We start from the raw sequence: 115,343 nt of genomic DNA on the forward strand, positions 1-115,343 counted from the left end.
GTAATAATGAGAATTAATTAATTATATAAAAAATCCGTCAGGCCGCTATATCGTTTAAATTAGCAGGCTTAGAGATAATATTATGGTACTTACGTGCGTTTTATCTGCGAGGGTGACGTCCTGAGGTCAAAATCATCTTTGTCTGCTTGCTGTGGTTTTTGTTAGGCTGAGCCTGCAAGACCCGTTTTGAGTGTGGGATGATCACGCCGCTTTGTGTAGGAAGTAGGCACTGCTTCCGCATTAAGATAAACTGATGGATAAACAGGTGCGCACAAAAAATGAGAGCGTGCGGAGTGTTACAGTAAGCGTAGCGGATGCCGATAACTGGATGAAATCAGGAGTCTTCATTGAAGTTCCTGAAGGGAATATTGAGCTGGTGATTCCCTCGCGCGCGTAAATAAGGTACAAGGCTGCATGAAAATCCCAAATAGAATCCAACCTCTGGTGGATGACGGCCTGATAGACGATGTGGTCCGTCGACTAAAAAGCGGCAAAGAGGCCGACGTTTACACCGTGTTATGCGGTGGAGAGATCCGTTGCGCCAAGGTTTACAAAGAAGCCACCCAGCGCAGTTTCAAGCAGGCGGTGCAGTATCAGGAAGGGCGTAAGGTCCGCAACACGCGCAGCGCGCGTGCTATGCAGAAGGGCTCGAAGTTCGGTAAGAAGCAGCAGGAAGAGACCTGGCAGACCGCTGAAGTGGATGCACTCTTTCGCCTGGCCAATGCCGGTGTGCGCGTTCCACAGCCTTATATTTGCCTTGATGGCGTGTTGCTGATGGAATTGATCACCGATGCCGAGGGGCTGGTCGCGCCGCGCCTGAGCGATGTCATGCTGACGCAGGAAGAGGCGACAGCTGACCATGACACCATGATCCGCAATATTGTGCGCATGTTGTGTGCCGGTATCGTGCATGGCGATTTATCAGAATTTAACGTGCTGATGGACGCCAATGGGCCGGTGATCATCGACTTACCGCAAGCGGTAGATGCTTCTGCTAATAACCATGCGGAGTCGATGTTTGAACGTGACGTGAACAATATGCGTAGTTACTACGGTCAGTTCGCGCCAGATCTGTTGGAAACGCGTTTTGCCAAAGAGATCTGGGCGCTTTACGAAGACGGCAAACTGACGCCGGAAAGCGTACTGACCGGCGAGTTTGCTGAAGACACTTCGAAAGCAGACGTGGGTTCACTGCTGGATGAGATCATCGCCGCAGAAGATGAATATTACGACCGTCAGCGTGCGCTAAAGGAACGTGACTTCAACGACTGATTTGACTATAAACGCCGGTTGTGGTCTGCATCGGGCTAGTCGCGCATGACTGAATCGCGGCCACAAAAACCGGCGTTCTGCAAAACAGGCTGGCCTGTTTCTGAAAGAATAAACGCCGCCAGCGTTTCGGCTTTATCCGTGCAGGTTGCCAGCGCATAGTTGGCACGCACATTATAATCAGCCGGGATGTTGAACACTTCCAGCGCATCATTTTCCCGCAGCAGAGTAGCGTAGCTGGTATAGCCAATAAACACGTCGGCTTGTCCGGTGCAAATCAGCCATTCTGCTGCCAGTTTCCCCTCCGGCACTTTCGCCGACGTTTTACCGCCCACCAGACGCAACGCCTTATTACGTAATATTGCCCCGGCATCGGGATGACGTCGCTCAATCAGTTCGAACATCTGCCAAGTGTAATCACCGGAAGGATCGCTTAGCGGCGTTGACGTCGCGAGCCGAAATCGCGGGTCGAGCAGAACGTTCAACCAGTTCAGCTTTTCCAGTTCCGGCCCTTTACGCGCTGTCACACACAAGCTGTTGCCGCAAAATGTCTCTACGTGCAGAGCTTTGCCGTGCTGTTGTAGTGCCAGCGGATGCGCGGTATTGGCCGAAGCAAACAGATCGACTTTTTCACCCTGCTCGATACGTTCACGCAACAACCCGGCGGGACCGAACTCGGTTAAAACTTTGCAACCCGTTTCTTTCTGGAAAGCCTCGCACAGAGGTGCCCACGCCAGGCGTAGACTTCCAGCAGCCAGCACTTTTATCGAATTAGCCATGAATCTCTCCTCATCGTAATGTCGCCTCAACCTTAGTAGCGTCAGGGTTGAGGCAAGCACCCTGTACGCTTTATCTCTTATTGACCAACATAATGAGTACGATAGAAACGCTGATAGTAATCATCGGCCTGTTTTTGCATATTGATGTCGGTAAACTTTTGCGGATAAAGCTTTTTCGCCATCCACAATTCGCCGATGGCCAGCGCTTCCGGCATCGGGTAACCCCATGCTTTGGCGTATTCTGGCATCAGATAAACTCGGTGATGCTTTACGGCATCGATCGCTTGCCACTTCGGATCCTGATTAATTTGATCCACCACTTCCGGGTAACGATCTTGTACGAAGATCACCTGTGGATCCCAGGCGATCACCTGCTCCATCGCTACCTGTTTAAAGCCTTTTACGGTTGCAGCCGCCACGTTCATCGCGCCTGCGTGTGCCATCATCAGCCCGGTGTACTTACCTGAACCATAAGTCGTCAGTTCAGGATTGGCCATGTACGTGCGGATATGCTGGTCAGCCGGAATGTTTTTCAACCGCTGACTGACCCGTTGGCGCTGAGCAAAAGTATAGTTGATCAATGCCTGTGCTTGCTTTTGCCGGTTTACCACTTCGCCAATCAACCTGATGCCATTTTTCAGCCCGTCGTCGTAGGCTTTATCTTCATTAGCCAGTATAGGGTTGAGTTTTCCAGCTTGCTCTTTGGCATCTTCGCGCAGGGAGATGGCGATGACCGCAATACCGGTCTGGCTAATCCGATCAATCATCTCCTGCGGTGCATAGTTGGTAACGAACACCACCTGCGGATGCAGCGCGACCAGACTTTCCAGATTGACGCTGGTCAGGTCACCGACTTGCGCTTTATTTTCCAGCGAAGGCGCCAGACGGGCATAACTATCGCCTAGCTGTTTTTTCCAGTTGTTCAGCACGCCGACGATGTCGTCCGTAGCGTCGAGCTGCACCAGCAGATTGAGGGTTTGATGTTGCAGTACCACCACACGGTCAACGCGATCGGGGATGGTGACCTGGCGTCCAAGCTGGTCGGTGACCTGACGGGAAGCCCATGAAGTAAGGGGAGCAAAACTCAGCGCAATGCTGAGCAGAAAAACGGAAGGTAAAATGCGCACGGTAGAAATCCTTTGATTCGTTGTGCAAAGGATTATATAGCGATACGCTTCATCATCACATGACTAAAATACAAGCGTTTTCAGAAATAGCAGATTACTTGCGTGCTTCAACCAGTATCCGCACCGCTAAACCGCTGAGTACCGTAGCCATCAGCCAGCGTTGAACCAGCATCCACAGCGGACGGCCCGCCAGAAAAACGGCGATATATCCGGCGGAAAGGGCGATCAGCGCGTTAAAGCTCATACTGATCAGGATCTGAGTACTGCCCAAAACCAGCGACTGCATCAGGATATGTCCCTGTTCCGGGACGATGAATTGTGGCAACAGCGACAGATAAAGAACGGCGGTTTTCGGGTTCAGCAGATTAGTCAGCAGACCCATGGTGAACAACTTTTTCGGGCTATCGTGCGCTAAGGTTTTAATCTGAAAAGGCGAGCGACCACCCGGTTTAACGGCCTGCCAAGCCATATACAACAGGTACATTGCGCCGCATAACCGCAGGGCATCATAGGCAAAAGGCACAGCCATTAATAATGCCGTGATACCGAGCGCCGCAAATACCATATAAAACACAAAGCCTATTATCACACCGCCCAGGGAAATCATCCCGGCTTTAGGCCCCTGGCATAACGAGCGCGAGATCAGATAAATCATATTCGGACCAGGCGTTAGCACCAATCCCAGGGCAATCAGCATAAAAGGTAACAGGTGGGCGGCATCAGGCATGGCATTCTCCGGCGTTGAAAGTCAGGCGTTTAATCAATAACCCTCCAACAGATATAGAGCTTTTTGGGCTGTTTTGGCAAGCTTTCAGAAATCAATGAGGAGAACATCATGTTAATTATAGCGCCCCTGGATCCTTTCACGACGAGTTTTGACTCATTGCTGGAGGAGAGCAAGCTGGAGGGGCAACGAATGTTGGTGCGCTTGCTTGATAACTGGCATTCGGGGATGAATCGCTTCGCTTTGCCTGGAGAGATGCTTAACGGCGTGTTTTCTCTGGATAGCGATCATCAACGGCGTCTGGTCGCTATCGGCGGGCGTAATATTGATCCCTACATTAATCAGTTGCGTGCCGGTCGTATCCGTCATCTGTATGTTACCCATGCTTTGCGTCGGCAAGGTGTCGGGCAGTTATTGATGACCCACCTGATTGATGGTGCATCCCTTTATTTCGATTACCTGAATACCCATGCGCCGCAATCTGCCTATGCCTTCTACCAAAACCTTGGTTTTGAGCCGGTAAACGGCGATGAGAATGTCACCCACCGTTTAATATTTTGAATGTTGCCTTGTCATTTCAATAACATCATTGCGTGGCAGACTGCTTTAACGTTTTTTAAAACAGGGAAAATTGATGATCAATAACGATATGTCCTGGCGTTTGGCGAAGGCCAGCCAGATTGCTGCACAGGCAGCCGAACTTGCATTGGGTTATTTTAATCGCCGTGATGATATTCAGGTCAGCAGTAAAAAGGTGCAGGACTTTGTTTCGCAGGCCGATGTGGCCGTTGAGCAGTTTATCCGCGCCCAGTTGGCGGAACATTTCCCACATGACGCCATCATTGGCGAAGAGCTGGGTGGCATGTTAACCGATGCGGCATGCTGGGTTATCGATCCCATCGACGGCACATCTAATTTCCTGCGAGGCTCTCCGTTGTGGGGCGTTTCCCTCGGACTGGTGGAGCATAAACAGCCGATGATCGGCGTGGTCGCTCTGCCGGTTCTCAACGAACAGTTTGCTGCCGAAAGTGGCAAAGGGATTTTCCGCAACGGGCAGCTTTTCGTGCGCGATGGTCGCTTTGGTGACGTGCAGATTGTTTCGCTGGGTGACAGTTCGGATGACAAGCTTGATGAAGCTGCACAATTTTATCAGGGACTGCGGGCTGCGGATTGGTCAGTACAATGTTACCGCTGTACCACGGTCGGCATGGTGTTCGCCGCAAAAGGTATTACTGACGGCCACCTGCAACGGCGTACGACACTGTGGGATATCGCCGGTGGTGCGGTGCTTTGTCAGGAAGCGGGGCTGGAAACCGTGGTCAGTTTTGGTTCGGAAAATATTCGGGATTTATCGGTGGCAGCGGGCACGCCAGGCTTAATGGCAACCGTCAGACCGCTTTGGGATTTGCAGCCAAGGTAAATTGGCTGGGTATTGACAAGATTCGAGCGTTAATAGATATTGAATTTAAATTCAAATAATTAACATTTTTATTCACTTGAGAGGTGCTAATGCCCAATCCATTGCTTCCCGTTGAACAGCAGTTTTATGCTTATAATGAGCACGACCTTGAGAAGTTTGTGGCCTGCTTTAGCGACACCTTCAAAGGTTACCGGATGCCCGCGACTGAACCTTCTACCGTCGGTAAAGCACAACTGCGTGATTTTTACGCCAGCCATCGCTTCAATAATCCAGCACTGCGCGCCGAACTGATTTCCCGCTCGGTGCTGGGTAATAAAGTCTTTGACCACGAGCGTATTCATGGTCTGAACGATCAGCCGCTCGAAAGCGTGGCTATCTTTGAGATACAGAACGGATTAATTGAAACAGCATGGTTTTACTTTGCATAAATCCGCCAAGACGTTGAAGTAAATTTAAAGCGAGGAGTGAGTTGCCACTTACCCTATTTATGATAGCGCTGGTTCAGCCGTTATGGCCGTATTTAAGGTCTCGTTAAACTTCCGCAACTCTCCAGACCATGCCTTCTGCGATTTGCGGGCTCAAAGACAAAAAGTGATAAGTGGCGATTACCTTATACTTTCATTCAATTAAATAACATCCTGAATTTGTCCGGCAACCCTCTGATTACATGATGAAGATCAGCGTTTAACAAAATGAAATATTATTTCATTTTGCTATAAAGTTCCCCTGATTCCTGCCGTTATCTCTGTTTCCTGTCACTCACCCTGTAGTGTCCTGATGAAAAAAATAACCAATCTCTCCGTTCTTGCCCGTCTGTTGGGTGCATTTGCACTCGTTCTTACCCTGATGCTGGTTCTGGCAACGACGTCGGCCTGGCAGTTGAAGAATACTAATCAGCAGATTGAAGACTACCGGGCGTACCGTCTGCCGGGCGTTCAGTATCCGCTGGTGATGCGTGGCACACTGTCTGAGCTGCGTCTGCAACAGGTGCAATACATCGCCTCACCGCAGGGCACGTCCCGTGACGGTCACCGGGTTGAAATCATGCAGGCCGTCGCTAACTTTAAGGCGGCGGAAAACGCCTACGAAAATCTGAACAGCGCTGGCAGTCAGTCGGCCTTGTTTAAACAAATCATCCATAACTTTGAGCAGTTCTCGCTGGCGAATGATCAGGTCATTGCCGCGATGGAACGCGATGATATTACGCAGGCTACCCAAATCAGCGGCGACAACTCCCGGAAATATCGCACGCAGTTAATGGCCGATCTCTCCATGTTGGTAAACAATGAAATCAGCAACAGCGAGCAGGCGGCTGCGCATGCGCGCAGTGATTACCATATCGCCAGCTTGCTATTCCTGGTGCTGGTGGTTTTTGCTCTGGTGCTGTCTGTGGCCATGGCGTTGTTACTTGCACGTAATCTGAACCGCCAACTGGGCGGTGAACCGGCTTATGCCGCGTCGATCATGCAGGAAATTGCGGCGGGCAATTTGGCGGCGGAAATCATCCTGAGGCCCGGCGATAACAGCAGCTTACTGGCATCACTGAATAGCATGAATCAGCAGTTGAATCGGACTATTCATCAGATAATGAGCGGCAGCGAGTCGATCAATCATGCGGCAAGCGAAATTGCACAAGGTAACATTGATTTATCGCAGCGTACCGAGGAGCAGGCGGCGTCGCTGGTGCAAACCAGCGCCAATATGCAGAACCTAACCGCCACCGTCAGCCAGAATGCGGAGAATGCGCGTGAAGCCAGCCAGTTGGCGCATGCGACGTCTCAGACGGCATTGCAGGGAGGCTCGATTGTCAGCGGTATGCAGGAGCACATGCGCGATGTTTCCGGCAGCTCGAAGGAGATCATCAATATCATCAGCGTGATTGAGGGGATTGCATTCCAGACCAACCTTTTGGCACTGAATGCGGCGGTGGAAGCTGCGCGGGCAGGTACTCAAGGCAAAGGATTTGCGGTGGTAGCCAGCGAGGTTCGCGTATTGGCGCAAAAAAGCGGGCAGGCAGCGAAAGAGATTAAAAATCTGATCCACGGCACCGTCAACAAAATAAACGAAGGTTCGCAGCAGGCCGATCGCGCCAGTCATGCGATGAACGAGATTGTCAGCTCGGTGAACAAAGTCGCGGGGATCGTCAGTGAAATTTCCACGGCCAGCACTGAGCAGCATACCGGAATTCATGAAGTCGGGATTGCAGTGGAGCAGATGGATCAGGTGACGCAGCAAAACGCCGCCCTGGTGGAGCAGGCCGCTGCCGCGGCGCAATCACTGACCGAGCAAAGCCTGGAGTTGCGCAATGCCGTACAGTTTTTCCGCACAGCGGCAGAGTGAGAGCGCGCGCTGCTCAGCGTTGCTGCATGTTTGGGGGTTGAGGTTCCCAGGCTGAATCAGGATGCAGGGCAATCTGCTGCGGCGTCATCGGGCGACCCAGCAGGTAACCCTGCAACGTATCGCAACCCATTGCGGTGAGGAATTCTTGCTGCTGGGTCGTTTCCACGCCTTCGGCTACCACTTTCAGGTTCAGGGTCTGGCCCAGCGCGATGATTGCCTGCACAATGCTGGCATCTTCGCTGCCGGCAACCAAGTCATTGATGAATGCGCCGTCAATTTTTAGCTCGCTGGCGGGCAGCCGCTTCAGGTACAACAGGCTGGAGTAGCCGGTGCCGAAGTCATCAATAGAGGCCCTAACCCCGTATTCAGTCAACTGCTCGAGGATTGCCACGCTGGTATCTGGATCACGCATCGCAGTAGTTTCGGTCACTTCGAGCGTCAACATTTGCGGCGGAATATGATGCCGCTCGATGGTTGCGATCACCATCGCTACCAAATTGACCTGTTCAAACTGTAAAGCCGACAGATTCACCGCCACTGTCCAACTGCTGTGGCCGGATAGATGCCAGATGCGCAGTTGGCGGCACGCTTCGTTAATCACCCATTCGCCAATGGAAATAATCAGACCCGTTTTCTCGGCCGTCGGCAGGAAAACATCTGGGCTGAGCATGACCCCGTGGCGCTCCCAGCGTAACAGTGCTTCGAACCCAGTCACCGGGCCGTGCGGGGCGACAAATTTGGGCTGATAGTGCAGACGTAATTCGTCACGTTCGACCGCCATGCGTAAATCGTTCAATAACTGCAACTGGTCTTGCGCATTGGCATTCATCGATGGCTGGAAGAAGCTGTAGCCGTTGCGTCCCGAATTCTTGGTGTGATACATCGCGGCATCGGCATTGAGCATCAGTTCGCGCTCATCTTTACCATCCCCCGGATAGACGGCAATCCCGATGCTGACTGAAACCAGCAACTCATAACGCGAGATCTGAAAAGGTTTGGCAATCAGATGCACCAATTTATCAGCCAGCGTAGCGGCGTCATCGGGTTCTGCTATTTCTAACAACAGTACAAACTCATCACCCCCCAGGCGTGCCAATGTATCTTCCGGACGCACCTCTTCACGCACTCTCTCAGCAACAGCGAGTAATAACTGGTCACCCACGTGGTGGCCAAAAGCATCGTTTACTGCCTTGAAACCGTCGAGGTCGAGAAACAGCAGGGCAAATAGAGAATCACCGCGCCCAGCTTTCTGAAAAGCCTGACTCAGGCGGTCTTCCAGCAACAGACGGTTAGGCAGTTTAGTCAGATTGTCGTGCAGCGCCAGTTGCGTTAGTTCACGGTTAGCTTGTGCAAGCGAAGAGGCCAACACCGAGGTACGCGCCTGCAACCGACCGTCGAGCACAGAAATGATCAGCGTGATGGCCAAAACGGCCAGCGTTACCACAATCACCAGCAGCGCCAGCCATTGATTACTTACGCCGGAATTTGCAGCCATGCTGTGGCTACCTTTGAGGAAATTAGCTGCGGCCATGCCGATGTAATGCATACCGACAATTGCTGTGCCCATAACGACCGCAGCACCCGCGCGCAGCATTTTGATGTTAGGTGACTGCTGGCGCAGGTGAAACGCCATCCAGAGCGCTGTGCCGGAAGCGGCTATCGCTACTACCACCGACAGTGCAACCCAGCCGATGCTGTAACTGATGCCGGGCATCATGCGCATAGCAGCCATGCCGGTGTAATGCATGGCCGCAATACCGCCGCCCATTAACAATGCGCCGAACAGCAGACTTTGGGTGGGCAGACGCTCATGACAAACCAGCCATAGGGCAAAGGCAGAAGAGACGATGGCGATCACCATAGAAAACAGGGTGATCAGTGGGTCGTAACCCATTGAAACCGGAATGCTGAAGGCCAGCATTCCGATAAAGTGCATCGACCAGATGCCGATACCCATGGAAAGGGCGCCGCCCGCCAGCCAGAATCTGGAAGCCTTTCCTTGTGTGGTTGCCACTCGTCCAGCCATATCGAGTGCGGTATAAGAAGCCAGCATGGCAACGATGAAAGAAAATAAAATAAGCACAGCATTGTAATCACTGGAAAGCATGCAAGACTCCACATATTAAAGTGCTTATATAAATGGTTAATTTTAGTGCGGTGATGATGGCATTAACTAATAATAAAGGCTAATGAATTAGTGGAAATTCATTAAATTTACTTAAGTTTAAGGGGGGCAGGATTTACAGGGAATTGAACCACCATACATTATTAAGACCTAATAAAAATAGGTTTTTTTTAATATAAAATACAGCCCTGAGGGTATCGACTATAGTTAATTATAAATCAACCTTATCAGTTAGGAGCAGAATGCATGATCACGGTTCATCATTTAAATAATTCGCGCTCACAGAGAATTCTGTGGATGCTGGAAGAGTTGGAAATTCCGTACCAAATACAACGATATCAACGTGATGAAAAAACCATGCTGGCGCCGGATTCTTTGAAGAAAGTGCACCCTTTGGGGAAATCACCCATTCTGGTGGATAACGATCTGACACTGGCTGAGTCAGGTGCCATCATCGAATATCTGCAAGAGGCTTATGACGCACAAGGCAACCTTAAGCCAACTGACCATTTTGCACGGCAGGCATACCGTTATTGGTTACACTATGCCGAAGGTTCGCTGATGCCAATTTTGGTGATGAAGTTAATCTTCGGACGTCTCGGTAAACCGCCAATGCCTTGGCTTATTCGTCCGATTGCCGGAGCGATTGGTAAAGGTGTACAGCAAAATTATTTGGATAAACAACTCGCCACCCATGGCGCCTATCTCGAAAAACATCTTGCCGACAGTACCTGGTTTGCGGGCAGTGATTTTAGCGCGGCGGATATTCAGATGAGTTTCCCGATTGAGGCTATGGTATCCCGTGGCGGGCTGGATAAATATCCGCATGTCAGCCGCTGGCTGTCGACTATTCAGGCGCGCCCCGCCTATCAGAAAGCGCTGGAGCAGGGCGGCCCCTACCATATTGGGAGTTAGCGGATAGACCCTCCATCCTTCAAGTTGAAGATGTGTTGGCTGCGTTGACTCACCCGAATAAGATCTTTTGACACTATATATTATGTTTTACCGGCGTTTTTATTACCCTGTAAGTTGTTCCGGTGAAACATCAGTGAAACCTATTATCTCTTCAGTACTGTTTCTCTATTATTGGATTTGCGTTGGAGATAACCCGCCGTGTTTATTGGACATGGCGCTTAACTTGTACAATATCGCTTAACCCTGCCTGAACGCCGTCTTTTTCGCCTGCCCGTATTGCCTAAATATCAGACAAAATAAATTTGTGCACAACCCACTTTTCTGGCAAAAAACTAAAAATACCGGGTTTGCACAAATTTCCGGGCGATATGCTTTTTTAATGAACAAATAAGACCAATTTGTCGTGAACAGGAGTTGAAAAGAGAGGGTTAATGGCTGGATAATCGTTTGCTTTGCAGTTCCCGTGGTTTTTATTTCCGCCTTACGCGATGAGAGTTAAACGTTTGCCTTGGTTTTGTGGCCTGTTTGTCAGCAGCATTTCACCGGGTAGGGAAGCGAACGTGACGAAACGGTTTCGTAATGACCACGCAGGCTTTTCAGCAAGACACTTCAGAGGGTTTCACATGTCTAGTCAACACAGCCAAACGGGCGGCACCGCTGCGCGAACGGGTTCGCTTGATGCTTTTTTTAAAATCTCTGCCCGCGGCAGTAATGTTCGTCAGGAGATCATTGCAGGTCTGACGACGTTTCTGGCTATGGTTTATTCCGTTATTGTTGTCCCGGCCATGTTGGGTAAAGCTGGTTTTTCACCCAGCGCGGTCTTTGTCTCGACCTGTTTAGTGGCAGGTTTAGGTTCTTTATTAATGGGGCTGTGGGCTAACCTGCCGCTGGCAATTGGCTGTGCTATCTCGCTGACGGCATTTACCGCCTTTAGTCTGGTACTGGGCCAGCACATCAGTGTACCCGTTGCATTGGGTGCGGTCTTCCTGATGGGGGTACTGTTTACCATCATCTCAGTAACCGGTATCCGCTCATGGATATTACGTAATTTACCGATGGGCGTTGCGCACGGTACCGGCATTGGTATCGGCCTGTTCCTGCTGCTGATTGCTGCCAACGGTGTCGGTCTGGTGATCAAAAACCCTCTCGATGGCCTGCCAGTGACGCTTGGCGCATTCACCTCTTTCCCGGTAATTATGACGCTGCTCGGTCTGTCAGTTATCTTCGGTCTGGAAAAACTGCGTGTTCCCGGCGGTATTCTGCTGGTGATCATCGCCATTTCCATCATTGGCCTGATTTTTGATCCAACGGTGAAGTATCAGGGCCTGTTCGCCATGCCGTCGCTGTCTGACGCCAATGGCCATTCTGTCCTGTTTAATCTCGACATTATGGGCGCGCTGAAGATGGCCGTGCTGCCAAGCGTACTGGCGCTGGTCATGACGGCCGTGTTTGACGCCACTGGCACGATTCGCGCCGTTGCCGGTCAGGCTAACTTGCTCGACAAAGAGGGTCAGATCATCAGCGGTGGTAAAGCGCTGACGTCTGACTCCCTCAGCAGCATACTGGCCGGCTTGGTCGGTGCTGCACCGGCGGCGGTGTATATTGAATCTGCTGCGGGTACGGCGGCAGGGGGCAAGACAGGCCTGACGGCAACCGTGGTGGGTGTATTGTTCCTGTTGATGCTTTTCTTGTCACCACTCTCTTATCTGGTCCCGGCTTACGCTACGGCACCGGCGCTGATGTATGTCGGACTGCTGATGCTGAGCAACGTCACCAAACTGGATTTCGATGACTTTGTTGATGCGATGTCTGGCCTGCTGTGTGCCGTATTTATTGTGCTGACCTGCAATATTGTGACCGGTATTATGCTGGGCTTTAGTGCGCTGGTTATCGGCCGCATCTTCTCCGGCGAATGGCGTAAGCTGAACGTTGGCACCGTGATCATCGCGGTGGCATTAGTGGCGTTCTACGCAGGTGGATGGGCTATTTAAGATTTTTTTGGCGAAAAAATGTAACGCTTTTTAGAATCAAAACCTTGGGTTGCCACCCAAATTGGCCTTAAGTTCAAAGCCAAAACCTTGGGTTGCCACCCAAACTGGCCTTAGGGGCGGCCAATCGCCGCCGCCCCTAAGAACCCCGGGCTCTTTTAAAAACAGCAGCTGCGCTGGTCACAATGGCCGTGTTTCAGGCGCAGCTGTTATAGCCGCAAACTCCGCCGCTGCGCGGTCCTCTCCGTTCGGGCTTCAACCCGCGCAAACCCCCGCGCGGTTTTGCGCCTCTCCCTCGACGTCGTTTTGAACGCGGCCGAGGCTTTGTTAAATTCAAAACCGGGGCTATTTTTATCTTTTAAAAAGTACGGGGCGCATTCAAAAATGCCGCTGAATGAGAGGTGAGAAACGGCGAGCGGGTTTATTGCGAGCTGGTCCGAACCCGAAATGAAGGTACCGCAACGCGGCGGTATTTTGCGGCTATAACAGCAGCAGCTGAAACACGACCATCCCGATTCAGCGATAGCGCGCAGTTAAAAAACGCAGGAGTTCCAAGAGGAGGCACGTTTATGCCTCCTTTTGGGCCAGTTTGGGCGGCAGCCCAAGGTCTTGACGTTAAAAGCCAGTTTGGTCGGTGTGGGCCGACGCCCACGGTTTTGAATTTAAAAAGCAAGTTCGGAGCGCAATCCGAAACCCGCCGATTTGGGCGGCAGCCCAAGGTCTCGACGTTGAATTTGAAAGTGTCCCTGTGGCCCCGAACAGCACGCTCTGATTTAAAAATTCCCCTTTTTTGATCTACTATTCCCCAAGTCTGTGTCAGACCCCGTCTGATTGAAATCATAAAAATAAGAGTCTAAGGAAAGCATGGAAATCTTCTTTACTATTCTGATTCTGATTCTGGTGGTGTCGCTCTCCGGTATCGTGAGCAGAATGTTGCCATTTCAAATTCCACTCCCTCTCATGCAAATCATCGTCGGGGCTTTGTTGGCCTGGCCGAATTTTGGCTTGCACGTGGATTTCGACCCTGAGCTGTTTTTAGTTCTTTTCATTCCGCCGCTGCTGTTTGCCGATGGCTGGAAAACCCCGACCCGCGAATTTTTACGGCACGGGCGCGAAATAATCGGGCTGGCGCTGGTACTGGTGCTGCTCACCGTTGTCGGTATCGGTTATCTGATTTATATGATGGTGCCCAATATCCCATTGGTCGCTGCTTTTGCGCTGGCGGCGGTGCTCTCTCCTACCGATGCCGTGGCGCTCGGCGGAATTGTCGGCAAAGGACGTATTCCTAAGTCGATCATGGGCGTGCTGGAAGGTGAGGCGCTAATGAATGACGCGTCTGGTCTGGTGTCGCTGAAATTTGCTATCGCCGTGGCGATGGGCACCATGATTTTCACCGTCGGCGGTGCTTCGGTCGAGTTTCTTAAAGTGGCTATTGGCGGCCTGATGGCCGGTGTGGCAGTGACCTGGTTGTACAGTAAATCGTTGCGCATTATGAGCCGCTGGAGCGGGGATGATCCGGCGACGCAAATCGTCTTTCTGTTGCTACTGCCATTTGCCTCATATTTGATTGCCGAACATATTGGTGTGTCCGGCATTCTGGCGGCCGTAGCTGCCGGTATGACCATCAGCCAGTCCGGCATTATCCGTAATGCCCCCTTGGCGATGCGCCTGCGTGCTAACAGCGTATGGGCGATGCTGGAGTTTGTATTCAACGGGATGGTGTTTATCCTGCTTGGCTTGCAATTGCCGGGCATTCTTGAGAACTCGCTTGCTCAGGCTACCCATGATCCGTCGATTGTCACCTGGCACCTATTTGCTGATGTCGGCATTATTTACTTTGCGTTGCTGCTGCTGCGTTTTACCTGGCTATGGGTGATGAAAAATTTCAGCAACCGTTTCATGAAAAAGAAACCGTTGCTGTTTGGCAGCTACAGTACTCGTGAACTGTGGGTAGCTTCGTTCGCTGGGGTGCGCGGAGCGATAACCCTGGCGGGTGTGCTCTCTATTCCCTTGTTTCTGACCGATGGCACCGCTTTCCCGTCGCGTTATCAACTGGTGTTCCTGGCGACCGGCGTGATCTTGTTCTCGCTGATTGCCGGCGTGATTGCGCTGCCGTTCCTGCTCAAAGGTGTAGTGATCGCCGACGGTTCGGCATCCCGAGAAGAGGAGCGGATGGCGAAGTCGATTGCCGCCGAAGTGGCGATTGAAAGTCTGCATAAAATGGAGGAACGACTCGCGGCGGATGCCGAAGAGAATATCGATGAGCAGGCGCTAAAAGAGATCAGTTCGCGGGTGATAGGCACATTGCGACGGCGAACGGCCAATAAGGATGATATAGAAACTGCGCTTAAGCTGGAAAACCTCGAACGTCGCTTCCGCCTGACTGCCCTGCGTGCAGAGCGTGGCGAGCTTTATCACCTGCGCGCCACCCAGAAAATCAGTAATGAAACGCTGCAAAAGCTGCTGCATGACCTCGATTTACTCGAAGCGCTATTAGCAGAAAAGGAAGTGTGATCGTCTTTCATTAATGCTTCGGGCACCGCGGGTGATGGGCGGCTTTTGGAAAAGCTTTTAAAACTGTTTATTCAATTTCAATTTCAAGTTCAAGTTCAAGTTCAAGGTCGTGGGCTCCGGCCCACGCCGGGTTAAGGGGATTGAAACGAATCCCCTTAACAATCCCGCGTTTTTTTATGAGACTTCCGCAGCTACGCTGGTCACAATGGCTGTGTTTCAGTCACCGCTGTTATAGCCGCAAAAGGCCGCCGCTTGCGCGGTGCCCTCACTTCAGGTTCGGACCCGCTCGAAAAAAACTCTCGCCGTTTCTCACCATTTGTTCGGCGTCATTTTTGAATGCGGCCTGGACATTTTAAAAATTAACACCGTTCTGCTTTTGAACTTGAATGCGAACCATACTTTTTTTAAAAAAATACATAGATCTGGTTTTGAATTTAGCAAAGCCTCGGCGATAGGCGCCTCTTGAGGCCAGTTTGGGAGGCTAGTCCAAGGTATTGAATTTGAAAGGCAGTTAAAAGCATTAGTGGGCCGCCGCCCACACCATTAGCGCGTTAATGGATCACCTGTGACAGAAATTCTCTGGTCCTCGCAGATTTAGGATTTGCAAAGAACTCCACCGGTGGCGCTTCTTCCACGATCTCCCCGCGGTCCATAAAGATCACCCGGTCGGCGACAGTACGGGCAAAGCCCATCTCGTGCGTTACGCACAGCATGGTCATGCCTTCATCTGCCAGTCCAATCATGGTATCCAGTACTTCTTTCACCATTTCCGGATCCAGCGCAGAAGTCGGTTCGTCGAACAGCATGATTTTCGGTTTCATGCATAACGAACGGGCGATGGCCACGCGTTGCTGCTGACCACCGGAAAGCTGGCCAGGAAACTTGTGTGCGTGCTCGGCGATACGTACGCGTTTCAGGTAATGCATCGCCAGTTCTTCGGCCTCCTTCTTCGGCATTTTACGCACCCAGCATGGCGCCAACGTGCAATTTTGCAGTACGGTCAGGTGCGGGAATAAGTTGAAATGTTGAAACACCATACCGACTTCAGTACGTACGCGTTCGATGTTGCGCAGGTCGTCATTCAGCTCAGTACCGTCTACCACGATCAACCCTTGCTGATGCTCTTCCAGATGGTTGATACAGCGGATGGTAGTCGACTTGCCTGAACCTGAAGGGCCGCAAAGTACAATGCGTTCACCCGATTTCACGTTCAGATTGATGTTTTTCAACACGTGGAACTGTCCGTACCACTTGTTCACGTCTTGCAGCGTGATCATCATTTTTTTAGGTTCAGTAACTTGATGTTCGCTCATGGTTTACCTCAGTGTGCGGAACGTCCGGTGTGAAAGCGTCTTTCCAAATGTTGGCTATAACGCGACATGCTGAAACAGAAAATCCAGTAAACGGCAGCGGCGAAGACGTAGCCTTCGGTCGACATGCCGAGCCACGCCGGATCGACGGTGGCTTGTTGTACGCTGCTAAACAGGTCAAATAGACCGATGATTATCACCAGACTGGTGTCCTTAAACAGCGCGATGATGGTGTTAACCAGACCCGGTATCACCATCTTTAATGCCTGCGGCAGAATCACCAGACCCTGCGTTCGCCAGTAGCCCAGCGCCAGCGATTCGGCAGCTTCAGTCTGTCCTCTCGGCAACGCCTGTAGGCCGCCGCGCACCACTTCCGCCACATAAGCCGACTGGAACAGGATCACCCCAACCAGCGCACGCACCAATTTGTCAATGTTGGTGCCTTCTTGCATAAACAGCGGCAGCATGACGGAGGACATAAACAGTACGGTGATCAGCGGCACACCGCGCCAGAACTCGATGAAAATCACCGACAGCACCCGCACGATGGGCAACCGTGAACGACGTGCCAGCGCCAGTAAAATCCCCAGCGGCAGCGCACCGGCAATCCCGACGGCGGCGATGATAAGCGTCAGCGTCAATCCACCCCACTGGCGGGTTTCAATCACTTTCAGGCCAAAGAAACCGCCGTACAGCATGAACCAGGTAAAAATGGGGAACAGAATGATCCAGGCGGTGATGTATCGCCCACGTCGTGGCATAGCACTCACAAACATGGGGATCAGCGTCAGCAGCCCGACGATAAGGGTCAGGTTGATGCGCCAGCGCTCTTCAAACGGATATAAACCATACATAAACTGGCCGAAACGGGCATGAACAAAGACCCAGCATGCGCCCTGTTTGGTACAGTCAGCGCGGGTGGTGCCAATCCAGTTCGCCTGAAAAACGACCCAGTTGAGCAGGGGAGGGATCACTACCCACAGCAGCCACAGGCAGAAGAGAGTCAGCAGGCTGTTAAACCAGCTGGAGAAGAGGTTTTTACGCGCCCATAACACGGCGGTACCGACCGGCGTGCCGGGTTTTGCAACCCTCAGGGAATGGGGAACTGTGCTCATCGTCATTCGTTTCCCTTAACGTTCGACCAGCGCGATACGCCGGTTATAAATGTTCATTAAGAACGAAATCGCCAGACTGATGATCAGGTAGACCGACATGGTGATCGCAATGGTTTCAATCGCCTGCCCGGTCTGATTCAGCACCGTACCGGCAAATAATGACACCATATCCGGGTAACCGATGGCAGCCGCCAGCGAGGAGTTTTTAACGATGTTGAGGTACTGGCTGGTAAGCGGTGGAATGATCACCCGCATCGCCTGCGGCAAAATAACCTGACGTAAAGTCACCGGGTTTGGCAGGCCCAGAGAGAGGGCGGCCTCATGCTGCCCGTGGGAAACCGACTGAATACCTGAACGGATCACTTCGGCGATAAAGGTTGAGGTGTAGACCGACAGCGCCAATGTCAGCGAGGCAAGCTCAGGGATCAGCACCATGCCGCCACGGAAGTTGAAGCCGCTTAGCGCAGGAATGTTCCAGTGCAGCGCCGGGCCGAAGAACAGATGAGCCAGCGCTGGAAAGATAAGCAGCATCAGAATGGCCCACGGCCAGATTCGCCAAATCCGCCCCGTGTGGATTTGGCGAAAGTGGTTGTAGCGTTTAAGTACCAAAATACCTAACACCGCTAACAGTAGTGCAATGGCAGTAGCCAGGCTGCCCGGCGCCAGTTCAGGCGAAGGTAAATACAGACCGCGATTACTGACAAAGGCGACCCCAAACGCTTCCATACTTTGGCGCGGCCCCGGGAGATTACGCAGCACGGCAAAATACCAGAAGAAGATTTGCAGCAGCGGTGGAATATTACGGAAGATTTCTATGTAGATGGTGGAGACTTTACGGATCAGCCAGTTATCGGAAAGTCGGCCAAGGCCGATGATAAAACCGAGAATGGAGGCAAACACGATACAGAGTGCTGAAACGAGTAGGGTATTGAGCAGGCCAATAACAAAAACGCGGGCGTAGGTGTCACCTTCCTGATAGTCGATAAGATGCTGAATGATGCCGAAACCGGCCCCTCTGTTAAGGAAGTCAAAACCTGAGGTAATGCCTCTTGTGGTCAGATTAGTAATGGTGTTGTGCAGGAGGTAGCCCAGACAGGCAACCAGCAACACCACCGCGAATATTTGATAGAGCCAGGCACGGACCGCTGGATTGGTTAGCGAGAACGACCTTTTTTCGGTTGGGCGTTGCGACATAGGGAATGGCCTTTAGCGATCTTTGACATGGAAGTGATGCACCGGGAAAGACCGGTGCATCGGCATCCTTAAAAGCTTTTAAAACGAGAATATCCAAAGTAATTGGCGTTGCAGCAAGGGAGGAAATCCCGATGAGCTCACTCAGATCAGTGATTCGGGTGACCGAGCGCCTCTAACGCCACTGCAACTTCAAGAACGAAGGATATTTAGCGGACCGGTGGTGCGTATTGAATACCACCCTGATTCCACAGTGCATTCTGTCCACGTTTGATTTTCAGTGCGCTGCCGGCACCGACATTGCGGTCAAAGCTCTCGCCGTAGTTACCGACCTGCTTAACGATTTTCACGACCCAGTCGTTTGGCAGTTTAAGATCCTGGCCATATTTACCGGTTTTACCCAGCAGATTGCTCATGTCAGGCGTGGTCGGATTCACGGCCAACTGCTCAACGTTTTTAGAGGTTACACCCATCTCTTCAGCATTCAGCATGGCGAACAGTGACCAGCGCACGACTTCCAGCCAGTCTTCATCACCACGGCGAACGACCGGGCCGAGAGGTTCTTTGGAGATAACTTCCGGCAGTACAATGAAGTCATCAGGTTTACCGAGTTTAATGCGCAGTGCGTAAAGCTGAGATTGGTCAGAGGCTAGGGTGTCGCAACGGCCGGAGTCCAGCGCTTTGGCGCTTTCATCGGAGCGATCGAAGGTGACGGGGGTATAGGTCATTTTATTAGCTTTGAAGTAGTCGGCGACGTTCAGTTCGGTGTCAGTGCCGGCTTGAATACAAACGGTTGCGCCGTCGAGCTCTTTGGCGCTCTTCAGGCCGGCTTTCTTATGTGTCAGAAAACCAATGCCGTCGTAGTAGTTCACGCCAGCGAAGATCATACCCATGCCAGCGTCGCGCGAGGAAGTCCAGGTGGTGTTACGTGACAGGATGTCTACTTCGCCGGACTGTAGAGCAGTGAAGCGCTCTTTCGCGGTCAGCGGAGTGTATTTTACTTTTTCTGCATCACCAAAAACGGCTGCGGCAATAGCGCGGCAAACATCAACGTCGATGCCGGTAAACTTACCTTTTGAGTCAGCATAAGAGAAACCAGGCAAACCGTCGCTGATCCCACATTGGACAAATCCTTTCTTCTTCACAGCATCCAGCGTTGTGCCTGCATGTGCCTGACCAGCTAAAGTGGCAAAGCTTGCTGCGGCAATCAGTGTTGAGAGCAGTATTTTTTTCATAAATCGTCCTGTGAGACAAAACCGAAAATTATTATTGTATGAGTGCGCGGAGCACCCTGTCTTTTTTTTTGGGGCATAGCCCTCTGCACGAATTCATTGCAAGAGGAGTGCCAACATGAGAAATGCCCATCAAACAAGTATCGGAGGGGTATCGCACAGTAACATTGATTGGCGCTATTGAATTTATTGCCCCAATCCGGTGCGCGGTCAATATGGCTGCAATAAAACGGTGCAGCTTATTTCACTATTTGGAACTGGATCTCACCGTGAAGGATGTAAATAGAATGCTATTGCATGGTTAAGTGATGGTTAATTGTGGGCAGATCTAAAAACTCCCAGACCGGGCGGCCTGAGAGTGACTGTTGTTAATCTATGGTTGCGCTGCAGCCTGAATCAAGGCAGCCACCAGTGGGGGAAGCTGGTCTTTAAGCGCTGCGCGTTCAGGTTGGAACAAGGTAGCGACAAAAAACGGGTGACCGGGCAGCTCCACCACTCGGATCTCGCCGGCCTGATCGTGGCCAACCATCCGTAACGGTTGTGCTTCCAGTGCGGCCTGAAACTCAGGGTTGATGCCATAGCGGCAGTGATAACCTTCTTCAACATCCAGAGTGCCATACGCGCGGGCTGGAATGCTGTCTGCAATCAGACGGATCCCAGCCTTTTTCTCCACCATTTCACAGGCCAGTGGCGCAATGACTAAACGCCCTTCGGTGTCCGTTTCACCATGTCCCGCATCCTGCCACTTCATCACATTGCGGGCATATTCGATGATAGCGTGCTGGAATCCGCCGCAGGTGCCGAGGAAAGGTTTATGGTTTTCGCGGGCAAAGCGGATAGCCCGCAATGCGCCTTCTGTCGAGACATAAGGGCTGCCAGGCACACACCAGAAGGCATCGAAATCGTTTAATGGCCGATCGTCATTAAGGGTTTCGGTTGCGAGCCATAGGGGGTAGATATCAAGGCCAAACTTTTGTGCAGCAAGGTTTATTGCGAGGGGAATAGCCTGGTGAGCAACAATGGCGGGATTGTGATCCCCCACTAACGCCAGACGAATTTGCTTTCTCATCACTTCTCTCCTGGGCAAGTAAAAGGAGATGCTATAGAAAAGTGAATCTGGTGTCATGAGAATAATTTTTATCGAACCAGGGAGGATTTCGATGCTGTAAAGAGGTTAAATCAGAGGCGTAAAAAAGCCCGACAGGGTAGTCAGGCTTCATTGGATAGGTCTATACCCGTCATGCTTCAAGCTGCAGCTTTGTTGGCTGCCTTTATTCACCCAGGTCACATGGTTGCCCATGCTCCCGGGGATTCATGCAGTTGCCGCCGCGCTGCAACTCGAATTATTTAGGGTATATATCGCTTAAAGATAGAGCGAAGGGGCACCCTTCGGGCGAGTCTTGAAGCGGCGATGCAGCCACAGATATTGGTCAGGCGCGCGCATGATCTCTTTTTCCACAACGCGGTTCATGTATGCCGCAGCGGCCATCTCATCGTCGATTGGGTAATCTTTAAGTGCCGGCTGAATAACCAGTTCATAGCCTTTGCCCTTGTCTTTACGGATCAGCACGACAGTGACCAGTGCAGGTTTTGCCAGCCGAGCCAACATGTAAGTTCCGCTGGTGGTTGCCGCCTGATCAACAGCAAACAGCGGGGCAAACACGCTGCCGCGTGGGCCGTAGTCCTGATCCGGTGCAAACCATACCGCTTCGCCTTTCTTCAGTGCGTGCACCATACCGCGTAAGTCTTTGCGATCCAGCATGGCTTTATTGGAGCGCATACGCCCCCAGGTTTGCACGAACTCCATGGCTTTATTGTTATGTGGGCGATACATCGCCATCATCGGCTGACAGAGGCCCATAGCGCGGCCGCCCAGCTCCAGTGACATAAAGTGTACGCCGATAACCAGCACACCCTTGTTGTCCTGCTGCGCTCTTTTTAAGTGTTCTAATCCGCTGACATCAAACCAGCGTTTTACCCGCGCATCTGGCCAGAACCAGGCCATGCCTGTTTCCATCAAACCCATGCCCAGGGACTCAAAATTGCTGACGATCAGGCGTTCAATTTCGGCTTGTTTGAAATCAGGGAAGCACAATTCCAGGTTGCGGCGGGTGACGGACACGCGGCGTTTCAGGAAGCGCATTGACGTACGGCCAAGCCAGTTTCCCAAACGATAAAGGACGGAATAAGGGAGCTGGACCAAAAAAAACAGGATGCCCAGACCGAACCAGGTCAGCCAGTAGCGTGGATGTAAAAATGAAGCGCGAAATTGGGATGGAGATGTCATATAAGCTCAATCATCGGTATTAAATAATCTGAAGTACCGCGCATAGAGAAAGCTCAACAGCGATACGTATTGTGTAGCAAAGGTTGGGACAACGTAAGCGGATGAATGTTTTAAACTGCACCTGGCTTGACGAAATCTTTACTTTTAAAAGGCGAAATCGCGTTGCTAATGGGTTTTTCGTAGGCGATGAGTGGGGGCGAAAACGACTCTTGGCGTGCAGTATATCATGCTCATCTGACAATCCAGAGTGGGGGATAATCCGATAACTATGCGATTTGACGTTGTACGCCGTACACAAAGAGAGACCAAAAAATGCGCCCCCTGTGAAGGCGCATGTTCTCGATATTCACAACGTTAGCGGTACAGCGGGTTTTTCATCACCGAGTAACGCCCGCAACCCAGCAGCGCGATAATCACTGCGACCATGAAGTAATAGACGATATCTTCAATGGCCCAGGCACCGGTCTGTGAAAGTTCGAAGGTATGCGAGATACCCACCAACAGCCAGGCAACCAGCATAGTCACTGCCGCCACCAGTGCGGCCGGGCGGGTAAAGATGCCAAGAATGATCATGATCGGGGCGATGAATTCACCCACCAGTACCCCATAACCCACAAAGCCCGGAATGCCGTGGGCTTCGAGCATAGACTGAATGCCGCCAATGCCCCCGTAAAGTTTATGCCAGCCATGGAATATCAGCAGGCCGAAAGTCAGTCTTAACAGTAGGTTAGCCAGGTCGGGTTTACTTAACGACGCGTTAAAGCGGGTGATGATTTTCTGCAACATGGTCGTGTCCTCTGCGGTGTGTTTTTGTTCTCTTAAATTACGACGTATTCAGTGGATCAATGATGGAATTATTCTCATTCAAATTGATCTGGGTTATGTTTTGTGCAGTTTCCTCGCTCATCCTCTTTAATACGAACTTTTAACGACAAGAAGTAATTACAAAGAATGCCTCTTTCGAAAAAATTGTGTTTTATCAAGAAAAATACTATCAGTTCATGCTACAGGCTAAAAATTATCGCTATTATTTTTGTATGTTTTAAATGATGCATTTTCATTCGGTTGATTATAAAATTAAATCATTGTATGTTGATTTTTTTATTTAATTGTCTCTCGATCCTTAATTTTGGAGGGGGATGGCATGGTAAGTAATATGTTTTGACTTGTGTATGAAGTGACGCTTTGTTAATAATATTCTTATCTAAAAGTAATTAAAAAGGCTTGGTTGATATTTTCGCTTTATATTTTTGCTTGCAAAGCAGTCATGTGCGCTAAATGTCGCAAGAGAAACAATTCGATTTGGAATAATCGATAGGTGTTATCTTTCTCACCCATGTTGTTAAGTGAATTAAATAAAATTATAAGGAATTATTAAAATGAAGGATTATGTTCCGAACCATCTCCGACGCTTGCTGATAAAGGCTCCACTGCTTGTTCCTTTACTGACGACATTGTCGGCAGATGCAAAAGAAAACGTACTGTCATCTTTAGCAGGTAATAGTGGGCAGTCTCCTCTTCCGGCATCAGGGCAGACTCTATTGCTGAAAAATGCCGATGTCATTGTCACCATGGATGAAAAACGTCGTGAAATAAAGCAAGGTTGCATCTATATCAGAGGTAATACCATTATTGCTGTAGGTGTTGAAGCTGATGTACCCAAGACGGCAGATCGGGTTATAGATCTAAAAGGGCACATTGTTATTCCGGGGCTTATCAATACTCACCACCATATGTATCAAAGTCTAACCAGGGTGGTGCCTGATGCGCAGGATGGTGAACTCTTTAAGTGGCTAACCACTTTGTACCCTTTATGGGAACGCCTCACACCGGAAATGATGAAAGTCGCGACCAAAACCTCGATAGCAGAGCTGATGTTATCGGGTTGTACCACATCAAGCGATCATCAGTATGTTTATCCAAATGGAATCAAACTCGATCATAGCATCGAAGCCGCACAAGAGATGGGAATGCGTTTTCACGCCTGTCGGGGAAGCATGAGCGTAGGGCGGAAACAAGGTGGTTTGCCACCAGATTCGATCGTTGAGAATGAAAAAGCGATACTCGACGATACCCAGAGGGTCATTGAGAAATATCACGACGCGAGCCGTGGCTCAATGCTACGGATTGTCGTTGCGCCCTGCTCACCGTTTTCAGTGAGTGAACAGCTGATGCGCGACTCCGCGAAATTAGCCCGAGAATACGGTGTTTCTTTGCATACCCACCTGGCGGAAAATGTCAGTGATATTGAATACAGCAAAAAAAAATTTAACAAAACGCCAGCCCAGTATGTTGAAGATCTCGAGTGGGTTGGCCATGACGTTTGGCATGCCCACTGTGTCAAATTAGATGATTATGGGATGAAACTATTTGCTCGAACAGGCACTGGCGTTGCACATTGCCCGTGTTCAAATATGCGTCTTGGTTCTGGAATTGCACCAGTACGTCATATGCTGGATGCGGGTATGCATGTTGGATTAGGCGTCGATGGTTCTGCATCCAACGACAGCTCCAACATGATGGGGGAGGTGCGTCAGGCGCTATTGCTGCAACGTGTAGGTTTCGGCCCTGATGCATTATCAGCCAGAGAAGCGCTGGAAATCGCGACTCTCGGCGGTGCGAAGAACCTTAACCGTGACGATATCGGTGCACTCGCGCCTGGCATGATGGCGGATCTGGCTATTTTCCGTCTCGACAATATTGGTCTGGCAGGTAACCATGATCCGGTTGCCGCTCTGGTGTTCTGCAATCCGGGCCGCGTCGCTTATAATATCATCAATGGGCGTATTGTAGTGGAAGACAGTAAAGTGACTACAGCCGATGTGCCTATTATTATCGAGCAACACAATATCCTCGCTCGCAAGTTAGCGATGGGCTAATAATTTATATCGAGTAGTCGCAGCTCATAGCTAAGCTGCGATTATTGGATATTGTATAAATTAAATATTAAAACCCAGACTTTAATTATAAAAGATGTGGTTGAGTTTTCTTGTAGTAAAAAATAAAAAAGGTTTTTTTATTTTTAATATATGGTTTTTCTAATGGGGTTAAAGGAATTATAAAAAAATTACGTTACTTGTATTGACCTTTTTTCCTTTTCTTGCCCATGCCAATACTGTCGGATATAGAGGGGAGATAGTATATTTTACTGGCGATCCGGCCGTGACGAGTAATGCAACGATACATTATTAATGTAGGGAGCTATAAAGAATTAGATCGAAAATGTTTGGATAAGTTCATTGACTACCAAGGTAAAATAATAACGCCTGGTTTCGTAGATACACATGTCCACTACCCACAGCTTGAAATGACAAGTGAGTATGGAGAGCAACTTATTGGGTGGTTAAATGCCTACACGTTCCTCACTGAAATGAAATTTAGCAATTACGGCTATGCATCAGAGATATCGAGTGACTTCCTTAATCAATTAATTAAAAATGGGACAACTACTGCTTTAGTCTTTGCTACCAGTTCCCCTGTTTCTGTAAACGCTTTCTTTGAACAGGCGTTAAAAAGAAATATGCGAATGATCACTGGTAAAGTTTTGATGGACAGAAACGCACCGCCAGAATTACTCAATACGCCTGAAAAAGCCTATCGTGAGAGCAAAGAACTTATCGAGAAATGGCAAAATAAAGGGCGTCTGGGATATGCAGTAACCCCAAGATTTGCACCAACCTCTACTGAAGAAGAACTTAGCGTTGCTGGTAAGTTACTGAAAGAGTACTCCAATGTTTATCTGCATACTCATCTGGCTGAAAATAATCAGGAAGTTGATTGGGTAAAAGAATTATTTCCATGGAGCAGAAGCTATCTGGATGTTTATGACAAGTTTGGGCTTATCACAAAAAATCCATCTTCGCACACTCCATTCATCTTGATGATATGGACTATAAGGTAATGTCTAATAAAAAAGGAAACATTGCTTTTTGTCCAACATCAAATTTATTTTTAGGAAGCGGACTTTTTTATTTAAATAAAGCAAGAAAAAATAATATTAAAGTAGGATTAGGCACTGATGTTGGTGCAGGGACAAGCTTGTCTATGATTCAAACAATGGATGAAGCCTACAATGTCACTCAATTACGCAAGGCTTTCACCAGCAATCCCCAAGATGTTACCACGTTGACTCCTTTAGAAAACTTATATCTTGCAACATTAGCTGGCGCAGAATTACTTTCTCTTGACGATAAAATTGGGAGTTTTACTGCAGGGAAAGAAGCTGATTTCGTCGTCCTTGATCCGATGGCTGGTGATGCTTTAGCTATTCGAAATAAAAATAGCAAAGATCTGAATGAAAGACTCTTTGCTATAGAAATGATGGGAGATGACAGTACGGTCGAGCATACCTATATAATGGGGAATATGCTTAAGTAAGGATTGTTCGCTGCGTCGTGTAGCCATTCCTGTAGTCTTCATAATAAAAAAGGCGCTAATCCAAATGAGGAAAAGCGCCTTTTTTCAAACAGTTAACTGACTAGTATCAGTTCATGCCGTATTTTTTCAGTTTCTTACGCAGCGTACCGCGGTTGATACCCATCATCAGGGCCGCACGAGTCTGGTTGCCACGGGTATATTGCATCACCATGTCTAACAGTGGCTGTTCAACTTCAGCCAATACCAACTCATACAGGTCATTCACGTCCTGACCATTCAGTTGAGCAAAATAGCCCTTAAGTGCTTGTTTTACCGAGTCACGCAGGGGTTTTTGAGTAACCTGATCCTGAGAGTTAACGGTAGAAACGGTCAGTACGTCAGAATTCACGCGTTGTTCGAACATAGTTCTGTCAGCTCTTTTTTGTTACGCAAGATTTTCGAAATATGCTTCCAACGCCTCCAGCTGTTCGCTGGCATCCTCTATGGCGTTGAAGGAGCGCCGAAACTGGTCATTCGGGGCATGCTCCTGGATATACCAGGAAACGTGCTTACGGGCTATACGGAATCCCTTGCCTTGACCATAAAAGTCGTGCAATTCCCGTATATGCCCTAACAACAAGTGCTTAACCTCCCCAATTGGTGGCGGTGGTAACAGCTCCCCTGTGTCCAGATAATGCTGGATTTCCCGGAAGATCCAGGGTCTCCCCTGAGCAGCACGTCCAATCATCAGAGCATCAGCTCCGGTGTAGTCGAGTACTGCCCTGGCTTTATGCGGGTCAGTTATGTCGCCATTCGCGATAATTGGAATGGAAACACTCTGCTTAACTGTCCGAATGCTGTCGTACTCCGCCTCTCCATTGAAGAGACAGGCACGGGTTCGGCCATGAATTGTCAGGGCCTGAATTCCACAGTTTTCAGCCAATTGTGCAATTTGTACACAGTTACGGTGTTCCGGTGCCCAACCAGTACGAATTTTCAACGTAACTGGCACATCTACCGCGTTCACAACGGCAGAGAGGATCTGTTTGACCAAATCCGGATACTGCAGCAAGGCAGATCCTGCCAGTTTGCGGTTCACTTTCTTGGCCGGGCAGCCCATATTGATGTCAATGATCTGCGCACCGTTCGCCACATTAATTCGGGCGGCAGCCGCCATATCTTCGGGGTCACAACCGGCAATTTGCACAGCTCGGATCCCCGGTTCATCGTTATGAACCATACGCAATCGTGACTTGTCCGTCCGCCACACTTCCGGATTGGAAGAGAGCATTTCGGATACTGCCATTCCAGCCCCCATTGCATGACATAAGGCACGAAACGGTCGGTCTGTAATACCGGCCATTGGGGCCGCAATCAGGCAATTTGTAAGCTGGTGGTGTCCGATGCGCATAGACTTAGAATGACCATACTGATGTCCGCAAGGGCGCGTATATTACGCATTTTTGACGGGAGATGAAAGGCCAAACTTTGACCAATACCCCGGTAAAATGCTTCTTTGAAATGCATTACTTACTATTTTTTATTTTTTATTTATATTAAACATTGAGTTAGCTTTATTTGGTTAAATTGTGCTCTTACGAAAATTCCTGAAAACTCGCTGTGTATTACAGGGTAAGCCAGTTGAATCTAAGGTTAAATCTGTTGTTTTAAGTAGCATTAACCGTAAATATCTGTGATGCAGATCTAGATTCGATTAAAAAGCGAGCTATTCGGTGTGATAATTAATAACAAAATGTGTCGAATAAATGTACAGGCGCCGCTGGCAACGCGTAGGGCGGAGAGCGAGTGGGGAAATATTACAAAACTCCCCGCCATTTTGACGGGGTTGAGACCAGAAAATCAGGCTTTTTTAACACCTGTGATACGGCACCACTCTTCTTTTTCAGCAATTGGATCCAACTCGAACAGCGCCTGATACGCATCGGATACGCCCTGCGCCTGGCTGGCCAGGATACCTGACAAGCCAAGGTGGCCACCGGTGACCGGCAGTACGCTAATAAGCGGCGCGAGTTCACGCAACGGCCCTGCGAGGATGTTGGCAACCACCACGTCAGCCGAGAGATTGCCAGGCTGGTCTTGAGGCAGGTACAGCGACAGGCGCTCTGACACGCCATTACGCTGCGCGTTATCGCGGCTTGCCAGAATGGCCTGTGGGTCGATATCAATGCCGATAGCCTTTGCAGCACCGAGTTTCAGGGCGGCAATTGCCAGGATGCCAGAGCCACAACCAAAGTCGATCACGGTTTTGCCTTGCAGGTCTAAACCATCCAGCCACTCCAGACATATCGCGGTGGTGGGGTGAGTGCCCGTGCCGAACGCCAGCCCCGGGTCGAGCATCACGTTGACAGCGGTTGGGTCCGGTACGTCGCGCCAGCTCGGGCAGATCCACAGACGCTGGCCGAAACGCATCGGGTGGAAGTTATCCATCCACTCACGCTCCCAGTCTTTGTCTTCGAGTTGCTCGATTTTATGTGCGAAACCCTTGCCCAGTAACGGCTCGTTTTCCAGCATGGCGATAACCACGGTCATATCTGTTTCAGCGTCATACAGGCCGATGGCGTCGGTGTCGCCCCATAGCAGGGTCTCACCCGGCAGCGGTTCAAACACTGGGTTGTCATGGGTGTCCAAAAACGTCACAGACACGGCACCACTTTCGATAAGCGCGTCGCTTAGCGTTTCCGCGTCGTTACCGGTGGTGTTAATTTTCAGTTGGATCCAAGGCATAGCAATTCTCTTCTAAGCATGCAGTAAAAATGGAGCCGCCCTCAGGACGGCTTCAACGCGGGTTCAGCACGACTATCGCCAAACTTATTGCCGATGTAAAAAGCCATCAGGCTGAGCAATAGCGAGGGTACAATTGGGTGCAGACCGGCGAGATGCAGGTCGAAACTGGCAAGCAGGGTATAACAAACCGCGCCAACAATCATTGAGCTGAGCGCCCCTGCCGCATTGGCTCGCTCCCAATAAAGGCCGAGAACCAGTGGCCACAGGAACACGGCTTCCAGTCCACCAAAGGCCAGCAGATTGAGCCAGATAATCATCTCAGGCGGACGCCACGCGGCGAGCAACACCAACAGGCCAAGCACAAAGGTGGCCGAGCTGGAGAAACGCTTCAGGCGCTTCTCATTGGTGATCTCGTCGGGGCGCACCCCCAGATACAAATCTTTAACGATAGTTGCAGATGACTGCAGCAGCTGGGCGTTGATGGTCGACATAATAGCTGCCATGGGAGCAGCGAGAAAAATCCCTGCGGCGTACGGTGGTAAAACGGTGATCATCAGCGTTGGTATTACCTGATCAGGGATTTTGAGATCTGGCAGAATGGCCCGGCCCAGCGCACCTGACAAGTGCATACCAAACATCAAGATTGCCACCACTACCGTACCGATCACGATGCCCCGGTGAACCGCTTTGCTGTCCTTGTAAGAGATGCAGCGCACGGCAGTATGCGGTAGACCAATCACTCCAAAGCACACCAGTACCCAGAACGAGGCCATAAACGGCAGTGAAAGCACGTCACCGGCGCCTGTGACAGAAACCAGTTTTGGATCGATTTGTTGCAGCTTATCCACCGCACTGTGCAGGCCACCGGCAGCATGAATCACGGCGACCAGCAGCAGGACCGTGCCGAGCAGCATCACCAGGCCTTGCATCGCGTCGTTTAGCACGCTGGCACGGAACCCGCCAAACGCCGTGTACAGCGCGATGCTGACGCCGAAAATCAGTAAGCCGGTATCGTAGGGAATGCCCGCGGCAGTTTCCAGCAGACGGGCACCGCCAATGAACTGGACGGTCATGGCACCGAGAAAAGCGACCAGCAGGCTGAAACTTGCGAGCCATACCAACAGGCGGCTTTTATAGCGTGCATAGAGCATATCGTTAAGTGTGACGGCGTTATAGCGTCTTGCCAGAATGGCGAATTTCTTGCCCAGAATCCCCAGTGACAACCAGACAGCCGGCAACTGGATCATCGCCAATAGTACCCAGCCAAGACCAAATTTATATGCTGCACCTGGCCCGCCAATAAACGAACTGGCGCTGATATAGGTGGCAGCAAGCGTCATGGCTAAGACAAAACCGCCCATCGAACGATTACCGAGGAAGTACTCGGTGAGGAAACTCCCAGCCTGACGGCGGGTATAGGCATAGACCGACAGCCCGAACACCAGCAGTAAATAAGCGATAAGCGGCAATAAGACTTCAGTCTGCATGAGTGTCCTCCAATGGAATATCGCGGTAAATCACCCATACCATCAACCCGCTCAGCAGTACAAAAATCAGTGGAATCAACAAACAGGCCATTTCAAACCAGTGCGGAAGGCCGGTGATGCCTTGCTTATCGTCGGGTAGGTAGGCTGCCAGACACCAGGCCAGCAAGTATGCCAGCGTCAGACCGAATGCCCAGCGGGCCTCTCGGTTAGCTTGTAGAAAGCGCTTATCCATTTTCTGAGTCTTCATAGTGAAAAGTCCCAAATGAAAAGGGCCGGAATATCCGGCCCTGCTAAGAGAGTACGTAAAGAGTACGTTCTTAAGTTTCCTGCAATCCGAGTTTCTTTTCCAGATAGTGGATGTTAGTGCCACCGTGCTGGAAGTTTTCATCGGTCATGATACGCATTTGCAGATCAATGTTGGTTTTGATGCCATCAATGATCAATTCAGCCAGTGCGTTTTTCATGCGGGCGATGGCCACGTCACGGCTTTCGCCGTAAGTGATCAGCTTGCCGATCATGGAGTCGTAATACGGCGGTACGGTATAGCCAGCGTAAATATGCGACTCCCAACGCACGCCAAAACCACCCGGAGCGTGGAAGCGGATAATTTTGCCCGGGCTTGGCAGGAAGGTATTCGGATCTTCAGCATTAATACGACATTCGACTGCATGGCCCTGAATGCGTACTTCATCCTGTTTGATCGACAGTGGCTGACCGGCAGCAATACGCAACTGCTCTTTGATCAGGTCAACGCCGGTGATCATCTCGGTAACCGGATGCTCAACCTGAATACGGGTGTTCATTTCGATGAAATAGAACTCGCCGTTTTCGTACAGGAATTCGAAAGTACCCGCACCGCGGTAGTTGATGTCCACACAGGCTTTGGTACAACGCTCACCGATATAACGCCGCATTTCTGCGGTAATACCTGGTGCTGGAGCTTCTTCAACCACTTTCTGGTGGCGGCGCTGCATGGAGCAGTCACGTTCTGCCAGATAAATCGCGTTGCCCTGACCGTCAGCCAAAATCTGAACTTCGATATGGCGTGGATTTTCCAGGTACTTTTCCATGTAAACCATGTCGTTGTTGAAAGCCGCTTTGGCTTCCGCACGAGTCATGGTGATGGACTGTTCCAGATCTTTATCGTGACGCACAACGCGCATACCACGACCACCGCCGCCGCCAGAGGCTTTGATGATCACCGGATAACCAATGCGTTTCGCATAGGCGCGGTTTTGGTCCATGTCGTCGCCCAGCGGGCCGTCAGAACCGGGTACGCAAGGGACGCCAGCTTTCTTCATCGCGCTGATAGCAGATACTTTGTCGCCCATCAGGCGAATGGTTTCTGCTTTCGGGCCGATAAAGATGAAGCCGGAGCGTTCAACCTGTTCAGCGAAGTCGGCATTCTCGGACAGGAAACCGTAGCCGGGGTGGATAGCCACCGCGCCAGTGATTTCAGCCGCAGCGATGATAGCCGGGATGTTGAGATAGCTTTTTACTGAGGCCGCAGGCCCGATACAGACCGTTTCGTCTGCCAGTAGTACGTGCTTCAAGTCACGGTCAGCGGTGGAGTGAACGGCTACGGTTTTGATGCCCAGTTCTTTACAGGCACGCAAAATACGTAACGCGATTTCGCCGCGGTTCGCGATAACAATTTTATCTACCATGGTACGCCTCGTTATTCGATGACGACCAGCGGCTCGTCGAATTCAACCGGCTGGCCGTTTTCCACCAGAATGGCTTTAACCACGCCAGATTTGTCTGCTTCAATTTGGTTCATCATTTTCATTGCTTCAACGATGCACAGAGTATCACCTGCGTTAACTTTCTGGCCGACTTCCACAAAGGCTTTCGCGTCCGGGCTTGGCGTGCGGTAGAAAGTACCCACCATCGGTGAACGGACGATATGTCCGCTGATCGCAGCCGGTGCCGCTTCAACAGGTGCTGCAGCCGGTGCCACAGCAGCGGCCAGACCGGGTTGTTGTTGCATTGGCATCGCGTAAGCTTGTTGCATCATAGGATAAGCCGGTGCAGGAACTGCACGGCTGATGCGCACTGATTCTTCGCCTTCAGAAATTTCCAGTTCAGAAATACCTGACTCTTCAACCAGTTCGATCAGTTTTTTGATTTTACGAATATCCATGGGTGTGATTCCGTACTCTTGTTGCGAAAAAATTAATGGGTTTTAGACAGGCGGTTAACCGCTGCCTGTAAAGCAAAATGGTAGCCATCTGCGCCAAGTCCGCAGATAACGCCCACTGCGATATCAGATAGATAGGAGTGGTGCCGAAAAGGTTCTCGTGCGTGAACGTTCGACAGATGGATCTCAATGAATGGGATCTGCACTGCCAGCAACGCATCACGCAGCGCCACGCTGGTATGGGTAAAGGCTGCGGGGTTGATCAAGATAAAATCGGTGTTTCCGCGTGCCTGATGGATCCTATCAATCAGGAGATGCTCTGCGTTAGATTGCAGATGGCTGAGCGCAACGTTTGCCGCCGCGGCCTGCTGTTCTAAACCTTTAACAATATCGTTGAGCGTGGTGCTTCCGTAAGTTTCAGGCTCACGTGTCCCTAACAAATTCAGGTTAGGACCGTTTAGTAGCAAAATGTCAAACTTATCCGCCATTGTGAGCCTATCTCCGGCAATTAGACCAAGATTGTAGAAAATACCCTGACGTCACCGATTTGTCACCTATTTCGCGGAAAATCAGCCCTGCTTTTCAGCATAAGGTCGGGCATTATAATGATATCGTGGCAATTCGCAGCTAAATACTGGTCTTATCAGCGAAGATAATCAACCCTCAGAGTGCAACTGAGGGTTCTGACTACGGGATTATGAGGGGTAGAACACAGAAAAGTTCCGCTGCCTACCGCAGCCACTGGCGGAACTTTTTGTAGCGTAATGCTAACAAGATAGCAGCAATTACCGCATAAATGACAGGCTGTGGCGATAGGATTTTAACTGACCAGATATAGTGGATCGGGGCCAGAATGGCGACCACATAGATAAAGTTATGCAGGGTTTGCCATTTTGCACCTAACTTACGTTGCGACCATAACGTTGAGGTGCAAGCGAGCGTCAGCAAGATGAGCCAGCTGATAATGCCAAGTGTCAGGTAAGGCCGGGAAATCAGTTCACTGCCCAGTAACGCCAGATTGTTGATCCCCAGTTCGAGGAATGAATAACTCAGAAGATGCAGGGTTCCCCAGGCAAAGCACCACAGACCGACCAGACGGCGCACACGGATCAGCAGCGGTTGCTTGCCATAACGGGCCACTGGCGTAATAAGCAGGGTCGCTAACAGTAATTTAAGCGTCATTCGTCCGGTAAAATGCTGGATGTCTTTTGCAGGGTCGGCGCTGAACCAGCCCTGATTGATCGACAATAATAGCCACAGAAACGGCAAAAAAGCCGCCAGATAGATAACAACTTTCAGCCATTTAATGTGTGTCAGACTCAAACGCCGCATTGAGGTTCCCTCATCAATTCACTCCTGAAATCAATAATTGGTACGCAGATCCAGTCCGCGGTACATCGAGACAACTTGTTCTGCGTAGCCGTTAAACAGCAGCGTTGGTTGGCGTTTAACATCCAGAATGCCGCCGGAGCCAATGAAGCGTTCCGTCGCCTGCGACCAGCGCGGATGGTCAACGTGCGGATTGACGTTGGCATAAAAACCGTATTCATTGGTAGCGATCTGGTTCCAGGTCGTCGGCGGCTGATTTTTTGTCAGACTAATGTTTACTATCGATTTAATGCCTTTAAAACCATACTTCCACGGCACGGTCAGGCGGATCGGTGCGCCGTTTTGCGGAGGCAACGCCTTGCCATAAACGCCCACGGTCAGCATGGTCAGCGGATTCATCGCTTCATCCATGCGCAGACCTTCCACGTAAGGGTAATCCAGTCCACCGCCGATAAAACGGTCTTTTTGGCCCGGCATCTGCTCCGGGTCATACAGCGTTTTGAAGGCTACAAATCGTGCATTGCCGGTGGGTTCAGCCAGCTTAATAATGTTGCTCAGCTGGAAACCAATCCAGGGCACAACCATCGACCAGGCTTCGACGCAGCGCATCCGGTAAATGCGTTGTTCCAGCGGAAAGCGTTTCATGATGTCGTCCATATCGAGCGTGATTGGTTTGCCGACTTCGCCATCAATGACAATTTTCCAGGGAGAGGTGACCAACTGGCCAGCGTTCGCTGCCGGATCGGCTTTATCCAGCCCAAATTCATAAAAGTTGTTGTAGCCGGTGACTTTATCTTCTGGCGTTAGCGTTAAATCATTTTGGTAGGCAGCGGGCTTAGTGAAGTCGAGTGGTTTACCGGCTGCGGCTTTTGGGCGGTCGTGACCCTTAAACCAGGAGAGCACATCGGCTTTCGCGCTTTGCGGCAATGCCAGTGCAGCAGCACTTATCCCTAGCGCCTGCAGTACTTTGCGCCGGTCGTGAAAAATACTTTCCGGCGTGACGTCCGCCTCGGTCAGTTTGCGAAGTTTATTCATCACCTGCTCCGGTATCATTATAGTTATTGATCAATATGACTAAATAATGGCGGGTGAACGTCGATTTAGCGAGTTAGTGTTAGAAAATAGGAAATTTCAGAGAGGAAGATAATTTTCACACATGAGCGCCGCAAGCGACGCCCGTGGTATTAATTGGCGGTTTTATTCACGCACTCTTACCAGCGTTCGACCTGTTACGGTATTGGCCATGATCCCGGCGGCAGTTTCAGTGACTTGCTCGAGGCTGATTTCTGTCGCCGCCTGCTCATAGAATGATGCTGGTAATGTTTGTGCCAGGCGCTCCCAGGCGTCCATGCGCCGGTGCAGTGGACACATCACTGAGTCAACGCCTTGCAGACGCACATTGCGCAGAATAAAAGGCATGACCGTGGTTGGAAGCTGATAACCCCCCGCCAGACCACAGGCCGCAACAGTACCGCCATAAACAGTTTGCGAAAGCAGCGTCGCCAGAGTTTGGCCGCCGACGGTGTCAATAGCGCCAGCCCAACGTTGCTTATCCAGTGCGCGGCCCTCTTGGCTGAACTCTTCGCGGGTCAACACCCGTTTGGCGCCAAGTTGAGTCAGGTAATCGGTATTGTTGGTGCGTCCGCTGATGGCGACGACGTTGTAACCCAGCGTTGCGAGCAGAGTGACTGCCGTACTGCCGACCCCACCGCTGGCACCGCTGACAATGACTTCACCGCTGTCGGGCAGTATGCCGCCTTCCTCAAGGGCCATCACGCACAGCATCGCTGTAAAACCCGCAGTACCGATAATCATGGCATTGCGTGCTTCTAGGCCTTCTGGCAACGACACCAGCCAGTCACTTTTGACGCGGGCCTGTTCCGCCAGTCCACCCCAATGGGTTTCTCCTACGCCCCAACCGGTAAGCACCACTTGTTGCCCGACGCTGTAGCGCTTGTCCTGGCTGCTACTGATGCGCCCGGCGAAATCTATCCCAGGAACCATCGGGAAATCACGAATAATTTTGCCCGTCCCGGTAATGGCCATGGCGTCTTTATAATTCAGACTCGACCAGTCAATATCGACGGTCACATCGCCTTCGGGCAGCTGTTCTGCGCTGATTTTTCCAACGGACGATACCGTTTTGCCGTCATTCTGCTCTAATAAAAGTGCTCGCATTACTCATCTCCATAAGAATTCTGAATTGACCGATTATGCAGTTGCTATGCTATGAATATAACTCACCCTAAGCTTGAGGGGCTGACATGAGACAATTATGGTGCGGTTAACCAGAGCCTTACTCACAACTCTTTACCGGACTTGTAACACTGATGCTTTATAGTAGTGGCCTTTCAATGACGGTCCGTGGTGAAAGGCTTTTACGGGCATGACCTCATTTATTAGCACAGTAGCGTGTAAGGCACAGGGATGCGATTTACTAACAGACTGGCGGCATTAATCTCCATTTTGGTCACATTGGCAATGCTATTAATGTTGCTCGGTGTCACCTTCAGTTTTGTCTTTTTAAACAAGCACTATACCGAACAACATTTACGCACATTGGCGGCAATCTACGATCAATCTCTTCTTTCTCATTCTCCACAGCAGCCGGAGCACTGGATGCCCACGGCGATGCGTATGCTTGATATTTCCGAAGTGACAATTATCGAGAACCAAAACACGCTTTTCTCATACCGAGAGGCGTTGGATATGGATAGCGCATGGGAAAACAGTTATCCGAATCGCATCACCACCGTACTGCCTTTAATACAGCATCCGGCGATGTCAATGCGCATTGTCTATGTTGACCCCATCGGCACTTATACCCGCGCAATGCTTCCCACCGTTGTCATCAGCGTGACCATCGTGTTGATGATCATCGCCGTGTTGCTTAGTTTTCGCTGGTTGCGTGTGGAAACTGCCGGGCTGGAGAGGCTCGAAGTCAGGGCATCCCGTATTTTGCGTGGGGAGCGTGATGAACTGACCCGGGGGGATATTACCGAGTGGCCACCCGTTGTCAGCAGCGCTATTGATTTACTTCTGACCGACCTGAGTGAAGCCCGCGAACAGCGCAGTCGCGTGGACACCCTGATCCGCGCCTTCGCACAGCAGGATTCACAGACCGGGTTGAGTAACCGGTTATTTTTTGATAATCAGCTCGCCACTCAATTGGAAGAAGAGGGCGCTCACGGTATTGTTATGCTGCTCCGTTTGCCGGACTTCGATACGCTGCGTGATACGCACGGCCAGCGCCCCGTCGACGAACTGCGCTCAGCGATGGTCAATCTTCTCTCTACCTTTGTTATGCGTTATTCCGACGCGTTGCTGGCCCGCTACTTCCACACTGATTTCGCGGTAATGCTTCCGCACCGTAGCCTGAAAGAGGCTGAGGTCATGGCGGCTCAACTGGTCAATGCTCTTGGCACACTACCTGCTTCCAATAATATCGATCGCGATGCACTGCTTTATATCGGTATCAGTGCCTATCGTTATAGCCAACTACCAGAAGAAGTGATGGATTATGCTGAACAGGCGACCCGCAACGCAGCGTTCCAGGGCAGCAACAGTTGGCTGATTTACGATAGAAAAGTGCCTGAGAAAGCGCGGGGAAGCGTCAAATGGCGCACTTTACTGGAAAATACCTTAGCGCGCGGCGGTCCGCGCCTTTATCAGAAACCGGCATACCTTACAGAGGGCCCATTGGATCATCGTGAAGTACAGCGGCGTATTTTTGATGGCGAACAAGAGCTGTTAGCAGCGGAGTTTATACCGCTGGTGGTGCAGTTCGGGATGTCGCAAAGTTATGATCGACAAATGCTGTCTCAGATTATTCCGTTACTCACTCACTGGGCGGACGAAACGTTGGCATTTCACCTGACGGTTGATTCATTATTGCAGCGCTCTTTTATCCGTTGGTTGCGTGATACGCTCCTGCAGTGTGAAAAAAAGCAGCGTAAGCGAATATTGATTGAACTTGCAGAGGCAGATCTCTGTCAACATATCGACAAGTTGCGTCCAGCGATACGCTTGCTGAAGGGAATGGGATGCCGTCTTGCTGTTTCTCAGGCGGGTTTGACGGTTGTCAGTACCTCTTATCTCAAAACTTTCCCAGTGGATTGCGTAAAACTCCATCCCGGATTGGTACGGGATATTGAGAAGAGGATTGAAAATCAGCTGTTTGTGCAAAGTCTGATCAGCGCATGTGAGGGAACGCACGCTAAAGTATTTGCCTCGGGTGTGCGAACTAAAGAAGAGTGGGCGGTGCTGGTTGAAAAGGGCATTCACGGTGGGCAGGGTGATTTTTTTGCCGGTCCACAAGCCGTCGAGCCTGTCAGCAAAAAATATTCACACAACGGTGACGTTTAAACTGACTGTAATGGGAATATTTAACGTAGAATGACACAGCCTTTAATCGGTTCTTGTCAAAGAAAGTGTGCCTTGTATCTCAAGCCGCTTGCTTTTTCAGGGGATTCCGGTGTAAGTGCAAGAATTCATGTGCGGTGTTGGTGCTTTTGTTTATTCCTGCAAAAGATCTGCAATCAAACTCTCTGAATCTGGATGAATCTGGGTTATGGAATTGAATGCGGGGTGTTTTGCAGTCAGAGTAACTGCAGGTTAAGCCACCGACATCGTGGACAATTTCACCGAAGCGGGACGTTTTTTTGCGCCTTGTCGCTGCTTCGCGTGGTTGGTAAAGTAGGCGGATTTTATTTTTCGCCCCCAGCTAGCAGGATTATCCTTTCGTTATGTTTAAGAAATTTCGTGGCATGTTTTCCAACGACTTGTCCATCGACCTGGGTACCGCCAATACCCTCATCTATGTAAAAGGACAAGGCATCGTGCTGAATGAGCCATCAGTTGTGGCTATTCGTCAGGATCGTGCTGGTTCACCTAAAAGCGTTGCGGCCGTCGGCCATGATGCTAAACAGATGCTCGGTCGTACGCCAGGTAATATTGCGGCTATTCGCCCGATGAAAGATGGCGTTATCGCTGACTTTTTCGTAACCGAAAAAATGCTGCAACACTTCATCAAACAAGTTCACAGCAACAGCTTCCTGCGCCCAAGTCCGCGCGTGCTGGTCTGTGTGCCAGTCGGCGCAACGCAGGTTGAACGTCGTGCTATCCGTGAATCTGCACAAGGTGCGGGCGCGCGTGAGGTGTTTCTGATTGAAGAGCCAATGGCCGCAGCGATCGGTGCAGGTTTACCTGTTTCTGAAGCAACCGGCTCTATGGTTGTTGATATCGGCGGTGGTACCACAGAAGTGGCCGTCATCTCGCTGAACGGCGTGGTGTACTCTTCTTCTGTACGCATCGGCGGTGACCGCTTCGACGAAGCCATCATAAATTATGTGCGTCGTAACTATGGCTCATTGATTGGTGAAGCAACGGCTGAACGCATTAAGCACGGTATCGGTTCTGCTTACCCGGGTGATGAAGTTCACGAGATCGAAGTCCGTGGTCGTAACCTGGCTGAAGGCGTCCCGCGTGGCTTTACATTGAATTCAAACGAAATTCTGGAAGCATTGCAAGAGCCTCTGACTGGCATCGTTAGCGCGGTGATGGTTGCTCTGGAACAGTGTCCACCAGAACTCGCTTCCGACATCTCCGAGCGCGGTATGGTTCTGACCGGTGGTGGCGCATTGCTGCGTAACCTCGATCGCCTGCTGATGGAAGAGACCGGTATTCCGGTGATTATCGCGGAAGATCCGCTGACCTGCGTTGCTCGTGGCGGCGGTAAAGCGTTGGAAATGATCGACATGCACGGCGGCGACTTATTCAGCGAAGAGTAGTCTGAGCGAAAAGCGTTAGAGTTTCAGCGAAGCTCGTTTTAGCAAAGACTCTATTTAGCGAAGATTGGTTTTGCCCGCAAAGGTGACTGTCAATCTGGTGAAACCTGCTGCGTTAAAGTATGCAGTGTCAAATTGGTGTCGAGCGCTGATCTGCCTGAATGAGCAATTATTCAGGCAGGTTGCGCGCGATCTCATTCGCTTGCTGCTTTATCTACCAGGGTTGTCTTTCACTTCGATTGGCTGATACCTTTTGTTGCCGAGGAACTCGCATATTTTATGAAGCCGATTTTTAGCCGGGGACCTTCCCTGCAGCTGCGACTTTTTTTGGCTATTCTCATTGCCATCGTCCTGATTTTTGCCGACAGTAAAATAGGTACGTTCGTCAAGATCCGTACCTATATGGACACTGCCGTCAGCCCTTTCTATTTTTTGTCAAATGCTCCGCGTGAATTCCTGGATCAGATCTCCAACACGTTTGCGACCCGTCAATCCCTTGAACTCGAAAACCGCGCATTGCGTCAGGAGTTGCTGCTCAAAAACAGCGATCTGATGTTGCTTGGTCAGTTCAAACAGGAAAACGCCCGCTTACGCGAATTACTAGGTTCACCGTTGCGTCAGGATGAGCACAAGATGGTGGCGCAGGTTCTGTCGACCAGTGATGATCCTTACAGCGACCAGGTAGTTATCGATCAGGGCAGCCAAAAAGGGGTGTATGTCGGTCAGCCGGTGATCAGTGATAAAGGCGTGGTTGGGCAGGTGGTTGCCGTGGGTGCTCTGACCAGTCGCGTATTATTGATCTGCGACGCCTCGCACGCTTTGCCGATTCAGGTATTACGTAATGATATCCGCGTCATTGCCGCCGGCAGTGGCTGTACAGACGACCTTCAACTTGAACACTTACCCAGCAATACCGATATTCGCGTGGGTGATGTGCTGGTGACGTCTGGTCTGGGCGGGCGCTTCCCTGAAGGGTATCCCGTTGCCGTCGTCTCTTCGGTTAAAGTCGATAATCAACGTGCTTACACGGTGATTCAGGCGCGACCGACGGCGGGTCTGCAACGTCTGCGTTATCTGTTACTGCTGTGGGGTTCGGATCGTAACGGGGACAAACCGTTACCTCCTGAAGAAGTTCATCGCGTTGCCAACGAGCGTCTGATGCAAATGATGCCGCAGGTACTGCCACCTCCGGGTGATATGGGCCCACCGGCGCCGGTTCCGCAGCCTGCGACCGGTACTGTCACTACGCCAGTATCGCCACGGCCTGCCGCCGGGAGCCGGCAATGAATCACTACCGGAGCCACGGGCGCTGGATAATTTGGCTATCCTTTCTGATAGCCATGTTATTGCAGGTGATGCCATGGCCCCAAGAGATCTACATGTTCCGCCCATCCTGGCTAATGCTTATCCTGATTTATTGGGTTATGGCCTTACCGCACCGGGTTAACGTGGGATCGGGTTTTATCGTCGGGTTTGTGATGGATCTTATCCTCGGTTCTACTCTGGGCGTTCGCGCTTTGGCGCTGGCGATGACGGCTTACCTGGTGGCGTTCAAATTTCAGTTATTCCGTAATATGGCGCTTTGGCAGCAGGCATTAATTGTCATGTTGCTCTCGCTGGCTGTTGATCTGGTGGTTTTCTGGGCCGAGTTTTTGGTGGTTAACGTTTCGTTCCACCCTGAAGTTTTTTGGAGCAGCGTGGTGGATGGTATTTTGTGGCCATGGCTGTTCCTGCTGATGCGTAAGATCCGCCGTCAGTTCGCTGTTCGATGAGGAAATGATGACCGTACTTTATCTGGCTTCTGGTTCACCGCGCCGCAGCGAGTTACTTGCCGTTCTTGAATACGCATTTGAGCGTCTGGTTATTGATGTTGCGGAAGAACAGCAGCCTGGCGAAGCGCCGGCCGCCTACGCTGTCAGGCTGGCTTGTGAAAAAGCGCAGGCTGGGGTGAAAGTTGCTCCGCAAGATTTTCCGGTGCTGGGCGCGGATACTATTGTGGTCCTCGATGGCAAGGTATTGGAAAAACCGCAGGATGAAACTCAGGCAGCTCAAATGCTTGCTGCGCTCTCCGGTCGTCAGCATCAGGTGATGACCGCTGTTGCTTTGGCAGATAGAAATATTCACCGCAGTACGCTGGTTGTGACTGATGTCACCTTTCGCTCACTATCCGCCGAGGATATTCAGCACTATATTCTGAGCGGAGAACCCATGGATAAAGCGGGTGCATACGGTATTCAGGGAAAGGGCGGTTGTTTCGTCCGTGAAATTCGCGGCAGTTACTACGCAGTGATGGGACTTCCTCTGGTGGAAACTCAGGAACTGTTTGGTGACTTTGTTGCATTACGCGAGCTTAGGAGAAAGCATGACAGCTGAATTACTGGTTAATGTAACCCCGTCGGAAACGCGGGTGGCTTACATTGACGGTGGTATTTTGCAAGAGATCCACATTGAGCGTGAAGCCAAGCGCGGTATTGCGGGCAATATATACAAAGGGCGCGTTAGCCGGGTTCTTCCGGGCATGCAGGCGGCTTTTGTAGATATTGGCTTAGAGAAAGCGGCCTTTTTACACGCATCAGATATCATGCCACACACTGAATGTGTGGCGCGTGATGAGCAGAAACATTTCAATGTACGTGACATCGTAGAGCTGGTGCATCAGGGCCAGGATCTGATGGTGCAGGTGGTAAAAGATCCGTTGGGCACCAAAGGTGCACGCCTGACCACCGATATCACGTTGCCTTCACGTTATTTGGTTTTCATGCCGGGTGCATCGCACGTTGGCGTATCGCAACGTATTGAAAGCGAAACAGAACGCGATCGTCTGAAAAAAGTAGTATCAGAATATTGTGATGAGCACGGTGGCTACATCATCCGCACTGCGGCTGAAGGCGTGGGCGAAGAAGAACTGAAACAGGACGCCGCTTTCCTCAAGCGTTTGTGGACCAAAGTGATGGAGCGCAAACGCCGCAACAAAACTAAGTGCAAACTGTATGGTGAACTGGCGCTGGCGCACCGCGTGTTACGTGATTTTGCCGGTGAAGCGCTGGACCGGATCCGCGTTGACTCGCGTCTAACCTATGAATTACTGGTGGAGTTCACCAGTGAATACATTCCGGAAATGACGGCCAAACTTGAGCATTACAACGGCAAGCAGCCTATTTTTGACCTCTTTGATGTTGAGAACGAAATCCAGCGCGCGCTGGAGCGTAAAGTCGAACTCAAGTCAGGAGGTTACCTTATTTTCGATCAGACCGAAGCCATGACCACTGTAGATATCAATACGGGGGCATTTGTCGGTCATCGCAATCTCGAAGAAACCATCTTCAATACCAATGCTGAGGCTACTCAGGCTATTGCCCGCCAACTGCGTCTGCGTAATCTTGGCGGTATTATCATCATAGACTTCATTGATATGTCGAATGAAGAACATCGCCGTCGTGTATTGCACTCTCTCGAGCAGGCATTGTCGAAAGATCGCGTGAAAACAGGTGTCCACGGTTTCTCCGCGCTCGGCTTGGTTGAAATGACGCGTAAACGTACCCGTGAAAGCGTGGAACACGTGTTGTGCAGTGGTTGCCCGACCTGCCACGGCCGCGGCACGGTGAAAACGGTCGAAACGGTATGTTATGAAATACTGCGAGAAATCGTGCGGGTTCATCATGCCTATGATGCCGATCGTTTCCTGATATACGCCTCTGCGGCCGTCGGCGAAGCGCTGAAAAGCGAAGAGTCCCACGCGCTGGCCGAAGTGGAAATTTTTGTCGGTAAGCAGGTGAAAGTTCAGATTGAACCACTCTATAACCAAGAGCAGTTCGACGTCGTGATGATGTGATCCCTACTCGCTTCATGAGACTAGCATGAAGCGAGTAGGGGAGTAATTTCTATTGCAGTCTGCGTGGTCAATACCGTTGCAGAATGGGGTACAAGGAGATAAGTTTGAGGCGACTGCCCGGGATACTGTTAACCACTTGCGCAACCATTATTGTGATTGTTGCCTTGACGATCAGTGGTTTGCGTCTGGCTTTACCTCAGCTCCATCGCTTCCAGGGGCAGTTGGTTAACAAGGTACAGTCTATCACCGGCGTGCCGATTAGCCTCGAACAAATCAGCGGTAACTGGCAAACCTTTGGGCCGACGCTGGAGCTGAAAAAGCTCAGCGTGACCTTGCCTGATGCCTCAGTTAACGTAGAGCGCGTTACGCTGGCGCTCGATGTCTGGCAGTCTTTACTGCATATGCGCTGGCAGTTTCGTGACCTGACGTTCTACAACCTCGATCTGGATAGTAACGCCACTTTTGGCGGTAACGCCAAAGACAGTAAAGGTTTCGAAGCCAACCGTATCAGTAATATTTTCCTCAAACAGGTCGACCATTTTGATCTGCGCGACAGCCGTATCTCATTCCTGACGCCCTCCGGGCCGCGTGCCGAAATTTCTATCCCACAGCTGACGTGGCTGAACAGCCATAACCGCCATCGTGCCGAAGGATTGGTGAGCCTGTCGAGTTTTAACGGACAGCACGGCGTCGTTCAACTACGCATGGATCTTAACGACAATAACGGCCTGCTCAATAACGGAAAAGTTTACCTGCAGGCCGACGATATTGATATGAAACCCTGGTTCAGCCGCTGGCTGCGCAGTAACACCGGATTAGAAAGCGCTGATTTTAGCCTTGCAGCCTGGCTTACGGTACGCAATGGCGATATCTACGCTGGCGATGTCTGGGTGAAAAAGGGTGCGGCGACATGGGCAAGTGAAGGTCAGGACCACCGGTTGGATGTTGAAAATCTGACGCTGCACGGCAGTCGGCAAGGCAACGGCTGGCAGCTGGAGACCAAACAGCTCAATCTCAAAACGGACGGGCAAGCGTGGCCAAAAGGCACCTTTAGCGCACTGTATTTGCCGGAAAATAATGCGTTCCTCGGACCCTCGCAGGGTGAGGAAATACGTCTGCGCGCTACCCAGTTGCAGCTTGAACGGCTTGGCCCGATCATTCCAACCTTCTCATTCCTGACGCCGGAGCTGCTGGAGCGCTGGCAGGATCTGCAGCCCCAGGGAATGATTGATGCGCTGGCTCTCGACATTCCGCTCAATCAGCCCGATCACACTCGCTTTGATGCCCAATGGCATGATGTTAACTGGCAGCGCTGGAAATTACTGCCGGGCATCAACCATTTCAGTGGCGCTTTGAAAGGCAGCGTGCAGCGCGGCCAACTGACCGTGAATTTGCAGGATAGCACTCTGCCGTATGGCGAAATGTTTCGTGCACCGCTGGAGGTTAGTTCCGCACAAGGTACGTTCGACTGGAGTAATGATAAAAGCGGATGGGGTTTGTGGGCCAAAGGTGTGGATGTAAAAGCCAACGCGCTTTGGGCGCACGGCGACTTCCACTATGACAGCCCTGCCAACGGACAGCCATGGCTGAATATTTTGACCGGTATTCGTCTGTACGATGCCAGCCAGGCCTGGCGCTATTTCCCTGAAACCCTGATGGGTAAACATCTGGTAGATTACCTCTCCGGTGCGATTCAGGGCGGGCAGGTTGATAACGCTACGCTGACGTTTAACGGTGATCCGCAGTATTTCCCGTTCAAAAATAATGAAGGTCAGTTCCAGGTCTGGGTACCGCTGCGACATTCGACATTTGCGTTCCAGCCGGAGTGGCCGGCGCTGACCAATCTGGATATTGACCTCGACTTTCTCAATGACGGTCTCTTTATGAAGGCGGCCAATACCAAACTGGGTAAAGTGGATGGGAACAATGTTGTCGCCAATATCCCGGACTATCTGAAAGAAAAACTGTTCATTGATGCGGATATCAACGGCGAGGGCAAAGATATCGGTGCCTACTTTATGGATACCCCGCTGAAAGACTCGCTGGGAGCCGCGTTAGAAGAGTTGCAGATCAGCGGCGATGTAAGCGGTCGCTTACATTTAGATATTCCACTCAACGGCGAAATGGTACGTGCCACGGGTGGCGTCAATCTCAACAATAACAGCCTGTTTATTAAGTCGTTGAACAGTACGATGGAACACCTCAGCGGGCAGTTCGTCTATGACAACGGCAATTTGCAAAGTAATCAGCTCTCCGGTAACTGGTTCGGTCAGCCCTTCAATACTCAGTTTAGCACCCACGAACTGGCGGACGATTACACGATTAACGTCGGGTTGGAAGGGGACTGGCAACTGGCGAAAATCACCGGCATACCTGACGTTATCGCAAAAAAAATCAGTGGCAGCGCCCCATGGAAAGGGACTGTTGATGTCTCTTTGCCGCATAAAGGCGAACCAAATTACAACGTAGCAGTCAGTGCGGATCTGAAGAATGTAAGTAGTCACTTACCCAGCCCGTTAGATAAAAAGGCCGGCCATACTCTGCCACTCAGTGTAAACGTGAAAGGTGGGTTGAAAAGCTTTGATCTTACCGGCGTAGTAGATGGGAAAGACCGCTTTAACAGTCGCTGGCTGCTGGGCAAACAGTTAAAACTCGATCGCGCCGCCTGGCAGATGAACGCACCGAAGACCCCCGCGTTGCCGCAGACCAGCAGCCTGACGCTACATTTACCGGCACTCGATGGCGAAAGCTGGATGGCGCTGATGTCACCGGATAGCGCCGCCACCGGCAAGTCTGGCGGTAATGGCAAAGTGGCCAGCAAGGAGCTTGCGCCAGCGTTCAGCTTCCCGCATGAAATAACCCTGACCACGCCGCAACTGACGCTGGGTGGCCAGGTATGGAACGATCTGCGGCTACGCTCAACCCAGAGCAGCAGCGGCATGAGCATTACGGCGATGGGTAAAGAGATCGACGGTACGCTCATGATGGATGACCGCGGCCCATGGAAAGCCGATTTACGTTACCTCTACTTTAACCCGCAGTGGACCGTAGCTGATGCGGCGAGCGGCGGTAAAACTTCGTCGAATCCTTTTGCTGAGAACAATATCTCCTTCGCCAGCTGGCCTGCGTTGCAGCTGCGTTGTCAGGCGTGCTGGTTCCTGGGGCAGAGTTTCCGCCGGGTCAATGCGGACCTGATACCGGAGGGTAACCAGCTATCGCTGCGCAATGGCCTTATCGATACCGGCGTGGTCCGTCTGGATGTGCAGGGCGACTGGAAGCAGAACGGCTCGGGAGAAAGTACCGGCCTGAAAGGCAAACTGACGGGCAAAGATGTCGAAGCCGCCACCTCATTCTTCGGTGTAACCACGCCGCTGCGCGGTGCGCCGTTTAACATCGATTTTGACCTGCACTGGAAATCCATACCCTGGAAGCCGGATCTGAAAACGCTCAATGGCACGATGAAAACGGATCTGGGCAAAGGTGAAATTGTTGACCTCGGCGGTGGGCGTGCTGGCCAGCTGTTACGTCTGGTGAGCTTCGATGCCCTGATGCGTAAGCTACAACTGGATTTCAGCGATACTTTTGGCAAAGGGTTCTATTTTGACTCCATCAAATCCACGGCGTGGATTAAAGATGGCGTGATCCATACTGATGACCTGCTGGTAGACGGCCTTGCTGCCGATATCGCGATGACCGGCAGCGTTGATCTGGTTAACCAGCGTCTGAATATGGAAGCCGTGGTCGCACCAGAAATTTCTGCCACGGTCGGTGTGGCGACGGCATTCGTTATCAACCCGATTGTGGGGGCTGCGGTATTTGCTGCGACTAAAGTACTGGCGCCGCTGTGGAATAAAATTTCGCTGATCCGTTATCACATTGACGGTACCATCGCTGAACCAAGAATTAATGAGGTTCTTCGCCAGCCAATATCCGCAAAAGAGCCCCACGCCGCTGCTGTGCCCTGAAATACCTGTCATTACGGTATTGGCTATTTTTATCGCGTGTTACGATTATATTGTTCGGCCGTGAATGGCGAATCTTCCGGCCGGAACAATTCATCCCCAAAGAGAGTGAAGAGCTTATGAGTTTGGCCTTAGTCAGTGAGCGGTTACTAACCGCTAATAATCTGAGTCATCAAGACCTGTTTTCCGTGTTGGGTCAACTGACTGAACGTCGCCTCGACTATGCAGATCTCTTTTTTCAATCCAGTTTCCATGAATCCTGGGTGATTGAAGACAGCATCATCAAAGATGGCTCTTATAATATCGATCAGGGTGTGGGCGTCCGCGCCGTCAGCGGCGAGAAAACGGGTTTCGCGTATGCAGACCAAATCACCCTGAACGCTTTGAATCAAAGTGCCTCCGCAGCGCGTAGCATTGTGCGTGAACAGGGTAACGGCAAAGTCCACACGCTGGGCGAAATTGGCTATCAGGCGCTTTACACGATCCTCGATCCGCTACAAAGCCTGTCACGTGAAGCGAAAATTGAATTACTGCATTGCGTTGACCGCGTCGCACGTGCGGCCGACAAACGGGTGCAGGAAGTCAGCGCCAGCATCACCGGCGTGTATGAAAGTATACTGGTTGCTGCCACTGACGGCACGCTGGCGGCGGATATCCGCCCGCTGGTGCGATTGTCCGTTAGCGTGTTGGTTGAAGATGATGGCCGCCGTGAACGTGGCTCCAGTGGCGGCGGCGGGCGTTTTGGTTACGACTACTTCCTCGAAAGCGTTGATGGCGAAGTCCGTGCTGAGGCCTACGCGCGCGATGCGGTACGCATGGCACTGCTAAACCTGAATGCGGTCGCGGCTCCAGCGGGTGGCATGCCAGTGGTATTGGGTGCGGGTTGGCCGGGTGTGCTTCTGCACGAAGCCGTAGGTCACGGCCTGGAAGGCGATTTTAACCGTCGTGGTACCTCGATGTTCAGCGGTCAGATGGGCCAGTTAGTGGCGTCTGAGCTCTGCACCGTGGTGGATGATGGCACGATGCCCGGACTTCGTGGATCGCTCGCGATTGACGACGAAGGCGTTCCAGGTCAGTACAATGTGCTGATCGAAAACGGCGTGCTAAAAGGCTACATGCAGGACAAATTAAACGCACGTCTGATGGGTGTGTCACCAACCGGAAATGGCCGGCGCGAGTCATACGCGCACCTGCCGATGCCGCGTATGACCAACACCTACATGCTGGCGGGAAAATCCACACCGGAAGAGATCATCAGCAGCGTGAAATATGGTCTGTATGCGCCAAACTTTGGCGGCGGACAGGTGGACATTACCTCCGGAAAATTCGTTTTCTCAACCACCGAAGCCTATTTGATCGAAAACGGCCGCATAACCAAACCGGTGAAAGGCGCTACGCTGATAGGTTCAGGCATCGAAGCTATGCAGCAGATCTCAATGGTTGGCAACGATCTGGCGCTTGATAAAGGCGTCGGCGTCTGTGGTAAAGAGGGGCAGAGCCTGCCGGTCGGCGTCGGCCAGCCAACGCTGAAACTGGATAATATTACGGTGGGTGGCAGCGCGTAATCGTCGTTTTGCCATCAGCTTTAACGGGAACCTCAGGGTTCCCGTTTTATTTTGATGATTTCGGACTCACCATCCCTTGCCTATATCCCTGATAGGCTTTTCCGACCTGTTTAAAATATTCGGTCAGATAGTTGATACACACCTGCACTTTCAGCGGCATCTTGTCTTTTTCGGTATAAAGCGCGTAAACCGGACGTGGATCGGACTGATAACCGCCGAACAAGATCTCCACTTCTCCGGCGTTGATTTCGTCAATGATCCACATCAGTGGCACATACGCGATGCCCACGCCGGCTTTCAGCCAGCGAATTAAGGTCTGGGAATCATTGGTGACGAAGCGTCCGTGCGGCGTGATGCGCGTCGTAATACCTTCCGGGGCGATTAACTCAAAATCGCTGTCGGGGCGCACGCTGTATTCCAGCCATGAAAAGTTGACCATATCGGCCGGTTTGTCAGGCGTGCCGTGCTGGCTCAGATAGCTGCGCGCGGCGCAGACCACCATAGGCATTGACCCCAACCGTTTAGAGAACAAACTGGAGTCCTGGAGCGCACCGACGCGGATCACCACGTCGAGGCCATCGGCAATCAGATCCGGAGCAGGAATGCCGGTAACCAGATTAACTTTCAGCCCTGGGTACTCCACCAGCATCTCGGCGGTCATCGCAGCTAATACGTTTTGTGCCATTGTTGATGAGCTACCGATACGTAATGTGCCGGTTGGTGTGTTGTTGAATGCATATAATTGTTCATGCACCTCGCGTACGTCCTGCAGCATTTTCAGGCAGCCCTGATAATATATTTTACCGGCTTCAGTCAAACCAAGGCTACGAGTGCTTCTATTTAACAGTTTGACTTGTAAATCATTTTCTAGCTTTGAAACGGTCTGGCTGATAGCAGAAACGCTCATTTCGAGGCGACGTGCTGCCGCGGTAAAAGAGCCACTTTCCACCACCTGAGCGTAAATCGACATGCGTTTTAATCGGTCCATTGTTAACTCTGGCTTAAAAGTGATTGTGGTCACAGAATGTTGATCACTTGATAATAAGCAGGCTAATATACTGCTCTGGGTGATAGACCCCAGTTTCGGCATTGACTGGCGGTATCGCTGCTTACCTTCGCACACTTCCCTGGCAAATCCATTGTCTCTTTTACCCAATTCTGACTCTCAGAATGAGACGGTATTGTCTAAAATAATGAATAATGCGCGGACGTAACGAGAGGCGATTTTCCGCTGCGCTACATTAAGGAATTATGCATGAGTTTGCTTCCGGTTATGGTGATTTTCGGATTGTCGTTTCCTCCGGTATTTTTTGAAATCCTGCTGGCGCTGGTGATCTTTTTCCTGCTGCGACGCCTGTTACAACCCACCGGGATTTACGACTTTGTCTGGCATCCGGCGTTATTTAATACAGCTCTGTTTTGCTGTCTGTTCTATCTGATTTCCTGCTTCTTCATCTGAGGGTGTCGTGAAAAATTTTTCTATAAAAATAATACGTTACGCAATAACGTTACTCCTTGTTGTCCTTGCGGTCATCGCTATCTTCAGGGCATGGGCGTTCTATACCGAATCACCGTGGACCCGAGATGCCAAATTCACCGCTGACGTGGTCTCTATCGCACCTGACGTAACGGGTTTAGTCACGGATGTGCCCATCGTTGATAACCAGCTGGTGAAGAAGGGCCAGATCTTGTTCAAGATTGATCAGCCGCGCTACCAGCAGGCGCTGGATGAAGCCAGTGCTGATGCTGCTTACTATCAGGCACTCGCTGCCGAGAAAAAGCGCGAAGCGGGACGCCGCGTAAAACTTGGCGTGCAGGCTATGTCACAGGAAGAGATTGATCAGGCCAACAACGTATTGCAAACCGCACAGCATCAACTGGCGAAGTCCCAGGCTGCGCGCGACCTGGCCGTGCTTGATCTCCAGCGTACCGTGGTAACCGCGCCGGCTGACGGTTGGGTGACCAACCTCAACGTGCATCCTGGCAACTATATCAATCGTGGTTCGACCGCCGTCGCGCTGGTGAAGAAAAACACTTTTTATATTCTGGCCTATCTGGAAGAAACCAAACTGTCAGGCCTGAAAAAAGGTGATCGCGCCGAAATCACGCCATTGGGCAGTAACCGCATCATGCACGGTTCAGTCGACAGTATTGCCGCCGCGGTAACCAATAGCTCCTCTTCTGCCGCCGCCAACGGCCTGGCCACTATCGATAGCAATCTCGAATGGGTACGACTGGCACAGCGTGTGCCGGTGAAAATTGTCCTCGATGCCGCCGACCAACAGCATCCGTACCCTGCGGGCACCACGGCGACCGTGGTGATCACCGGCGCTCACGACAGACAGCCTGAACATCAGTCAGGATTTACCCGACTGTTACGCCGTCTGCGTGAGTTCGGCTAAGAGATCAACATGAACAGCCAATTCATTTCGCGGGTCAGGTTCGGTTGCAAGCTGACTTTCGCTATCCTCGGTGCGCTGATCCTCGGTTTTTATTTCCAGTTGGAAACGCCGCGTTGGTCAGCGATGACCGCTGCGATTGTGGTCTCTGGTCCGGCGATGGCGGCTGGGGGGGAGCCGTTCGCCGGTGCCATCCGCCATCGTGGCCTTCTGCGCGTCATCGGTACTTTTATCGGGTGTATCGCTGCGCTGGTGATTATCATCGCCACCGCCCGAGCGCCGGTAGTGATGTTACTTTTATGCTGTATCTGGGCTGGAGTCTGTACCTGGTGGTCGTCGCTGGTGAGGGTTGAAAACTCTTACGCGCTGGGACTGGCCGGTTATACCGCGCTGATCATCGTGGTGACATCTGCCAGTACGCCTCTGCAGGCACCGCAGTTTGCCGTCGAGCGTTGCAGCGAGATTGTAGTGGGGATTTGTTGTGCGATTGTTGCCGATCTGCTGTTTTCGCCACGATCGATCAAATCTGATGTTGACCGTTCGGTCAGTCAGCTACTGCTTGACCAGTTCGCTCTGATGCGTATTTGCGTCAATCAGGGCGAAAAGGAAGACATTGATAAATCGTGGAGCAATCTGATTAAGAGCACCACGGCACTTAACGGCATGCGCACTAGCCTGATAATGGAATCGTCACGCTGGCAGCGCGCTAATGAGCGGCTGAAAGCACTGCACAGCACCTCGTTGAGTATGATCACTCAGGCTTGTGAAACCTACCTGATCTTGCAAACTTCACCAGACCGTATTACGCCTAATATAAAGGCATTGTTTGCCGAACCGGCAGAAACGCCGATTGAGGTTCACCGGCGTATGAAACAGCTACGTCAGGCGATCTCCTCGACGCACAGCGACGATATTCTGCTGACCATCAGCTCATGGATCGGCGCGGGGACGCGGGCGCTGCTGCTGGCGAAAGGTATTCAAACCAACGGCAGCATCAGTAATGTGGAAAGTAACGTTCTTAACCGTGAAGTGGTGGTGAAACCGACCTCGGCTGAGCGCCATCACGCCATGATCAACGGACTGCGTACTTTTGCCGCCAGTGCGGCCGGTTGTCTGTTGTGGCTGTGGACCGGCTGGACCTCCGGCAGCGGTTGTGTGGTTATCATCGCGGTGGTGACGTCACTGGCGATGCGTACGCCGAATCCCAAAGGCGTGGCTATCGACTTTGTGGTCGGGATGCTGCTGGCGATCCCGGTCGGCTCAGTATACTTCATGCTGATCATGCCAGCGACGCAGCAAAGTCTGTTTCTATTGTGTTTGTCGTTGGGGATATTCACCTTCTTTATTGGCATTGAAGTGACTAAACGGCGTCTTGGTATGCTTGGTCTGTTGGCCGGAACAATCAATATTCTGGTGCTGAGTAACCCAATGAAATTCAACGTGACAGCCTTTCTCGACAACGTTACCGGTCAGGCAATTGGAACTATGATTGCGTTGGTCGTGCTACTGCTGATCCGTGATAATTCGCGTGAAAGAACCGGCCGTACGCTGCTCAACCGTTTTATGAGCAGTGCGGTGTCGGCACTTACCACCAAGGTGTATCGTCGTCGTGAAAACCATCTGCCGGCGCTATATCATCAGCTAAACCAGCTGTTAGTGATGTTCCCGAATGATATCGCCAAATACCGGCTGGCATTGATGCTGATTATCGCTCACCAGCGGATGAAAATGGCGGAAATCCCGGTCAGCGAAGAGCTGTCTGCGTTCCATAAAAAGATCCGTAATACTGCCGATCACGTAGTCTCTTCGGGCGAGGGTAAGCGCACCTATTACTATCAGCGGCTGCTTTCAGAATTGAATGAGTACCAGCAAAAACTGGTGGAATACGATGCACCACCAAAAGTTACCGAGCCGGTAAAACGGCTGGCTGAGATGCTGCATAAATACCAGCATGCCTTCCTGGCATGATGGAAAAAGCGCTGCGAAAAAACCGGTGTCATCAAAGGCAGCGGTTTTTTTTCCTTAATTGTTATGAGCATGCCGTGCAGTGAGCGCTTCGACCGTAGTTTTAACCGCTATACTTAACATATTGGATACATAATCCTGCTTTCGTTATCGCTGGATTTGGAAGAGTACTGGCCGGTGAAGACGCTACATCTGGGTAACCTGTAACGTTGGGCACGATATACCCTTCATCCTTCAAGTTGCAGATGCATTGGCTGCTCTCTCTTACCTGAATCACTTACTTGAGTAAGCTCATCGGGATTCGTTCGTTTGCAGCCTTCCTGCAACTCGAATTATTTTGGGTATACTTATTACAAGGTAATCATGAATAGATTGATATGGCTGCGTAATCGCAGCCTTTGGCTAATGTTATGGCTTGGTTTGCTGCTGGGGCAATTTCTCGCTGTCGCGCAGGCGAAACAATCCGCTGATATAATGTCGGTGCTGACTGCGGAACAGTCCCTGGTGAACTACCTGCGGCATAATCATCACCTGCCAGATTATTATGTCACTAAGAAAACGGCGAGGAGTGCAGGATGGAATGCTCGTGCTGGAAATTTATGCCAGGTACTGCCGGGTAAAGCCATTGGCGGCGACCGATTTGCCAATCGTGAAGGGCGTCTTCCTAACGCCTATAAGCGCGTATGGCGTGAGGCTGATATCAATTACCACTGCGGCCACCGAGGCGCAGAACGGGTACTTTTCGCCAGTGATGGCCTGATCTATATTAGCCGCGATCACTACAGACAATTTGTTCGGGTGGAGTGAATTCGATGAGTAAAGTGGTCTTCGATTTTAATCACATCCCGGATTTAGCCACCTTTTATGGCGAGTTTGCACGTCAGTTTGTGCTGAGTGAAAGCTTTGGTGCCAATCTGGATGCGCTCTGGGATGAAGTCACCGGTGGGATAAAATTGCCGGTGGAAATAGATTTTACCAACCTGTCTGCTGGGCGAAAACGGCGCTTTGGTGCGCTGATTTTGCTGTTTGAGGAAGCAGAGGAGGAATTGGACGGCGGGTTGCGTTTCAACGTGCTGGAAAGGCCGGTTGAATATAAGCACCCTGCGTAACCGGTCATGAAAAACAAAAAGCCACCATGATGCATCACGGTGGCTTTTTTCATTCACTGGGCAGAGTGGATCACATATCTTTGGTTTCGGCCAGCTCGCGCAGATATTGAAAAATCTGACGATAGGATTTTGGCGGTTTATTGGTCGCCTTCTCTTTTTGTGCATTGCGGATCAGAGCACGCAGCTGCTGGCGATCGGCATCTGGATAGAGCTCCAGCACGGAAGGGATCACGTCATCGCCTTCTTCTACCAGACGGTCACGTAGTACTTCCAGCTTATGGAATAGCGAAACCTGCTGGTTGTGACGATTCTTGAGTTTGTCCAGTGCCGTAGTGATCGGTTCGACCTCGCGCGAGCGCAGCATTTTACCAATCAGTTGCATTTGGCGGCGGCGGCCCTCCTTTTTGATCTTCTGCGCCAGATCGATCGCGGCGCGTAAATCTTCGTCCAGCGGCAGTTTGTCCAGCGAGTTCTTGCCTAAGTCGACCATCTCCTGACCCAGATCTTTCAGGGTTTCGGCGTCACGCTTAATTTCGCTTTTGCTGACCCAGATGATCTCGTCATCTTCTTTGTTCTCGTTTTCCGGAACAGCATCGGACCAGTCGTCAATTTTCTTTATCATGGGGCGCTTTCTCTTTTCGGGAATACCCGTTGAGATATTCCTGTCAGCTTGATTGTGCTTTATTGCATGGCGGCATTATGCATGGTTATGCCTCAATCCTCCACGTTCTGTTAAACTGATTCTTATATTTACCCAAAAGCATTCGAGTTGCATCAAAGCGGCAACTGAAGGAATCCCGATGAGCTTACTTCAGTAAGTGATTCGGGTGACTGAAGGCAGCTAACGCCGAGGCAGCTTGAAGGATGACGGGTATAACCCTTTTTCTCATAAGTGATGACAGTGATGAACGTAGTCAATCAAGTGGCACAACAGCGTAAGACACTGGAACAGGCCGTAGCTCAGGCTTTGGAATTGGCGAAAGTAGGTTCAGATGCGGCTGAAGTAGCGGTCAGTAAAACCACCGGTATTGGGATCAGCACCCGCTTTGGCGAAGTCGAAAACGTCGAGTTCAACAGCGATGGTGCGCTCGGTATTACTGTTTATTATCAGAACCGCAAAGGTAGTGCATCCTCAACGGATCTCAGCGCTGATGCCATTTCGCGTACCGTGCAGGCCGCGCTGGATATCGCCCGTTTTACCTCGCCGGATCCGTTTGCCGGTGTTGCCGATCGTGAGACGCTGGCGTTTGATGCGCCTGATCTTGACCTGTTCCACCCGACCGAGCTGGATGCCGATCGCGGTATAGAACTGGCTGCGCGTGCTGAGCAGGCAGCGCTGGCTGCTGACAAGCGCATCACCAATAGCGAAGGTGGCAGCTTCAACAGCCATTATGGCATCCGCGTTTTTGGCAACAGCCACGGTATGTTGCAAAGCTATTGCTCCACCCGCCACTCTATTTCTGCCTCGGTGATTGCTGAGCATGAAGGCGATATGGAACGTGATTACGCTTACACCATCGCCCGCAATATGAATGATCTGGCTAATCCTGAGTGGGTAGGTGCAGAATGTGCCCGCCGTACGCTGTCGCGCCTCTCTCCACGCAAATTGCCGACGATGCACGCACCGGTGCTGTTCGCCGCCGAAGTGGCAACCGGTTTATTCGGTCATCTGGTCGGCGCTATCAGCGGCGGCAGCATTTACCGGAAATCTTCATTCCTGCTTGATAGCCTTGGCAAACAGATCCTGCCGGAATGGCTGACCATTGAAGAGCATCCGCATTTGTTGCAGGGTTTGGCATCGACACCGTTTGACAGTGAAGGCGTGCGTACCGAGCGCCGCGATATCATCAAAGATGGTGTGTTACAGAATTGGCTAATGACCTGCTACTCCGCCCGCAAGCTTGGCTTGCAAACCACCGGTCACGCAGGCGGTATCCATAACTGGCGTATTGCCGGTCAGGGTGACGATTTCGCCGGTATGCTGCGCAAGATGGATAAAGGTTTAGTGGTAACAGAATTGATGGGCCAGGGCGTCAGTGGTGTGACGGGTGATTATTCTCGCGGAGCGGCCGGTTTCTGGGTGGAGAATGGTGAGATCCAGTATCCGGTGAGTGAAATCACCATCGCCGGTAATCTGAAGGATATGTGGCGTAATATGGTCAGTATTGGCAGTGATATAGAAACCCGTAGCAACATTCAGTGCGGCTCTGTACTCCTGCCACAAATGAAAATCGCTGGCGAATAACGCCTATTTACTTATCATTGACGCAGTGTCTGCCTGGTCGCTGCGTCGATTCTTTTGTACTTATCTTTACAAAAAAATCGTGCCACTTTCTCCTTCCTCAGCCTATTTTTAGTAAGCCTTACAAGTAATGTCGTTTTTATCCAATAAGACTTAAAACAAGCGAGAATAAATATGCGTAAACAATTGATGGCGTTAGCAGTAGTAGCAATGTTAGGCAGTAGCACGGTCGCGCTCGCGGCAGATTTAGAATCGGATATGAATACCATTTCCGATAACTACAGCAAAGTGCTGAAAACAGACAATGCCAGCGACTTCACTGCCGCTCTTGCCAACATGAAAGCGGCGGCTCAGGACGCGAAAAAAGCCACGCCGCCGAAATTGAAAGGTCAGGATGCCAATAGCCCGCAAATGCAGGATTACCATAAAGGTATGGATACGCTAATCAGTCAGATCGACAAGGCTTCAGAGCTCGCGAAAGCGGGTAAGATGGATGAGGCGAAGAAAGAGGCCGAAGGGTTTAAAGCTACTCGTAATGAGAATCATAAGAAATTTAAGTAGTCTGTTCGGTCACTGAAATATACAGGGCTCAGCATGCTGAGCCCTTACGTGATCTATATTAGCGACGCAGCTCACCGCTTGCTTCCGGCTGGAACAACAACTCAAGTACTTCGATCCGGCTCTCTTTGCCGTTAGGCATTGTCCAGGTAATGTTGCTGCCGACGCGCAGGCCAAGCAGTGCCGCGCCGAGCGGTGCCATTACGGATAACTGCTCGTCGGTGTCCTTCAGTGCCGCAGGGTACACCAGCGTACGTATATGTTCTTCGCCTTCTTTGCCTTCCGTAAAGCGCACCTTACTGTTCATCGTCACGACGTCGGCAGGCATATCCTGCGGCGGCAGGATTTCAGCGCGATCCAGTTCTTCGTTTAGGGCCTCTGCAACCGGGTTGTTGGCGTAAGTCGGTTTCGCCAAGAGGGTATCTAAACGTTCTGCATCAAGCTCATTGATGGTCAGGGTCGGTTTGCTCATAGCATTTTTCCTAGTTTCCTTCTATCTCGCCATCCGCAGGGATGGCGTAGGGATCGGCAGGGTTGCCGGTTGTTAAAAAGCAACACCCCCGCGCATCTGCGCAGGGGTGTTGATGTTTTCATGTTCTATCCTCTGATACTAGGCGGAGATAGCCGAAAATGGAAGCGCTGTTCTCTCTATTCAGTGCTGCTAAAACTCTTATTGTCAGTGAAATACCCTGAGTACCTGCCGTCGTGGCAGTCATATCCCCAGATTAACCTCAGTTTTGAGAATGTGATCCGTTTAGGTCACCGCATTTCCAGTTCGAACTGGAAAAAAACCGGCTACACAGGAAATGATCTTAGGGTTAGGGTAAATGCAGATGATTTTTGCATGGCAAGGAAAAAGGTGACCGCGAGTGAAAAACGCAACCGCATCTGTTAATAAAACAGGGAAAATTGATTTGGAAGACGCAGAAGCAACCATAGATAAAGTGCTGAAAGATATTCAGGTGATGTTAAATGCCGAAGATATTTACACCAATGATGTTCAGCAGCAGATGTTAACTTCACATGTAAAGGCAATGGTATTACGTTCTATTACCGGGGAACCATTACCTGAGGTTGATAAAGAGCTTTTCGACGAAATATCCGCAGATTCTATGCGAATGGCCGAACAGGTGGTTGACCTGTTTGGGAACTTACCGATTGAGGAGGCATATTTACTCTCGGTGCATTTCGAAGTCGCGAAAGATAACAATTCATAACTATTTGTCTTTTTAATAATTTATCTGGAGAAAGAGATCATGGGAAAAATTACTGTTGTTATCGGCGACCGTTTAGGCAAAGGCCAGAAAGTGGCAGCAGGCGTTGAAGCTGCGGGTGGCAGAGCCGTCGTGGTGCCTGGCGTTGCAGCGGACATGAAGTTAGGCGACGTGATGAAAGCAGAAAATGCCACTTTTGGTATCTCTTTCTGTGGCAGCGGCGGCGCAGGTGCCATCACCGCGCAAACTAAATATGGATATAAAGCAAAATACGGTATGCGTTCCGTAGATGAGGGTGTCACTGCAATTAATGAAGGCTGTAATGTATTAGGCTTCGGATTTATGGATAAAGAAGAGCTTGGGACACGATTGGTTGAAGCTTATATCAAGAAATTTGGCCAGCCGTAATGAAACAACAACTAACGACGACTGTTCGGGTTGAGGGAAAAGGCGAAAATAAGGCTGCCGCCTTTTCTGCTGCACTGAGTCAGGTGCAGCGGAACGTTCTTAAATCCACTCAAAATATTTTGCTACGTATTGAGCCGCAGGACGTCAAAGTCATTACGGCTGAGGAGACGATAAAGAGAGAAAAATTCCTGTTCTTTTTTCTGGCCAGGGAAAGGAAAAGTTATTACGTAGCCTTAGATATTACTGTCAATATGACCGTAATTAATACCGATAAGGTAGTTTTTGTCACTAAATAAGGGTCATTCTTTTCGGAGAAGATGCTCTAAAAATATAATCTATACCCTAAGACTATTCGATTTTCACCAACGCGAAAATTGCATGACGAAAGGTATATAAATGACAAGGATATACTGATGTTCCTAATTATTTTATTTAAGTCGCTTATTATCGGCGGATTGGTAGGTGTGGGCGTAGGTGCAGGTGCTGCACGTATGTTCCACGCACCAAACGTGCAAGGGATGGGGGCTTTTCGTACTCTTGGGGAGTTAAATTCCTGTGAAGGCGATCCAGCTTCGCATTTCTCATTCGGTTTAGGCTTCTTCTTCAACGCTTGGGCTTCTTCTGTTGCAGCGGGCTCGTTCACACAAGACGTAGACCACCGCATCATTCCTCACTGGGCTGCTGCCGCGATAATGGTGAAAAACCGTAACGTTGCTGAAACCCTGCATGATCCACGCAAGATGGCTATCGCCGGTGCTGTTATCGGCATGATTGTCGTGGCTTTTCTGAATACTACTGCTTCTGCTGTACCTGCATCGCTTCAGGTGACGGCGGTGAAAGTGCTGGTGCCTGCAGCCAACCTGTTGGTTAACACCGTGATGCCAGTGATTTTCTGGTTGGCGGCGATTGACGCAGGGCGTCGCTCCGGTTTCTGGGCCACCATTTTTGGTGGGTTGTCGCAGATGATCATGGGTAATGCTGTTCCGGGTCTGGTGCTGGGTATCCTGATCGGTAAAGGCGTTGAAGAGGGCGGCTGGAATCACGTCACTAAAGTGATGATGGCGGCTATTATCGCGCTGTTCGTGCTCAGCGGGTTCTTCCGCGGCTTCGATGTGAAACTGCTGCAATCATTCATGTTGGACGTTCCAACATGGTTGAACGGTATTCACAACTCTCTTAGCGGCAAGTAACTTCGCGAATAAATAGAACTGGAGCACATGACAATGGAAGAACAAGCCAAAAGTGGTTTCTGGTACGCCGAGTGGTCTTTCCCGATTTTCGTCGGGTTACTCTCCTCCGGCGTGTTTGCCGGGACGCACATGTACTACCTGTACGGAATTGGTGCTTTTAACGAAGTGGCATTTGTCTCGATGCTGCGTGCAGGCATGGACACCGGTGTCTACGGGGCAGTTGCGGCCTTCGGTGCCAGCTTCCTGTTTGCTCGTATTATCGAAGGTTCGCTGGTGGGGATCCTCGATATCGGTGGCGCGATCCAGACCGGTATCGGCCTCGGTGTCCCGGCGATGCTACTGGGTGCCGGGATCATCTTCCCGGTCGCCAACTTCGCGGCGTCTCTGGTAACGGGCCTGATCCTCGGTCTGGCAGTGGGTTACATCATTATTCTGGCGCGTAAATTTACTATCAACCAGAGTAATTCGACCTACGGGGCTGACGTGATGATGGGCGCAGGTAATGCCTCTGGTCGTTTCCTGGGTCCGTTGATTATTCTCTCTGCGATGGCTGCCTCGATCCCTATCGGCCTGGGCTCATTGCTCGGTGCGCTGGTGTTTTATATCTGGCAGAAACCGATCACCGGCGGCGCAATCCTTGGTGCGATGATCCTCGGTGCGATTTTCCCGGTAGCGCTTTAACAGATAATAAGCAGGTAAATCAGGTGCCGGAGAGCGTTTTCTCCGGTGCCCGTTAGCAGAGTAAACAGTGCAGCAAAGGTCGGGTGGCCGCTGTTACTGCAATGTGTTTACGGAGAATGTCATATGTATGACCTGATAATCCGACAGGCAAAAAGCCCAGACGGCAGCCTGACTGATATTGCAATTCACGACGGTAAAATCGTTGCTATCGGCCCGCTGGACTCCAGCACGACCGCCAACCACATTCTCGATTTGCACGGCAAGGTTTTCGCCAGCGCCGGATGGATCGACTCCCATGTCCACTGTTACATCAAATCGCCTATTTATTATGACGAGCCTGATTTAGTCGGCGTCGCAAGCGGTGTCACCACGGTAATTGATGCGGGCAGCACCGGCGCGAATGACGTCGATGACTTCTATCAGCAGACCCGTCAGGCAAAAACCAACGTCTTTGCTTTCCTCAATATTGCCCGTACCGGCATCGTGACGCAAAACGAACTGGCGGATATGGCGCAAATTGACAAGGTTGGCGTGCGTGATTCTATTGCCCGTAATCCTGGTTTTATCATCGGTATTAAAGCGCGAATGAGCAGCAGTGTGGTCGGTCAGAACGGCATCAAGCCGCTGGTTCGTGCCAAGGAAATTCAGCAGGAAAACGGCGGTCTGCCGTTGATGGTCCACATCGGTAATAACCCGCCAGACCTTGGTGAAATCGCCGACTTATTAACATCAGGTGACATCATCACCCACTGCTACAATGGCAAACCGAACCGTATTTTGTCGCCGGAAGGCGTGCTGCGAGGCTCGATAAAACGCGCGCTTAGCCGCGGTGTACGACTTGACGTCGGCCATGGCAGTGCCAGCTTTAGTTTTGAAGTGGCGGAACTGGCTATCCAGCAGGGCATTACGCCACACACCATCAGCTCTGATATTTATTGCCGTAACCGCGTCAACGGGCCAGTTCATAGCTTGGCTGCGGTGATGTCTAAATTCTTTACCGTCGGCATGTCACTGGAGCAGGTGATTGATTGCGTTACCTGCAATGCTGCCGACGCGCTCCGCCTGCCGTCCAAAGGGCGCCTGCAAGTTGGCGCTGACGCTGACCTGACGTTGTTTGAACTCCAGCATGCGCCGAAGGTGTTCCTTGACTCTGAAGGCTTTTCAGTGACCGGTGAGCATCATCTCGTCCCACTGGCCGCCGTGGTGGCAGGCATAACCCTATTCACTGATGAAGGGAGATCAAGTGATGTCTTCGAATGCTAATCTTTATGAAAAATACAATTTAAAACAAGTCATTAACGCTTCCGGCCGTATGACCGCGCTGGGGGTTTCTACCCCGCGTGCCGAAGTGGCTGATGTTGTTAATACCGGTCTGAATCACTACTTCGAAATGAAGGATTTAGTCAACAAAACCGGCGCGTACATCGCTAAATTGCTCTGCGTTGAAAATGCCGTCGTGGTGTCCTGCGCGTCTGCCGGTATTGCGCAATCCGTCGCGGCTGTGATTGTGAAAGACAACGCCTGGTTGCTGGAAAATCTGCACGCGGCACCGTTGGACTTGCCGCACGACATCGTGCTGCCGAAAGGTCACAACGTTAACTATGGCACACCGGTACAGACCATGGTGCTGATGGGCGGTGGCAAGGTAGTGGAAGCCGGTTATGCCAACGAATGTTCAGCTGCGCAGCTCGCTGCGTGCATTACCCCACGTACTGCTGCCCTTTTGTATATCAAGTCGCATCACTCGGTGCAGAAAAGCATTCTGTCGGTTAGCGAAGCCGCGGCCGTCGCCCGTGAACACAATATTCCACTGATCGTCGACGCGGCAGCTGAAGAAGATCTGACCTGCTATTACAACATGGGTGCTGATCTGGTGATCTACAGTGGTGCCAAAGCCATCGAAGGCCCGACCAGTGGCCTGGTGCTCGGCAAACATCAGTATGTTGAGTGGGTGAAATTGCAATCTGGCGGTATCGGCCGGGCGATGAAAGTCGGCAAAGAGGGCATTCTTGGCTTAACTCAGGCGATCGAAAGTTATATTACGCTGCCGAAAACCACCGGTCAGGAAATGGTCGATAAGATGACACCCTTTATTGAAAGCTTGAACCAAATCAATGGTGTTACTGGCCGCGTGGTGTGGGACAGCGCCGGGCGAGATATCGCGCGTACTGAAATCACCTTCGACGAAGCGGTGTTGGGCTGGAAAACTAAGGATATTGTCGATGCGATGAAAAATGGTGAGATTGCCATCTACTTCCGCGGTTACCGTGCCAACGAAGGCAAAATTGAAGTCGATGTGCGCAGCGTGACGCTGCCGCAACTCACTATCGTTGCCAATCGTTTTAAACAACTTTTCAGCGGAGAAAAAGCATGAAGTTGACCCCGAATTTCTACCGTGACCGCGTGTGCCTGAACGTATTGGCAGGTTCCAAAGATAATGCCCGCGAAATTTATGACGCCGCTGAGGGTCATGTGCTGGTGGGCGTGCTATCTAAAAATTACGCGGATGTACCCAGCGCCGTCGCGGACATGAAAGAGTACGCCGCGCTGATTGAAAATGCGTTGTCCATCGGCCTGGGTGCTGGTGATCCGCGCCAGTCGCTGATGGTCAGCCAGATCTCACAGCAGGTTCAGCCGCAGCATGTGAATCAGGTGTTCACCGGCGTAGGCACCAGCCGGGCATTGCTTGGTCAGAGTGACAGCGTCGTTAACGGATTGATTTCGCCAACTGGCAAAGTCGGCTGGGTAAAAATCAATACCGGACCGCTGAGCGCTACCTTTGCTGATGCCGTTGTGCCGGTAGAAACCGCCATTGCGCTATTGAAAGATATGGGCGGCAGTTCGGTAAAATACTTCCCTATGGGCGGCCTGAAAACCCGTGATGAATTTGCCGCTGTGGCCCGCGCATGCGCGAAGCATGACTTCTGGCTGGAGCCGACCGGCGGAATAGATTTGGAAAACTTCGAGCCGATTATGGCAATCGCGCTGGAAGCGGGCGTCAGTAAAATCATTCCCCACATCTACAGCTCAATTATTGACAGCAATAGCGGCAACACCCGCCCTGATGATGTCAGAACTCTGCTGGCCAGTGTCAAAAAACTGATCGGTTGAGATAAGCAATATGTCCTTCCGCGCTGTGAGCTGTCTGCGCTGTTAAATATCCGGCGTCCGTCCCTTTAGCGGGCAGCGCCAGATCCCTCGTTTATCTGGCAATCCCTTTAAATTAAGGAAAGGTATGAGAAACTGGCTACTGATTTCAGGTTTAACATCCGCGATGCTGGCGATGTCTGCCACACCGCTTTATGCAGCAGAAAAAAACATGACGCAAACTCCTCATTACGCGTATGTCGGCACCTATAATCCGAATGGTGAAGGCGTTTACCGCTTCAAATTCGACAGTAAAACCGGTGCGCTAACCGAGCGCGTACTGGCCAGCCAATTGCCGAATCAGGCCCAGATGGTCGCGAGTCACGATGGTAAAACGCTGTTTATCGGCAGTGAAATTGACACCTACAACGGTGGTAAGAACGGTGCTATTGCGGCCTATAAGATCAATCCACAGGATGGCAGCCTGACGTTGATTAACCAAGTGGATTCCCAGGGAGCGGGCCCGGTATATCTGTCGCTGACGCCGAAAGGCGATCGCTTACTGGTGGCAAATTATATCAGCGGCGTGGTGGCAACCTTCCCGGTAGACGCCAGTGGTAAGTTGAGTGACGCCAGCGATCATCAGCAAGATTCCGGGCCGGCCGGCGCAGGCAAACCGGCCGCGGCCGCCGAAGGCAGTTTCGCGATCAGCGACCACAATGGCCCGCATGCACACATGATTGCTACTGACCCGAGTGGCAAATTCGTCTTCTCAACCGACCTCGGTCTGGACCGCATTTACCAATGGGAATTGGACAGTTCCAGTGGCAAGTTGCAGGCTAATGATCCGGCGTTTATCAACGCGTCTTCACCGGGCGCAGGGCCACGTCATTTTGTGTTCCATCCGAATGGCAAGGTAGTGTTTCTGATTAACGAAGAAGCTTCTACGTTGACCAGCTACCGCTTTGACAGTACCAAAGGCACCCTGACCCAGTTACACATGCTGTCATCTCTGCCGGCCAATTTCAAAGGTACCAACTTCGCCGCTGGCATCGTGCTGAGCAGAGACAGCAAACATCTGTACGTCGCCAACCGTCTGCACAACAGTATTGCGCAGATCAACGTGACCGGTGAGGGTGCAATGACCTTTGGCGAGGAGACCTGGACTCGTGGGGATTATCCACGCACCCTCAACGTCTCACCGGATGGAAAATATATTTACGCGATGAATCAACGAAGCGATAACATCACCAGATTCAAGGTTTCGTCTGGCAGCGGTAAATTGACCTTCGTTGATGATTACACGCCAGTGGGCAGCCCGTCGCAGATGGTCATTGTTCCCTGATCGGTAATGCATCAGAACTCAATCCCTCCCCCTGAAACCTCACCCGGTTTTAGGGGGAGGGACATTGGAAAGAAAATGAGGCAACCATAGTGAGATTTCCCTATCAACGACTGGCCCATTTATTTGATGCGCTACAGGCTGAAACGCTGCCGCAGGAGGAGCTGGCGAAACGCCTGGACGTCTCGACTCGCACGGTGCGTGCTGACATTACTGCGCTTAATGAGATCATGGAGCAGTATGGTGCGTCGTTCGTGCACAACCGTGGCAGCGGGTATCAGCTAAAAATCGATGATCCGACGCTGTTCTCCGCCCTGAAAGAGACCCGTAACCGCCGTATCAGCCCAACCCCACGTACCGCCTCTGAACGGGTAAATTACCTGCTCATACGTTTTTTGACCTCAGCTTTTTCACTTAAGCTGGAAGATCTGGCCGATGAATGGTTTGTCAGTCGGGGAACCCTGCAAAATGATATGGCTGAGGTCAGGGAGCATCTGGCGCACTACCACCTGAGCATTGAAACTAAACCGCGTTACGGTATGAAGCTATTCGGTGTTGAACTGGCAATCCGCGCCTGTCTGACCGATTTACTCTTCCAACTCGATGGTGAGGAGCAGACCAATCCGCTGCTGAAAACCGAAAGTCTGGAGCGTGAGGCACTGGCACCACTGACCCATTTTATGCATCAGTTGCTGTCCCAGTCGCCAATCCAACTGACTGACGAAGGCGAGCAGTACTTGATCCTGTACTGTGCGGTGGCGATTAAACGCATTGCCGGTGGCAATCCGCTGACTGACTTTGATGCGGAGGAGGGTGATCCGGCGGTGCGACAGGTGTCCGTTTGCCTGGCGGCTGAACTGAAGTCAATGGTGGGCAAAGAGATCCCAGCGGCGGAAGAAGCCTATTTGCGGGTCAATATTGCGGCGCGGCGGGTGCAGAATATTTTGCCGACCGACATTAATGCCGACGACGAAGAATCGCTGGTGGATTACATTCTTTCGTACATTAATGCGCACTATAATTTTGATTTACAAGGTGATAAACAGCTACGCGCCGATCTACTCACCCACATTAAAACCATGATCACCCGGGTTAAATACCAGATCAATATTCCTAATCCCTTGCTAGGCAACATCAAGCAGCACTATCCGATGGCTTATGACGTGACGCTGGCGGCGGTATCCAGCTGGGGAAAATACACACCGTATACACTCAGTGAGAACGAGATCGGTTTTCTGGTGCTGCACATTGGTGTTGGGTTGGAACGGCATTACAACATTGGCTACCAGCGCCATCCGCAAGTCATGCTTGTGTGCGATACCGGCAACTCGACTATTCGCATGATCCAGGCCCAGATCAGTCGTAAATACCCGCAGCTGGTGTTGACGCAGGTGGTGTCACTGCGTGATTACGAGAAGCTCGGACACGTCGACGAAGATTTCATTATCTCCAACGCGCGCATCAGTGAGAAAAACAAGCCGGTGGTGGTGTTGTCGCCTTTCCCGACGGAATACCAGATGGAGCAGTTAGGCAAGCTGGTGTTAGTAGACCGCACGCGGCCCTACATGTTGGAGAAGTTCTTCGACGAAAAACATTTTATGATCATCGACGAACCCATGACTCAAGCACAGCTATTCCATAAAGTGTGTCGCCAGCTGGAAGAGGAAGGTTACGTCGATGCCGAGTTTTATCCTTCCGTTGTCGAGCGTGAAGAGATAGTGTCGACCATGCTGGGTGAAGGTATCGCGCTGCCGCATTCACTCGGTTTGCTGGCCAGGAAGACCGTGGTGATCACGCTGCTGTCGCCGCAGGGGATCGCGTGGGGAGAGGGGCAAACCGCTCACGTGATTTTCCTGTTGGCAATCAGCAAAGCAGATTACGAAGAGGCGATGGCGATTTACGATCTGTTTGTGACGTTTGTGCGGGAGAGGTCGATGAGCCGTTTATTGAGCAGTTCTAATTTCGAAAGCTTCAAAGCGATTGCTATCGATTGCCTGAGCCGAATCTAGCCATCCTCGTCATCCTTCAAGCGGTCTCTGCGTTGGCTGCCTTCACTCACCCCGGTCACTTACTGATGTAAGCTCCCGCGGATTATGATCCTCATAAATGAGGCTCACCCTTAAGGGCCAGCGCGAGCGCTGTTCAAATCGGTCTTTGACCGATTTGTCACTCAGTTGCCGCCTTGATACAACTCGAATGATTTTGGGGAGATTTTTGAGTCTAAAAACCAAGATTAATCTTCGTCAAAACCGGAATTGATCAGATTCGCGACGGCACTTAGCGCCTCGGCCTCATCGGGGCCAGTGGCTTCGATCTCGATTTTCTGGCCTTTCGGGGAATCGAGCATCAGTAGCGCAATCACGCTGCTGGCTTCCGCTTCAATGCCTGCGTCATTGCGCAGCATCACTTCCGACTCAAAGCTCTGCACTAACTCAAACAACTTCATCGCCGGGCGTGCGTGCATACCCAACCGGTTTTTAATTTCTACCGTTTGTTTCACTGTCATGTTTTGCGTTTTTCCAGCGTGCGATGACGGGATTGCACATTCTTCCCGCGGGAACGAAAGTAGTCGGCCAATTGTTCTGCAATATATACCGAGCGGTGTTTACCACCGGTACAACCGATGGCGACAGTCAGATAACTGCGGTTATTCGTTTCCAGCATTGGCAGCCAAAGTTCCAGGTAGCTGCGCGTCTGATAAATGAAGTTATGTACTTCGGTGTGACGGTCAAGGAACGCCGCCACAGGTTTGTCCAGGCCGGTCATCGGGCGCAGTTTGGGATCCCAGTGTGGGTTCGGCAGGAAACGTACATCAAAGACGTAATCTGCATCAATAGGGATGCCGTGCTTATAGCCGAATGACTCGAACACCATAGTCAGCTCGCGCTCACGTTTACCCAGCAAGCGTGTTCGCAGCATTTCAGCCAGTTCATGCACTGACATTTCTGAGGTGTCGATGATGAGATCAGCGGATGAACGCAAAGGTTCCAGCAGGTCAGCTTCTTCATCGATGGCGCTTTCGAGCGAGAGATTTTTAGTGGAAAGAGGGTGCAGGCGACGGGTGTCACTGTAACGACGGATCAAAGTATTACGATCGGCATCGAGAAACAGCAGCTGTGGCGCAAAGCTTGCCGGCAGCTGGGCCATCGCGTGTTCGAAAATTTCCGGGTTTTCCGGCATGTTGCGCACGTCAATACTGACCGCAGCAGATATGTTACGTTCGGCGAGGGTTTCGGCAAGCTGAGGCAGTAAGACTACCGGCAGGTTGTCCACACAGTAAAAACCCATGTCCTCCAGTGCCCGCAAGGCAACTGACTTCCCAGAACCGGAACGGCCGCTGACAATCATCAGCACCATGTTGTCACTCCCCTGCAATTCAGTGTTCGAAATTCCCTGCCCCAGTTTTCCACCGGGAACCATCACAGTGACTAAGTTGAGCCGGTGAGAATAAATATTTACCGGCTGAACTGAAATGCCACCTGCTTAATCCGTTAAGTATAGTCTTGTAATTATTCGCTTTCTGTCATGATTCGGAACAGCTCTTCGTCGCTTTGTGCGCCACGCAGACGACGGCAGACGGTTTTGTCAGCCAGCTTTTTGGCGACCAAAGATAAGGTGTGTAAGTGGGTTTTGCATTGATCAGCCGGGACCAGTAAGGCAAAAAGCAGATCAACCGGCTGGTTATCAATCGCATCGAAGGCGATAGGTTGTTCCAGTTTAATGAATACACCGACAGCGCGCAGCGTGTCCTCTTCCAGTTTACCGTGTGGAATGGCAATGCCTGCACCAATACCTGTGCTGCCCATTCTTTCGCGGGTCAGAATGGCATCGAAAATCAATTGTGGCGCCAGATTGAGTTGTTTGGCGGCAAGTTCGCTGATGATTTCCAGCGCGCGTTTTTTACTGGCGCAGTGAACGCCGCTTTTAGTGCATTCGGCGTTAAGGACTGACGTTAACTGCATAGCTGTATCGTTAATCATTTCTTCTTCACTTTAGCGCTCTTTCACCCTAATGACAGTTCGGCTCGTTTCCCGAGGGTCACAAGCCGATGCTCTCAAAGTCCGTAGCGCGACAGGCTACGTAAGTGTCAGTGCTGTTTCAGTTTATCTTTATGCTTATTGAGCTGGCGCGCCAGTTTATCAACCAGGCCGTCGATGGCCGCATACATATCCTGATGTTCCGAGGTGGCGTGCAACTCGCCTCCATTCACATGCAGTGTGGCCTCAGCCACTTTCTGCACTTTTTCAACGCTTAGCACCACGTATACCTGATTGATTCGATCAAAGTATTGCTCAAGTTTGGCAAACTTCGACGAGACGAATTCTCTCATGGGTTCCGTGATTTCGACGTGATGTCCGGTAATGTTGAGCTGCATAATGTCTTCCTTCTCAGTTGAGGTCAAACTAACTGTTTACGTTGGTTTGATGGCGGGATGGACAAAGACTCTCGGTATTTAGCAACAGTACGACGGGCCACCATGATCCCCTGATCGGAAAGCAAGGTAGCTAACTTGCTGTCGCTTAACGGTTTGACGGGATTTTCCGCCGCGATCAATTTCCTCACCAGCGCCCGGATAGCGGTCGACGATGCCTCGCCACCGCTGTCAGTACTGACATGGCTGGAGAAGAAATATTTCAGCTCGAAAATGCCGCGCGGACTGTGCAAGAACTTCTGTGTGGTCACACGTGAGATTGTCGATTCGTGCATTTCGACCGCCCGGGCGATATCTGCCAGAACCATCGGTTTCATGAATTCAGCGCCTAAATCAAAGAAAGCCTGCTGCTGTTCGACGATGCAACGGGTCACTTTGAGCAGGGTTTCATTACGGCTTTCCAGACTTTTTATCAGCCATTTTGCTTCCTGCAAATTGCTGCGAATGAACTGGCCGTCGCTGTCGCTTCGCGCTGAACTGCCCATTGCGGCGTACTGTTGGTTAATCTTCAGACGCGGAATGCTGTCGGAGTTGAGTTCCACCGTCCAGATGTCTGACACTTTACGTACCAGCACGTCCGGGATCACGTACTCAGACTCTCCGGTATTGATCGACTGTCCAGGGCGAGGATCCAGTGACTGGATCAACTGCATCGCTCCTTTGAGTGTATCTTCTTTTAGCCGGGTTGATCGCATCAGTGCACGGAAATCATGGTTTGCCAGTAGATCCAGATGTTCGCTGACAATCAGTTTGGCTTCGACCAGAAAAGCGGTTTCTGGTACGTATTGTGAAAGCTGGATCAGCAGGCAGTCGCGCAGGTCTTTTGCCGCCACGCCCACTGGGTCAAAGCGCTGAACGCGTTTGAGTACGGCTTCCACTTCTTCCATGGTGACGTCATCGTCGCCCACGCTCTCAAGGATATCTTCCAGAGAGACGGTGAGATAGCCGGTGTCATCGACGGCATCGACAATCGACGTCGCGATGGCGGCATCAGTGTCGGTAAAAGGAGTCAATTCTACCTGCCACATCAGGTAATCCTGCAGCGTCTGGGTAGTTTCGCCCTGATAGATGGGTAGTTCGTCGTCGCTGTAATCGTTGCCAGTGCCTGACGGCGTACCGGCGGTATAAATCTCATCCCAGGTGGCGTCCAGAGGCAGCTCTTCGGGCATGTCTTTTTGCTCAAGCGCTTCGCGGGTATCAAGACCTTCGCTGTCGGGGGTTTCTACTGAGTCGATCTCTTCATGCAGGTCGGTTTGCTCTAACAGCGGATTGCTTTCCAGCGCCAGTTGGATCTCCTGCTGGAGTTCAAGCGTCGACAATTGCAACAGGCGAATAGCTTGCTGTAACTGAGGTGTCATGGCCAATTGCTGGCTGAATCGTAGCTGCAAACCTTGCTTCATATCTTGGCTTTACGTCCTGAACTATACGGCGTGATTTACAGACGGAACTCTTCACCGAGATAAACACGTTTAACTTGTTCATCCGCCAGAATCTCTGTCGGTGTGCCATGGGCGATGAGTTTCCCCTGGCTGACAATATAAGCACGTTCACACACGTCGAGCGTTTCGCGCACGTTGTGGTCGGTGATCAGTACGCCAAGGCCGCTGTCACGCAGATGTTCAATAATTTTTTTGATATCAATAACTGAAATAGGGTCAACACCGGCAAAAGGTTCATCCAGAAGAATGAATTTCGGGTTGGCTGCCAGCGCCCGGGCGATCTCTACACGGCGGCGTTCACCACCGGACAGAGACTGACCGAGGTTGTCGCGCAGATGGGAGATATGAAACTCTTCCATCAGCTCGTTGGCGCGGTCGTTACGCTGTTCTTTATTCAGGTCTTCGCGGATCTCAAGCACAGCCATCAGGTTGTTGAATACGCTGAGACGGCGAAAGATTGAGGCTTCCTGCGGCAGATAGCCAATTCCACGACGTGCACGGGTGTGCAGCGGCAACAGGCTGATGTCTTCATCATCGACAATGATACGGCCTGCATCGCGCTGAACGATGCCCACGACCATATAGAACGTGGTGGTCTTACCCGCGCCGTTTGGACCCAGTAGTCCAACAATTTCGCCGGAGTTGACGGCCAGGCTGACATCTTCAACTACTTTGCGGCCCTTGTAGGCCTTAGCCAGATTTTCTGCGATTAACGTTGCCATAAATTATCACTTACTCTTTTTCGTCTGCGCTGCGGGGGCTGGTGCCGGCTGGTTTTTGTCCTGCAACTGCGAAGGGACCAGAACGGTGGTCACTCGACCGCCTTTATTGTCGCTGAAGGCTTCCATCTGCTGTTTTTGCACCAGATAGGTAATACGATCGCCTTTCACATTACTGTCTTGTTGTTCAAGGTAAGCATTGCCGGTCAGGGTAACCAGGTCGGTGGCGACTTCGTAGCGCACCTTTGATGCGTGGCCGCTGATCGGTTTGCCGTTGTCCTGCATCTGATAGAAAGTCACCGGGTTACCGTAACCTTCAACCACTTCTTTACCTGATTCGCCTTTAGGTCGGATAACCACAACTTTGTCGGCTTTGACCTGAATGGATCCCTGATTGACGATGACGTTGCCGGTGAATGTCGCCGTGTTAGTGTTAACGTCCAGCGCCTGATTGACCGAATCGATGGTGATCGGCTTGGTGGTGTCGTCTTTCAGCGCCAATGCTGGAATGCTGACGGCAAGCAGAGAGCTGGTGATCAGGAAATTACGGATTTTATTTTTTGCTTGGAATTTCATAAGTGGTCTTTACCTTTTCGATCAGCTCTGCGGTTTTGTTACGCAGATTTCCACGCATTTTCATGCCGTTAGATGTAAAGCCTGTGCCATAAAGCGTCACTTCATCATCGGAAGCCACGTCTTGTGTGACCAGGTTAACAGAAGCATTGTCCGTTATGATGCGCTGCAGCTGCGACGTATCCGGCGTCAGGCTATCCACCTGAACGTGCCCGTACAAATAGAGCATTTTATCATTGGTCATCTTGGCGCGATCTGAGCGTACGGTCCAGACAGGAATTTTGTCTTTGTCGTACATAGTCATCACGGGTTTGGTAAACCAGGTCAGTTGGTCAGTGGTGAAATATTCAACTTGTTCAGAAACCAGTTTATAATTCAGGCTGCCCAACGGGTTATATACGACGGTAACCGTATGTTGGCTCTGATACGTAGGGTCTTGGTCGTTGGCCGCAGACGGTGTCGGGTTATCTGAGTCCGAGAGAGACCAGCCAATCAGAGCTAATGCCACCACGGCCAGCAGGATCGTTATCCAAAGCTTTGGTTTGTTCATATCGACAGCCCTTTGGCGTCAGCAAGCTTGCCCTGCGCAAGCAGAATAAGGTCACATAATTCACGCACTGCACCGCGTCCGCCGGGAATGTGCGTTACATAATGCGCTTTGGGCAGCAGTATCGGATGTGCATCATATACTGCAACCGATAACCCCACTTCAGCCATGACGGGCCAGTCAATCAGGTCATCACCGATATAGGCGACCTGGCTGGCTGTTAAAGACAGTGTATCCAACAGTTCACGGAAGGCCAAAAGCTTATCTGACTGCCCCTGATACAGGTGGCGAATGCCCAGTGTATTAGCTCGGTCTTCCAATAGCTTTGCGCTTCTGCCGGTAATAATTGCCACCTCAATATCAGAGGTCAGCAGGCAGCGGATGCCGTAACCGTCACGGACGTTGAAGCTTTTCAACTCTTCGCCCTGATTTCCCATATAAATCAGGCCATCAGACATTACACCGTCAACGTCACAAATCAGCAGGCGAATGGCCTTTGCCCGTTCCAGTACATCCATACTGACCGGACCATAGCAGGTATCCACCTTGGCTGCGCTATTACTCATTCAGGACATTCCTCAATTAAACTACGCCAGCGCGTAGCATGTCATGCATATGTACCACACCCAACAACTGGTCGCCATCGGCAACCATGACGCAGGTAATGTGGCGATCCTGCATTAAATTCAGAGCATCAACCGCCAGCAATGTCGGACGAACGCGGATCCCGCCGGTGGTCATGACGTCAGCGATGGACGCTTCGCTAATGTTTATGCCCATGTCGAAGATGCGGCGTAAATCGCCATCGGTAAAGATGCCTTGAATTTTCATCAGGTCATCACAAATTACCGTCATCCCCATGTTTTTACGGGTGATTTCAAGCAATGCATCACGCAATGATGCGTCATTGCTGACGTGCGGAATTTCGGCACCGCTGTGCATGATATCGCTGACCCGCAACAGAAGCTTGCGGCCAAGTGCCCCGCCAGGGTGCGAAAGGGCGAAGTCTTCGGCAGTAAAACCGCGTGCTTGCAATAGCGCCACGGCCAGGGCGTCACCCATCACCATGACCGCAGTGGTGCTGGTGGTGGGCGCCAGCCCGAGCGGGCAGGCTTCCTGCGGAACGCTGACGCAAATATGTATATCCGCCGCTTTTCCCATCGAGCTTTCCGGATTTGCCGTCAGGCAAATCATGGTGATCGCCAGTCGTTTTAATACCGGGATCAATGCCAATATTTCGTGCGATTCACCGGAGTTAGAGATGAGGATCACGATGTCCTGTTTAGACACCATTCCAAGATCGCCATGGCTGGCTTCACCGGGATGAACAAAGAACGCCGGCGTGCCAGTGCTGGCAAAGGTCGCCGCCATTTTGCGGCCGACATGGCCTGATTTGCCCATGCCCATCACCACTATTTTACCGACGCAAGCGAACATCTTTTCACATGCGCGGGTAAAGTCGTTGTTAATGTACTGGTCGAGCTGTTCCAGCCCCTCACGTTCGGTCTTCAGTACGGCTTTTCCTGCAGACTGGAAATCAAATCTTCCTTCTGGTTCCAAATTTCCCATGATCTCTTCCTGATGGGGTTTAAAACTCAACGCCGCCGGGTACAAAGTACAACAGCGCCACATACGTGACAAAGCCACATAATAACAGAGCACCAGCCAAGTGACCGATGCGGTGTTTACGCATCAGACACAACCCGGTAAGCACGATACTCACAGCGAGCATCACCCAGTAGTCCCTGTGAAAAGCCTCCGGGCTGAACGATCCCGGAGCAACCAGTGCGGGTAAACCCAGAACCAGACAGATGTTAAAAATATTGGCACCAATGATGTTGCCCAGAGCAATATCATCCTCGCCTTTCACCGAACCCGCGATAAAGGTCGCCATTTCCGGCAAGCTGGTACCAATAGCTACCACCGTTAAGCCAATAATCAGTTCACTGACGCCAAAGTAGCGGGCGATGACCGTGGTATTATCGACGATCATGCTCGAAGCCAGCGGCATAATAATGAACGCCAGCGCCAGCCACAGGAAGGCGACGGTATTGCTGCTGTCCTGTGGGAGCTCGGCCATCTGTTCGTAAGTCAGAGTATCCAATCCTTGCTTTTCAGCAGCCCGGGCAATTTTGATCATCCAAATGACGAAAACAGCTGCGCTTGTCAGCAGTAAAACGCCATCCAGGCGACTGAGTTCACCGTCACTAAGCAGAAAACCGCATAGCACTGTGACCAGTAACAATAAAGGGAGTTCTCGCCGCAAGATATCAGAACCCACGGAAAGTGGATGAATCAACGCCGCGCCGCCCAAAATCAGAAGAATATTGATGATATTCGAACCAATTGCGTTTCCGACGGCCAAATCCATCTGATCATTGATAGCAGCCGTGGTTGACACCACCAGCTCAGGAAGGGAAATACCGACCCCCACCACGGTCATACCGATGATTAATGGTGGAATACCCATTGAGCGGGCAAGAACAGCAGCTCCGTACACTAGTCGATCGGCGGCATAGACTAAGAGTAATAAGCCGACAACCATGAGTACGATAGCGAGAAGCATGAAAAATCCTTTAATTAGGTATAATGCGAGGTTTGTTGCCTGAACAGCCGACCAAAGGGTAGTCAAAAAAGATCAAGAGTTACACAATTTATGTTCTTAAACAGCGTGTCCTCAAACAGCCAGTCAAAGCTGCTGTATGTTAGACGAATCCAGCGTTTCTTTTAATACTGTTATTCATTGATTTTGACCGCCTGAGGCAGAAAAGTAAATCAATGGCAATTTTGGTGACGTAAATGCGGTAAGTTTTTGTAAAAATACCGGAGTTACGCGCTGGTACCTCTAACATCAGAGGTATCGTAAGCTGAAACAATCCTAAGGGATAAACTGAATGAGTCAGAGCCAATCGAATCTGGTCGAGATCAAAGGCATGAGCTTCACGCGCGGCGAACGCCCCATTTTCGAAGAGATAAATATGACGGTACCCCGCGGCAAAGTTACCGCCATCATGGGACCCTCTGGGATCGGTAAAACGACCTTGTTGCGTCTTATCGGGGGGCAGTTAGCGCCGGACAGCGGTGAGATATGGTTCGATGGGGAAAATATTCCCGCCTTATCGCGGAGTAAGCTTTACGAATCGCGTAAGAAAATGAGTATGCTGTTTCAGTCCGGTGCACTGTTTACCGACTTGAATGTGTTTGAGAATGTGGCCTTTCCACTGCGTGAGCACAGCAAGTTGCCAGAAGAGCTGCTGCGCAGTACCGTGACTATGAAGCTGGAAGCCGTAGGTTTGCGCGGTGCCGGTAAACTGATGCCAGCAGAGCTTTCAGGCGGTATGGCACGTCGCGTTGCTTTAGCGCGTGCAATTGCGCTTGACCCTGAACTGATTATGTTTGATGAGCCTTTCGTGGGTCAGGACCCGATCACGATGGGAGTTCTGGTGAAGCTGATCGATGAGCTTAATCATGCTCTGGGCGTCACCTGTATTGTCGTATCACATGATGTTCCTGAGGTTCTGAGCATTGCTGACTATGCTTATATTGTGGCAGCACAGCATGTGATTGCTGAAGGAACGCCCGAGGCGCTGCAAAATAATCCAGATCCCCGTGTTCGCCAGTTTCTCGACGGTATCGCCGATGGGCCGGTACCTTTCCGCTTCCCGGCCGGCGATTATAAAGCCGAGCTGCTTGGATGATGGAGTTGTATATCAATGTTAATTAAGGCATTAGCCTCTACAGGCCGTCGTGGTATTCAAACATGTACCTCGTTTGGCCGCGCCGGACTGATGTTATTCCGTGCACTGGTCGGCAAGCCGCAGTTTGCCAAACAGTGGCCGTTGTTGCTTAAGCAGCTTTACAGTGTTGGTGTATTGTCGCTGTTGATCATTCTGGTGTCGGGTCTATTCATCGGCATGGTGCTTGGCCTGCAGGGTTACATCGTTTTGACGACCTACAGTGCAGAAGCCAGCCTCGGCATGATGGTAGCGCTCTCTTTGCTGCGCGAACTGGGGCCGGTGGTAACCGCGTTGCTGTTCGCTGGCCGCGCCGGATCTGCATTAACCGCTGAAATTGGACTGATGAAAGCCACTGAACAGATCTCAAGTCTGGAGATGATGGCGATCGATCCCCTGCGTCGCGTTGTTGCCCCCCGTTTCTGGGCCGGGCTGATTTCCATGCCGTTACTGACCGCGATTTTTGTTGCCGTGGGTATCTGGGGCGGCTCGCTGGTTGGCGTGAACTGGAAAGGAATCGACAGTGGATTCTTCTGGTCAGCTATGCAAAATGCGGTAGAGTGGCGTCATGATCTACTTAACTGCCTGATAAAGAGCATAGTTTTTGCCATTACCGTGACCTGGATTGCTCTATTCAATGGTTATGACGCTATCCCGACCTCTGAAGGGATCAGCCGGGCAACGACCCGTACCGTGGTGCATTCGTCTCTGGCGGTGCTGGGATTAGATTTTGTGCTGACAGCACTGATGTTTGGGAATTAATCAATGCAAACGAAGAAAAGTGAGATCTGGGTTGGTGCATTTTTAATCATCGCCTTGTGTGCCGTGTTATTTCTTTGCCTTAAAGTGGCTGATATACGTTCGATGGGTTCTGAACCGACTTACCGCATTTCTGCTACCTTCGACAATATTGGCGGCCTGAAGGCCGGTTCTCCGGTTAAAGTGGGTGGTGTAGTTGTCGGGCGCGTGAGTGCTATTACGCTGGACAAAAATTACTCGCCGAAAGTGGAAATGGATATTGAGAAGAAATATAACCAGATCCCGAGCACGAGTACGTTGGCTATCCGCACATCCGGTTTGTTGGGTGAGCAATTCCTGGCGCTGAATATCGGTTTTGAAGACCCGGATATGGGAACGACTATTCTTAAAGATGGCGGCTCAATTCAGGACACCAAATCAGCGCTGGTGCTGGAGGACCTGATCGGTCAGTTCCTGTACAAGAGCGGTGGTGATAAAGACAAAACTGACGCTAATGCGGGTGATGCTCAGGCGACGCCCGATGCAGTGGCCGCTCCACAGCCCGCAGCAACCAGTCATTAAGCACTTTTTACGAGTACCGTTTACAAGAGGAACAATGCATGTTTAAACGTATCATTTTAGCCACTATGCTGGTGGTTATGGCGCCACTGGCCAATGCCGCCGCAGACCAGACAAATCCGTACAGCATGATGAATGAAGCGGCGAAGAATACTTTTACCCGTCTGAAAACCGAGCAGCCGAAAATCAAGCAAGATCCTAATTACCTGCGCGTCATCGTTCGTGAAGAGTTGCTGCCGTTTGTGCAGATCAAGTATGCCGGCGCTTTAGTTCTCGGCCGTTACTACAAAGATGCAACTCCGGCGCAGCGCGAAGCTTACTTCGCCGCGTTCGGTGATTATTTGCAACAGGCTTATGGTCAGGCTTTAGCGCTGTACAAAGACCAAAGCTACACGGTGCAACCGGAGCAATCATTTGCCGGTAAGGACATCATTGCGATTCGCGTGACGATCATTGATCCCAACGGTCGCCCGCCAGTTCGCCTGGATTTCCAGTGGCGTAAAAACAGCCGGACTAACGACTGGCAGGCGTATGACATGATTGCCGAAGGCGTCAGCATGATCTCTACCAAACAAAACGAATGGGCGGATATCCTGCGTCAGAAAGGCATCGATGGCCTTACTGAGCGTCTGAAACAAGCTGCGGCACAGCCAATCACGCTGGATAAAAAATGATAAAAGGCGCATTGAGCTGGGAGCACCAGCCACCGCGCCTGATGTTGCGCGGTGATCTGGATCGCGAAACGTTGTTGCCGCTGTGGAATCAGCGCCGGACGCTGATGAATAAGGTCAATACGGTTGACGTTGCCGGTCTGGATCGCGTGGACTCAGCCGGTCTGGCGATGTTGGTTCACCTGCGCGGACAGGCTGAGCAGGAAGGCGTTACTCTGGCTCTCACCGGCATCACCGATCGTTTGAGCACGCTTATCGCACTCTACAATTTGCAGGAAATTATCCCCGTTAATTGAGAGCACAAAAAGTGGTTCAATAAATAAGGCAGCAGTAACCGTAAGTTAGCGAGCGTTTCTGCGATAGCCGATGCAATACGTACAAGCCCCTATGCAAAACTCACGCACAGGGGCTTTTTCGTGGTTTAAGAGTTGGCCGGATCCCTATAAGATGTTCAGCTGTTATGATCTCTTCAGAAGAATCGATTCCTATGGACACTAACGAAATTAAAGACGTGCTGATGAACTCATTGGCATTGGATGAAGCCCACGTCACAGGTGACGGCAGCCACTTTCAGGCCATCGTAGTGGGTGCATTGTTCGACGGCATGAGCCGGGTGAAAAAACAACAAACTGTCTATGCCCCTTTGATGGCATACATCGCAGATAACCGCATTCATGCACTCTCTATCAAGGCTTATACCCCTGAAGAGTGGCAGCGTGACCGCAAACTGAATGGTTTTTAAGGCTGTAGGTTCCCTCCGTCAGCAATGCGTATTTGAATTAAGCATTTGAAATTAAGAGAGCCGTTACAATGGATAAATTTCGTGTACAGGGTGGCACTCGTCTAAGTGGCGAAGTGTCTATCTCCGGTGCAAAGAACGCCGCACTCCCTATCTTGTTTGCTGCGCTGCTTGCAGAAGAGCCGGTTGAGCTTCAGAACGTCCCACATCTGAAAGATATCGATACCACCCTCAAATTGCTGGGTCAGTTGGGCACTAAAGTGGAACGTAATGGTTCGGTCTTTGTCGACGCCAGCCAGGTAAACGAGTTTTGCGCGCCCTATGATTTGGTGAAAACTATGCGTGCTTCCATTTGGGCGCTGGGTCCTTTAGTCGCACGTTTTGGTCAGGGTCAGGTTTCACTGCCGGGCGGCTGCGCTATCGGTGCACGTCCTGTTGATCTGCATATTTCGGGGCTTGAGCAACTGGGCGCAAAAATCGTGCTGGAAGAGGGCTATGTCAAAGCGTCCGTTGATGGCCGTTTGCAGGGCGCGCATATCGTGATGGATAAGGTCAGCGTTGGTGCTACCGTGACCATCATGTGTGCGGCGACGCTGGCTGAAGGCACCACGGTTATTGAAAACGCCGCGCGTGAGCCGGAAATCACCGATACAGCAGGTTTCCTGAATACGCTGGGTGCAAAAATTACCGGTGCAGGTACTGACAGAATTACCATCGAAGGCGTTAAGCGTCTGGGTGGCGGGGTGTATCGTGTGGTGCCAGATCGTATCGAAACCGGTACTTTCCTGGTCGCAGCAGCCATCTCTGGTGGTAAAGTTATCTGCCGTGACACGCGTCCAGATACGCTGGATGCTGTGCTGGCAAAACTGCGCGAAGCTGGCGCTGATATTGAAGTTGGCGAAGACTGGATCAGTCTTGATATGCATGGCAAACGTGCGAAAGCGGTCACCTTCCGTACCGCGCCGCATCCGGGTTTTCCGACTGATATGCAGGCACAGTTCAGCTTGCTGAATCTGGTGGCAGAAGGGACCGGTGTTATCACCGAAACCATTTTCGAAAACCGCTTCATGCACATTCCAGAACTTATCCGTATGGGCGCTCATGCAGAAATTGAAGGCAGCACCCTGATTTGCCATGGTGTTGAGCAGCTTTCCGGCGCGCAGGTGATGGCGACTGATTTACGTGCTTCCGCCAGTTTAGTACTCGCCGGTTGTATTGCCGAAGGCGTCACCATCGTTGATCGTATTTATCACATCGACCGCGGCTATGAGCGCATCGAAGATAAACTGCGTCAGCTTGGCGCGAGCATCGAACGCTTCAGCGGCGAATAAAACATCAGACTGACTCGTCAAAAAAAGCCGGAAGAGTTAACTTAACTCTCCGGCTTTTTTACGGCTGCTGTTTAGGCTACTCGTTGATTAATGCGATGGATATTCCTGAATCGTTACCTGCAAAGCCAGCTTTTTACCATTACGCATGATCTCAACTGGGATCACCGTTCCTGGGCGGATTTCAGCCACCTGATCCATGGTTTCAATGGCGGACACTGCTGTTTTCCCATTCACGCTGACGATCACATCGCTCACCAGCATACCTGCATTGGCAGCCGGGCCATTTGGCGTGACTTCGTTGACAATGATGCCCTGCATTCTGTCGATGCCGGTGTTAGGGCCGTGCAGCGGTGATACTTCTCGCCCACCAATGCCGATATAACCACGGATCACGCGGCCGTCACGGATCAGTTTGCCCATGACTTTCGTGGCGAGGGCGGTGGGTATTGCAAAGCCAATGCCTTCCGGCGTGGCACCGTCGTTACTTTTGTCAAAGGAGAGGGTGTTTATGCCCACCAATTCGCCAAGGCTGTTGACCAGTGCGCCACCAGAGTTGCCTTGATTGATTGAGGCGTCGGTCTGCAGGAAGTTCTGGCGACCTGAGGGGCTCAGGCCGATACGGCCGGTGGCACTGATGATGCCCTGCGTTACGGTCTGGCCAAGATTGTAGGGATTACCGATGGCCATCACCAGATCGCCGACTCGGGGTACGCGCTTGGCGTTGATCGGAATAACCGGCAGGTTGCCAGAGTCTATTTTCAAAACAGCCAGGTCGGTGAGGCTGTCTGAACCCACTAACAGCGCTTCGAAGACTCTTCCGTCCTGCAACGCGACGATCACCTGATCTGCATTATTGATCACGTGTTTATTGGTAAGAATGTAGCCTTTATCGTTCATGATCACGCCAGAACCCAGAGTGCGGATCTGTAATTCGCTTTTTGAATTGGCGCCCATGTTACGGTTGTAGACGTTCACTACGGCAGGGGCAGCATGACGCACGCCTTCGTTAAAGCTGACTGGCTGTTCATTGTTTTCGCTGAACTGGTGTTCGAACAATGGCTGGGCAATATTTTTGCGCAGTAAGGGTACTGATGCCAGTAAAATACCGGCAACAATCAGTCCAATAACGGCGGATCGCAATAACTTAACAAGCATAGGAGTCTGGAATTGTGGGTGGAATATTTCAGAAGAATAGCATGACTTGTTCGGACGCAGCACGGGCTGCGTCCGATTTTCACAGGTTTACGGCATTAACATCGTTTTTATGGCATTAACAAATAAATATTTTGACCTTTACGCTGAACGCTCAATGCGATCAGGTTCGGTTTGGCTTCGAGGATCTTACGGAACGCCGCCAGATTATCAACGTTCTCGCGGTTAACACCGATGATAACGTCATCTTTCTGCAAGCCAACCTGATCGGCTGGAGAGCCTTTTTTCACGTCATCAACGCGGATCCCTTTGGCAGTTTTCGGGTCGAGATCGCTCAGGGTGACACCCAGCAGTGCCGGATTAAGCTTGTCGATGCTGGTTTCAACCGTCGGACTCTTATCCAATGTAACGCTCACTGTCATCGGTTTACCTTCGCGTATCAAACCAATCTGCATGGTCACGCCCGGCCCCGCGGTGCCGACTTTGGCGCGTAGTTCAGCGAAACTGCTCAATGGTTTGCCTTGCAGCGTAACCAGAATGTCCCCTGACTTAATACCCGCTTTCGAGGCTGCTGAAGCGGGCAGTACTTCGTTAACAAACGCGCCGCGCTGGCTGTCGAGTTTGAAGGCTTTGGCCAGTTCCGGCGTCATTTCAGTGCCGCGAATGCCCAATAGACCGCGCTTAACCTCTCCAAACTTGATCAGTTGTTCGCTCAGGTTTTTCGCCATATTTACCGGGATAGCAAAGCCAATCCCGATGCTGCCACCTTGTGATGAGAGGATCGCGGTGTTGATGCCAATCAGTTCACCTTTCAGGTTCAGCAACGCGCCACCGGAGTTGCCACGATTAATCGAGGCATCGGTCTGGATAAAATTTTCCAGCCCTTCAAGGTTTAGGCCGCTGCGCCCGAGCGCCGAGATAATGCCCGAGGTGGCGGTTTGGCCGAGGCCAAACGGATTACCTACCGCGACGGCAAAATCGCCTACACGTAGCGAATCGGAATCTGACATGGCGATTTGAGTGAGGTTTTTACCATCAATAATCTGGATTAACGCGATATCGGACTGGTCGTCTTTACCAATCAGCTTAGCCGAATACTCACGGCCATCGTTGATCTGCACGGTGATTTTATCGGCATTATTGACCACGTGATTGTTCGTCAGGACATAGCCTTTGGCCGCATCAATGATCACGCCAGAACCCAAGCCTTCAAAAGCCTGACCCCCTTTGTCATCAGAAGGCGCTTGTGGGCCGAAGAAGAACTTGAATTCAGGTGGTACGTCATTGCTTGGCGGCTGCGTGCCGCTCACCTGCACACTGACCACCGCGGGCAGCACTTTCTCCAGCATCGGGGCCAGACTCGGTAACTGCTGGCCCTCAACGGCGACGGGAAGACCCGCATTCGCCGCAGGAATAGACGCGAAGGTTAATCCGATACAAATGGTTAATACACTGAACAAAAAAGACTTTTTCTTCATAAGGATAACACTCTCGCTGTCTGTTATGGACTATGAACGATAGTCTGTGCTGCGCATTTAGGAAGCGTCATTCTGAGGTGCTGCGTCGGCAGATCCGACGCAATATGGTCTGACCCGTAACAATGAACATTGTCACGGGCAGTTCCATTATTTATTTACGACCCGTACGCTGACCACGCAGCAGGCCTGACGCGCCATCTGAGTAGTCGCGTGGCATTTCTACCGGAGCCTGATCGTTGTCAGCTTCAGAACCGGTTAAACGGTAGTTGAATGGGTTATCCTGTGCTGGCATATCGGGCAGCAGGTTGTTTGAGCTTTTCGCCATATGTTGATAAAGCTGGCGGTAGTCGGTGGCCATATTATCCAGCAGCTCTGCGCTGCGGGCAAAGTGCCCCGTCAATTCCTGACGATATTCGTCCAGTTCGGCTTTGCTTCTGTCTAGCTCGTTTTGCATCACTTGCTGATCGCGTAATTTACGATTGCCAAAGCGCATCCCTAACGCACCGACGGCGATACCGACCACTAATCCAATGAGCGCATACTCCCAGGTCATAATGACTCCTATTTTGACTTCGTTTTTCCGCAGGGCTTTTTCATGCAATGGTTTTAACGTAAATTCTACATACGTTTTCCATCCGTATCAGTCCACTATAACCGTTTACCTCGTCCGAGTGGAATCCTGCGCTGACATTCACCACAGCAAAGCGATTTTTTCACGAGCAGACCGGCGGTAAAAGCGGCGAACTGGACCTAAATCTGCGGATAATCGCCGTGAAATACGGAAAAATATTTTCTCAGGGACGTTGATTGACATGCAACCCACGACACCACTGACGTTATATAAGAGTGCCTTAGCTGCCGGAGAGTTCCTGGCGGATGACATTCAGCTGCAGACCGTTACCCGGCTTGAGCTGATTTACCATGCGCTAAATACCCCGGCCGCTATGAAAATACCAACGCCTGCTGGCCTGTTGGGCCGATTGTTTGGAAAAAACAGTGCAAAAGACACCTTACGCCCCGTTCAGGGCTTATATATGTGGGGCGGTGTCGGGCGAGGCAAGACCTGGCTGATGGATCTTTTTTTCCAGACTTTGCCTGGTGAACGCAAACTGCGTCTGCATTTCCACCGTTTCATGCTGCGGGTGCATCAGCAGCTTACGGAGTTACAGGGGCAGGAAAACCCGCTGGAAATGATTGCAGACAGCTTTAAGGCTGAAACCGATGTGCTTTGTTTTGACGAGTTCTTTGTTTCCGATATTACCGACGCTATGCTGTTGGCCACGCTGCTGCAGGCGCTGTTTGCGCGTGGTATTACGCTGATTGCAACCTCCAATATTCCGCCGGATAACCTTTATCGCAACGGGCTACAGCGTGCGCGCTTCGTGCCCGCCATCGATTTGATTAAAGAGTATTGCGACGTGATGAACGTCGATGCGGGCATCGATTACCGCTTACGCACCCTAACGCAGGCTAATTTGTGGTTGGCCCCTTTGCAGGCGGAGACTGCCGTCGCTATGCGACATATGTTTGACCAGCTTGCCGGGCAAGAAGGCGAGGTCAACCCGTTGTTACAGGTTAATCACCGTCCGCTGCAGGCGATTGCCTCCGGCGACGGTGTGCTGGCGGTTGAATTCCATACCTTATGCGAAGAAGCCCGCAGCCAACTGGATTACATTGCGCTGTCGAAGATTTACCACAGTGTTCTGCTCCACAATGTACCGGTGATGGGGCTGAAAGATGAAAATGCTGCCCGGCGATTTTTGGCGCTGGTCGATGAATTTTATGAACGCCACGTCAAACTGGTGATTTCTGCACAAACGCCGATGTATGAAATTTATCAGGGTGAGCGGCTGAAGTTTGAATATCAGCGCTGCCTGTCGCGCCTGCAAGAGATGCAAAGCGAGGAGTATCTCAGGCTGCCGCACCTGCCTTGACCTTCAATTTGTGCTTTGGCAGAAATGGGTGGGGCGATTGATCCTCGAAAGACTAAACTGAATGAAGCGAAATCTGCATTTTAGTCAAAAAAGGGTTCGATCTTTGCCGGTGACTTCTCTATAATCCTGCGACCCCACGTTACAACGAAGTTTTTTTCCCGAAACTTCATAGTGCCGGCAATGGCTATTCGAAGGGGTAGGTTTGCTGGACTGATGGTCGTGTGAACCTCCAATACTTATTTTATAAACCCGGTTTCTTATGTGGTTTATAAAAACATATAGGCGTTTGGGTGTTCGCCAACGTGTAACTTTAATTGGGTAAGCTTTTAATGAAAACTTTTACAGCTAAGCCGGAAACCGTACAACGTGACTGGTTCGTAGTTGACGCAGCGGGCAAGACCTTAGGTCGCCTGGCCACTGAACTGGCTAGCCGTCTGCGTGGCAAGCATAAAGCGGAATACACTCCGCACGTCGATACTGGTGATTACATCATCGTTCTGAACGCAGAAAAAGTTGCTGTAACTGGCAAAAAGCGTACTGACAAGATTTATTACCATCACACTGGCCACATCGGTGGTATCAAACAAGCGACCTTTGAAGAGATGATTGCTCGCCGTCCAGAGCGTGTCATCGAGCTCGCGGTTAAAGGCATGCTGCCGAAGGGCCCGCTGGGTCGTGCAATGTACCGTAAACTTAAAGTTTACGCGGGTAACGAGCACACTCATGCGGCACAGCAACCGCAAGTTCTTGACATTTAATCGGGATTATAGGCAATGGCTGAAAATCAATACTACGGCACTGGTCGCCGCAAAAGCTCCGCCGCTCGCGTTTTTATCAAGCCGGGCAGTGGTAACATCGTAATTAACCAGCGTAGCCTGGAACAGTACTTTGGTCGTGAAACTGCCCGCATGGTAGTTCGTCAACCTCTGGAACTGGTCGACATGGTTTCTAAATTTGACCTGTACATCACTGTTAAAGGTGGTGGTATCTCTGGTCAAGCTGGTGCTATCCGTCACGGTATTACTCGTGCACTGATGGAATATGACGAAAGTCTGCGTGGCGAACTGCGTAAAGCAGGTTTCGTTACTCGTGATGCTCGTAAAGTTGAACGTAAGAAAGTCGGCCTGCGTAAAGCACGTCGTCGTCCTCAGTTCTCCAAGCGTTAATTCTTTACTGCTTCGGCAGTGCTGTGTTCCGACACAAAGAACAACGTCAAAAACCCGGTGCTTCACCGGGTTTTTTTATGCCCGCAGGTCGGTGAGTCTTGAGCAAATTGCCGTCTGATACACATTTCCCCACGAAATCCCCTATGCCATTCCCACAGGCCGACCAAAATCTGGTAAGCTATCACACACTTTTGTGCCTGTTCACCGGGCAGTGACTGTTGCCGCGCTTCCTGGCTGGGTTTACCTTGCCAGCGCCTGTTGATGAAACGAGGGACGAAGCTGCTGGCTGGCAGTAAAGATGATTGTTCAGGATAGCAGCCTGACAGTTGGCTATTCGCAGATTATTCTAGATAAACTTGGAGGTTTTCATGGCTGTCGCTGCCAACAAACGTTCGGTAATGACGCTGTTTTCTGGCTCGACCGACATTTTTAGCCATCAAGTACGTATCGTACTGGCGGAAAAAGGTGTCAGTGTTGAGATCGAGCAGGTTGAGATGGATCACCTGCCGCAGGATCTTATTGACCTCAACCCATATCGTACCGTTCCAACGTTGGTCGATCGTGAGCTGACGCTGTTTGAGTCACGCATCATCATGGAATACCTTGATGAGCGTTTCCCGCATCCTCCGTTAATGCCGGTCTACCCGGTTGCCCGTGGTGAGAGCCGTCTGATGATGCACCGCATCGAAAACGACTGGTACTCACTGCTGCGTCAAATTGAGCAGGGTTCTGCACCGGAAGCTGACGCTGCACGCAAGCAATTGCGTGAAGAGCTGCTGGCGATTGCGCCAATCTTCTCCTACATGCCTTACTTCAAGAGCGAAGAGTTCAGTCTGGTTGACTGCTACCTGGCACCGCTGTTGTGGCGTTTGCCTGAGCTTGGCATTGAGTTGTCCGGTACCGGTTCAAAAGAGCTGAAAGGCTACATGACCCGTGTATTCGAGCGTGATGCTTTCCTGGCTTCCCTTACTGAACCCGAGCGCGAAATGCGTTTGCACACCCGGGGCTAAGGCATGGAGATGAACGACATGTCTCCTCGCCGTCCATACCTGCTGCGTGCGTTTTACGAATGGTTGCTCGACAACCAATTAACGCCGCACTTGGTGGTTGACGTGGCAATGCCAGGCGTTATGGTTCCGATGGAATTCGCCCGCGATGGTCAGATTGTCCTGAACGTCGCGCCGCGCGCTGTCGGTAATCTCGAACTGGGTAACGATGATGTTCGCTTTAACGCTCGTTTTGGTGGCGTTTCGCGTAACGTATTTGTCCCTATCGCTGCGGTATTGGCCATTTATGCCCGTGAAAATGGCGCCGGAACGATGTTCGAGCCGGAAGCTGCTTATGAGTCAGAAGGGGCATTTGAAGGGCACAACGACGACGATAACAATAACAAAGATCCATCATCTGCACCGACAATGTCGGTCATTGATGGTGATTTGCCAGACGTCGCTGAAGAAAGCCCGGATGATGAACCGCCGACTCCACCTCGCGGTGGGCGCCCATCGTTGCGAGTAGTAAAATAAGCGTTTTACACGGCTAAAACGACATAAACCCTGCATTTATATGCGGGGTTTTTTATTGTCTGTGAAACGGATATTAGGTTTTTTGCTAATAAAAAAAGCCGCTTGCGCGGCTTTTCTGACAACACGAGCCTGCTAGACCTCGAGGTAGCCCATGATACCTTCTGCAGCTTTACGACCTTCAGCGATGGCGGTAACCACCAGGTCTGAACCGCGCACCGCATCGCCACCGGCGAAGATTTTCGGATTGCTGGTCTGGAAAGCATTATCGCTGCCTTCCGGAGCAAGGATGCGCCCTTGGGTATCAAGCTCCACGTCGTGAGCAGCCAGCCATTCCATTTTGTGCGGGCGGAAACCAAACGCCATCACTACGGCATCCGCTTCCATCACGTGTTCGGAACCGGCGACGACTTCAGCACGACGGCGTCCATGTGCATCCGGTGCGCCCAGTTCGGTACGGGCCATTCGGATGCCACTTACGCGGCCTGCGCTGTTAAGTTGAATGCTCAGCGGTTGTAGGTTGAACTTGAATTCAACGCCTTCTTCGCGGGCATTCTTCACTTCGCGGCGTGAACCCGGCATGTTCTCTTCATCGCGGCGATAGGCGCAGGTAACGTGCGTTGCACCCTGACGAATGGAGGTGCGTACGCAGTCCATCGCAGTATCACCACCACCGAGCACCACAACACGTTTCTTTTCCATCGTAGTGTAGGGTTCTTCCGGGCTGTCTTCGTAACCCATCAGCTGCTTGGTATTGGCAATCAGGAACGGAAGAGCATCATAGACGCCTGGTGAATCTTCATTCTCCAGACCGCCACGCATCGACTGGTATGTCCCCACGCCGAGGAATACCGCGTCGTATTCCGCCAGCAAAGCCTCGATGGTGATGTCTTTACCCACTTCAGTATTGAGTTGGAATTCTATTCCCATTTCGCTGAAGATTTCGCGACGCTTAGTCATTACCGATTTTTCCAGCTTAAAGGCCGGAATACCGAAGGTCAGCAGACCGCCGATCTCAGGGTGGCGATCGTAAACCACCGCCTTGACACCGTTGCGGGTTAACACATCAGCACAGGCCAAGCCTGCCGGACCTGCGCCAATGATTGCCACGCGTTTGCCGGTAGGGTCGACGTGAGACATATCCGGACGCCAGCCCATCTCGATAGCTTTATCGCTGATGTAGCGTTCGATATTACCGATGGTCACGGCGCCGAACTCATCATTCAGGGTACATGAACCTTCGCACAGTCGGTCCTGCGGGCAAACGCGCCCACAGACTTCCGGCAGACTGTTGGTCTGATGCGCAAGGTCGGCCGCTTCCATAATACGGCCTTCATTTGCCAGCTTCAGCCAATTCGGAATGTAGTTGTGTACCGGGCATTTCCATTCGCAATACGGGTTACCACAGGATATACATCGATCTGCCTGTGATGCCGCCTGAGTGGCTGAAAACGGCTCGTAAATTTCGACAAACTCAATTTTACGGATCTTCAGCGGCTTCTTTGGCGGATCAACGCGCTGTAAGTCGATAAATTGATAAACGTTTTGACTCATCTTGACCTCTTACTGCGCTTGTACCCGCAGCTCAGCTGCGGAACGACTACGGTGACCCAACAATGCTTTGACATCACTGGACTTAGGTTTTACCAGGGCAAATTTAGATGCCCATTGCGGCCAGTTCGCCAAAATCTCTTCACCACGGGCCGATGCGGTCAACTGAACGTGTTCGGTGATCAAACCGCGCAGATGTTCCTCATGGATGGCCAGCTCTTCAACACCGAGCACTTCAACCAGTTCCGGGTTAACACGTTTGCGGAATTCGCCATCTTCATCGAGTACGTAGGCGAAACCACCTGTCATACCTGCACCAAAGTTGACGCCGGTCCGGCCCAGTACGCAGACGATACCGCCGGTCATGTACTCACAACCGTTGTCGCCTATGCCTTCCACCACAGTGATAGCGCCGGAGTTACGCACTGCGAAGCGTTCACCCGCACGGCCAGCAGCAAACAACTTGCCGCCGGTAGCACCGTACAGACAGGTATTACCGATGATGCTGGCTTCGTGGCTAAGAAAGGCGGAACCGATCGGTGGACGAATAGCAATACGTCCACCTGCCATGCCTTTGCCAACGTAGTCGTTGGCATCGCCAGTCAGCATAAGATCCACACCACCGGCATTCCAGACGCCGAAGCTCTGGCCAGCAGTACCACTGAAGTTAATACGCACGGGGTCAGCAGCCATGCCCTGATCGCCGTGTTTCTCAGCGATAGCGCCGGACAACAGTGCACCAACCGAGCGATCCGTGTTGCGAATATCGAAGAAGAACGATTTGCTCTGTTTCGACTCAATATGCGGAGCCGCCTGATCCAGAATATTTTTGTTGAGCAGGCCTTTATCGAACGGCGGATTGTTCTCAGTGCAGTACACGGCTTTACCTGGATGCGGTGTGGCGGTCGCCAGCAGTGCTGAGAGGTCGAGCTTGTTTTGCTTAGCGGTGAAGCCATCCAGTTCAAGCAGCAGGTCAGTACGGCCAATCAGGTCAACCAGGTGGCTTATACCGAGTTCCGCCATGATTTCACGGGTTTCCTGTGCGATAAACTTAAAGTAGTTGGTCACACGTTCTGGCAAGCCATGGTAATGGTTACGGCGCAGTTTTTCATCCTGAGTCGCCACACCGGTGGCGCAGTTATTCAGGTGGCAAATACGCAAGTATTTACAACCCAACGCGACCATCGGTCCTGTACCAAAACCGAAGCTTTCCGCACCCAAAATTGCCGCTTTGATAATGTCAGCACCCGTTTTCAGGCCGCCATCTACCTGCAGGCGAATTTTGTGCCGCAAACCATTGGCCACCAACGCCTGCTGTGTTTCCACCAGACCGAGTTCCCACGGACAGCCAGCGTACTTGACCGATGACAGTGGGCTTGCGCCAGTACCGCCATCGTAACCGGCGATGGTAATGAGATCGGCATAGGCTTTCGCTACGCCGGTGGCGATGGTACCTACGCCTGGTTCCGAAACCAGCTTCACTGAGATCATGGCTTTCGGATTGACCTGTTTCAGGTCAAAAATTAGCTGAGCCAGATCTTCGATAGAATAAATGTCATGGTGCGGCGGCGGTGAAATCAGGGTCACACCCGGCACGGAATAACGCAGTTTCGCGATGTATGGCGTGACTTTGTCGCCCGGCAGTTGACCGCCTTCGCCTGGTTTAGCACCCTGCGCCACTTTGATCTGAATTACGTCAGCATTCACCAGATAAGCCGGAGTTACACCGAAACGACCGGAGGCGACCTGTTTGATGCGTGAGACCTTATTGGTGCCGTAACGCGCAGGATCTTCGCCGCCTTCACCGGAGTTAGAACGCCCGCCGATGCTGTTCATCGCTTCTGCCAGAGACTCATGGGCTTCAGGGCTAAGAGCACCGATAGACATCGCCGCGGTATCGAAACGTGTGAACAGGCCTTCGGCTGGTTCAACCTGATCAACCGGGATCGGCTGACCTTGCGGCGTGATCTGCAGCAGATCGCGCAGCGCTGCAACCGGACGTTCGTTCACCAGTTTGGCATATTGCTGATAGTCGCTGTACTCGCCGCTTTTTACAGCAGCCTGCAGGGTATTCACCACGTCCGGATTGTAAGCGTGATATTCACCGCCGTAGACGAATTTCAGCAGACCACCCTGATCTAAGGTCTTGCGTTTCAGCCAGGCGCGTTTGGAGAGGTTTTGTAGGTCTTGCTCGAAGTCGTTGTAGCTTGCGCCACCAATACGGCTGACCACGCCCTGGAAGCAGGTGTTGCACAATTCTTTGTGTAGACCAACCGCTTCAAATAACTGAGAGCAACGATAAGACGCCACGGTTGAAATGCCCATTTTGGACATGATTTTATACAGACCCTTGTTGATGCCGTTGCGGTAGTTCAGCATCACTTCACGGTATTTCTTGTCTATAACCCGAGCGTCGACCAGCTTGGCCAGCGTTTCGTAAGCCAGATACGGATAAACAGCGGTGGCACCGAAACCGATCAGCACGGCGAAGTGGTGTGGGTCACGCGCACTGGCGGTTTCAACAATAATGTTGGCGTCACAACGCAGGTTTTTCTCAACCAGACGGCGTTGCAGCGCACCGACTGCCATTGGCGCAGGCAGTGGCAGTCGATTTGGCGCGATGTTGCGGTCCGAAAGCACCAACAGCACAGCACCATCACGGGCTTTCTGCTCACCTTCGTCGCACAATTTGGCAACGAACGTTTCCATATCCTGCTCGGCCGGGTCGTACGTCAGATCCAGCGTCTCGGCGCGATAGTATTTACTGTCCAGCGTGGTGAGCTGTTTGAAGTCAGACCACAACAAGATTGGTGACTTAAAGCTCAGGCGGTGTGCCTGACCTTCGGCCTCGCAGAATACGTTCATCTCACGACCAATGCTGGTCGCCAGTGACATGACATGGGCTTCACGCAGCGGATCGATTGGCGGGTTCGTCACCTGTGCAAACTGCTGGCGGAAATAATCATAGATAATACGTGGACGGCTGGAGAGCACGGCGAATGGGGTATCGTCGCCCATAGAGCCGACGGCTTCCTGGCCATTTTCTCCCAGAACCTGCAGGATCTGGTCCAGTTCTTCGCTGCTGTAGCCGAACTGCTTCTGGAAGGTTTCCAGTGCACTGTCGTCCAGTTCGCGGCTGCCAACCTGATCTTCAGGCAGGTCTTCGAACGGCACCAAGCGCTGAACGTTTTTTTCCATCCACTCTTTGTACGGATGACGGCCTTTAAGATCGTTGTCAGTTTCCGCAGAGTGATGAATTTTACCACTGCGCGTGTCGATCACCATCAACTCGCCAGGACCGACACGACCTTTCTCTACCACTTCGTCCGGCTGATAGTCCCAGATCCCAACTTCAGAGGCGCAGGTGATCAGCTTGTCTTTGGTGATGACATAGCGCGCAGGGCGCAGGCCGTTACGATCGAGGTTACAGGCGGCATAGCGACCGTCTGACATCACGATACCGGCCGGGCCGTCCCATGGCTCCATGTGCATGGAGTTAAAGTCGAAGAAGGCCCGCAGATCGTTATCCATATCAGGGTTCTGCTGCCAGGCTGGCGGAACCAGCAAACGCATGGCGCGCAGTAAATCCATACCGCCTGCCAGGAAGAGCTCCAACATGTTGTCCAGCGAGCTGGAGTCCGAACCGGTTTCATTGACGAACGGCGCGGCATCCTGCAGATCGGGGATCAGCGGCGTTTTAAATTTATAGCCACGGGCACGCGCCCACTGACGGTTACCGGCGATGGTATTGATTTCACCGTTGTGCGCCAGATAGCGGAACGGCTGAGCCAGCGGCCAGCGTGGCACGGTATTGGTAGAGAAGCGCTGGTGGAACAAACAGATAGCTGATTCCAGACGCAGGTCTGCCAGATCAAGATAGAAACGCGGCAGATCGGCTGGCATACACAAGCCTTTATAAATCGTCACCACGTTGGAGAAACTACAAACGTAGAACTCTTTATTGGTAATGCGCTTTTCAATACGACGGCGCGCCATATAGAGGCGTCGTTCCATATCACGCGGGCGCCAGCCGGCCGGCGCATTAACAAAAATTTGCTCGATGCGGGGCAGGGAGGAAAGGGCAATTTCGCCGAGAACGTCAGGGTTTGTCGGCACGTCGCGCCAGCCGACCACGGACAGCGTTTCGTTTTGAAGTTCTTCCTCAACAATGCGGCGGCTCGCGGCAGCTTCTTCTTCATCTTTACTGAGGAATATCATGCCAACGGCGTAATTTTTGGCCAGACGCCAGCCGCGTTCTTCGGCAACCATGCGGAAAAAGCGGTCGGGTTTTTGTAACAGCAGGCCACAACCGTCGCCGGTCTTGCCGTCAGCAAGAATAGCACCACGGTGTTGCATACGAGCCAGTGCGTGAATTGCTGTACGCACGACCTTATGGCTAGGTTCGCCTTCTATGTGGGCGATCAGGCCGAAACCACAGTTGTCCCTCTCAAGGGATTTATCGTACAACATATTCGTGAACCTCCCCAGGCTCTGCGAGACTCTCACACCTATTGCGAGGGGGCTTTTAGACAGGGATGGCTCACATTTTCGCGCACTCTTTCGGTGCGTTGAATGCCTGAGTTTCCCGGTCAAAGGCCCCTCGTGACGGTTCTCACAAGTGGTGGTTGACTTGTTTTTATGAGGGAGTCTTCAATTACTGCATAAATATGACGAGTGGTACACCCGTCGAGATTGCTTCCAGCGGACTTCCAACTTAGCGAGAAAGCACAGGCAGGTCAAATTCGGATTTAAGTGAGAATGAAAACCTCATAAGTGAAGTTAAGTTTTTGATAAGTTAAGGTTTTATGGTGTTTTTTAACCCCTGAATTCAATAAGGTTTGTACCCTGAAGTGTGAGCTGTCTCACTGTCCAGAAGGCACGCTAACTGTACAGCGTGCTGGAAGTGGTAATTATTGCAGTGTTTTATACTGCAAAAGTGCTACTGCATGTGCTTTGTGACTATTTTTAATCAGACAGTAATAATGCACGAAAAGGACCGCGATAATAAGAATTATTCATATCAGCTCAAATGACTTTATTTGCAGTAATAGTGAATATTTATTCTTTTTGACGCCAGAGGAATGACGGGTTCTTTTTCCGGGGATGGGCGTAAAGCCTGAAATGATTGGGGTCTTGTTAAATAAAACCGCTCGGTATCAATAATATCCGGTTGATGGCTAGTCAATATCTGCACGCAATTATGCCTTAATGCACCACCCTAAGCCCCGCAACCGTGCAGGTCACTAAGCCGATCACAATGTGGGGGTTCCACGCCAATCACCGTCTTATATCGGGCTTATCTGAACGTATAAATGGGGTATCATTCGAACGTCTTATTCTTAAGGGAATTGTTATGAAGCAAGTCCGGGTGTTAGCTCAGTATTACGTTGATCTGATGGTCAAACTGGGATTAGTCCGTTTTTCTTTGCTGCTGGCCTCCGCGCTGGTGGTATTGGCGATGATTGTCCAGATGGCCGTGACCTTGTTGCTACACGGTAAGGTTGAGAGCATCGATGTGGTCCGCTCGATCTTCTTCGGTTTGCTGATAACGCCATGGGCAGTCTATTTCCTTTCGGTCGTCGTGGAACAACTTGAAGAATCCCGTCAGCGTTTGTCGCGCCTGGTGGATAAGCTCGAAGAGATGCGCCATCGCGACCTCGAACTGAATCAGCAGTTGAAAGACAATATTACACAGCTGAACCAGGAAATTGCCGACCGTGTTAAAGCCGAAGAAGCGCGCCTTGCCGTGGTGGATAAACTCAAACTGGAAATGCATCATCGCGAACAGGCTCAAATTGAGCTGAGTCAGCAATCAGCCTTGCTGCGGTCTTTCCTTGATGCCTCGCCGGACCTGGTTTATTACCGTAACGAAGATAAAGAATTTTCCGGCTGTAACCGCGCGATGGAACTGCTGACCGGTAAAAGTGAAAAACAACTGGTGGGTTTGACGCCTAATGACGTCTACAGTCCGGACATCGCCGAAAAGGTGGTGGAAACTGATGAGAAAGTGTTTCGCCACAACGTTTCGCTGACCTATGAACAGTGGCTGGTGTATCCCGATGGGCGCAAAGCCTGCTTCGAACTGCGTAAAGTGCCTTTTTATGACCGCATCGGGAAGCGTCACGGGTTGATGGGGTTCGGGCGCGATATTACGGAGCGTAAGCGCTACCAGGACGCACTGGAGAATGCCAGCAGGGAAAAGACTACCTTTATCTCAACGATCAGCCATGAGCTGCGTACACCGCTTAACGGCATTGTCGGCCTTAGCCGGATTTTGCTCGATACACATCTCAACGCTGAGCAGCACAATTATCTGAAAACTATTCATGTCAGTGCCATCACGCTGGGCAATATTTTTAACGACATTATTGAAATGGATAAACTTGAGCGCCGCAAAATGCAGCTTGATATCCAGGAGGTCGATTTCACCGGTTTCCTCTCCGATTTGGAAAACCTTTCCGGCTTGCTGGTTCAGCCCAAAGGGCTGAAGTTTGTGATGCAACCCGATTTACCGCTGCCGCATAACATCATGACGGATGGCACGCGCCTGCGGCAGATTCTGTGGAACCTGATTGGTAATGCGGTGAAATTTACGCGCGAAGGGGAAATCGTGGTGCGCGTTCATCACGACGGCGGCGAATTGCTGCGGTTCGAGGTTCAGGATTCTGGAATGGGTATTCCGCAAGATGAACAGGACAAAATTTTCGCCATGTATTACCAGGTGAAGGATCAAAACGGCGGTAAACCGGCGACTGGCACGGGGATCGGGCTGGCTGTATCCAAACGTTTGGCGCAGAGCATGGGCGGCGACATCACGGTATGCAGTGAGCAGGGCAAAGGCTCATGCTTCACCCTGACGGTCAAGGCGGCGATATTGGATGAGCCGCTCAGCGAAAGAGATGAAGAACTGCTTTTACCTGCGTTGAACGTGCTGCTGGTGGAAGATATAGAACTGAACGTGATCGTTGCGCGATCGGTGCTGGAAAAACTGGGCAACAGCGTGGAAGTGGCAATGAACGGCCATGATGCACTGGCTATGTTTGACCCGGATGAGTTTGATTTGGTGCTGCTTGATATTCAACTGCCCGATATGACCGGTTTGGATATTGCCCGTAAGTTACGTCATGACTACGCCGGGCGGCATCTGCCGCCACTGGTAGCGCTTACCGCCAATGTACTGAAAGATAAAAAAGAGTATCTCGATGCCGGTATGGACGATGTGCTGAGCAAGCCGCTGTCCGTTGCTGCGCTGACCGCGATGATCCAGCAGTTCTGGGATCATCAGCCAGACGCTTCCGTAATGGAAAAGGAACCCGTAGTGATGAAAGACAGCGACACTTTACTCGATACTGCCATGTTGGAGCAGTACATCGATCTGGTTGGCCCGCAGTTGATTTACCAGAGCGCTGACATGTTTGAAAAAATGATGCCAGATTATCTGGCCGTGCTCGATTCCAACATGATTGCCCGCGACCAGACAGGTATTGCCGAAGAGGGTCATAAAATCAAAGGAGCAGCAGGGTCGGTTGGCTTGAAACATCTGCAACAGTTGGCACAACAAATTCAGACCCCAACGCTGCCAGCATGGTGGGACAATGTTCAGGAATGGATTGATGAGTTGAAGCTGGAGTGGCGTAACGATGTGCAGATTTTACGTGAATGGACAGCAAACGCTGGAAAAAAATAACCCCAGCCGAGGCCGGGGTGCGCGAATACTGCGCCAACACCAGGGAAATCGTTAACCCGCGACAATTATAAGGGTTCTGGTTTCGCAAGCTTTGGTAATTCTGCCGTAAAGTCTAATACATCTTGTAGGAACCAACATAACAAATATAAGCGAAACTGTTACAAGATTCATTAAAAACTGTGATGTAGCTTAGTCTTTGTCTATACAAAACTTCAAGCCTTTATCGCAGTAAATTTTGGAGAATATGAATGAAGCCTGTTGGCGTTGTGCTCTGCGGCGATGATTTTTCCGGTAGAACAGAGTTTCAGGAGACTTTTTTGGTCATTTCCGCCTTGAAGAAACAGGGTGTAGAAAGCCAATGCATTGTCATTGATGAGTCTCAACATCATGTAATAAAAGAGTTATTTATAAAAAAAGAAAAAGAGGGGATTCTCACGGCAACAGAATCTTCTTTTTTGTCCTTAAGTGAAATCATATCTCTTAAGGAATCGGTTCCTGAGAACTTTAGTGCTCTTATTTTTCCGGGAGGTTTTGGCACAATCCGTCGATTAACGACGCTGGAGACTGATGGTAGCGATTACACGATCGATGAGGAATTATTCACATTAGCGCAAGAAACACATAAGCAAGGCAAACCATTAGGGTTCATCAGTCAGGCCGGAGTCTTGGCTCCTAAACTTGTCGGCACGGAAGTGCGTATCACCTTAGGTACTGATGTGGATCGTGCGGAACTCCTTGATGCCATTGGTGCCGAACCGGTTTCCTGCCCGGCAGATGATATTGTTGTCAATTTAGAAATGAAGATTGTTAGCACTCCTGGTTTGCTGGCGGAAGAGTCAGACCGTAAAGCCGCTGTGGGGATTGATAAGCTGGTCAGATGTGTTATGGAATGGAGCAAATGAGTAAATCGTCAGCAACTGTCCTGTTAAGGACGCCGTTAAAATGGCTAAAACGCCTTGTAATACTGTTCATGGGCTTATGGGTGGCGGGTATTCTGCTGTTCTCTTTTCTGCCAGTACCCTTTTCTGCAGTGATGGTGGAGCGGCAAATTTCTGCCTGGATGAGCGGCAATTTCAGTTACATTTCCCATTCTACCTGGGTACCGATGAATGAAATTTCCTCGCCTATGGCGCTGGCAGTCATGGCCGCCGAAGACCAGAAATTCCCCGAGCACTGGGGGTTTGATGTCGAAGCTATTCAGTCAGTGCTGGAAAAAAGTGATAAAGATGATGCGCGAGTTCGCGGTGCTTCGACACTTTCTCAGCAAACCGTCAAGAATCTGTTCCTATGGGATGGCCGCAGCTGGGTGCGAAAAGGGCTGGAGGCCGGGCTGACCGTTGGCATTGAAACAGTCTGGAGCAAGCGCCGGATTCTGACGGTGTACCTGAATATCGTGGAGTTTGGTGACGGTATTTTCGGCGTAGAGCAGGCTGCGCAGCACTTTTTCCATAAACCTGCCAGCAAGCTTACTGCTTCTCAGGCTGCGCTTCTGGCAGCAGTTTTGCCCAACCCCCATCTTTTCAAAGTCGATTCACCCTCAGCTTATGTGCTGCGTCGTCAGCAGTGGATCTTGCGCCAGATGAGCCAACTGGGTGGTGAGGCATTTCTCGCCGAACACAAGCTAAGGTAGCCTTCCTGCCTGAATGCATAAAAAAGGGCCCAGCATACGATACTGAGCCCCTTCACTACTTTTAATACCCCTTACTTAACGTAGGTAAAGGCCGTAGTGACATGTTTCACACCGCTGACGCCGGCAGCGATGCTCGCTGCTGACTTGCCTTCTTCCTGAGTCACCAGACCCAGCAAGAACACTTCGCCATTTTCGGTGGTCACTTTCACGTTGGAAGATTTCACTGAATCACTGGTGAGGATCTGTGAACGGACCTTGGTGGTGATCCAGGTATCCAGTGATGCGGTCCCCATGCTGACCGGTTTACCGGTGCGGATCTCGTTATATACATCGCTTGCGCCATCTACGCCCATGGTGATCTGTTTAGCGCGGGTTGCCATATCTGGCGTTGGGGCCTGACCGGTTAACAGGACTTTACCCTGATAGGCGGTCGCCACAATTCTGGCTTCATCCTTGAGTTGCTTGTCTTTACTGATCGCATTGCTCACACGCGCCTCTAGCGTGCTGTCATCAACCTGAGTGCCTACTGAGCGTGGATCGGTGGTGGTCTTGGTCGCAACACCGGCAACGCCAACGACAGCGGCGGCCACGCAGCCTTGTAACAGAAGGGCGCTTAACAATACTGCAAAGAGAGGACTTGCCTTCATTGGAACTCCTTAATCGTCCTGGTGTGGGAACAGCGTGTTATCAATCAGGTCACAGAGACAGTTCACTGTGAGCATATGCATTTCCTGAATACGTGCGCTGCGATGGGACGGAATACGTATCTCAACGTCGTGGGGCCCCAGTAAACCAGCTAGCTCACCGCCGTCATACCCCGTGAGAGCAACGATATTCATATCGCGGGTCACTGCGGCCTCAACCGCTTTGACAATATCACGGCTATTACCACGGGTGGAAATGGCTAATAAAACGTCACCTGCCTGACCCAGCGCCCGTACCTGTTTGGCGTAGATCTCTTCGTGCAGACGATCGTTGGCAATAGCGGTCAGCAGAATGTTATCTGCACATAGTGAGATTGCAGGAAGGCTCGGACGTTCAGTTTCAAAACGATTAATCAGACTGGCGGAAAAATGTTGGGCATTTGCCGCAGAGGTGCCGTTACCGCAGCAGAGTATTTTATTGCCGTTAAGCAGCGATTGCACCAGCGTCATTGCTGCGCGGGAAATGGCATCAGGCAGAGCTTCTGCAGCGGCAATCTGGGTTTGAATACTTTCAGTAAAGCAGGCTTTGATTCTATCCAGCACGTGATTTAGTCCAGTCAGTAAAATGTCGGCTGCGCGGTCGGGCAGGCCGTCAGTCTCAAAACAACCTCAATCCGCATTGAAAGCATCCGTCAGCCATTCTATCTGGCTACCCGTGATGGCTAAAATATCAAAACGGCAAGATGATGTGTCAAAGCTTGCGTTTCTTCCAGCAAGCCAGAAAGAGGCGGCCTGTAACAACCGCTTCTGTTTTTGATGCGTCACGCTGGCCGCTGCGCCACCAAACAATGCATTGCAACGGTAGCGGACTTCAACAAACACCCAGGTTTGTTTATCGCGCATGATCAGGTCAATTTCACCCCGCCGGCACGCCACGTTAGCAGCGACGAAAATCAGCCCTGCCTTCTCAAGATAGCGTCTGGCAAAGGCTTCATAGTTTGCGCCACGCTCGCGGGTGGTCTTGAACATCAGTACATCCTTGTCAGTGTAAACTCCGGCAATCCAATGCCTGAGTGAAATTGTCAGCGTTACCTTAAACCGGTACTTTTATGAAGAAACCGGCACCAGTGAGCCCTGACGGTACTGCAGCCATGGCAACTTACGATGGATAACGCAGTTCTCGTTGGCGCTGAGTTGACCGGTCTTCCCGGAAACCTGGAAGCCGGGTATTTGACGCATTTGTGAGAAGTGATTAGCCAGATCCCATGCATCAATTCCCATGGCGTAGAGACGAACCAGCGAATAGTCATTTTTAAACTGACTGGTGGCCTGCTGCATCAATACCGGATTGTTACCTGCCAGCAGAGGAATATCGCTGAACTGTACGCCTTCCATTTCCAGTCGGTAGTCGGGACCGGCACCCGCCTGATAGCTGCGTGAGCTGGCATAAACAGCGGGCTTATTACGGCCACTGACCGCCAGATCAATCATCGGCTTAATCAGCGTGAGCTCATCCTGCGTTGCGACGATATACACCGAATCAATATTGCCGGAGACGCCACCGCTGGTGGCCTGCACAATTTGACTATCGCTTGGTGGTGCCGGAATGGTTATCCCGCCAATGGTCACACCTTGCTGGGCCGGAGCGGCGGTTTGCGCGCTGCTGGACACCGGTGTACCCGTCAGTCGGATACCGCTGCGAATGGTCGATTTAAGTTCAGAATAGGAACCAAGACCCTGTTTCAAAACCGTCTGGCCACCCTGTTTTTGCCATTCATCGGCAAAGGCTTGTGCGATACGGTCACCGAAGCTGCCGCGAGGCACCAGGAGTAATGGCATCTGACGATGCTGCGCCCACATGTGGCGTGCTGCATCTTGTGCTTCATCTTCCGGCGAGAGCGCAAAGTAACAGATATTGGGACTGCTTTTCTCTGTTTCTGGCTGATTCAGTGCTAAAACGTTCAACGGTGTCTGGGTTGAGCCGAGTTCAGTCACCTTATCTTTCAGTAGCGGGCCGACAACGATGGTTGCGCCATCTTGCTGTGCCTGAGCCAACAAGACCTGCAATGGTTGATTGCTGGTGTCATAAACTTTCACCTGCGCATTGACTGGCGTTGCGCTGACCGTGGGAACCGCCGCAGCCGCCGTTGGCGTACCCTGCGCTGTAGTGGTGTCCGGAGCCGATGGGCTAACGGTTGCATTCGGATCGGTCTGCGGCGCGGCGGTGTTCGGATCAACCGGTGCCTGTTGTGGTGCTGGCTGGCTTGGTAAGCCGTTCATAGCCGCATTAAAGCCTTGCTGAATAGCGTTACCGTAAACCTGCGCCGCACCGCTCATCGGCAGGAACAGGGCGATTTTCTCGGTAGAAGAAGGCTGGAAGTTGAGGACGCTGTTAAGTTGAGTCGGCAAGGTTTTGGCCGCCGGGTTAACCGGGTAACGGCGCTGCCAGTCTTTGATACCGGCTTTCAACAGATCGGGATCCTGCTTATTACTCTGCCAGACGCTGAGCAGATCCAACCAACCTTGCAACGTATTTTCATTAGCATTGATAGTAATAGCGCTGAGATCCTGCTGCGTCATTTGCGTCAGCGCACTCCAGGTCGCATCGATATTGTCCTGATGCGGTTTACCCTGTAGCAAAGGTTCCTGAGCAATATACGCGCGCAGCAATTCGAGACTGGTGCGGCCTTGGCTGGCATCGATTTGTGTCTGATAGAAACGGGCTTTCTGGGCGTCATTTAAATTAGCCGGATCAAGCTTGCTTAGCGTAGTTGCCGCTGCCGGGTAGTTTTGCTGAGCTATCTGAACTTCGGCACTGACCAGTTGTTGCTCCTGAGCTTGTACCGCACTCAGATTTTGCGGCAATTGCGACAGCTGATTGGCAGCCTGAGGCACTTTCCCTTCGCGCAACAGGGCACGAACTGCAAGTAATTGCCAGTCAGCCTTGGTATCATCACCGCTTTGCTGGGCTTGCTGCAGATAATAGTCTGAGCTGCCAGTTGCTTTGGCCTGAAGGGTTTCCTTCGGCGTTTGCGGAGCCTGGCTCGAACAACTGGCGAGAAGTATCGCCACAATAACGGCAGGGATTAAACGTCCCGTGCGGGTACGAAAAGTAGTTGAGGAAGGCATTCAGTTTCCAGTGATGTTTTTTTCAAGATGCTCAATATTAAATCGGCAATCCGGATGAAACAATGAATCAACACGATCAAGCAGATATTTCTGCATCAACGCTGTACATCGTACCGACTCCGATCGGCAATTTAGGGGACATTACCCAACGTGCATTGGCCGTGCTGAACAGCGTCGATTTGATTGCGGCGGAGGATACTCGCCATACCGGATTACTGCTGCACCATTTTGGTATCAGCGCCAAAATGTACCCGTTGCATGACCATAATGAGCAGCAAAAAGCTGAGCATTTATTATCAAAACTCCAGGAAGGTCAAAGTATTGCGCTGGTTTCGGATGCTGGGACACCGCTCATCAATGATCCTGGTTACCATCTGGTCCGTTGCTGCCGTGAAGCCGGTATCCGCGTAGTGCCTTTACCCGGTGCTTGCGCAGCAATTACGGCGCTTTCGGCCGCGGGTTTGCCGTCAGATCGCTTCTGCTACGAAGGTTTTCTGCCGGCTAAAACTAAATCGCGAAAAGATACCTTTCAGGCGCTGATTGAAGAGCCTCGTACGCTAATTTTCTATGAATCTACACATCGTCTGCTCGACAGCCTGCAGGATATGGTCGAAGTTTGGGGGCCAAATCGCTATGTTGTGCTGGCTCGCGAGTTGACCAAAACCTGGGAAAATATCCGTGGCGACGCGGTAGGCGCATTATTGGCCTGGGTGCTGGAAGATGAAACCCGCAAACGCGGCGAAATGGTACTGATTGTCGAAGGTCATAAAGTCGATACAGAAGCCTTGCCGGCGGAGGCTTTAAGAACGTTGGCTTTGCTGCAAAAAGAGTTGCCCCTGAAAAAAGCCGCTGCGCTGGCCGCTGAAATCCACAATGTGAAGAAGAATGCGTTGTATAAATACGCACTCGACCAGCAAGAGGGTGACAAGTAGGGCGGAATACCCTATTATCCGCCGCGGAGTTGACTAGACAGTCGCCGCTTCGTTGCCGTCCCTTTCGGGGGAGACAGATGAAGGGGAGGAAAGTCCGGGCTCCATAGGGCAGGGTGCCAGGTAACGCCTGGGAAGCGCGAGCTTACGACAAGTGCAACAGAGAGCAAACCGCCGATGGCCCACGTAAGTGGGATCAGGTAAGGGTGAAAGGGTGCGGTAAGAGCGCACCGCGCGGCTGGCAACAGTTCGTGGCATGGTAAACTCCACCCGGAGCAAGGCCAAATAGGGGTTCACATGGTACGGCCCGTACTGAACCCGGGTAGGCTGCTTGAGCCAGTGAGCGATTGCTGGCCTAGAGGAATGACTGTCCACGACAGAACCCGGCTTAACGGTCAACTCCAACTATAAAAGAAACCCCGTGCAGAGCAATCTGCGCGGGGTTTTGTCTTTTCAGAAGCTTATAAGAGGAATGACTGTCCACGACCCTTTTCACAAAAAGAAAGCGGCTTAACGATCAACTCCAACTATAAAAGAAACCCCGCGCAGAGCAATCTGTGCGGGGTTTTGTCTTTTCTGCGGTGGTCTATTTTCAGACCGGCAGGTCAATCAGCAGTGCCCGTAACGGGGTGCTGGCGGTTATTGTGACGTGGGGTTCGAGGTGAATGAAAGCTCCATCACCGCACACCAGGCGCTGTGTATCCTGACTTTCCATTCCGAGGGCGTTGACCTGGCCGTGGATGGATTGCAAATACGCACGCGGTCCCCGGATCGGCAGGGTGATCTGTTCACCTGCCGGTAAATCCAGATGGTGGATCCACACTTGTTGGCGCAACTGCAGACTGCCATTTTTTCCGTCCGGCGATGCCAGCAAAAGATACGACGTGTTGCCTATTTTGATCCGTTGGACCAACGGATTCTCCTGCTCCGGGCAGGCATCAAGCCACAGTTGCATTCGGGTCAGCGGCTGCGTCAGGCTAAGGTTCAACTCGCTGTAACTGACATTGGACTGCGTAGACAGCAGCGTGGCCTCACCGGCCCTTACGCGAACGCTGTTGCCTTCGCTATCGCGATATTCGGCCTCACCCTGTAAGACCAGATTCAAAACATCTACGCGCGGGTAGGTGCGCGGCTGGAAGCTGGCACCCGGTGCCAGCACTTCCTGGTTTAGCACCCGCAGCGAGGCATAACCCATCAGTTTCGGATCAAAATAGTGTCCGAATGAAAAGGTATAGCGCGCCTTCAGCCAACCAAAGTCAGCTGTGCCGCACTCTTCTGCTGTTCTGCTCTTAATCATGGCGGTCTGGCTCAGTGAAAAAAATCGATAGATAAAGGGTAAGCGTCTGGACGCACGATTGTTAGCCAGTTAATCTGGTCGCCATATTCAAATTTCCTGACAGAGAATTCCATGGCTAAGGATCGTGCACTAACACTTGAAGCATTACGAGTCATGGATGCCATTGATCGTCGTGGCAGTTTCGCCGCCGCGGCAGATGAGCTTGGCCGCGTGCCTTCGGCATTGAGCTACACCATGCAGAAGCTGGAAGATGAGCTCGACGTTGTGCTGTTTGACCGTTCAGGTCATCGGACAAAATTCACCAATGTTGGGCGTATGCTGCTGGAGCGCGGCCGTGTTCTGCTCGAAGCGGCTGACAAACTCACCGTCGATGCCGAAGCGCTGGCTCGTGGGTGGGAAACCCAGATCACTATCGTTTGCGAAGCGTTAGCACCAGCCACACAGCTTTTCCCACTGATCGAAAAACTGGCGCTGAAAGCCAATACGCAGGTATCGCTGATCACTGAAGTACTGGCGGGCGCATGGGAGCGTCTGGAACAAGGTCGGGCTGATATCGTGATTGCCCCGGATATGCATTTCCGCTCTTCGTCTGAAATCAACAGCCGTAAGCTCTATAAACTGGTGAGTATTTACGTTGCCGCGCCGGATCACCCTATTCATCTGGAGGCTGAACCTTTATCTGAGGTTAGCCGGGTAAAATACCGTGGCATCGCCGTGGCGGACACAGCCCGCGAACGTCCCGTACTTACTGTACAGCTTCTCGACAAGCAACAACGTCTCACCGTCAGCACACTTGAAGAAAAACGCCAAGCGCTGCTGGCAGGGTTAGGCGTCGCGACCATGCCGTATCCGATGGTCGAGCAGGATATCGCTGAAGGCCGCCTGCGGGTGGTGAGTGCAGAGTACAAGCATGAATCGGATATTATTATGGCGTGGCGTCGGGACAGCATGGGCGAAGCGAAAGCCTGGTTCCTGCGTGAAATTGCTAAGTTACTGGTAACGCGTGAAGTGAAGTAATTTTGTCTTAACTCACAAAGCCCATACCCGATTCCGGCCTTCCCCTTGTGAGAAAGGGGAAGGAGAAAATCAAAAGCGTGTATCGCGGTTGTGTGGGGAATCTAAATCCTGTGCTGGTCCAGTTGAGATGATCCCATACGGATTAATGGTCGCGTGGCTGCGATAATAATGGTTGCGGATATGCGCGAAATCCACGGTTTCAGCAATGCCTGGCATTTGGTAAATATCACGCAGGAAGCCGTACAGATTAGGGTAATCACTGATACGGTGACGGTCGCATTTGAAATGCGTAACGTAAACCGCATCAAATCTCACCAGCGTAGTCCACAGGCGTAAATCGGCTTCGGTCAGATGATCACCGGTCAGAAAACGCTGTTTCTCAAGAATGCCTTCAGCCTTATCCAACGCGGCAAACACGCCGTTCACTGCTTCGTCATAAGCTTGCTGGCTGGTGGCAAAGCCGGCCTTGTAGACACCGTTGTTAATCTGCGGATAAACCCACTCGTTTACGTCATCAATCACTGCACGCTGTTGCTGTGGGTAATAATCGCCTGCGCGTGCGCCCTGGGCATCAAACGCACTGTTAAACATGCGGATAATGTCTGCCGACTCATTGCTAACAATAGTCTGCTGCTGTTTGTCCCACAAAATAGGTACGGTCACACGGCCGGTGTAATCGTTCTGCGCCCGCAAATAGATCTCGTAGGCATAGTTCAGGTGATATAAGTCGTCGCCGGTGGCAGCAGGAAAATCAGTACCGAAGGTCCAGCCATTTTCAAGCATCAGTGGGTGCACCACCGATACGGGAATCATCTTCTCCAGCCCTTTCAGAGCACGCATCACCAGCGTGCGGTGCGCCCAGGGGCAGGCCAGCGAAACATACAGATGATAGCGGTCTTTCTCGGCGGCAAACCCGCCGACGCCGTGTTCGCCAGGCGCGCCATCAGGCGTTATCCAGTGACGAAACTGTGCCGCTGAACGTTTGAAATGCCCGCCAGTAGACTTGGTGTCGTACCAGATGTTTTGCCAGATGCCGTCAACCAGTTGTCCCATGATGTGTACCTTCAATTTTGGTGGTCTTTAGGAAATAAAAAAGGGCGAGGTGAATAATCACATCGCCCAAAATCTTATTCAGTATAGCAGTCGATTCCCGCTGCTGGTGTTTACCAGTTTTTCTTAATCAGGCGGTCGATGCTGAATGCCCCTGGGCCAGCGACGAACAGAGCCATGAATCCACCCGCGATAGACAAGTTTTTCATGAACATCATCTGGTTTATAGCGACGGCGAAATCAGTGTGGAAAATAAGCGCGGTCAGAATGGTAAACACGGCTGTGATGATCGCAGTAGTGCGGGTCAGGAAGCCGAACAAAATGGCCAGGCCGCCGCCGAATTCCAGCAAGATGGTCAGTGGCAAGAAGAAGCTAGGTACGCCCATCGATGTCATATAACCGGCAGTGGCAGTGTAACCGTTAATTTTCCCCCAGCCTGCTGCGATAAATAGAATCGGCATTAAAATACGCGCAATCAGCAGGACGGTGTTATTTACCTTGTTCATCTTCGACTCCGGGAAAGTGTCGCCCAAATGGGCGAAAAAATAGTAACGGTACGTTTGGGTATTATCCCCATGCGTTACCGCAGTCAGGTTGATGGCGAGATAGTAAGTCGAAAGTTGTGACGTTGTTAGCAAGTAAAACTGTCTATTAACATCAAATAAATTGAACGGGTAGCAAGCGACACATTTAAACCTGAGAGCGTAAGAAAGGAAGAAGCCAGACTGAAGGAACAGCCTGGCTTCTTTTATCAATTTTTTAAAAAGGGGAAAAATCGATTTTAAGTCTTTTTATTCAGTCGGTTATGAAAGTTAAGGCTTCATAAATTGACGGCGAAAAAGCTGTACTGTACCCCAGATGCCAAACGCGCGACGCGACCAGCGAACAACGCTGCTCGGGTGGCGAATGCCGTATATTGCCAACACGCTGGAGCCAAGCACCAAGTACTTCCGCATATCAATAAACTTTACCCAGCCGCGATCCACTTTCGCTATGGTTTCAAGCCACTCGAGACGCCCGCTGGCCAGTTCGGCACGTTGACGGTCGATCTTACGCAGCAGTTTTATCTTTTCGATAACGCGGTCAGGCGTGCTCATTCGTCATCCTTTTCCAGCAATGCGCGGTCGGTATCGAGATGCTTGCGCGTCATGCTCAATAACGTTGAACGTTTCGCCTTAGCCAGCGTCCACACACCCAGAACCACCGCCAGGAATAACAGCACTCCGGTGGTGGTTCCCATTGCCATCAATCTGTAAGCCGGGTCGATTGCCCAGAACAGCACAACCAACAAACTCATCAAACCGAACGCTGTGAAAATAAGGGTGATGCCAGCCATGAGCAGAAGTTGGAAAATATTGGCCTTTTCCTCTTCCAGCTCAATGACTGCCAACCTGACACGCGTTTCAACAATCCCCACCAGAATGGTGACGATGCGTTGAGCCGTGTCCAGGATCCCTTTGCCCGGTCCTTGTGGCGGCGCTTTTAAGTGTTCAGCCATAATTAGCGGCGAGCTAACAGGACGCCAATCACGACGCCGACTGCAGCACCAATACCAACGCCGGTCCAGGGTTTATCATGAACATAATCGTCAGCGCGGCCTGCGATTTCTTTTGAGTGATGTGCGAGTTTGTCGCCGGTATCACTCAGGCGTGAACGGGTATCTTTCAGCAGGCTTTCTGCTTTACCGCGCAACTTATCAAGTTCAGCTTTGGGTTTGTCAGTAGAAGTGTGAAGGACTTCTTCCAGCGTATCTGCCAATGATTTAAGTTCTGCGCGCAGATGCTCTGATGTGGTGTTATTAGCCATGTGTAATTCACTCCATACGTTAACTGATGCGAACTTTTAACATAGCGGATATCTGGCTGATCGCAACTATGAATAGGCGGATAACGATTCAGCAAGGGGTAAAAAACCCAAAAAAATCTGCTATGTACCGGTAAAAAATTTGTACTCACACAAAGGGTTTATTTGCCTTGTGCTTCTCGTAATTCAGACTGGGCCTGTTCGAGTTTTTTCTGTTTTTGGGCGATTTTATTATTATCACCCTTTGTCTGAGCTTCTTTCAGCTCATCTTTACGTTCCTGAACTTTTTGCTTTTTTTCGGCGACGTGGCGCGCATTATCAGCCTTCAGCCCTGCATCAGTACAATGCGCTTTGCTTTCGCTAAGGGCTTTCTGTAATCCGTTGATCTGATTTTTATTATTATGCTGGTAAGCATAATCAAGCTGAGTTTGAATTTCCTGCTGTTTAGTCACACAACTTTCGGGTTGCGGGGCAGCAAAAGCGGCGCTGGATAACACCAGAACAGGGAACGCGATAAGTGTGGATAAGCGCAATTTCATTGTGGTCTTCCTTAGTCATTATGAAACGCGGTGGCGTTTCTTCCATAAAGCGCCTTGCGTGACGCATACAATTTTTGAATATTTCAGATGAAATTATAACAGCTAATATTAGAAGCGCTTAAGGGAGGATTCCGAAAGGGTGTAGGGTGTTAACCCAGCTTCAGCTGATCGCTGGGGATTTTTTGCCGCCAAAGATGTTGCTTTGGTGGCTCACAACGTTTGATTGAGAAGCCCATGGGTAAAATGTCCAGCAAGGCTTGCTCTGCCAGAATGCGCTGCTCGCTGGAATCCAGCGCCACAATCAGACCATCTTCTACCGGCGTAATACTTTGAATGCGGATACCGCGCAGATTAAGACTCTGGTAGACATAAAAACCATCCGGCATGGTCACGCCCGCACGGGCAGGGCTTATTTGTAAGGCATTACTCGAAGAGGGCATGCGTGAGAAAGCGAAGCCTACGATCGTTGCAACCAGTAGTAGAATCAGCAATGCGACTGGCCACACTATTGAGCGTTTTATCGATATGATTCTCACGGCGCTTTGTTGCCTTTTTTCAGACGGTCAGCTTGCTTCTTACGCCACAGCAACAGAAGTGAGCCGCCTAAACCGCCGACCAACAGCACCAGCGGTAACAGCATCAGGCAGTTCATCAACTGGTCTTCGTATTTCAGGAACAACGGCGTTTTACCGAGGAAGTAGCCGAGGGTGGTTAGAATCAACACCCACAACAGACCACTTACCCAGTTAAAAAACTGGAAGCGCATGTTGTTCAGGCCGGACAACCCGGCGATGGTCGGCAGTAATGTGCGGACAAACGCCAGAAAACGGCCCACCAGCAGGGCTGAAAGGCCATGTTTATGGAAGAGGTTGTGGGCGCGTTCATGATACTGCACGGGAAGATGGGCCAGCCAGCCCTGCACTATTCGGGTATTCCCCAGCCATTTCCCCTGAATGTAACTTAACCAGCAGCCCAGGCTGGCTGCGGTCGTCAGCAGGAAAATGGTCAGCGGGAAGTTCATCGCATCTTTTGCGATCAGGACACCAACCAGAATCAACAGGCTGTCACCGGGAAGAAAAGCCGCAGGGAGCAGGCCATTCTCCAAAAAAATAATAAGAAATAGAAGGATATACAGTGTCCAGACCATCGAGGGGTTGGCCAGTGTTTCGTAATCTTGTTGCCAGAGGGCATCGATGAGCGAACTAATGATTTCCATGTACTTTCGTGAAACTCCGTAGTTTTCAGTTAATCGACCGAATCAATGCGGAACAGTGCAGCTCAACGCAGAATAACCAGGCCGACAAGTACGCCTTTCCATGGCAGTCAGGGTAAGAAAAGTGACTTAATTGTAACAAAAGCACCCACTTTGAGACAGGTAAATATACCTGTTAAAACCGAATGATATAAGCGTGCTACGACTGTCAGACCGTGCTTTTACACTCACTGACACAACTCGACAGTGGGCTGACAGGAATCGTAGGAATTATTTTTCCGGAATCTTTTATTTGAGAAAACTTTTATTTAGAAACGTTCACTTCAGGAAGTGGATTAAATCCGGATAGGGAGGTCTTTTTGCGGACATCAGCAGGCCGCGAAAAACAGCCTGCTGCAAACAGGGATTTACTTGTTGTTGATCGCGGAAGAAAGGTGCAGCGCGGGAGCATCAAGGTGGACAACCGGATTTTCGGAATAGAGATAGCGGTCAACGTTGAATTCGAAATCATCGCTGGTGGCACGGAACAGCATCTGCTTGGTGTTTTCCAGATGCTGCCACATCGCCAGTTTGGCTGCGTGCGGATCACGGCGGATCAACGCCTTGAGGATCTGGTCATGATCTTCGCACCAGCTTTCGATCGACTTCGCGTCGATATGCTCATGCAATTTACGCCAATAGGGATTCTGACGGCGCTGACTCCACATCTTCTCTACGATGCTCGCCATGGCGCTGTTCTGCGTGGATTGCGCTACCTGAACGTGGAATTTCAGATCCCACTCGGAATCGCGAAAGCGGTCCTCCAGACGGGCTTGCTCCTGAATTTCCATCAAACGTATGATGTCTTGTTTGGTCACCTGCGTGGCGGCAAATTCAGCAATATTACTTTCTATCAGCTGACGCGCTTGTAATAATTCAAATGGACCGGCTGCGCCAAACTCCAGGCTGCTATCGGTCATAACCAGATGTTTTTGCTGGTTGGACATCACATGAATGCCGGAACCTTTACGCACCTCAACATAGCCTTCCACTTCAAGCATGATGATCGCTTCACGCACCACGGTGCGACTGACGTTCATCTCTTCCGAAATCAGGCGCTCGGCCGGTAATTTTTCGCCGACGGGATAAACGCCGCTCTCAACTCTCTCCTTGAGCGTGGCTGCCAGTTGTTGATAAAGACGTCTGGTTTCAGTAGGTTCCATGGCTTTACTCTTCATTGATATAAACGGAAGCGATAAAAATGTCGTTGAATGACAGAGAGCATTCTCCCAGGCTGCATCGCCTGCCGGGGTAAAACTTGTTATACCAGTATACGAGGAACGCAGGACGGTTGCACCGTCAAAGACATGTCAGAAAGGTGCATTCGGATGAACAAAATGAAAAAGCCCGGGTTGTTTTCCGGGCCAAAACAGTGATATCAGACTTTTGCGGGTTGCAAAGGCTGAGCGGTAGGTTCCACCGCTGAGCGGTTCTGCAGAACGGTCCAGATGACGACTGCACCTAACAGATCGAACACTGAAAGCGCGGCAAACAGCGGGCTGAAGCCCAATGTATCGGCCAGAGCGCCTACCACCAGAGCAAACATCGTGCTGGCTGTCCATGCGGCCATCCCAGTCAGTCCGTTGGCTGTCGCAACTTCGTTACGACCAAACACGTCTGAAGATAGGGTGATCAATGCGCCGGAAAGTGACTGGTGCGCAAATCCGCCGACGCACAACAAAGCAATGGCGGCATAAGGGCTGGTGAATAGACCAATCATCCCGGGGCCAATCATCAATACTGCCCCCATGGTGACGACCAGTTTGCGTGACACGATCAGGTTAACTTTGAAATATTTCTGGAACAGTGGTGGCAGATACCCGCCGACGATGCAGCCTAAGTCAGCAAAGAGCATTGGCATCCAGGCGAACATGGCGATGTGTTTCAGGTCGAAACCATAAGCCTTGAACATAAACAGCGGGATCCATGCATTGAATGTCCCCCAGGCAGGCTCTGCCAGGAAACGTGGCAGCGCGATACCCCAGAACTGGCGGTTACGCAGGATTTCCCATGCTGACATCTTCTTGCCATTGTCGGTCTGATGCTGCGCTTCCTGTCCACCAAGAATATATTCACGTTCAGTTTCGCTGAGTTTTTTCTGGTCTTTCGGGTGTTTGTAAAAGATTAACCAGCAGATGGCCCAGACCAAACTGAGGGCACCGGTAATGATGAAGGCGAGTTGCCAGCTATGCACAAGGATGCACCAGACAACCAGCGGCGGCGCAATCATCCCGCCGATAGACGAGCCCACGTTAAAGTAGCCTACTGCAATCGAACGTTCCTTCGCAGGGAACCATTCGCTACTGGCTTTCAGGCCGGCAGGGATCATCGCCGCTTCTGCCATACCGACAGCACCGCGGGCAATCGCCAGACCGCCCCAACTGCTGGCCAGGGCAGTCGCCATACAAAACAGCGCCCACATAATGGCAAACATGGCGTAACCGACTTTGGTTCCCATGACGTCAAGCACATAACCGGCAACCGGCTGCATAAGGGTATAGCAGGCGGAATAGGCGGCGATAATATAAGAATATTGCTGAGTGCTAATGTTGAGTTGGCTCATCAGCGTCGGTGCTGCAGCGGCTATGGCGTTACGTGTTAAATAGCCTAATACAGTACCGACTGTGACCAGTCCGATCATGTACCAGCGTAACCCTTTGATCTTACTCATTTAACTCTCTCCCAGTAAATAATCCGGTATTGTCTGCACGTTTGTGGCCGCAGTACACTGAGCACCGCCGCTCAGTGCGGGGCTTCAGCTTGTAGTGCTGCTGATGAGTACGTTATTTGACTACCCTGTTTTGGTTCTCCCAGTGTCCCCGACAAAAACGTTAGTGATGTGGCAGGTCTTCACTCACGCTCTTGTTGGGGCGAGCTAAAGATAACTTGTCATACAGATTTAAAATTTGAATGACATCACAAAAACACATTAAGAATGTGTGGATAATAGATATCAACGCAATAAATTAAAAAATATCATTTTTTTCAATTAGATAATGTTTTTTTAATAATGTTTGTACCATCATCCACCCCTTTAAAGACGTTAAATAGTGCTGGACGATGACTGTAATTGGTGTGATAACTTCGCATCAGTGAGAGACAACTCAGAAAAGAATTCAAGGTGAGGGACCTAAGATGACGCAGTTTTTAACCGAAGATTTCCTGCTGGACAGCGAGACAGCGCGTCGGCTTTATCATGACTATGCAAAAGACCAGCCGATTTTTGACTATCACTGTCACCTGCCGCCGGAACAAATCGCGCAGGACTATCAATTCAAGAACATGTATGACGTCTGGCTGAAAGGCGATCACTACAAATGGCGTGCTATGCGTACCAATGGCGTGCCTGAGCGCATGTGTACCGGCGACGCCAGCGATCGTGAGAAGTTCGATGCCTGGGCTGCTACCGTTCCACATACTATCGGTAACCCGCTCTATATCTGGACTCACCTCGAACTTCGACGTCCGTTTGGCATTACCGGCAAACTACTTTCACCGACGACGGCGTCGGAAATCTGGGATCGCGGTAACGAATTGTTAGCGCAGAAGAGCTTCAGCGCGCGTGGCATCATGAAACAAATGAACGTGAAATTGGTCGGTACCACCGACGACCCAATCGATTCATTGGAACACCACAAATCCGTGGCACAAGACACCCGTTTTGACGTCAAAGTGCTGCCAAGCTGGCGCCCGGACAAAGCCTTCAACATTGAAGCTGAGAGCTTCAATGATTACATGAAGAAACTGGAAACTGCCGCCGATGTCTCCATCACGCGCTTCAGTGATTTGCGCGATGCGCTGAAAAAGCGTCTGGACCACTTCGCGGCGCATGGCTGTAAAGTGTCCGACCATGCGCTGGACGTGGTGGTGTACGGCGAAGCGGATGACGCAACACTGGATGGTATTTTGTCTCGTCGCCTGAGCGGCACAATACCCAACAAAGAAGAAATCGCCCAGTTCAAAACCGGCGTGCTGCTTTATCTGGCTTCAGAATATCAACGCCGTGAATGGGTACAGCAGTACCACATAGGCGCACTACGTAATAACAACACCCGCATGTTCCAGCTGATCGGTGCCGACGTGGGCTTCGACTCCATTAATGACCAACCGCTGGCAGAGCCGCTGTCCAAGTTGCTTGGCGCGCAGGGCATGGCCGGCGGCTTACCTAAAACGATTCTGTACTGCCTGAATCCGCGTGATAACGAAGTCATCGGCACCATGGTCGGTAACTTCCAGGGCGAAGGGATGCCGGGCAAGATTCAATTTGGTGCTGGCTGGTGGTTCAACGATCAAAAAGACGGCATGCAGCGCCAGATGACGCAGCTCGCCA

111 protein-coding genes and 1 other RNA gene (1 of these 112 only partly in view) are annotated in these 115,343 nt (G+C 51.2%); 56 read left to right on the top strand and 56 right to left on the bottom strand.

Going from position 1 to position 115,343, the window contains the following annotated elements; translation table 11 throughout:
- Window positions 1-253: 253 nt before the first annotated feature.
- Window positions 254-397 (top strand): hypothetical protein, encoded by a 144-nt coding sequence (locus tag ACMV8I_RS12655; protein WP_498865571.1) that lies wholly within the window; start codon window positions 254-256, stop codon window positions 395-397.
- Between the two features lie 17 nt (window positions 398-414).
- Complete coding sequence (locus ACMV8I_RS12660) at window positions 415-1,272, top strand: PA4780 family RIO1-like protein kinase (protein ID WP_498865572.1); 858 nt, start codon at window positions 415-417, stop codon at window positions 1,270-1,272.
- Window positions 1,273-1,307: 35 nt separating this feature from the next.
- Here ACMV8I_RS12660 and modA read toward each other — a convergent pair whose 3' ends face one another.
- The 3 genes from modA to ACMV8I_RS12675 form a co-directional block, all read right to left on the bottom strand.
- Complete coding sequence (modA, locus tag ACMV8I_RS12665; RefSeq protein ID WP_498865573.1) at window positions 1,308-2,048, bottom strand: molybdate ABC transporter substrate-binding protein; 741 nt, start codon at window positions 2,046-2,048, stop codon at window positions 1,308-1,310.
- Between the two features lie 77 nt (window positions 2,049-2,125).
- A complete protein-coding gene (locus ACMV8I_RS12670) occupies window positions 2,126-3,169 on the bottom strand; it encodes an ABC transporter substrate-binding protein (RefSeq protein WP_498865701.1) in 1,044 nt (347 codons plus the stop codon).
- A 100-nt stretch (window positions 3,170-3,269) separates the two neighbouring features.
- Window positions 3,270-3,902, bottom strand: coding sequence for a LysE family translocator (locus tag ACMV8I_RS12675; protein WP_498865574.1), 633 nt, complete (start codon window positions 3,900-3,902; stop codon window positions 3,270-3,272).
- A gap of 108 nt (window positions 3,903-4,010) precedes the next feature.
- Here ACMV8I_RS12675 and ACMV8I_RS12680 point away from each other — a divergent pair, with 108 nt between their 5' ends.
- The 4 genes from ACMV8I_RS12680 (at window position 4,011) to ACMV8I_RS12695 (ending at window position 7,659) form a co-directional block, all read left to right on the top strand.
- Window positions 4,011-4,460, top strand: coding sequence for a GNAT family N-acetyltransferase (locus ACMV8I_RS12680; protein ID WP_498865575.1), 450 nt, complete (start codon window positions 4,011-4,013; stop codon window positions 4,458-4,460).
- Window positions 4,461-4,533: 73 nt separating this feature from the next.
- Window positions 4,534-5,319: an inositol monophosphatase family protein gene (locus ACMV8I_RS12685; RefSeq protein ID WP_498865576.1), complete on the top strand. Its 786-nt coding sequence runs from the start codon at window positions 4,534-4,536 to the stop codon at window positions 5,317-5,319.
- An 89-nt stretch (window positions 5,320-5,408) separates the two neighbouring features.
- Window positions 5,409-5,747 carry a nuclear transport factor 2 family protein gene (locus ACMV8I_RS12690; protein ID WP_498865577.1) on the top strand — a complete coding sequence of 113 codons (339 nt, stop codon included), beginning with the start codon at window positions 5,409-5,411 and terminating at the stop codon, window positions 5,745-5,747.
- 349 nt (window positions 5,748-6,096) lie between these two features.
- The gene (locus ACMV8I_RS12695) at window positions 6,097-7,659 is read left to right on the top strand and encodes a methyl-accepting chemotaxis protein (RefSeq protein ID WP_498865578.1); all 1,563 of its coding nucleotides are present in this window, start codon (window positions 6,097-6,099) and stop codon (window positions 7,657-7,659) included.
- 13 nt (window positions 7,660-7,672) lie between these two features.
- On the opposite strand, the gene ACMV8I_RS12700 is transcribed toward ACMV8I_RS12695, so the two are convergent.
- A complete protein-coding gene (locus ACMV8I_RS12700; RefSeq protein WP_498865579.1) occupies window positions 7,673-9,766 on the bottom strand; it encodes a putative bifunctional diguanylate cyclase/phosphodiesterase in 2,094 nt (697 codons plus the stop codon).
- A 264-nt stretch (window positions 9,767-10,030) separates the two neighbouring features.
- Here ACMV8I_RS12700 and ACMV8I_RS12705 point away from each other — a divergent pair, with 264 nt between their 5' ends.
- The 3 genes from ACMV8I_RS12705 (at window position 10,031) to ACMV8I_RS12715 (ending at window position 15,201) form a co-directional block, all read left to right on the top strand.
- On the top strand, window positions 10,031-10,699 hold the full coding sequence (locus ACMV8I_RS12705; protein ID WP_498865580.1) for a glutathione S-transferase family protein: 669 nt from the start codon (window positions 10,031-10,033) through the stop codon (window positions 10,697-10,699).
- 623 nt (window positions 10,700-11,322) lie between these two features.
- Window positions 11,323-12,690 carry an NCS2 family permease gene (locus ACMV8I_RS12710; RefSeq protein ID WP_498865581.1) on the top strand — a complete coding sequence of 456 codons (1,368 nt, stop codon included), beginning with the start codon at window positions 11,323-11,325 and terminating at the stop codon, window positions 12,688-12,690.
- 861 nt (window positions 12,691-13,551) lie between these two features.
- The gene (locus ACMV8I_RS12715) at window positions 13,552-15,201 is read left to right on the top strand and encodes a Na+/H+ antiporter (protein ID WP_498865582.1); all 1,650 of its coding nucleotides are present in this window, start codon (window positions 13,552-13,554) and stop codon (window positions 15,199-15,201) included.
- A 551-nt stretch (window positions 15,202-15,752) separates the two neighbouring features.
- On the opposite strand, the gene ACMV8I_RS12720 is transcribed toward ACMV8I_RS12715, so the two are convergent.
- The 7 genes from ACMV8I_RS12720 to ACMV8I_RS12750 all read right to left on the bottom strand — a co-directional run bounded on the left by ACMV8I_RS12720 (window position 15,753) and on the right by ACMV8I_RS12750 (window position 23,122).
- Window positions 15,753-16,514, bottom strand: coding sequence for an amino acid ABC transporter ATP-binding protein (locus tag ACMV8I_RS12720; RefSeq protein ID WP_498865583.1), 762 nt, complete (start codon window positions 16,512-16,514; stop codon window positions 15,753-15,755).
- An 8-nt stretch (window positions 16,515-16,522) separates the two neighbouring features.
- Window positions 16,523-17,626, bottom strand: coding sequence for an amino acid ABC transporter permease (locus ACMV8I_RS12725; protein ID WP_498865702.1), 1,104 nt, complete (start codon window positions 17,624-17,626; stop codon window positions 16,523-16,525).
- Window positions 17,627-17,641: 15 nt separating this feature from the next.
- Window positions 17,642-18,820 carry an amino acid ABC transporter permease gene (locus tag ACMV8I_RS12730; protein ID WP_498865584.1) on the bottom strand — a complete coding sequence of 393 codons (1,179 nt, stop codon included), beginning with the start codon at window positions 18,818-18,820 and terminating at the stop codon, window positions 17,642-17,644.
- Window positions 18,821-19,026: 206 nt separating this feature from the next.
- Entirely contained in the window at window positions 19,027-20,052 is a 1,026-nt protein-coding gene (locus tag ACMV8I_RS12735) for an amino acid ABC transporter substrate-binding protein (RefSeq protein WP_498865585.1), read from the bottom strand.
- A gap of 370 nt (window positions 20,053-20,422) precedes the next feature.
- Entirely contained in the window at window positions 20,423-21,118 is a 696-nt protein-coding gene (locus tag ACMV8I_RS12740; RefSeq protein ID WP_498865586.1) for a CTP synthase C-terminal region-related (seleno)protein, read from the bottom strand.
- Between the two features lie 294 nt (window positions 21,119-21,412).
- On the bottom strand, window positions 21,413-22,336 hold the full coding sequence (gene lpxP, locus ACMV8I_RS12745; RefSeq protein WP_498865587.1) for a kdo(2)-lipid IV(A) palmitoleoyltransferase: 924 nt from the start codon (window positions 22,334-22,336) through the stop codon (window positions 21,413-21,415).
- A 354-nt stretch (window positions 22,337-22,690) separates the two neighbouring features.
- The gene (locus ACMV8I_RS12750) at window positions 22,691-23,122 is read right to left on the bottom strand and encodes a DoxX family protein (RefSeq protein WP_498865588.1); all 432 of its coding nucleotides are present in this window, start codon (window positions 23,120-23,122) and stop codon (window positions 22,691-22,693) included.
- 593 nt (window positions 23,123-23,715) lie between these two features.
- On the opposite strand from ACMV8I_RS12750, the gene ACMV8I_RS12755 reads away from it, so the two are divergent.
- The 3 genes from ACMV8I_RS12755 to ACMV8I_RS12765 all read left to right on the top strand — a co-directional run bounded on the left by ACMV8I_RS12755 (window position 23,716) and on the right by ACMV8I_RS12765 (window position 26,713).
- Entirely contained in the window at window positions 23,716-25,215 is a 1,500-nt protein-coding gene (locus ACMV8I_RS12755) for an 8-oxoguanine deaminase (protein WP_498865589.1), read from the top strand.
- Between the two features lie 293 nt (window positions 25,216-25,508).
- Window positions 25,509-26,237, top strand: coding sequence for an amidohydrolase family protein (locus ACMV8I_RS12760; protein WP_498865590.1), 729 nt, complete (start codon window positions 25,509-25,511; stop codon window positions 26,235-26,237).
- A complete protein-coding gene (locus tag ACMV8I_RS12765; RefSeq protein ID WP_498865591.1) occupies window positions 26,237-26,713 on the top strand; it encodes an amidohydrolase family protein in 477 nt (158 codons plus the stop codon). The genes ACMV8I_RS12760 and ACMV8I_RS12765 overlap by 1 nt, the downstream gene beginning before the upstream one ends.
- Before the next feature lie 106 nt (window positions 26,714-26,819).
- Here ACMV8I_RS12765 and fis read toward each other — a convergent pair whose 3' ends face one another.
- The 11 genes from fis to acuI all read right to left on the bottom strand — a co-directional run bounded on the left by fis (window position 26,820) and on the right by acuI (window position 36,571).
- Complete coding sequence (fis, locus tag ACMV8I_RS12770) at window positions 26,820-27,116, bottom strand: DNA-binding transcriptional regulator Fis (RefSeq protein ID WP_004097144.1); 297 nt, start codon at window positions 27,114-27,116, stop codon at window positions 26,820-26,822.
- A gap of 21 nt (window positions 27,117-27,137) precedes the next feature.
- Complete coding sequence (gene dusB / locus ACMV8I_RS12775; protein WP_498865592.1) at window positions 27,138-28,103, bottom strand: tRNA dihydrouridine synthase DusB; 966 nt, start codon at window positions 28,101-28,103, stop codon at window positions 27,138-27,140.
- Window positions 28,104-28,552: 449 nt separating this feature from the next.
- Window positions 28,553-29,437, bottom strand: a complete 885-nt coding sequence (gene prmA / locus ACMV8I_RS12780) for a 50S ribosomal protein L11 methyltransferase (RefSeq protein ID WP_498865593.1) — start codon at window positions 29,435-29,437, stop codon at window positions 28,553-28,555.
- Window positions 29,438-29,478: 41 nt separating this feature from the next.
- Window positions 29,479-30,924, bottom strand: a complete 1,446-nt coding sequence (panF, locus tag ACMV8I_RS12785; protein ID WP_498865594.1) for a sodium/pantothenate symporter — start codon at window positions 30,922-30,924, stop codon at window positions 29,479-29,481.
- A complete protein-coding gene (locus tag ACMV8I_RS12790) occupies window positions 30,914-31,156 on the bottom strand; it encodes a YhdT family protein (protein ID WP_498865703.1) in 243 nt (80 codons plus the stop codon). The genes panF and ACMV8I_RS12790 overlap by 11 nt, the downstream gene beginning before the upstream one ends.
- 85 nt (window positions 31,157-31,241) lie before the next feature.
- Window positions 31,242-32,591, bottom strand: a complete 1,350-nt coding sequence (gene accC / locus ACMV8I_RS12795; RefSeq protein ID WP_498865595.1) for an acetyl-CoA carboxylase biotin carboxylase subunit — start codon at window positions 32,589-32,591, stop codon at window positions 31,242-31,244.
- A gap of 11 nt (window positions 32,592-32,602) precedes the next feature.
- Window positions 32,603-33,067 (bottom strand): acetyl-CoA carboxylase biotin carboxyl carrier protein, encoded by a 465-nt coding sequence (gene accB, locus ACMV8I_RS12800; RefSeq protein ID WP_498865596.1) that lies wholly within the window; start codon window positions 33,065-33,067, stop codon window positions 32,603-32,605.
- A 32-nt stretch (window positions 33,068-33,099) separates the two neighbouring features.
- A complete protein-coding gene (aroQ, locus tag ACMV8I_RS12805) occupies window positions 33,100-33,552 on the bottom strand; it encodes a type II 3-dehydroquinate dehydratase (RefSeq protein WP_498865597.1) in 453 nt (150 codons plus the stop codon).
- A 241-nt stretch (window positions 33,553-33,793) separates the two neighbouring features.
- A complete protein-coding gene (gene msrQ / locus ACMV8I_RS12810; RefSeq protein ID WP_498865598.1) occupies window positions 33,794-34,396 on the bottom strand; it encodes a protein-methionine-sulfoxide reductase heme-binding subunit MsrQ in 603 nt (200 codons plus the stop codon).
- Window positions 34,397-34,426: 30 nt separating this feature from the next.
- Entirely contained in the window at window positions 34,427-35,428 is a 1,002-nt protein-coding gene (msrP, locus tag ACMV8I_RS12815) for a protein-methionine-sulfoxide reductase catalytic subunit MsrP (protein WP_498865599.1), read from the bottom strand.
- 162 nt (window positions 35,429-35,590) lie between these two features.
- Window positions 35,591-36,571, bottom strand: a complete 981-nt coding sequence (acuI, locus tag ACMV8I_RS12820; protein WP_498865600.1) for an acrylyl-CoA reductase (NADPH) — start codon at window positions 36,569-36,571, stop codon at window positions 35,591-35,593.
- A 249-nt stretch (window positions 36,572-36,820) separates the two neighbouring features.
- On the opposite strand from acuI, the gene csrD reads away from it, so the two are divergent.
- The 8 genes from csrD to tldD all read left to right on the top strand — a co-directional run bounded on the left by csrD (window position 36,821) and on the right by tldD (window position 49,538).
- A complete protein-coding gene (csrD, locus tag ACMV8I_RS12825) occupies window positions 36,821-38,758 on the top strand; it encodes an RNase E specificity factor CsrD (protein ID WP_498865601.1) in 1,938 nt (645 codons plus the stop codon).
- Window positions 38,759-39,138: 380 nt separating this feature from the next.
- A complete protein-coding gene (mreB, locus tag ACMV8I_RS12830; protein ID WP_498865602.1) occupies window positions 39,139-40,182 on the top strand; it encodes a rod shape-determining protein MreB in 1,044 nt (347 codons plus the stop codon).
- A gap of 276 nt (window positions 40,183-40,458) precedes the next feature.
- Window positions 40,459-41,466, top strand: coding sequence for a rod shape-determining protein MreC (gene mreC / locus ACMV8I_RS12835; RefSeq protein ID WP_498865603.1), 1,008 nt, complete (start codon window positions 40,459-40,461; stop codon window positions 41,464-41,466).
- A complete protein-coding gene (gene mreD / locus ACMV8I_RS12840; RefSeq protein WP_498865604.1) occupies window positions 41,463-41,951 on the top strand; it encodes a rod shape-determining protein MreD in 489 nt (162 codons plus the stop codon). The genes mreC and mreD overlap by 4 nt, the downstream gene beginning before the upstream one ends.
- A gap of 7 nt (window positions 41,952-41,958) precedes the next feature.
- Window positions 41,959-42,552, top strand: a complete 594-nt coding sequence (locus ACMV8I_RS12845; protein WP_498865704.1) for a Maf family protein — start codon at window positions 41,959-41,961, stop codon at window positions 42,550-42,552.
- Window positions 42,542-44,011 carry a ribonuclease G gene (gene rng / locus ACMV8I_RS12850; protein WP_498865605.1) on the top strand — a complete coding sequence of 490 codons (1,470 nt, stop codon included), beginning with the start codon at window positions 42,542-42,544 and terminating at the stop codon, window positions 44,009-44,011. The genes ACMV8I_RS12845 and rng overlap by 11 nt, the downstream gene beginning before the upstream one ends.
- Before the next feature lie 104 nt (window positions 44,012-44,115).
- Window positions 44,116-47,976, top strand: coding sequence for an AsmA2 domain-containing protein YhdP (gene yhdP, locus ACMV8I_RS12855; protein WP_498865606.1), 3,861 nt, complete (start codon window positions 44,116-44,118; stop codon window positions 47,974-47,976).
- Between the two features lie 116 nt (window positions 47,977-48,092).
- Window positions 48,093-49,538 carry a metalloprotease TldD gene (gene tldD / locus ACMV8I_RS12860; RefSeq protein ID WP_498865607.1) on the top strand — a complete coding sequence of 482 codons (1,446 nt, stop codon included), beginning with the start codon at window positions 48,093-48,095 and terminating at the stop codon, window positions 49,536-49,538.
- Window positions 49,539-49,584: 46 nt separating this feature from the next.
- Here tldD and aaeR read toward each other — a convergent pair whose 3' ends face one another.
- The gene (gene aaeR / locus ACMV8I_RS12865; RefSeq protein WP_498865608.1) at window positions 49,585-50,526 is read right to left on the bottom strand and encodes an HTH-type transcriptional activator AaeR; all 942 of its coding nucleotides are present in this window, start codon (window positions 50,524-50,526) and stop codon (window positions 49,585-49,587) included.
- Window positions 50,527-50,793: 267 nt separating this feature from the next.
- On the opposite strand from aaeR, the gene aaeX reads away from it, so the two are divergent.
- The 5 genes from aaeX to ACMV8I_RS12890 all read left to right on the top strand — a co-directional run bounded on the left by aaeX (window position 50,794) and on the right by ACMV8I_RS12890 (window position 55,011).
- On the top strand, window positions 50,794-50,997 hold the full coding sequence (gene aaeX / locus ACMV8I_RS12870; RefSeq protein ID WP_498865609.1) for a p-hydroxybenzoic acid efflux pump operon protein AaeX: 204 nt from the start codon (window positions 50,794-50,796) through the stop codon (window positions 50,995-50,997).
- A gap of 7 nt (window positions 50,998-51,004) precedes the next feature.
- Window positions 51,005-51,940 (top strand): p-hydroxybenzoic acid efflux pump subunit AaeA, encoded by a 936-nt coding sequence (aaeA, locus tag ACMV8I_RS12875; RefSeq protein ID WP_498865610.1) that lies wholly within the window; start codon window positions 51,005-51,007, stop codon window positions 51,938-51,940.
- A gap of 9 nt (window positions 51,941-51,949) precedes the next feature.
- On the top strand, window positions 51,950-53,905 hold the full coding sequence (aaeB, locus tag ACMV8I_RS12880) for a p-hydroxybenzoic acid efflux pump subunit AaeB (protein WP_498865611.1): 1,956 nt from the start codon (window positions 51,950-51,952) through the stop codon (window positions 53,903-53,905).
- 402 nt (window positions 53,906-54,307) lie between these two features.
- A complete protein-coding gene (locus ACMV8I_RS12885) occupies window positions 54,308-54,709 on the top strand; it encodes a ribonuclease domain-containing protein (protein ID WP_498865705.1) in 402 nt (133 codons plus the stop codon).
- A 5-nt stretch (window positions 54,710-54,714) separates the two neighbouring features.
- On the top strand, window positions 54,715-55,011 hold the full coding sequence (locus ACMV8I_RS12890; protein WP_498865612.1) for a barstar family protein: 297 nt from the start codon (window positions 54,715-54,717) through the stop codon (window positions 55,009-55,011).
- Window positions 55,012-55,081: 70 nt separating this feature from the next.
- On the opposite strand, the gene yjgA is transcribed toward ACMV8I_RS12890, so the two are convergent.
- Complete coding sequence (gene yjgA, locus ACMV8I_RS12895; protein WP_498865613.1) at window positions 55,082-55,633, bottom strand: ribosome biogenesis factor YjgA; 552 nt, start codon at window positions 55,631-55,633, stop codon at window positions 55,082-55,084.
- 282 nt (window positions 55,634-55,915) lie between these two features.
- Here yjgA and pmbA point away from each other — a divergent pair, with 282 nt between their 5' ends.
- Together pmbA and cybC are read left to right on the top strand one after the other, a co-directional pair.
- Window positions 55,916-57,256: a metalloprotease PmbA gene (gene pmbA, locus ACMV8I_RS12900; RefSeq protein WP_498865614.1), complete on the top strand. Its 1,341-nt coding sequence runs from the start codon at window positions 55,916-55,918 to the stop codon at window positions 57,254-57,256.
- A gap of 171 nt (window positions 57,257-57,427) precedes the next feature.
- Window positions 57,428-57,814, top strand: a complete 387-nt coding sequence (cybC, locus tag ACMV8I_RS12905; protein WP_498865615.1) for a cytochrome b562 — start codon at window positions 57,428-57,430, stop codon at window positions 57,812-57,814.
- Between the two features lie 58 nt (window positions 57,815-57,872).
- Here cybC and rnk read toward each other — a convergent pair whose 3' ends face one another.
- On the bottom strand, window positions 57,873-58,283 hold the full coding sequence (gene rnk, locus ACMV8I_RS12910; protein ID WP_498865616.1) for a nucleoside diphosphate kinase regulator: 411 nt from the start codon (window positions 58,281-58,283) through the stop codon (window positions 57,873-57,875).
- A gap of 436 nt (window positions 58,284-58,719) precedes the next feature.
- On the opposite strand from rnk, the gene ACMV8I_RS12915 reads away from it, so the two are divergent.
- From ACMV8I_RS12915 to ACMV8I_RS12960, 10 genes are all read left to right on the top strand, one after another.
- A complete protein-coding gene (locus tag ACMV8I_RS12915; protein ID WP_498865706.1) occupies window positions 58,720-59,028 on the top strand; it encodes a glycine dehydrogenase in 309 nt (102 codons plus the stop codon).
- A 39-nt stretch (window positions 59,029-59,067) separates the two neighbouring features.
- On the top strand, window positions 59,068-59,433 hold the full coding sequence (locus ACMV8I_RS12920) for a glycine-rich SFCGS family protein (RefSeq protein WP_498865617.1): 366 nt from the start codon (window positions 59,068-59,070) through the stop codon (window positions 59,431-59,433).
- Window positions 59,433-59,729 carry a DUF4312 family protein gene (locus ACMV8I_RS12925; protein WP_498865618.1) on the top strand — a complete coding sequence of 99 codons (297 nt, stop codon included), beginning with the start codon at window positions 59,433-59,435 and terminating at the stop codon, window positions 59,727-59,729. Before ACMV8I_RS12920 ends, ACMV8I_RS12925 begins: the two co-directional genes overlap by 1 nt.
- A 117-nt stretch (window positions 59,730-59,846) precedes the next feature.
- The gene (locus ACMV8I_RS12930; protein ID WP_498865619.1) at window positions 59,847-60,623 is read left to right on the top strand and encodes a DUF4311 domain-containing protein; all 777 of its coding nucleotides are present in this window, start codon (window positions 59,847-59,849) and stop codon (window positions 60,621-60,623) included.
- A gap of 33 nt (window positions 60,624-60,656) precedes the next feature.
- A complete protein-coding gene (locus tag ACMV8I_RS12935) occupies window positions 60,657-61,304 on the top strand; it encodes a DUF4310 family protein (protein WP_498865707.1) in 648 nt (215 codons plus the stop codon).
- 123 nt (window positions 61,305-61,427) lie between these two features.
- On the top strand, window positions 61,428-62,567 hold the full coding sequence (locus ACMV8I_RS12940; protein ID WP_498865620.1) for an amidohydrolase/deacetylase family metallohydrolase: 1,140 nt from the start codon (window positions 61,428-61,430) through the stop codon (window positions 62,565-62,567).
- Window positions 62,551-63,678 (top strand): DgaE family pyridoxal phosphate-dependent ammonia lyase, encoded by a 1,128-nt coding sequence (locus tag ACMV8I_RS12945; protein ID WP_498865621.1) that lies wholly within the window; start codon window positions 62,551-62,553, stop codon window positions 63,676-63,678. Before ACMV8I_RS12940 ends, ACMV8I_RS12945 begins: the two co-directional genes overlap by 17 nt.
- Window positions 63,675-64,415 carry a 2-dehydro-3-deoxy-phosphogluconate aldolase gene (dagF, locus tag ACMV8I_RS12950; RefSeq protein ID WP_498865622.1) on the top strand — a complete coding sequence of 247 codons (741 nt, stop codon included), beginning with the start codon at window positions 63,675-63,677 and terminating at the stop codon, window positions 64,413-64,415. Before ACMV8I_RS12945 ends, dagF begins: the two co-directional genes overlap by 4 nt.
- A 124-nt stretch (window positions 64,416-64,539) precedes the next feature.
- Window positions 64,540-65,736 (top strand): lactonase family protein, encoded by a 1,197-nt coding sequence (locus tag ACMV8I_RS12955; protein ID WP_498865623.1) that lies wholly within the window; start codon window positions 64,540-64,542, stop codon window positions 65,734-65,736.
- Window positions 65,737-65,825: 89 nt separating this feature from the next.
- Window positions 65,826-67,742, top strand: a complete 1,917-nt coding sequence (locus tag ACMV8I_RS12960; protein WP_498865624.1) for a BglG family transcription antiterminator — start codon at window positions 65,826-65,828, stop codon at window positions 67,740-67,742.
- 224 nt (window positions 67,743-67,966) lie between these two features.
- On the opposite strand, the gene npr is transcribed toward ACMV8I_RS12960, so the two are convergent.
- The 11 genes from npr to ACMV8I_RS13015 form a co-directional block, all read right to left on the bottom strand.
- Window positions 67,967-68,239 carry a PTS phosphocarrier protein NPr gene (gene npr / locus ACMV8I_RS12965; RefSeq protein WP_498865625.1) on the bottom strand — a complete coding sequence of 91 codons (273 nt, stop codon included), beginning with the start codon at window positions 68,237-68,239 and terminating at the stop codon, window positions 67,967-67,969.
- Window positions 68,236-69,090, bottom strand: coding sequence for an RNase adapter RapZ (rapZ, locus tag ACMV8I_RS12970; protein WP_498865626.1), 855 nt, complete (start codon window positions 69,088-69,090; stop codon window positions 68,236-68,238). Before rapZ ends, npr begins: the two co-directional genes overlap by 4 nt.
- Window positions 69,091-69,242: 152 nt before the next feature.
- Window positions 69,243-69,713, bottom strand: coding sequence for a PTS IIA-like nitrogen regulatory protein PtsN (gene ptsN / locus ACMV8I_RS12975; protein WP_498865627.1), 471 nt, complete (start codon window positions 69,711-69,713; stop codon window positions 69,243-69,245).
- Window positions 69,714-69,820: 107 nt separating this feature from the next.
- Entirely contained in the window at window positions 69,821-70,108 is a 288-nt protein-coding gene (hpf, locus tag ACMV8I_RS12980; RefSeq protein WP_188475070.1) for a ribosome hibernation promoting factor, read from the bottom strand.
- A 23-nt stretch (window positions 70,109-70,131) separates the two neighbouring features.
- A complete protein-coding gene (gene rpoN / locus ACMV8I_RS12985) occupies window positions 70,132-71,565 on the bottom strand; it encodes an RNA polymerase factor sigma-54 (protein ID WP_498865628.1) in 1,434 nt (477 codons plus the stop codon).
- Window positions 71,566-71,600: 35 nt separating this feature from the next.
- On the bottom strand, window positions 71,601-72,326 hold the full coding sequence (lptB, locus tag ACMV8I_RS12990; RefSeq protein ID WP_497230777.1) for an LPS export ABC transporter ATP-binding protein: 726 nt from the start codon (window positions 72,324-72,326) through the stop codon (window positions 71,601-71,603).
- A gap of 6 nt (window positions 72,327-72,332) precedes the next feature.
- Complete coding sequence (lptA, locus tag ACMV8I_RS12995) at window positions 72,333-72,899, bottom strand: lipopolysaccharide ABC transporter substrate-binding protein LptA (RefSeq protein ID WP_498865629.1); 567 nt, start codon at window positions 72,897-72,899, stop codon at window positions 72,333-72,335.
- Window positions 72,877-73,446 (bottom strand): LPS export ABC transporter periplasmic protein LptC, encoded by a 570-nt coding sequence (gene lptC, locus ACMV8I_RS13000; RefSeq protein ID WP_498865630.1) that lies wholly within the window; start codon window positions 73,444-73,446, stop codon window positions 72,877-72,879. The genes lptA and lptC overlap by 23 nt, the downstream gene beginning before the upstream one ends.
- On the bottom strand, window positions 73,443-74,009 hold the full coding sequence (gene kdsC / locus ACMV8I_RS13005; RefSeq protein ID WP_498865631.1) for a 3-deoxy-manno-octulosonate-8-phosphatase KdsC: 567 nt from the start codon (window positions 74,007-74,009) through the stop codon (window positions 73,443-73,445). Before kdsC ends, lptC begins: the two co-directional genes overlap by 4 nt.
- 16 nt (window positions 74,010-74,025) lie before the next feature.
- On the bottom strand, window positions 74,026-75,012 hold the full coding sequence (gene kdsD / locus ACMV8I_RS13010; RefSeq protein ID WP_498865632.1) for an arabinose-5-phosphate isomerase KdsD: 987 nt from the start codon (window positions 75,010-75,012) through the stop codon (window positions 74,026-74,028).
- 19 nt (window positions 75,013-75,031) lie between these two features.
- Window positions 75,032-76,009 (bottom strand): calcium/sodium antiporter, encoded by a 978-nt coding sequence (locus ACMV8I_RS13015; RefSeq protein WP_498865633.1) that lies wholly within the window; start codon window positions 76,007-76,009, stop codon window positions 75,032-75,034.
- A gap of 328 nt (window positions 76,010-76,337) precedes the next feature.
- On the opposite strand from ACMV8I_RS13015, the gene mlaF reads away from it, so the two are divergent.
- The 7 genes from mlaF (at window position 76,338) to murA (ending at window position 81,235) form a co-directional block, all read left to right on the top strand.
- Window positions 76,338-77,141, top strand: coding sequence for a phospholipid ABC transporter ATP-binding protein MlaF (gene mlaF, locus ACMV8I_RS13020; protein ID WP_498865634.1), 804 nt, complete (start codon window positions 76,338-76,340; stop codon window positions 77,139-77,141).
- Window positions 77,142-77,156: 15 nt separating this feature from the next.
- Entirely contained in the window at window positions 77,157-77,939 is a 783-nt protein-coding gene (gene mlaE, locus ACMV8I_RS13025) for a lipid asymmetry maintenance ABC transporter permease subunit MlaE (protein ID WP_498865635.1), read from the top strand.
- A 3-nt stretch (window positions 77,940-77,942) separates the two neighbouring features.
- Window positions 77,943-78,497: an outer membrane lipid asymmetry maintenance protein MlaD gene (gene mlaD, locus ACMV8I_RS13030; protein ID WP_498865636.1), complete on the top strand. Its 555-nt coding sequence runs from the start codon at window positions 77,943-77,945 to the stop codon at window positions 78,495-78,497.
- 38 nt (window positions 78,498-78,535) lie between these two features.
- A complete protein-coding gene (mlaC, locus tag ACMV8I_RS13035; protein WP_498865637.1) occupies window positions 78,536-79,168 on the top strand; it encodes a phospholipid-binding protein MlaC in 633 nt (210 codons plus the stop codon).
- Window positions 79,165-79,461 carry a lipid asymmetry maintenance protein MlaB gene (mlaB, locus tag ACMV8I_RS13040; protein WP_498865638.1) on the top strand — a complete coding sequence of 99 codons (297 nt, stop codon included), beginning with the start codon at window positions 79,165-79,167 and terminating at the stop codon, window positions 79,459-79,461. The genes mlaC and mlaB overlap by 4 nt, the downstream gene beginning before the upstream one ends.
- Window positions 79,462-79,652: 191 nt before the next feature.
- Window positions 79,653-79,907, top strand: a complete 255-nt coding sequence (gene ibaG, locus ACMV8I_RS13045; RefSeq protein ID WP_498865639.1) for a BolA family iron metabolism protein IbaG — start codon at window positions 79,653-79,655, stop codon at window positions 79,905-79,907.
- Between the two features lie 68 nt (window positions 79,908-79,975).
- The gene (gene murA, locus ACMV8I_RS13050) at window positions 79,976-81,235 is read left to right on the top strand and encodes a UDP-N-acetylglucosamine 1-carboxyvinyltransferase (protein ID WP_498865640.1); all 1,260 of its coding nucleotides are present in this window, start codon (window positions 79,976-79,978) and stop codon (window positions 81,233-81,235) included.
- 87 nt (window positions 81,236-81,322) lie between these two features.
- Here the strand turns inward: murA and degS are convergent, their stop codons facing one another.
- The 3 genes from degS to zapG all read right to left on the bottom strand — a co-directional run bounded on the left by degS (window position 81,323) and on the right by zapG (window position 84,418).
- On the bottom strand, window positions 81,323-82,390 hold the full coding sequence (degS, locus tag ACMV8I_RS13055) for an outer membrane-stress sensor serine endopeptidase DegS (RefSeq protein ID WP_498865641.1): 1,068 nt from the start codon (window positions 82,388-82,390) through the stop codon (window positions 81,323-81,325).
- Window positions 82,391-82,497: 107 nt separating this feature from the next.
- On the bottom strand, window positions 82,498-83,865 hold the full coding sequence (degQ, locus tag ACMV8I_RS13060) for a serine endoprotease DegQ (RefSeq protein ID WP_498865642.1): 1,368 nt from the start codon (window positions 83,863-83,865) through the stop codon (window positions 82,498-82,500).
- Window positions 83,866-84,016: 151 nt separating this feature from the next.
- On the bottom strand, window positions 84,017-84,418 hold the full coding sequence (gene zapG, locus ACMV8I_RS13065) for a Z-ring associated protein ZapG (RefSeq protein WP_498865643.1): 402 nt from the start codon (window positions 84,416-84,418) through the stop codon (window positions 84,017-84,019).
- Between the two features lie 259 nt (window positions 84,419-84,677).
- Between zapG and zapE the strand changes: the two genes are divergently transcribed.
- From zapE to sspB, 5 genes are all read left to right on the top strand, one after another.
- Complete coding sequence (zapE, locus tag ACMV8I_RS13070) at window positions 84,678-85,799, top strand: cell division protein ZapE (RefSeq protein ID WP_498865644.1); 1,122 nt, start codon at window positions 84,678-84,680, stop codon at window positions 85,797-85,799.
- A 329-nt stretch (window positions 85,800-86,128) separates the two neighbouring features.
- On the top strand, window positions 86,129-86,557 hold the full coding sequence (gene rplM, locus ACMV8I_RS13075) for a 50S ribosomal protein L13 (RefSeq protein ID WP_498865645.1): 429 nt from the start codon (window positions 86,129-86,131) through the stop codon (window positions 86,555-86,557).
- Between the two features lie 15 nt (window positions 86,558-86,572).
- The gene (gene rpsI / locus ACMV8I_RS13080; protein WP_140472419.1) at window positions 86,573-86,965 is read left to right on the top strand and encodes a 30S ribosomal protein S9; all 393 of its coding nucleotides are present in this window, start codon (window positions 86,573-86,575) and stop codon (window positions 86,963-86,965) included.
- Between the two features lie 368 nt (window positions 86,966-87,333).
- On the top strand, window positions 87,334-87,975 hold the full coding sequence (sspA, locus tag ACMV8I_RS13085; protein WP_498865646.1) for a stringent starvation protein SspA: 642 nt from the start codon (window positions 87,334-87,336) through the stop codon (window positions 87,973-87,975).
- 3 nt (window positions 87,976-87,978) lie between these two features.
- Complete coding sequence (gene sspB, locus ACMV8I_RS13090) at window positions 87,979-88,488, top strand: ClpXP protease specificity-enhancing factor (RefSeq protein ID WP_498865647.1); 510 nt, start codon at window positions 87,979-87,981, stop codon at window positions 88,486-88,488.
- A 132-nt stretch (window positions 88,489-88,620) separates the two neighbouring features.
- On the opposite strand, the gene ACMV8I_RS13095 is transcribed toward sspB, so the two are convergent.
- Together ACMV8I_RS13095 and gltB are read right to left on the bottom strand one after the other, a co-directional pair.
- A complete protein-coding gene (locus tag ACMV8I_RS13095; protein WP_498865648.1) occupies window positions 88,621-90,039 on the bottom strand; it encodes a glutamate synthase small subunit in 1,419 nt (472 codons plus the stop codon).
- Window positions 90,040-90,048: 9 nt separating this feature from the next.
- Window positions 90,049-94,506, bottom strand: a complete 4,458-nt coding sequence (gene gltB / locus ACMV8I_RS13100) for a glutamate synthase large subunit (RefSeq protein ID WP_498865649.1) — start codon at window positions 94,504-94,506, stop codon at window positions 90,049-90,051.
- An 883-nt stretch (window positions 94,507-95,389) separates the two neighbouring features.
- Between gltB and arcB the strand changes: the two genes are divergently transcribed.
- From arcB to mtgA, 3 genes are all read left to right on the top strand, one after another.
- Window positions 95,390-97,723 (top strand): aerobic respiration two-component sensor histidine kinase ArcB, encoded by a 2,334-nt coding sequence (arcB, locus tag ACMV8I_RS13105; protein WP_498865650.1) that lies wholly within the window; start codon window positions 95,390-95,392, stop codon window positions 97,721-97,723.
- A gap of 248 nt (window positions 97,724-97,971) precedes the next feature.
- The gene (locus ACMV8I_RS13110; protein ID WP_498865651.1) at window positions 97,972-98,625 is read left to right on the top strand and encodes a type 1 glutamine amidotransferase family protein; all 654 of its coding nucleotides are present in this window, start codon (window positions 97,972-97,974) and stop codon (window positions 98,623-98,625) included.
- A complete protein-coding gene (gene mtgA / locus ACMV8I_RS13115) occupies window positions 98,622-99,353 on the top strand; it encodes a monofunctional biosynthetic peptidoglycan transglycosylase (RefSeq protein ID WP_498865652.1) in 732 nt (243 codons plus the stop codon). The genes ACMV8I_RS13110 and mtgA overlap by 4 nt, the downstream gene beginning before the upstream one ends.
- Before the next feature lie 71 nt (window positions 99,354-99,424).
- Here the strand turns inward: mtgA and dolP are convergent, their stop codons facing one another.
- The 4 genes from dolP to ACMV8I_RS13135 all read right to left on the bottom strand — a co-directional run bounded on the left by dolP (window position 99,425) and on the right by ACMV8I_RS13135 (window position 103,126).
- Window positions 99,425-100,000, bottom strand: coding sequence for a division/outer membrane stress-associated lipid-binding lipoprotein (dolP, locus tag ACMV8I_RS13120; protein ID WP_498865653.1), 576 nt, complete (start codon window positions 99,998-100,000; stop codon window positions 99,425-99,427).
- A 9-nt stretch (window positions 100,001-100,009) separates the two neighbouring features.
- Window positions 100,010-100,600, bottom strand: coding sequence for a DnaA initiator-associating protein DiaA (diaA, locus tag ACMV8I_RS13125; RefSeq protein ID WP_498865654.1), 591 nt, complete (start codon window positions 100,598-100,600; stop codon window positions 100,010-100,012).
- A gap of 66 nt (window positions 100,601-100,666) precedes the next feature.
- Window positions 100,667-101,026, bottom strand: a complete 360-nt coding sequence (locus tag ACMV8I_RS13130) for a YraN family protein (RefSeq protein ID WP_498865655.1) — start codon at window positions 101,024-101,026, stop codon at window positions 100,667-100,669.
- A 78-nt stretch (window positions 101,027-101,104) separates the two neighbouring features.
- Window positions 101,105-103,126: a penicillin-binding protein activator gene (locus tag ACMV8I_RS13135; protein ID WP_498865656.1), complete on the bottom strand. Its 2,022-nt coding sequence runs from the start codon at window positions 103,124-103,126 to the stop codon at window positions 101,105-101,107.
- 62 nt (window positions 103,127-103,188) lie between these two features.
- Between ACMV8I_RS13135 and rsmI the strand changes: the two genes are divergently transcribed.
- Both rsmI and rnpB read left to right on the top strand, forming a co-directional pair.
- Window positions 103,189-104,058, top strand: coding sequence for a 16S rRNA (cytidine(1402)-2'-O)-methyltransferase (gene rsmI, locus ACMV8I_RS13140; RefSeq protein WP_498865657.1), 870 nt, complete (start codon window positions 103,189-103,191; stop codon window positions 104,056-104,058).
- A gap of 25 nt (window positions 104,059-104,083) precedes the next feature.
- Window positions 104,084-104,462, top strand: an RNA gene (gene rnpB / locus ACMV8I_RS13145) — RNase P RNA component class A.
- A gap of 185 nt (window positions 104,463-104,647) precedes the next feature.
- On the opposite strand, the gene ACMV8I_RS13150 is transcribed toward rnpB, so the two are convergent.
- On the bottom strand, window positions 104,648-105,352 hold the full coding sequence (locus tag ACMV8I_RS13150) for a pirin family protein (RefSeq protein ID WP_498865658.1): 705 nt from the start codon (window positions 105,350-105,352) through the stop codon (window positions 104,648-104,650).
- Between the two features lie 111 nt (window positions 105,353-105,463).
- Here ACMV8I_RS13150 and ACMV8I_RS13155 point away from each other — a divergent pair, with 111 nt between their 5' ends.
- Entirely contained in the window at window positions 105,464-106,369 is a 906-nt protein-coding gene (locus ACMV8I_RS13155; protein ID WP_498865659.1) for a LysR family transcriptional regulator, read from the top strand.
- 69 nt (window positions 106,370-106,438) lie between these two features.
- Here the strand turns inward: ACMV8I_RS13155 and ACMV8I_RS13160 are convergent, their stop codons facing one another.
- The 10 genes from ACMV8I_RS13160 to ACMV8I_RS13205 form a co-directional block, all read right to left on the bottom strand.
- Window positions 106,439-107,422 carry a glutathione S-transferase family protein gene (locus ACMV8I_RS13160; protein WP_498865660.1) on the bottom strand — a complete coding sequence of 328 codons (984 nt, stop codon included), beginning with the start codon at window positions 107,420-107,422 and terminating at the stop codon, window positions 106,439-106,441.
- A 110-nt stretch (window positions 107,423-107,532) separates the two neighbouring features.
- Entirely contained in the window at window positions 107,533-107,925 is a 393-nt protein-coding gene (locus tag ACMV8I_RS13165; RefSeq protein ID WP_498865661.1) for a DoxX family protein, read from the bottom strand.
- 306 nt (window positions 107,926-108,231) lie between these two features.
- Window positions 108,232-108,516, bottom strand: coding sequence for a YqjK-like family protein (locus ACMV8I_RS13170; RefSeq protein WP_498865662.1), 285 nt, complete (start codon window positions 108,514-108,516; stop codon window positions 108,232-108,234).
- Entirely contained in the window at window positions 108,513-108,917 is a 405-nt protein-coding gene (locus ACMV8I_RS13175; RefSeq protein WP_498865663.1) for a phage holin family protein, read from the bottom strand. Before ACMV8I_RS13175 ends, ACMV8I_RS13170 begins: the two co-directional genes overlap by 4 nt.
- 2 nt (window positions 108,918-108,919) lie before the next feature.
- Complete coding sequence (locus ACMV8I_RS13180; RefSeq protein WP_463737943.1) at window positions 108,920-109,225, bottom strand: ElaB/YgaM/YqjD family protein; 306 nt, start codon at window positions 109,223-109,225, stop codon at window positions 108,920-108,922.
- A 158-nt stretch (window positions 109,226-109,383) separates the two neighbouring features.
- Window positions 109,384-109,761 carry a DUF1090 domain-containing protein gene (locus tag ACMV8I_RS13185; protein WP_498865664.1) on the bottom strand — a complete coding sequence of 126 codons (378 nt, stop codon included), beginning with the start codon at window positions 109,759-109,761 and terminating at the stop codon, window positions 109,384-109,386.
- A 149-nt stretch (window positions 109,762-109,910) separates the two neighbouring features.
- Window positions 109,911-110,297, bottom strand: coding sequence for an EnvZ/OmpR regulon moderator MzrA (gene mzrA / locus ACMV8I_RS13190; protein ID WP_498865665.1), 387 nt, complete (start codon window positions 110,295-110,297; stop codon window positions 109,911-109,913).
- Window positions 110,294-110,977: a DedA family protein gene (locus ACMV8I_RS13195; RefSeq protein ID WP_498865666.1), complete on the bottom strand. Its 684-nt coding sequence runs from the start codon at window positions 110,975-110,977 to the stop codon at window positions 110,294-110,296. The genes mzrA and ACMV8I_RS13195 overlap by 4 nt, the downstream gene beginning before the upstream one ends.
- Window positions 110,978-111,381: 404 nt before the next feature.
- Entirely contained in the window at window positions 111,382-112,176 is a 795-nt protein-coding gene (gene exuR / locus ACMV8I_RS13200; RefSeq protein WP_498865667.1) for a transcriptional regulator ExuR, read from the bottom strand.
- A gap of 215 nt (window positions 112,177-112,391) precedes the next feature.
- Window positions 112,392-113,684, bottom strand: coding sequence for an MFS transporter (locus ACMV8I_RS13205; RefSeq protein ID WP_498865668.1), 1,293 nt, complete (start codon window positions 113,682-113,684; stop codon window positions 112,392-112,394).
- A 464-nt stretch (window positions 113,685-114,148) separates the two neighbouring features.
- Between ACMV8I_RS13205 and uxaC the strand changes: the two genes are divergently transcribed.
- Window positions 114,149-115,343: the 5' portion of a glucuronate isomerase gene (gene uxaC, locus ACMV8I_RS13210; protein ID WP_498865669.1), read on the top strand. The gene runs 218 nt beyond the window's last position; the window shows 1,195 of its 1,413 coding nt (coding positions 1-1,195); the start codon lies at window positions 114,149-114,151; its stop codon lies beyond the right edge, outside the window.

It is taken from the genome of Ewingella sp. S1.OA.A_B6 (assembly GCF_049889095.1).
Lineage (GTDB): Bacteria > Pseudomonadota > Gammaproteobacteria > Enterobacterales > Enterobacteriaceae > Ewingella.

Bases quoted from the DNA above. Each gene is read 5' to 3' on its own strand.
- ACMV8I_RS12655 (WP_498865571.1), top strand. From the start codon at position 254: ATGGATAAACAGGTGCGCACAAAAAATGAGAGCGTGCGGAGTGTTACA.
- ACMV8I_RS12660 (WP_498865572.1), top strand. From the start codon at position 415: ATGAAAATCCCAAATAGAATCCAACCTCTGGTGGATGACGGCCTGATA.
- modA (WP_498865573.1), bottom strand. From the start codon at position 2,048: ATGGCTAATTCGATAAAAGTGCTGGCTGCTGGAAGTCTACGCCTGGCG.
- ACMV8I_RS12675 (WP_498865574.1), bottom strand. From the start codon at position 3,902: ATGCCTGATGCCGCCCACCTGTTACCTTTTATGCTGATTGCCCTGGGA.
- ACMV8I_RS12680 (WP_498865575.1), top strand. From the start codon at position 4,011: ATGTTAATTATAGCGCCCCTGGATCCTTTCACGACGAGTTTTGACTCA.
- ACMV8I_RS12685 (WP_498865576.1), top strand. From the start codon at position 4,534: ATGATCAATAACGATATGTCCTGGCGTTTGGCGAAGGCCAGCCAGATT.
- ACMV8I_RS12690 (WP_498865577.1), top strand. From the start codon at position 5,409: ATGCCCAATCCATTGCTTCCCGTTGAACAGCAGTTTTATGCTTATAAT.
- ACMV8I_RS12695 (WP_498865578.1), top strand. From the start codon at position 6,097: ATGAAAAAAATAACCAATCTCTCCGTTCTTGCCCGTCTGTTGGGTGCA.
- ACMV8I_RS12700 (WP_498865579.1), bottom strand. From the start codon at position 9,766: ATGCTTTCCAGTGATTACAATGCTGTGCTTATTTTATTTTCTTTCATC.
- ACMV8I_RS12705 (WP_498865580.1), top strand. From the start codon at position 10,031: ATGATCACGGTTCATCATTTAAATAATTCGCGCTCACAGAGAATTCTG.
- ACMV8I_RS12710 (WP_498865581.1), top strand. From the start codon at position 11,323: ATGTCTAGTCAACACAGCCAAACGGGCGGCACCGCTGCGCGAACGGGT.
- ACMV8I_RS12715 (WP_498865582.1), top strand. From the start codon at position 13,552: ATGGAAATCTTCTTTACTATTCTGATTCTGATTCTGGTGGTGTCGCTC.
- ACMV8I_RS12720 (WP_498865583.1), bottom strand. From the start codon at position 16,514: ATGAGCGAACATCAAGTTACTGAACCTAAAAAAATGATGATCACGCTG.
- ACMV8I_RS12725 (WP_498865702.1), bottom strand. From the start codon at position 17,626: ATGAGCACAGTTCCCCATTCCCTGAGGGTTGCAAAACCCGGCACGCCG.
- ACMV8I_RS12730 (WP_498865584.1), bottom strand. From the start codon at position 18,820: ATGTCGCAACGCCCAACCGAAAAAAGGTCGTTCTCGCTAACCAATCCA.
- ACMV8I_RS12735 (WP_498865585.1), bottom strand. From the start codon at position 20,052: ATGAAAAAAATACTGCTCTCAACACTGATTGCCGCAGCAAGCTTTGCC.
- ACMV8I_RS12740 (WP_498865586.1), bottom strand. From the start codon at position 21,118: ATGAGAAAGCAAATTCGTCTGGCGTTAGTGGGGGATCACAATCCCGCC.
- lpxP (WP_498865587.1), bottom strand. From the start codon at position 22,336: ATGACATCTCCATCCCAATTTCGCGCTTCATTTTTACATCCACGCTAC.
- ACMV8I_RS12750 (WP_498865588.1), bottom strand. From the start codon at position 23,122: ATGTTGCAGAAAATCATCACCCGCTTTAACGCGTCGTTAAGTAAACCC.
- ACMV8I_RS12755 (WP_498865589.1), top strand. From the start codon at position 23,716: ATGAAGGATTATGTTCCGAACCATCTCCGACGCTTGCTGATAAAGGCT.
- ACMV8I_RS12760 (WP_498865590.1), top strand. From the start codon at position 25,509: ATGCAACGATACATTATTAATGTAGGGAGCTATAAAGAATTAGATCGA.
- ACMV8I_RS12765 (WP_498865591.1), top strand. From the start codon at position 26,237: ATGTCTAATAAAAAAGGAAACATTGCTTTTTGTCCAACATCAAATTTA.
- fis (WP_004097144.1), bottom strand. From the start codon at position 27,116: ATGTTCGAACAACGCGTGAATTCTGACGTACTGACCGTTTCTACCGTT.
- dusB (WP_498865592.1), bottom strand. From the start codon at position 28,103: ATGCGCATCGGACACCACCAGCTTACAAATTGCCTGATTGCGGCCCCA.
- prmA (WP_498865593.1), bottom strand. From the start codon at position 29,437: ATGCCTTGGATCCAACTGAAAATTAACACCACCGGTAACGACGCGGAA.
- panF (WP_498865594.1), bottom strand. From the start codon at position 30,924: ATGCAGACTGAAGTCTTATTGCCGCTTATCGCTTATTTACTGCTGGTG.
- ACMV8I_RS12790 (WP_498865703.1), bottom strand. From the start codon at position 31,156: ATGGATAAGCGCTTTCTACAAGCTAACCGAGAGGCCCGCTGGGCATTC.
- accC (WP_498865595.1), bottom strand. From the start codon at position 32,591: ATGGTAGATAAAATTGTTATCGCGAACCGCGGCGAAATCGCGTTACGT.
- accB (WP_498865596.1), bottom strand. From the start codon at position 33,067: ATGGATATTCGTAAAATCAAAAAACTGATCGAACTGGTTGAAGAGTCA.
- aroQ (WP_498865597.1), bottom strand. From the start codon at position 33,552: ATGGCGGATAAGTTTGACATTTTGCTACTAAACGGTCCTAACCTGAAT.
- msrQ (WP_498865598.1), bottom strand. From the start codon at position 34,396: ATGCGGCGTTTGAGTCTGACACACATTAAATGGCTGAAAGTTGTTATC.
- msrP (WP_498865599.1), bottom strand. From the start codon at position 35,428: ATGAATAAACTTCGCAAACTGACCGAGGCGGACGTCACGCCGGAAAGT.
- acuI (WP_498865600.1), bottom strand. From the start codon at position 36,571: ATGCGAGCACTTTTATTAGAGCAGAATGACGGCAAAACGGTATCGTCC.
- csrD (WP_498865601.1), top strand. From the start codon at position 36,821: ATGCGATTTACTAACAGACTGGCGGCATTAATCTCCATTTTGGTCACA.
- mreB (WP_498865602.1), top strand. From the start codon at position 39,139: ATGTTTAAGAAATTTCGTGGCATGTTTTCCAACGACTTGTCCATCGAC.
- mreC (WP_498865603.1), top strand. From the start codon at position 40,459: ATGAAGCCGATTTTTAGCCGGGGACCTTCCCTGCAGCTGCGACTTTTT.
- mreD (WP_498865604.1), top strand. From the start codon at position 41,463: ATGAATCACTACCGGAGCCACGGGCGCTGGATAATTTGGCTATCCTTT.
- ACMV8I_RS12845 (WP_498865704.1), top strand. From the start codon at position 41,959: ATGACCGTACTTTATCTGGCTTCTGGTTCACCGCGCCGCAGCGAGTTA.
- rng (WP_498865605.1), top strand. From the start codon at position 42,542: ATGACAGCTGAATTACTGGTTAATGTAACCCCGTCGGAAACGCGGGTG.
- tldD (WP_498865607.1), top strand. From the start codon at position 48,093: ATGAGTTTGGCCTTAGTCAGTGAGCGGTTACTAACCGCTAATAATCTG.
- aaeR (WP_498865608.1), bottom strand. From the start codon at position 50,526: ATGGACCGATTAAAACGCATGTCGATTTACGCTCAGGTGGTGGAAAGT.
- aaeX (WP_498865609.1), top strand. From the start codon at position 50,794: ATGAGTTTGCTTCCGGTTATGGTGATTTTCGGATTGTCGTTTCCTCCG.
- aaeB (WP_498865611.1), top strand. From the start codon at position 51,950: ATGAACAGCCAATTCATTTCGCGGGTCAGGTTCGGTTGCAAGCTGACT.
- ACMV8I_RS12885 (WP_498865705.1), top strand. From the start codon at position 54,308: ATGTTATGGCTTGGTTTGCTGCTGGGGCAATTTCTCGCTGTCGCGCAG.
- ACMV8I_RS12890 (WP_498865612.1), top strand. From the start codon at position 54,715: ATGAGTAAAGTGGTCTTCGATTTTAATCACATCCCGGATTTAGCCACC.
- yjgA (WP_498865613.1), bottom strand. From the start codon at position 55,633: ATGATAAAGAAAATTGACGACTGGTCCGATGCTGTTCCGGAAAACGAG.
- pmbA (WP_498865614.1), top strand. From the start codon at position 55,916: ATGAACGTAGTCAATCAAGTGGCACAACAGCGTAAGACACTGGAACAG.
- cybC (WP_498865615.1), top strand. From the start codon at position 57,428: ATGCGTAAACAATTGATGGCGTTAGCAGTAGTAGCAATGTTAGGCAGT.
- rnk (WP_498865616.1), bottom strand. From the start codon at position 58,283: ATGAGCAAACCGACCCTGACCATCAATGAGCTTGATGCAGAACGTTTA.
- ACMV8I_RS12920 (WP_498865617.1), top strand. From the start codon at position 59,068: ATGGGAAAAATTACTGTTGTTATCGGCGACCGTTTAGGCAAAGGCCAG.
- ACMV8I_RS12925 (WP_498865618.1), top strand. From the start codon at position 59,433: ATGAAACAACAACTAACGACGACTGTTCGGGTTGAGGGAAAAGGCGAA.
- ACMV8I_RS12930 (WP_498865619.1), top strand. From the start codon at position 59,847: ATGTTCCTAATTATTTTATTTAAGTCGCTTATTATCGGCGGATTGGTA.
- ACMV8I_RS12935 (WP_498865707.1), top strand. From the start codon at position 60,657: ATGGAAGAACAAGCCAAAAGTGGTTTCTGGTACGCCGAGTGGTCTTTC.
- ACMV8I_RS12940 (WP_498865620.1), top strand. From the start codon at position 61,428: ATGTATGACCTGATAATCCGACAGGCAAAAAGCCCAGACGGCAGCCTG.
- ACMV8I_RS12945 (WP_498865621.1), top strand. From the start codon at position 62,551: ATGTCTTCGAATGCTAATCTTTATGAAAAATACAATTTAAAACAAGTC.
- dagF (WP_498865622.1), top strand. From the start codon at position 63,675: ATGAAGTTGACCCCGAATTTCTACCGTGACCGCGTGTGCCTGAACGTA.
- ACMV8I_RS12955 (WP_498865623.1), top strand. From the start codon at position 64,540: ATGAGAAACTGGCTACTGATTTCAGGTTTAACATCCGCGATGCTGGCG.
- npr (WP_498865625.1), bottom strand. From the start codon at position 68,239: ATGACAGTGAAACAAACGGTAGAAATTAAAAACCGGTTGGGTATGCAC.
- rapZ (WP_498865626.1), bottom strand. From the start codon at position 69,090: ATGGTGCTGATGATTGTCAGCGGCCGTTCCGGTTCTGGGAAGTCAGTT.
- ptsN (WP_498865627.1), bottom strand. From the start codon at position 69,713: ATGATTAACGATACAGCTATGCAGTTAACGTCAGTCCTTAACGCCGAA.
- hpf (WP_188475070.1), bottom strand. From the start codon at position 70,108: ATGCAGCTCAACATTACCGGACATCACGTCGAAATCACGGAACCCATG.
- rpoN (WP_498865628.1), bottom strand. From the start codon at position 71,565: ATGAAGCAAGGTTTGCAGCTACGATTCAGCCAGCAATTGGCCATGACA.
- lptB (WP_497230777.1), bottom strand. From the start codon at position 72,326: ATGGCAACGTTAATCGCAGAAAATCTGGCTAAGGCCTACAAGGGCCGC.
- lptA (WP_498865629.1), bottom strand. From the start codon at position 72,899: ATGAAATTCCAAGCAAAAAATAAAATCCGTAATTTCCTGATCACCAGC.
- lptC (WP_498865630.1), bottom strand. From the start codon at position 73,446: ATGAACAAACCAAAGCTTTGGATAACGATCCTGCTGGCCGTGGTGGCA.
- kdsC (WP_498865631.1), bottom strand. From the start codon at position 74,009: ATGAGTAATAGCGCAGCCAAGGTGGATACCTGCTATGGTCCGGTCAGT.
- kdsD (WP_498865632.1), bottom strand. From the start codon at position 75,012: ATGGGAAATTTGGAACCAGAAGGAAGATTTGATTTCCAGTCTGCAGGA.
- ACMV8I_RS13015 (WP_498865633.1), bottom strand. From the start codon at position 76,009: ATGCTTCTCGCTATCGTACTCATGGTTGTCGGCTTATTACTCTTAGTC.
- mlaF (WP_498865634.1), top strand. From the start codon at position 76,338: ATGAGTCAGAGCCAATCGAATCTGGTCGAGATCAAAGGCATGAGCTTC.
- mlaE (WP_498865635.1), top strand. From the start codon at position 77,157: ATGTTAATTAAGGCATTAGCCTCTACAGGCCGTCGTGGTATTCAAACA.
- mlaD (WP_498865636.1), top strand. From the start codon at position 77,943: ATGCAAACGAAGAAAAGTGAGATCTGGGTTGGTGCATTTTTAATCATC.
- mlaC (WP_498865637.1), top strand. From the start codon at position 78,536: ATGTTTAAACGTATCATTTTAGCCACTATGCTGGTGGTTATGGCGCCA.
- mlaB (WP_498865638.1), top strand. From the start codon at position 79,165: ATGATAAAAGGCGCATTGAGCTGGGAGCACCAGCCACCGCGCCTGATG.
- ibaG (WP_498865639.1), top strand. From the start codon at position 79,653: ATGGACACTAACGAAATTAAAGACGTGCTGATGAACTCATTGGCATTG.
- murA (WP_498865640.1), top strand. From the start codon at position 79,976: ATGGATAAATTTCGTGTACAGGGTGGCACTCGTCTAAGTGGCGAAGTG.
- degS (WP_498865641.1), bottom strand. From the start codon at position 82,390: ATGCTTGTTAAGTTATTGCGATCCGCCGTTATTGGACTGATTGTTGCC.
- degQ (WP_498865642.1), bottom strand. From the start codon at position 83,865: ATGAAGAAAAAGTCTTTTTTGTTCAGTGTATTAACCATTTGTATCGGA.
- zapG (WP_498865643.1), bottom strand. From the start codon at position 84,418: ATGACCTGGGAGTATGCGCTCATTGGATTAGTGGTCGGTATCGCCGTC.
- zapE (WP_498865644.1), top strand. From the start codon at position 84,678: ATGCAACCCACGACACCACTGACGTTATATAAGAGTGCCTTAGCTGCC.
- rplM (WP_498865645.1), top strand. From the start codon at position 86,129: ATGAAAACTTTTACAGCTAAGCCGGAAACCGTACAACGTGACTGGTTC.
- rpsI (WP_140472419.1), top strand. From the start codon at position 86,573: ATGGCTGAAAATCAATACTACGGCACTGGTCGCCGCAAAAGCTCCGCC.
- sspA (WP_498865646.1), top strand. From the start codon at position 87,334: ATGGCTGTCGCTGCCAACAAACGTTCGGTAATGACGCTGTTTTCTGGC.
- sspB (WP_498865647.1), top strand. From the start codon at position 87,979: ATGGAGATGAACGACATGTCTCCTCGCCGTCCATACCTGCTGCGTGCG.
- ACMV8I_RS13095 (WP_498865648.1), bottom strand. From the start codon at position 90,039: ATGAGTCAAAACGTTTATCAATTTATCGACTTACAGCGCGTTGATCCG.
- gltB (WP_498865649.1), bottom strand. From the start codon at position 94,506: ATGTTGTACGATAAATCCCTTGAGAGGGACAACTGTGGTTTCGGCCTG.
- arcB (WP_498865650.1), top strand. From the start codon at position 95,390: ATGAAGCAAGTCCGGGTGTTAGCTCAGTATTACGTTGATCTGATGGTC.
- ACMV8I_RS13110 (WP_498865651.1), top strand. From the start codon at position 97,972: ATGAAGCCTGTTGGCGTTGTGCTCTGCGGCGATGATTTTTCCGGTAGA.
- mtgA (WP_498865652.1), top strand. From the start codon at position 98,622: ATGAGTAAATCGTCAGCAACTGTCCTGTTAAGGACGCCGTTAAAATGG.
- dolP (WP_498865653.1), bottom strand. From the start codon at position 100,000: ATGAAGGCAAGTCCTCTCTTTGCAGTATTGTTAAGCGCCCTTCTGTTA.
- ACMV8I_RS13130 (WP_498865655.1), bottom strand. From the start codon at position 101,026: ATGTTCAAGACCACCCGCGAGCGTGGCGCAAACTATGAAGCCTTTGCC.
- ACMV8I_RS13135 (WP_498865656.1), bottom strand. From the start codon at position 103,126: ATGCCTTCCTCAACTACTTTTCGTACCCGCACGGGACGTTTAATCCCT.
- rsmI (WP_498865657.1), top strand. From the start codon at position 103,189: ATGAATCAACACGATCAAGCAGATATTTCTGCATCAACGCTGTACATC.
- ACMV8I_RS13150 (WP_498865658.1), bottom strand. From the start codon at position 105,352: ATGATTAAGAGCAGAACAGCAGAAGAGTGCGGCACAGCTGACTTTGGT.
- ACMV8I_RS13155 (WP_498865659.1), top strand. From the start codon at position 105,464: ATGGCTAAGGATCGTGCACTAACACTTGAAGCATTACGAGTCATGGAT.
- ACMV8I_RS13160 (WP_498865660.1), bottom strand. From the start codon at position 107,422: ATGGGACAACTGGTTGACGGCATCTGGCAAAACATCTGGTACGACACC.
- ACMV8I_RS13165 (WP_498865661.1), bottom strand. From the start codon at position 107,925: ATGAACAAGGTAAATAACACCGTCCTGCTGATTGCGCGTATTTTAATG.
- ACMV8I_RS13170 (WP_498865662.1), bottom strand. From the start codon at position 108,516: ATGAGCACGCCTGACCGCGTTATCGAAAAGATAAAACTGCTGCGTAAG.
- ACMV8I_RS13175 (WP_498865663.1), bottom strand. From the start codon at position 108,917: ATGGCTGAACACTTAAAAGCGCCGCCACAAGGACCGGGCAAAGGGATC.
- ACMV8I_RS13180 (WP_463737943.1), bottom strand. From the start codon at position 109,225: ATGGCTAATAACACCACATCAGAGCATCTGCGCGCAGAACTTAAATCA.
- ACMV8I_RS13185 (WP_498865664.1), bottom strand. From the start codon at position 109,761: ATGAAATTGCGCTTATCCACACTTATCGCGTTCCCTGTTCTGGTGTTA.
- ACMV8I_RS13195 (WP_498865666.1), bottom strand. From the start codon at position 110,977: ATGGAAATCATTAGTTCGCTCATCGATGCCCTCTGGCAACAAGATTAC.
- exuR (WP_498865667.1), bottom strand. From the start codon at position 112,176: ATGGAACCTACTGAAACCAGACGTCTTTATCAACAACTGGCAGCCACG.
- ACMV8I_RS13205 (WP_498865668.1), bottom strand. From the start codon at position 113,684: ATGAGTAAGATCAAAGGGTTACGCTGGTACATGATCGGACTGGTCACA.